This is a genomic window from Sulfitobacter sp. THAF37 (genome assembly GCF_009363555.1).
GTDB lineage: Bacteria > Pseudomonadota > Alphaproteobacteria > Rhodobacterales > Rhodobacteraceae > Sulfitobacter.
On the sequence record NZ_CP045372.1, the window covers coordinates 391575 to 503732 of the forward strand.

Sequence of the window (112158 nt, forward strand, 5' to 3'; positions counted from 1 at the left end):
CTCCCTGCCCGAGGTCTTTGCCCTGTCTGCGAAACTGCCCGAGGTCGAGGACCCCAACGCAGGCCCGCCGGAGTTCCTCGCCACCCTCAGCCCGGAGGGCCAGGTGCAGCTGCGGGGCCGTGTCACCGATGCCGCCCTGCGCGAACTGGCCGACAGCTATGCCAAGGCGCGCTTCGGATCCGAGAAGGTGTACATGGCCGCCCGCATCGACGAAGACCTGCCCGACAGCTGGGCGCCGCGCGTCCTGACCGGGCTGGAGGCGCTGGCGGCCCTGTCCAACGGCGCCATCACCGTGACCCCCGATACCCTGTCCGTCACCGGCAACACCGGCAACCCCGATGCCAGCACCGAAATCGCCTCCCTGCTGTCCGACAAGCTGGGCGAAGGCGCGGAATACGACATCGACGTGAACTACCAGGAAAAGCTGGACCCGGTGCTTGGCCTGCCGACCCCTGACGAATGCGAGGCCGAGATCGCCGAGGTGGTCAGCGTGTCCAAGATCAATTTCGAACCGGGCAGCGCCACCATCGACGCCAGTGCACTGGGCACCATGGACGACATCGCCGAGATCCTGAAACGCTGCGGCGACCTGCCACTGGAAATCCAGGGCTATACAGACAGCCAGGGCCGCGAATCGATGAACCTGGCCCTGTCCCAGTCGCGTGCTGAATCGGTGCTGAACGAATTGCGCGCACGCCGGGTGCTGACCGGCTCTTTCACCGCCAAAGGCTACGGCGAGGAAAACCCCGTCGCCGACAACAAGACCGAAGCGGGACGCGAGGCCAACCGCCGCATCGAATTTCGCCTGATGCGCCCCGATACGGTCGAGCTTCCCGGGCAAACAACGCTGGAATCCCTGGCCCAATCGGGCGATACAGAGGTGGATCAAGTCGAAGAAGGCCCCACCGATGAGCAGAACTGAATTCGTCCTCGCCACCGCGATCATCCTGTTCGTGGCGTTCTGCCTGGGGTGGTTCGCGAACTGGCTGCTGCACCGGTTCACCCGCGTCGCGGCGGGCGATGTGGCGCAGCTCGACAAGATGAGCCAGGAACTGCACGAGGCCGAAGAGACGCGCGATCAGGCGATCACCTACCTGCAGCAGCGTGAGGCCGAACTGACAAACCAGCTGGCCCAGACCGAGGCGGAACTGCGCGCGGCCATGGACGGGCTGCGCGACGCCCGGCACGAAGCCGAGGAAATGCGCGCCTACATCGACCGGCAGCAGGCCGGCTGACCGGCCACCGGTCGCCGCTGCGTCAGGCCACCGTCATCACGGCACATTCCGCGCTTTTGCTGATCTCTTGCGAGGTCGATCCCAGAAACAGCCCCTTCACCGCCCCCAGGCCCCTACGGCCGGTCACGATAAGATCCGCCTTGGCCGCCTGGGCGCGGGCCAGCACGTTCTCTGCCGGAATGCCGTGGCCGATGTGGACCTCCACATCGGGCATACCGGCCTCCGCCGCGATGCTCCGCGCGCGTTCCGCAACCTTCAGCGCCGCTTCGCGCAGCATCTCGTCGTGGGCCGCCGTCGGTCCCACGTAGAAACCCGAAATCGCCTCGGCGGCGAATGTCACGGTCTCTTCCAGCGGCGTATGGCAGATTTCAAGCCGCGCGTCGAATTTCAGCGCCAGCGCGCAGCCCATCTTCAGGGCGCGTTCCGCCGCCTCGGACCCGTCGAAACCGACAACTATGGACGTGATCATCTTGAATCCTCCTGTTTGTTCGCCAGCATCATAGCACGGCCATGCCGCGCAACCTTGATATGGGTCAAACCGCAGGGTGTCAGGGTGTCAGGTCCAACGGTCCAGCGCCGCCTCGTCCTCATCCTTTGCCGCGACCCAGTCGCCGCCCTGCGCCGTCACTTCGCGCTTCCAGAACGGCGCGCGGGACTTGAGGTAGTCCATCAGGAATTCCGCCGCCGCGAAGGCATCCCTGCGGTGCGGGGCGGCAGTCGCGACCATCATGATCATCTCACCGGGTTTCAACGCGCCGAACCGGTGGATCACCAGCGCATCGCCCAGATTGAACCGCGTCACCGCCTGCTGCGCCATATCGCGCAGCGCGGTTTCGGTCATGCCGGGGTAATGCTCGATCTCCATCACCTCCAACGGGTCGCCCGGCAGGTCGCGGACCACCCCGGTAAAGGTGACGATCGCCCCCATATCGGCCCGGCCTGCGGAAAAATCCGCAACCTCACGGCCCAGATCGAAAGGGTCGGACTGTACCGATACACGCATCCTTCAGCCTCCGGTCATCGGCGGAAAGAACGCAACCTCGCGCACCCCCTCCAGCGGCGCATCGAAATCCGCAAGCTCCTGATCGACCGCGACGCGCAGCGCCGACAGGTCCTCAAAGGCGGCGGCATAACGCGCCTCGCGGGCCCGCAATTCGGCCACCAGTTCGTTCACGGTCCGCGCGCCCGTCTCCACCTTCTCTCGCGGCAGGCCGATCCGTTCGCGTACCCAGGCGAAATACAACACGTTCATGACTTGCTCTCCTTGAGATGCGGCATCGCCTTGGCCAGATAGTCCGCCCCCGTAATCGCCGTCAGCGCCGCGGCGACCCACAGCAGCACCAACCCGATACGCCCCGCCCATTCCATGCCGGCCAGCTTCCACCAAAGGCCCAGCTCGTCCTCGACCTCGCCGTTCAGGATGGCCGAAATCAAATTCTCGTCCATGCCAAAGACAGACATGCCGAGATAATGCTCAAAGACACCCTGGCTGAACAGCACCGCGATGGCGATCATCTGCAAGGTGGTCTTCCACTTGGCCAGTTTCGTCACCTTCAGCGTGCCCGCCACGTCGCCCAGGAACTCCCGCAGGCCCGACACAAAGACCTCTCGGAACAGGATGACCGTGGCCGGCAACACCAGCCACGGCGACCAGCTGGAGAAGCCGATGATCACCATCAGCGCGATCACCACCATCGCCTTGTCCGCGATCGGGTCCAGCATGGTGCCCAGCTTGGTCTCCTGCTTCCAGGCGCGGGCAAGATAGCCATCGAACCAGTCCGTGACCGCGGCGGAAACGAACAGCAACAGCGCGAACCAATCGGCATAGGGCCGGGTGAAATACAGGAACATCACCGCGACACCCGGCGCGGCCACCAGACGCAACAACGTCAGAACATTGGGCAGATTCCACTTCATGGTCGCACCCTAACCCGCCCGAGAATGGCGCGAAAGCACCAACCGCGCATCTCTGGTCGCGCCTGAACACTCCCGAGTGGACCGGGCGACAGCGCCCCCGGCATCGCAGAAACTCGCGTGCGGCGCGGCCGCACCTTCGGATCAGCCCCGGTCATGGAAAAAGGCATAGATCGTCTCGGCCAACGCGCCAGACACGCCGTCGACCGCCTTGAGATCGCTCAGGTTCGCGCGCCCCACCGCCTTGGCCGAGCCGAAGTGCGCCAACAGCGCCCGCTTGCGCGCGGCCCCCACGCCCGGCACATCGTCCAGCGGCGTGGCCCCGACCGATTTCGCGCGTTTCGCGCGGTGCGTGCCGATGGCGAAACGGTGCGCCTCGTCGCGCAGCCGCTGCACGAAATAGAGCACCGGATCATTGTGGCGCAGGGCCATCGGGCGCTTGCCGACACGGTGAAACTCCTCCTTGCCGGCGTCGCGGTCCACGCCCTTGGCAACCCCCACCATCGGGATATCCTCGACCCCGTATTCGCGCATGATCGACGCCACCGCCGACACCTGCCCGGCGCCGCCGTCAATCAGCAACAGCTCCGGCCACTGGCCGTCCTGGCGTTCCGGGTCTTCCTTGATCAGCCGTTTGAAGCGCCGCCGCAGCACCTCCTTCATCATGCCGAAATCGTCGCCGGGGGTCAGCTCTTCGCCACGGATGTTGAACTTGCGGTACTGGTTCTTCATCATCCCTTCCGGCCCCGCCACGATCATCGCGCCCACCGCATGCGCGCCCTGAATGTGGGAGTTGTCGTAAACCTCGATCCGCTGCGGCGGCCCCGGCAGCTCGAAAGCCTCGGCCAGGCCTTCCAGCAGTTTTCCCTGCGTCGCCGACTCGGCCATCTTGCGCGCCAGGCTCTCGCGGGCATTGCGCAGCGCGCCCTCCACCAGTTCCGCCTTTTCGCCGCGCCTGGGCACCAGAAGCTCCACCTTGCGGCCCAGCTTGCCCGACAGCGCATCCGCCATCAGATCGGTGTTTTCGATCTCGTTGCTCAGGATCAGCTGGCGCGGCGGCTCCCGGCTGTCGTAGAACTGGCCGATGAACGCCTCCAGCACCTCGGCCGCGTCCACATCCGCCCCCACGCGCGGATAATAGTCGCGGTTGCCCCAGTTCTGGTTCGCCCGGATAAAGAACACCTGCACGCAGGCCTGACCGCCGTCCATGTGCAGCGCGATGATGTCGGCCTCGGATACCCCTTTGGGGTTGATGCCCTGCGCCGTCTGCACCTGCGTCAACGCCTTGATCCGGTCGCGCAGAGCGGCGGCGCGCTCGAATTCCATCGCCTCGGATGCCTCCGCCATCTCCGAGGCGAGCCGCGCCTGGATATCCGTCGTCTTGCCAGACAGGAACCGCTCCGCGTCCCGCACCGACTGGCGATAGTCCTCGCTGCTGATCTTGCCCACGCAGGGCGCGCTGCACCGCTTGATCTGGTGCTGCAGACAGGGGCGCGTGCGACTGTCGAACATCGAATCCGAACAATCGCGCAGCAGGAACACCCGCTGAAGCTGGTTCAGGGTCCGGTTCACCGCCCCCGCGCTGGCAAAGGGTCCGTAGTAGGCGCCTTTTTCCTTCTTCGCCCCCCGATGCTTCTTGATCTGCGGAAAATCGTGCCCCGTCGTAACAAGGATGTTGGGAAAGCTCTTGTCGTCGCGCAGCAGCACGTTGAACTTGGGCTTGAGCTGCTTGATCAGGTTCTGCTCCAGCAGCAGCGCCTCGGTCTCGGTCCTGGTGGTCAGGAACATCATCGAGGCCGTGTTGGCGATCATCCGCGCGATACGCGGCGAATGGCCCGTGGGCCGCGCATAGCTGCCAACCCGTGCCCGCAGATTGCGCGCCTTGCCGACATAAAGCACCCGGCTTTCCGCATCCAGCATCCGGTAGACGCCTGGCGACGTGTCGATGGTCTTGAGGTAGTTCTGGATCACCTCGTGACCCTGCTGCGGTCTGGCTGATTCGTCCGTCATCGCTGCGATCTGATTCTCCCGTTCGGCTGCAACAGCAGGCAGGCTGTGACAAGGTTGAACATGTCCACTAAGTCTGTGGATAACTCTGCAGATAACTCTGGGCCAAATCGGATTTTCCTTTGAATACAGCCACGTTCGCTATTTTGCTCAAAATTTAGGCGACAATGCAAGCCATTGATTTTTATAAATTTATTTTTGAGCATCCAGCAATCCGTTGAAATCTAAAGACTTTTGAAACCGTTTTGTAACAGCTTTTCGGCGCGGTGCAGAACTTTGGCCCGATGGGCTATTCATCACCGATGATATCGCGGGTCTGCCAGACCAGGTGCTGGCCGCCATCGACGCACAGCAGTTGCCCGGTAATGGCCGGCGCATCGAGGAAATAGCCCAGCGCGGCGGTGATGTCTTCGCGATTCGCGCCGCGTTCCAGTGCGGTGCTGGCGCGTTGCCGGGCAAAGTGCTCTTCGCTCTGACGCGCGCCCTTCAGGGTCGGCCCCGGCCCGATCCCGTTGACACGGATCGCCGGTGCCAGCGCCTGCGCCGTGGTGCGGGTCATCGCCCACAGGCCCATCTTGGCGATGGTATAGGTCATGAACTCCGGCGTCAGCTTGCGCACGCGCTGGTCGATCATGTTCACGATCAGGCCGGTTGCGCGCGGCTCGCCGTTGTCGTCCTCCTCCGCCGCCAGACCCTGCGCTGCCATCGCCTGCGTCAGCACGAAGGGCGCGCGCAGGTTGCTGCCGATGTGCCGGTCCCAGCTGTCGCGGGTCGCAGATGCGACGGTATCGTAGTCAAAGATCGACGCGTTGTTCACCAGGCATGTCACCGGCCCGCCCAGCCCCTCGACCGCGCGGGGCAGCAGGGCTTCGGTCGCGTCGAGATCCAGCAGGTCCGCCTGCAGCGCCACCGCCTTGCGGCCCATCTTTTCGATCTGCGCCACGACTTCTTCCGCGGCCTCTGCCGAACTGGCGTAGTGCACGGCCACGTCATAGCCCCGCTCCGCCAGGTAGAGCGCCATCGCGCGTCCCAGCCGCTTGCCCGCGCCAGTCACCAAAGCCCGCTTCATCACCTTCTCCTCAGATCAGTACGACAAACAGATAGAGCGCATATAGAGCGGAGAGCGCAATTCCCCAAAGCCGCGAGATATCGCGTCCGAGATAGACGAAGGGGATCAGGAGCAGCGACGCCCCCAGCATGACCCACAGGTCAAATCGCAGGAACTCCGGGTCCACCGTGATCGGGCCGACAAGGCTGGCAACGCCGATGATCGCCAGCAGGTTGAACATGTTCGATCCGATCACATTGCCCAGCGCCACGTCTGCCTGGCGGCGCAGCGCGGCCATGACGGTCGTCGCCAGCTCGGGAAGCGACGTGCCCACCGCCACAAGCGTCAGGCCGATCACCGTGTCGCTGACGCCGTAGGCGGCCGCGATGATGGTGGCATTGTCGACCAGGAGGCTCGCGCCCAGCGGCAGACCGATCAGGCCCAGCACCAGGAACAGGCCGATCTGCCACGCGGGCATCTCGGGGTCCGCACCCTCCGGCTCCTCTTCCGCATCGTCGCCGCGGCAGGCGTTGCGGTGGTTACGGGCCTCGCTGAACTGGTCGAACAGCACGTAGCCAAGCCCCCCCAGCAGCACCAGCCCCGCCAGCCAGTCGAACACACCGCGAAACGCCAGCCCGATGAACAGCACCGAGGCCGCGATCATGAAGTTGAAGGTCTTGCGGGTGTTACACTCCGACGTGTGCATCGTCGCCAGCAGCGCCGGTATGCCCAGCACCAGCAGGATGTTCGCGGTGTTCGACCCCACCACGTTGCCCAGCGCGATCCCGGGCGCATCGTCGAGCACCGCCTTGATCGAGATCAGCAGCTCCGGCGCCGATGTGCCGAAGGCCACGATGGTCAGGCTGACGATCAGCGCAGGCACACCCAGCCGCAGCGACAGGTTCACGGCGCCCTTGACCAGCGCATCGCCTGCAAGCAGCAGGATCACCAGCCCAAGGATGGACAGCAGCCACGGCATCAGCATCAGCTACGCTCCCCACAGCCGCAGGGGCCCTTGCCGATGCGGTAGCGCCCGCAGGCCGCACATTTCGTCTGGCGCAGGTGCTTGCCGCCGATCCAGTGCATTTTGCCGAACCAGGCCACGACCCCCATGAAAACGAGGAACAGAAGAACGATCTTGAATACCATTAAAGCCCAAACCGCGCGAAAGCCGCGCGTTCTTCTATGCCCTGCGCCACATCGTTGACCACATGCGCGCCGAACCGCGACAGCAGCCCCTTGCGCAGGCCATAGCGGCGGAACTTCACCTTGTCGCCAAAGCGTTCCTTCATCATCGGGCGCAGGTGGCCGATGCCGTCGATCAGGCCCAGCTCGGTCGCGCGTCTGGCCAACCATATCTCGCCGGTGAACAGGTCGCGGTCGCTGGCCAGCTTGCCCGCGCGGCGGCTTGTCACGTGATCCTTGAAGTTGTCATGGATGTCTTCCAGCAACCCTTTCAGGCGCGCGACATCTTCGGGGTCTTCGGGGCGGAAAGGGTCCAGCATGCTCTTGGACTCGCCCGCGGTATAGACCCGCCGTTCAACCCCGTGCTTGCCGATGAATTCATGCGCCCCGAACGTGGCCGAGATCACGCCGATCGACCCCAGGATCGACGAAGGATCGGCATAGATTTCATCCGCCGCAGCGGCAAGCCAGTAGCCCCCCGACGCCGCCACATCCTCGACAAAGGCGATGACCGGGATCTGCTTTTCCTCGGCCAGCCGGCGGATACGCGCCCCGATCAGCGAGGACTGCACAGGGCTGCCACCCGGCGAATTGACTTCCAGCGCGACAGCCTTGGGCTTGCCCCGGCTGAACGCCTTTTCGATGACCGGCCCCAGGGTCGCGTCGTTCAGAACGCCGCGGCCAGAGGTGCTGATCATGCCGGACAGCCGGATCACCGCAACTGTCGGGCCGGACTTCATAAAAGGCAGGTATTTGCTCATGCCCCCCATGTAGAACGCCGGTGTCCGGCAAACAAGACGGCCCCCCGCTTTATTGACGAATGCGCCAGCCGGTCCGGAAAATCCACCAGATCACGCCCAGGCAGATGGCTGTGAATAACCCGATGGCCAGCAGGCTCGTGACGATCGGCACATCCGCCTGGTCGTAGAATGCCCAGCGGAACCCCGAGATCAGGTAGACCACCGGGTTGAACATGGACACCGTCTGCCAGACCGGCGGCAGCATCGAGATCGAGTAGAAGGAGCCACCCAGGAACACCAGCGGCGTGACGATCAGCAAAGGCACGATCTGCAGCTGTTCGAAATTCCCCGCCCAGATGCCCAGGATGAACCCGAACAGCGAGAAACTGATCGTGGTCAGCAGCATGAAGGCCACCATCGCAAACGGGTGCGATATGCTGAAATCGACAAAGAAGAACGCCGTCAGCATGATGATGAACCCGATGATCAGCGCCTTGGTCGCAGCCGCACCGACATAGCCCATGACGATCTCCAGAAAGCTGATCGGCGCGGACAGGAGTTCAAAGAAGGTCCCGATGAACTTGGGAAAATAGATGCCGAAGGACGCATTGGAGATGGATTGCGTGATCACCGTCAGCATGATCAGCCCCGGCACGATGAACGCGCCGTAGCCCACGCCCTCGACCTCTTCGATGCGGCTGCCGATAGCGGCGCCGAAGACCACGAAGTAGAGCGATGTGGAAATCACAGGGGCGAGAAAGCTCTGCGCGATGGTCCGAAAAAAGCGCGCCATCTCAAACAGGTAGATCGACCGAACAGCCATCCAGTTCATGCCGCGTCCTCCTTGACCAGATTGACAAAGATGTCCTCAAGGCTGGACTGCCGCGTGACCACGTCCCGCAGCACCAGCCCGGCGGCGGAAACATCCGCCAGAAGCTTGGTGATGCCGGTCCGCTCCGCATTGGTATCGTAGGTGTAGATCAGCGCATGGCCGTCCTCGGACAGTTTCAGATCGTCCGAGCGCAGGCTCTGCGGCACCTCGGTCAGCGGTTCGGTCAATTGCACCTCAAGTTCCTTCTGGCCCATCCGGGTCATCAGCTTGGCCTTTTCCTCGACCAGCAACAGCTCGCCATGCGCGATCACGCCGACCCGGTCGGCAATCGCCTCCGCTTCCTCGATGTAGTGGGTGGTCAGGATGATGGTCACGCCATCCTCCTTCAGCTTGCCGACGGTCTGCCACATGTCCTTGCGCAGCTCCACGTCCACACCGGCTGTCGGTTCGTCCAGAAACAGCACGCGCGGGTCATGGGCCAACGCCTTGGCAATCAGAACGCGGCGCTTCATGCCGCCGGACAACTCCCTGATCTGGCTGTTCTTCTTGTCCCAGAGCGACAGCTGGCGCAGGACCTTTTCTATGTTGGTGTCATTCGGCGATTTGCCGAACAGCCCGCGGGAAAACCGCACGGTGTTGATGACCTTCTCGAACGGTTCCAGGTTGATCTCCTGCGGGACCAGTCCGATCATCGCGCGCGCCGCGCGGTAATCGGTCAGAATGTCGTGGCCAGCCACCGTGACCGACCCGCTGGTGGGCATGGTAATGCCGCAGACGGTCGAGATCAGCGTGGTCTTGCCCGCCCCGTTGGGGCCCAGCAGCGCGAGGATCTCGCCCTCCCTGATCCCCAGGTTCACGCCCTTCAGCGCCTCGAACCCACCGTCGTAAGATTTACGAAGGTCGGTGATTTCTACGATATTCGACATGCAAGGCCCTCTTCATCCCGCGCGAAGGTAGTCGGCGGGCGGATAAAGTAAACAGCTTCGTTCAGTCCTTCGACCGTCCGAACCATCCCTTCTTCTTCGGAGCTTCCTCGCCCTCCGCCGCACCGGCCTCTTCGGCGGGGCCTTCCAGCGTCTGCTGAAGGTTGTCAAAGAACTGATCCGCCATCTTCTTGGCAAAGCCATCAATGATCCGGCTGCCCAGCTGCGCGAGCTTGCCACCCACCTTGGCCTCCACGTCGTAGCTCAGTTCGGTGCCGCCGTCCTTTTCGGCCAGCCGCACATCCGCGCCGCCCTTGGCAAAGCCCGCCGCACCGCCCTTGCCCGCACCGTCGATCTTCATGGATTCGCTGGGTACCAGATCGGTGATCGTCACCTGCCCCTTGAAGGTCGCCTTCACCGGGCCGACCTTTTGCACCACCGTCGCCTCATAGCCGTCTTCGACCGATCCCGTCACCTCCGTCGCGCCGGGCACGCAGGCCTTGAGCACCTCGGGGTCCAGCAGGGCCGCGTAAACCTCTGACGGGGGCGCCGCGATCTGGCGGGTGTCTGACATCTGCATTGGGGGTCCTCCGGATTATTCATGGACAGGATAGTCAAACTGCCCGGACATTCCAGCACCAAACGCACTGGACAGGGGCAGCCTGGCTGATAGGTCTTTGGCATGACAGCCCTTCCCCAGAACCGCGCCGGACCGGCCATTGCCTTTGTGGTGGCGGGCATCCTTGCGATTTCAGTGAACGACATGCTGATCAAGCGGCTGTCGGGGGGCTATCCGCTGCACGAACTGGTTTTCGTCCGATCGGCCATCGGCATCCTGTTCAGCCTCGTGCTGGTGCAGATCGAGGGCGGCTGGCGTATCCTCAAGACCGACAGACCGGGCCTGCACCTGCTGCGCGGGGCGCTGGTGGTGATCGCCAACATGACCTTCTTCATCGCGCTCGGGGCGATCCCGCTGGCCGACGCCACGGCGCTCTTCTTTGCCGCGCCGCTGTTCATCACGCTGCTGTCGATCCCGATCCTGGGCGAAAAGGTCGGCCCCCTGCGGCTGGGCGCCGTCACCGTGGGCTTTGTCGGGGTGATCATCATGCAGCGCCCCTGGGCGGGAACCGAGACACTGGCGGTCTCGCGGGTGGTCCTGCTGCTGCCGGTCCTGGCCGCCCTGACCTATGCGCTGAACCAGCTGATGACCCGCAGGCTGGGGGTCAAGAGCAAGGCATCGGCGCTGTCGGTCTACATCCAGACGGTCTTTATCGTGGTGTCGCTGGGTTTCTTCGTGGTGGCCGGCGACGGGCGCTTCGTGGATGAGGGCAGCTCGGCTTCCATGCAGTTCCTGTTGCGCGCCTGGGTCTGGCCTGCGCCGGGCGACGGCTGGGTGTTTATCGGCATGGGATTGAACGCGGCGGTGATCGGCTATTGCCTCAGCGCCGCCTACCGGATGGCCGATGCGGCGACGGTGGCGCCCTTCGAATACCTGGGCCTGCCGCTGGCGGTGTTCTGGGGCTTCGTGATCTTCGGCGACCTGCCCGCCTGGGAGGTCTGGATCGGGATCGTGCTGATCCTCGGCTCGGGGCTGTTCGTCTTCCTGCGCGAACGGCAAAAGGCGCGCACCAGCATCAGCCGCCCCACCACCCGCCGGTATTGAGCGCGCCGGAATTTTCAAAAATTCCGGACCGTTTTCTTCCAAGAAAACGGCTACTCCGCCGCTGACACCTGCACCACCACCTTGCCCGTCGCCTTGCGGGTCCGCAGCAGGTCCAGCGCCTCGTTCGCCTGTTCCAAGGGCAGCACGTTGCTGACGTGCGGCTTGATACTGCCTGCGACATACCAGTCGATGAGGGTGCGGAAACTGTCGGTCAGCACACTAGGTTTGATCCGCGCGTAGCCGCCCCAGTACAAGCCCAGAACCGTCAGGTTCTTGACCAGAAGGATATTCGCCGGGATCTGCGGCACCTCGCCACTGGCAAAGCCAAGCGGCAGCAGCCGTGCCTCGGGGTTGCAGGCCCGCATCGCCGCCTTGAACTGATCGCCACCGATCGGGTCGTAGACCACGTCAGCACCGCCCAGCGCCTTGACCGCCGCGCGGATGTCGTCGGTTTCGGAATCGATCAGGTGATCGGCGCCCAGCTTGCGGCAGATCTCAAGCTTTTCCTTGCCGCGGGCACAGGCGATGACCTCGGCGCCCATCAGCTTGCCCAGTTCCACCGCCGTCAGACCGACCCCCCCGGACGCCCCCAGCACCAGCAGCCGCTCGCCAGGCTTCAGCCCCGCCTTGTAGTCCAGCGCCACGTGGCTGGTGCCATAGGCGATCAGAAAGGCCGCCGCGTCCACCGCGCTCATCTCGTCGGGGATCGGCACACAGACCTCGGCCGGCAGCACCGCATATTCCGACAGCCCGCCGAAGCCGGCATAGGCCGCGATGCGCTGACCCTTCGCCAGCGTCTCCACCCCGTCCCCCAGGCCCTCGACCCGGCCCGCCAGTTCCATGCCAAGGGTAAAGGGCAGCGGCGGCTTTTCCTGGTAGGTCCCCTTGATCATCAGCGTGTCGCCAAAGTTCATGCCGCAGGTCTCGACCTTGACCAGCACCTCGCCCGGTCCGGGCACGGGCAGCTCCAGCTCCTGCAGGCTGAGGGGTTCGTCATAGGCGGTCACTTGCATCGCGCGCATCGGGGCATCCTTTCGATTTGCGGTGTTGTCACCCGTCCGGGCGGCCAAAGGCAAGCCCCGGCGCCGCAGCGTCAGAAGCTATCCCGCGTAGATCACCAGCCGGATGCCGTAGGCCACGACGCCCAGCACCGCGATGCTCATCCCCCACAGCAGCACGAACCAGCCCAGCCTGCGCAGCCAGAGCGGCATCAGTGGTATCCTTCGTCCGGGTCGATCTTGCCCCTGAACACCCAATAGGCATAGGCGGTATAGGCCAGGATCATCGGGATCAGCACCAGCGTCCCGACCAGCGTGAACCATAGCGAACTTTCAGGCGCGGCCGCCTCCTCGATCGTCAGGGCACCGGGCACGATGTAGGGGTGGAAACTGATCCCGATACCGATGAACCCCAGCACGAACAGGCTGAGCGCGCAGAGAAACGGCTGAACGTCGCGCTGTGCCTGGAGACCCCTGAACAGGCCAAGAACGCACAGCCCCACCAGCACCGGCACCACAAAGCTGAACCCCATGGACGGCCAGGTGAACCAGCGTTCGAAATAGACATACCGCAGAAACGGCGTCCACAGGCTGACCGCCGCCATGAACACCACCGTCGCAATGGCAAACGGCCAGGCCAGCCTGCGCATGTGGGCCTGAATGCGGCCTTCCAGCTTCATGTTCAGCCAGGTCGCGCCCAGCATGGCGTAGCCGACCGTCACCGCCAACCCGGTCAGCAGCGTGAACGGCGTCAGCCAGTCCCACCAGCCGCCGGAATAGGCCCGGTTTTCGACCTCGATGCCCTGCACCAGCGCGCCCAGCGCGATCCCCTGGCAGAGCGAGGCCATCAGCGAGCCGCCGAAAAACGCGATGTCCCACGTGCCTTTCCAGCGTTTGGTCCGCCAGCGGTACTCAAAGGCGACGCCGCGAAACACCAGCCCCAGCAGCATCAGGATGATCGGCATGTAAAGCGCGGGCATCACCACCGCATAGGCCAGCGGGAACACCGCGAACAGACCGCCGCCGCCCAGCACCAGCCAGGTTTCATTGCCGTCCCAGATGGGTGCTACGGAATTCATCATCACGTTGCGCTCTTTCTCGTCCTTCGTCAGCGGAAACAGCAGCCCCACGCCCAGGTCAAAACCGTCGAGGATGACATAGACCAGCACCGCAAAGGCGATGATTCCGGCCCAGATGAAGGACAATTCGAACCCCAGCATGTCAGGTCATCCCCTTGTCTTCGTGTTTGTCCTGCACCTGCGCCGCCGGGGTCGTGCCAGCGGTTCGGGTCGGTCCGTCGTCCATCATCGGCGCGTCGCTGACCGGCTTGATCGGCTTGTTCATCAGCCGCAGGATATAATAGGTGCCCGCCCCGAAGACGAAGAAATAGACGATGATGAACGCGATCAGAGAGGCCGCCACCGCCGGGGCCGCCACCGGCGACAGACTGTCGGATGTCCGCAGCAGCCCGTAGACGGTAAAGGGCTGGCGTCCCACCTCTGTCGTGATCCAGCCCGCCAACACGGCGACGAACCCCATCGGCCCCATCACCATCGACGCGCGCCAGAGCATGGGCGCGTCGAACAACCGCCCCCGCGCCCGCGCGATCAGCCCCCATATCCCCAGGCCCAGCATGGCGAACCCAAGCCCCACCATCACCCGGAAGGAGAAAAAGACGATGGCCACCGGCGGTTCGTCCTCGTCCGGGATGGTATCCAGCCCGGCAAGCGGCGCATTCAGATCATGCTTGAGGATCAGCGAACTCAGCTTGGGGATCTCCACCGCGTAGTCGACCCGCTTCTCCGCCTGGTTTGGCAGGCCGAACAGGATCAGCGGCGCGCCGTCGGGGTGGCTGTCGAAATGCCCCTCCATCGCCATCACCTTGGCGGGCTGGTGTTCCAGCGTGTTGATCCCGTGGAAATCGCCCGCCGCGATCTGCAACGGGGTGACAAGGACCAGCATCCACATCGCCATGGAGAACATGCGCCGCGCGGGCTTGTCCGCCCGGTCGCGCAGCAGATGCAGCGCGCCCACCGCGCCCACCACCAGCGCGGTGGTCAGGAAGGCCGCCAACACCATATGCGTCAGCCGGTAGGGGAAGGACGGGTTGAAGACGATCTTCCACCAGTCCTCGGGGATGAACTGGCCCAGCTCGTTCATGCTGAACCCCGCGGGCGTCTGCATCCAGGAATTCACCGACAGAATCCAGGTCGCCGAGATCAGCGTGCCAAAGGCCACCATGCCCGTCGCGAACATGTGCAGCGCCTCGCCCACCCGTTCGCGGCCGAACAGCATGATCCCCAGAAACCCCGCCTCAAGGAAAAAGGCGGTCAGCACCTCATAGGCCATCAGCGGCCCGATCACCGGCCCCGCCTTGTCCGAAAAGACGGCCCAGTTGGTGCCGAACTGATAGGACATGACGATGCCCGACACGACCCCCATGCCAAAGGCGATGGCGAAAATCTTGACCCAGTATTTGAACAGGATCAGGAATGTCTCGTCCCGCGTCCACAGCCAACGCGCGTTCAGCACCGCCAGAAAACTGGCCAGACCGATAGAGAACGCCGGAAAGATGATGTGAAACGAAATGGTGAAGGCGAACTGCACCCGGGCGAGGATCTCTGCGGAATATCCGTCCAACATGGCCTGACCTTTCTGCTTTCCCACCCGGACATAAAGCTTTTGCCCGGCCTGTACAGCGTCACATTTCGCCGCAGCGTCGCCAGGGGCCGGAAGCCCTCAGTCCCGAAACTTCAGATCGACCGACAGGCCGGGGTCATTGTCCCCCAGCTCCAGCGCCGCGCCATGCAGCTGCGCGACCGCCGCCACAAGGCTCAGACCCAGACCGTTGCCCGGCGTGTTGCGGCTGCGGTCCAGCCGGTAAAGGCGGTCCAGCACCTTGACCCGCTCCGCCGCCGGAATGCCCGGTCCGGTGTCCGTCACCCTGAGCCGCGCCTGCCCCGACGCCTGACGCGACAGCTGCAATGCGATCCGGCTGCCGGGGGGCGTGTGGCGCAGCGCGTTTTCGATCAGGTTCGATACCATCTGCCCCAAGAGCGCCCGGTCTCCGCGCACCATTGGCACGCCTTGCGCCACTTCCAGACAAAGATCATGGCCGGTCTCGGCGGCGCTGGGTTCGTGGACCTCGACCATCGTCTGGCAGACCTGCGCCAGGTCGACCGGTGCAAATCGCGCGCGGGCCGCGCCCGCCTCGACCTGGGCAAGCTGCAAGAGCGCCTGAAACACATGTCCCATCTCGGCCACTTCGGCGCGGGTGCGCGCCACCAGATCGGCCTGCTCGCTGTCAGGGGGAACCTTGCCTTCCAGGTCTTCCAGCCGCAGGGCAACCCGTTGCAGCGGCGTCCTGAGGTCATGGGCGATGTCCGAGGACACCTGTTTGAGCGTGGTGACAGAGGCCTCCTGTGCCGTGGCCATTTGGTTCAGCTTGCCGCCGATCTGCGCCAGGTCGTCGGACCAGCGCGGTCCGACCGCGACCCGCGCGCCCAGATCGCCCCGCGTCATCCGGTCCAGCGCGCTGCCCACCACCTCCACATGCCGCTTGGACCGGCGCGCCAGAACCAGCCCGCCCGACAAAGCGATCAACGCCGTGGGCAGCAGGCTGATCAGCAGGATGTTGCGGAACACATCGCCCAGCGCCTCGATCTCGGCCCGGCTGCGCGCGATGGTGATGACCCCGCCATAAAGCCGGTCGGTCAGCGACAGGTAGGCACCTTCGTAGGCCGCCCGGCTGCGCCCCAGCGACACGATGTGAAACCCCGCCTCGTCCCGCGCGATGGCGCCGTTGCCATAGATCCGCCCCGAGGGCGCGGCATAGCTCAGCACCATGCGGTTCGGATCCGTCTCGCGGCTTTCGGCCTCCACCAGCGCGGCCACCGCGCGGGCATTGGGCGCAGCACGGAACCCGGCCAGATCCTGCCGCAGGTCGGCGCGCATCGCCTGCTCGAACGACCGCTGCGTATAGCCATAGCTGGCCGCGAGACCCAGCAGGCTGACGGCGGTGAACAGCGCCACCAGCAAGAGCGCCAGCCGCAGCGGCATCGACCGCCAGACCTGCAGAAGCCCTGTCCTCATGCGGCGATCCGGTAGCCCGCGCCGCGCACGGTCTGGATCAGCTCGCCGTCAAAGGGCCGGTCGACCTTGGCGCGCAACCGGCTGATGTGGGTTTCAACCACGTTGGTCCCGGGGTCGAACCCGATGTCCCAGACCGCCTCCAGCAGCATGGTCCGGGTCTGCACCCGGCCCTTGCGGCGCAGCAGATGTTCCAGCAGGGCGAATTCGCGCGGCAGCAGGTCGATCTCCTGGCCTGCCCGCGTGACCGTGCGGCTGATCAGGTTCATCTCCAGATCGCCCGCGCGCAAGGTGCTTTCGGCGTCTATGCCCTGCGGCCTGCGCGACAGCGCCGCCACCCGCGCGGAAAGCTCGCCAAAGACGAAAGGCTTCGCCAGGTAGTCGTCCGCCCCGGCACGCAGCCCCTCGATCCGGTCTTCCACATCGCCCATCGCCGTCAACAGCAGCACCGGCACCGTCGATCCCGCGCCGCGCAGCGTCTTGAGCACGGTCAGCCCGTCCAACTGCGGCAGCATCCGGTCCAGGATCAGCACGTCATGGCCGCCGCCCGTCGCCGCGATCAGCCCCTCGCGGCCGTCCGCGATCAGGTCCACCACATGGCCCTCCTCGCGCAGCCCCTTGGCGATGTAGCGACCGGTCGTCGCGTCGTCTTCAATGATCAGGATTTTCATCTTCTCCTCGCGCGCATCCTGCAGGCCCCATGCATAGAGAATATGGGCCCGCAGGCCCCGTTACAAATTTGTATAGCACCGCCCACGCCGCTGTAAGAACGCTCCGCCATATGGGGGCGGTAACACAAAAATCGAGGTATCCCCGATGCAATCCATCCTGAAACATTCCCGCAACGGCGCCGCGGCGGCAGTGACCGCGGCCCTGCTGGCCACCTCCGCCCTGACCGTCACCCCCGGCCCGGCTTATGCCGTGCCCGCCGGTGGCTACGCGGATCTGGTCGAACAGGTCTCGCCCGCGGTGGTCTTTATCGAAGTCACCTCCGAAGCCAGCAACGACGTCGCACCGGCCCTGCCGCAGAACATCCCCCCGCAACTGCGCCGCTTCTTCGAGGACGGCATGCCGGGGATGCCCGGCCAGCAGGGACCGCGCCAGGGGCTCGGGTCCGGTTTCATCATCTCGTCCGATGGCCAGATCGTCACCAACCACCATGTGGTCGCCGGTGCCGACACCGTCACCGTCAAGATGGCCGACGACCGCAGCTTCGAAGCCAAGGTGGTGGGCAGCGACCCGATGACCGATGTCGCCCTGCTCAAGATCGAGGCGGACGTCGACCTGCCCTTCGTCAGCTTCGGCACGACCGACGGCCTGCGCGTGGGTGACGAGGTCGTTGCCGTCGGCAACCCCTTCGGCCTTGGCGGCACCGTGACCTCGGGCATCATCTCTGCCCTGTCGCGTGACATCCGGTCAGGTCCCTTCGATGACTTCATCCAGACCGATGCCTCGATCAACAAGGGCAACTCCGGCGGTCCGCTGTTCAACAACGACGGCCAGGTCATCGGGGTGAACACCGCGATCCTCTCGCCCGACGGCGGCTCCGTCGGCATCGGCTTTGCCGTGCCTGCCGACCTGGTGCAGACCGTCGTGGCCGATCTTGCCGACGACGGCACCGTCGCGCGCGGCTGGCTCGGCGTGAACATCCGCCCGATGACCGACGAGGTCGCCAACGTGCTGGGCTACGACACCCCCAAGGGGGCCGTGATCGAAGCGGTGAGCGACGACAGCCCCGCCGCCAGGGCCGGCCTGAAGAAGGGCGACATCATCATGTCCTTCGGCGATACCAGCGTGCAGGACCTGCGCGATCTGACCCGCGCCGTCGCCACCACGGAACCCGAGCAGGACGCAAAAGTCACCGTGCTGCGCAAGGGCGAGGAAGTCACCCTCGACGTGACCGTGGGCAAGCTGGAACCCAAGCCGGCCTGACCCATGCGCGACCCCGGCGGCGCACCCCCCGTTGCCGCCGGGGTCTGAGTCTTCTCATCGGCTGCTCCTACAATTTCGCGATGCGCACCAGCGCCTGCCGCAGCAGCCTTGCCTCCTCTGCAGAAAAATCGGCCATCAGGGCCCGGTCGAACTGCTGCGCCTGCGCGGCAAGATCGGCGTAGGCGTGCCTGCCCTGCGATGTCAGCGCCAGCGTTTCATGGCGCCTGTCGTCCTCCCGGGGGCTGCGCGTCAGAAATCGCTTGGCCTGCAGCGCCGCCACCGCGCGGCTGACCTTGGTCTTGTGCATCCGCGCCCGGTCGCAGATCTCCTTGGCCGTCATCGCGCCATAGCGTCCGAGGTGGAACAGCACCCGCCATTCGGTGCGCAACATCCCGTATCTGCCCTTGTAATACTGCTGAAAACGCGCGCTGGATTCCTCCGCCGCCATATTCAGCAAATACGGCAGGAACCCCCGCAGGTCGAACTCATCCGCCCCCTCCCCGGGCATGGCCCCGTCTTTTTCCGGCATTTTGCAATTTATCCCGTTGTTAGTTACAAAACCAACTAATATGTGATCCTCACGTTTTGCGAAAGGACTGTCATGAACAAGGACGTCGCCCCCCACGCGCTGCAAAGCGCCGCCACGCCTGTCGGCACCCACGAAGGGTACATGCCCGGCTTCGGCAACGATTTCGAGACGGAGGCCCTGCCCGGCGCGCTGCCGCAGGGCATGAACAGCCCGCAGAAGGTGAACTACGGCCTCTACGGCGAACAGTTGTCCGGCACCGCCTTTACCGCGCCCAGCCACCAGAACGAACGCACCTGGTGCTACCGCATCCGCCCGTCTGTCAAGCACACGCACCGGTTTGAAAAGATCGACCTGCCCTATTGGAAATCCGCGCCGCATGTGGACCCGGATGTGGTCAGCCTGGGCCAGTATCGCTGGGACCCGGTCCCGCATTCCGAAGGGAAACTGACCTGGCTTACCGGCATGCGCACGATGACGACGGCGGGTGACGTGAACACCCAGGTCGGCATGGCCAGCCACATCTACCTCGTCACCGACAGCATGGTGGACGCCTATTTCTACTCCGCCGACAGCGAACTGCTCGTGGTCCCGCAGGAGGGCCGCCTGCGCTTTGCCACCGAGTTGGGCGTGATCGACATCGAACCGCAGGAAATCGCGATCATCCCGCGCGGGCTGGTCTACCGGGTCGAAGTGCTCGAAGGGCCCTGCCGCGGCTTTGTCTGTGAAAACTACGGCCAGAAGTTCGACCTGCCCGGCCGCGGCCCGATCGGGGCCAACTGTATGGCCAACCGACGCGACTTCAAGACGCCGGTGGCCGCCTTTGAGGACCGCGACGCGCCCTCCACCGTCACGGTGAAATGGGCGGGCCAGTTCCACGAGACGAAAATCGGCCACTCCCCGCTCGACGTCGTCGCCTGGCACGGCAACTACGCGCCCTGCAAATACGACCTGCGCACCTATTGCCCCGTGGGCGCGGTGCTGTTCGACCACCCCGATCCATCGATCTTTACCGTGCTGACCGCCCCCTCGGGCGTCGAAGGCACCGCCAACATCGACTTCGTCCTGTTCCGCGACCGCTGGATGGTGGCCGAAGATACCTTCCGCCCGCCCTGGTACCACAAGAACGTCATGTCTGAACTGATGGGCAACATCTTCGGCATCTATGACGCCAAGCCCAAGGGCTTTGTCCCCGGCGGCATGTCGCTGCACAACATGATGCTGCCCCACGGCCCCGACAAGAACGCCTTCGAAGGCGCGTCGAACGCCGATCTTCAAGCGGAGAAACTGGAGAACACCATGTCCTTCATGTTCGAAACCCGCTTCCCGCAGCACCTGACCGCCTTCGCCGCGAAAGAGGCGCCGCTGCAGGACGATTACATCGACTGCTGGACCGACCTGGAAAAGAAATTCGACGGTACCCCCGGCAAGAAATGATGCCGCCTGCCGGTTTCGCCCTAGGTGACACCGGCAGCTATCAGCACAAGGACCTCCCATGACCCTCCTCCAATCCTGGGTGGAAAGCGCCAACAGCGCCGACACCGACTTTCCGCTCAACAACCTGCCCTATGGCGTGTTCGAAACCGACAGCCTGGAACCGCGCTGCGGCGTGGCCATCGGCGACATGATCCTCGACATGGCCGCCCTGGAAGAAAACGGGCTGATCGACCTGGCCGAAGAGCCGGTGTTCGACGTGCCCTACTGGAACGACCTCATGGAACTGGGCCCCGAGGGCTGGGCCGCGCTGCGCAACCGGCTGACCGATCTGCTGGCGGCGGACGCCCCCGATCAGGCACAGGTCGCGCCCCACCTCGTGCCCATGGCGGAGGCCCGGATGCACATGCCGCTGGTGGTGACCGAATTCACCGATTTCTACGCGGGCAAGCACCACGCCACCAACATCGGCACCATGTTCCGGGGCGCGGAAAACGCGCTGCCGCCGAACTGGCTGCACATCCCCATCGGCTACAACGGCCGCGCCTCCACCGTGGTCGTGTCCGGCACGCCCATCGTGCGGCCCAACGGCCAGACCAAGGCGCCGGACGCCGACATGCCCTCCTTCGGCCCCAGCAAGCGGCTGGACATCGAACTCGAAATGGGCGCGATCGTCGGCACCTCCTCCGAGATGGGCCAGCCCGTCACCGTGGCCCAGGCGGACGAGATGATCTTTGGCTACGTGCTGCTGAACGACTGGTCCGCGCGCGACATCCAGCCCTGGGAATACCAGCCCCTCGGCCCGTTCCAGGCCAAGGCTTTCGCCACCTCCATCTCGCCCTGGATCGTGACCCGCGCGGCGCTGGAGCCGTTCCGCACCTCCACCCCCGAACGTGAAAAGGACCTGCTGCCCTACCTGCGCGAACCCGGCCCGATGCTCTATGACATCGCGCTTGAGGTGACGATGGCCGCAAAAGGCAAGGCCCCGACCACCATCGCGCGCACCAACTACAACCAGATGTACTACTCCGCCGCACAACAGCTGGCCCATCACGCGTCCTCGGGCTGTGCCATGAACGCGGGCGACCTGCTGGGCTCCGGCACCATCTCCGGCCCCGAAAAGGATCAGCGCGGCTCGCTGATCGAACTCACCTGGGGGGGCAAGGAAACCATCACGCTGGACAGCGGCGACACCCGCACCTTCATCGAGGACGGCGATACACTGACCCTCAAAGGCGCCGCAGAGGGCGACGGATACCGCATCGGCTTCGGCGACTGCGTGGGCACGATCACACCGGCAATCAAGTTCCCCTGAGCTTCATTGTTCCGAAAAATACACAAACACGACGCCACCACAGGCGCCACGCCGGAAAGGACAAGACATGGCCAAAGCATTCGCCTCCCAGGGTGACATGACCGAAAAGAAAATCACCTTCGACGAGGTCGGCCGCGGCCTCTGGGCCTTTACCGCCGAAGGCGACCCCAACTCCGGCGTGATCATCGGCGATGACAGCGTGATGATCGTCGAGGCGCAGGCGACACCGCGTCTCGCAAACAAGGTGATCGAAAAGGTCCGCGAAGTCACCGACAAGCCGATCAGCCACGTTGTCATGACCCACTACCACGCCGTGCGCGTGCTGGGCGCCTCGGCCTACGGCGCCGATCAGATCATCATGTCCGACGTGGCCCGGGCCATGGTCGTGGAACGCGGACAGGAAGACTGGGACAGCGAATTCCAGCGTTTCCCCCGCCTTTTCGAAGGCCACGAAAGCATCCCCGGCCTGACCTGGCCCACCACCACCTTCTCCGACAGCATGACCGTCTATCTCGGCAACCGCCGCGTGGACATCAAGCATATCGGCCGCGCCCATACCGCCGGCGACGCCATCATCCATGTGCCCGACGAGAACGTCATGTTCACCGGCGACATCGTCGAGGACCATTCCGCCTGCTATTGCGGCGACGGGCACTTCAACGACTGGGGCGGCACGCTGGACAATATCCTGGCCTATGACGTCGACGCCATCGCACCGGGCCGTGGCGGCGCGCTGATGGGCCGCGACGCGGTCAACGGCGCCATCGCCTCCACCCGCGACTTCGTCAATTCCACCTACGCCCCCGCCGCCCGCGTCGCGGCCCGTGGCGGCAGCCTCAAGGAAGCCTGGGACGCCGTGCGCGAAGCCTGCGACCCCAAGTTCTCGGACTACGCGATCTACGAACACTGCCTGCCCTTCAACGTCGCCCGCGCCTATGACGAGGCGCGCGGCATCGACACGCCGCGCATCTGGACGGCGGAACGCGACATCGAGATGTGGAACGCGCTGCAGGCTTGACTGCGGCGCACCGGGAGGAACATCATGGTTGCCGTCAGATATCAGACCGCCTTCACGCTCTACCCCTACGCAAAGGTGCCCGCGCAATCCCAGGCCCCGCTGCGGCATCCGGTGGTGATCGTGGGGGGCGGTCCCATCGGCCTGGCGCTCGCGCTCGATCTGGGGCTCAAGGGCACCCCGGCGCTGGTGCTGGACGACCACGAAGGCGCGGGCCTGGGGTCCAAGGCGATCTGCTTTGCCAAGCGGACGCTCGACATTTCCCATCGGCTCGGCGCGGCGGCGCCGATGCTGGACAAGGGCGTCGTGTGGAACACGGGCCGGGTGTTTCACGCCGACGGTCAGGTCTTTGAATTCAACCTCCTGCCCGAAGACGGCCACCGCTACCCGGCCTTCATCAACCTGCAACAGCCCTATTTCGAACGCTACCTGGTGGAAGCCATCGAAAAAGCGCAGGCCGACGGCGCCCCGATCGAGATCCGCGGCGCCAACCAGGTCACCGCCATCACCCGCGCGGATGGGTTCACCACGCTGGACGTCGACACGCCCGACGGGCCCTACCGGGTGGAGGCCGACTATCTGATCGCCTGCGATGGCGCGCGCTCGCCCCTGCGGGACATGATGGGCCTGACCTTCGATGGCCGGGTGTTCGAGGACAACTTCCTGATCGCCGACGTGCACATGAAGGCCGATTTCCCCACCGAACGCTGGTTCTGGTTCGATCCCCCGTTCGAAGGCGCGGGCCAGTCCGCGCTGCTGCACAAGCAGCCCGACGACATCTGGCGCATCGACTTTCAGCTGGGCTGGGACATCGACCGCAAGGCGGAACTGGACCCCGACCGCATCCGCGCCCGCGTGGACGCGATGCTGTCCAGCCAGACCGGCACCGTGCCGGACTACGAACTGGAATGGACGTCGATCTACACCTTCCAGTGCCGCCGGATGCAGACCTTCCGGCATGGCAACGTGATCTTTGCCGGCGACAGCGCCCACCAGGTCTCTCCCTTCGGCGCGCGCGGCGCCAATTCAGGCGTGCAGGATGCCGACAATCTCGCATGGAAACTGGATCTCGTGCTGCGCGGGCTGGCCGACGACAGCCTGCTGGACAGCTACGCGACCGAACGCGAATTCGGCGCCGACGAGAACATTCTGAACTCCTCCCGCGCGACCGATTTCATGACACCCAAGACGGAAATCAGCACGATCTTCCGCAACGCGGTGCTGGACCTCGCCGGGCGGCACGCCTTCGCCCGCCCGCTGGTGAACTCGGGCCGCCTGTCAGTGCCCTGCACCTACGACGGCTTTCCGCATTTCGGCCCGGATGCGCTGCAGGGCCCGGCCGCGACCCGCCCCGGTGCGCCCTGCGTCGATGCCCCGGTCGAGGACGGCTTCCTGCTGGACCACCTGGACGGCAGGTTCATCATCCTCGCCCTGGGCTGCACCGCGGAGGCGGTCAGCGCGCAGGGCATCGACGCGGGCGTGGTGGAAATCGCCAGCCCATCCGACGCATTGACCCGCCGTTACCTCGGCGAGGCAAAGCAGGCCGTCTACCTCATCCGACCCGACCAGCATGTCGTGGCCCGCTGGCCCGGCTTCGACGCGGATGCCATCGCCGCCGCCATCGCCCGCGCCATCGGAAAGGACAGCTGACATGGCCGTGACACTGACCCCGAACATCCCCGATCAGGACGGTTTCTACGACGAGTTGCTGCGCGCCCACGAGGGGTTGAGCAAGGCGGAATCGGATGCGCTCAACGCGCGGCTGATCCTGGTGCTGTGCAACCACATCGGCGACCGCGACGTGATCCGCGCCGCACTGGCGGCGGCGACGTAGTCACAGGTCCACCTCGACCACGCCTCCGGCCTGTGCCGCGCGGCTCTGGCACAGGATGATCGCATCCTGCCGCTGCGCTTTCGACAGCACGAAATCGCGATGCTCGACCGCGCCGGAAACCAGCCCGCATTTGCACACGCCGCAGATCCCGTCAGAGCATTTGACGTCCACATGGATGCCATTCTCGGCCAGCACGTCCGTCGCGCTCTTGTCGGCAGGCACGGTCAGCTCGCGCCCCGACCGCGCGAGCCGTAGGGTAAAATCGAAGTTCTCGTACTCCGGCACCTCGGGGACCGAGAAATATTCCAGATGCCGCGCCTCCTCGGGCACGCCCGCCACCTCTGCCGCCGCCATCACCGCCGACATGTAGCGTTCCGCCCCGCAGGTGTAGACATGCGCGCCCGCTGGCAGGCCGCCCATGACGGCACCCAGATCGGCGCGGCTGTCTTCATCGGTGATGTGCAGATGCACCCTGTCGGCCCAGGGGACCGCCGCGAGGTCCGCCAGATATCCCATGCTGGCGCGGGACCGGCCGGAATAATGCAGCGCAAAATCGCGCCCCGCGCGGTGCAGCTCATGCGCCATGGCAATCATCGGCGTCACCCCGATCCCGCCCCCCATCAGCAGCGAAAACGGCGCATCGGCGTCCAGCGGGAAATGGTTGATCGGGTTGGAGATGAAAACCTTGCGCCCCTCGCTGAAGATCCGGTGCAGCAGTTTCGATCCGCCGCGCCCCGCATCCTCCATCAGCACACCGATCTGATAGGTGCTGCGGTCGCCGGGATCGCCCGACATGGAATACTGGCGCAGGAACTCCGGCGCCACCACGATGTCCAGATGCGCCCCCGCCTGCCAAGGCGGCAGATCACCCCCGCCCACGGGCCGGAACTCATACTTGGTAATCCCTGCCGCCATCTTCTCGGCCTTGGTAATCTCTACATGTATCACCGGGCTGTCGGCGGCATCATTCGTGCGGTGCACCATGCTCTCATCGCCCGCCGCCAGACGCCGCTGATATTCCTCTGCCGTGATCATCGCGCGGTAGGCCTCGATCCCTGCCTCCCGGTCCATCGGGTCGGGGTACGGGTAGGGATGCGGGGCCAGCGGCGCGGGATAGACCGCCAGCGTCTGGTCCTCGTACTTCAGGTCCAGATCCCGTTGCAGGGACCGCGCGTTCACCGGCTTGTCCGTCGGGCGGTATCCGCCATCTTCGGCAATCTCCAGATCCCACCACCATTTCTTGACCGGGTTCAGCCCGCCGTTGCCCACCGCATCGTCCAGACGCGCCAGCGCCGGGGCCGCGGCGGGCATGTTCATCGCCGCCCAGCGGAACGGCGCCTCTTTGAAGATGCCTTCCAGGTTCCACGGACAGGTCTTCATGCAGCGCCCGCACATCGCGCCACCCGGTGTGGTGATCCGGTAGGTGGCGCATTTCTGGCTGTCGGATTTCCAGATCTCGTAGCCGTTGAACATCAGCTTCGGTCCGGCGGTGATCGCGCCAGAGGGACATTCCCGCGCGCATTTGTTGCAGGCCTCGCAGAATTTCTGCAGGCCAAAGTCGATGGGCCTGTCATGCGCCATCGGCAGGTCGGTGGTGATCGCCCCGGATTTGAGCCTTGGCCCGAGGTAGGGGTTCAGGATCACCTCGCCGATGCGGCTGACCTCGCCCAGCCCGCTCAGCAGCAACAGCGGCGGTTGTAGCACCTCGCCGTCCATCACCGTATGCGCCTTGGCGCTGTAGCCGAGGTTGCGGATCTGTTTCGCCACCACGCCCCCGATCAGCGAGAACCGCAAATAGGCGCGCATCGACTGCGCCACGCTGATCCAGTCGTCGCCCGACGCGCCCTCCATCGTCTCGTAACCCTGGTCGATGATCAGCGACACCGCCTGATCGTGCGGCGGGTCGATGGGCGCGCCGGTGGCGTCATGCGAATACCACGCCCAGTCCGGGCAGCGCGAAATGCCGACCGCGTCCGCCCCGAGGTAATAACAGGTCGCCTTGACCAGCGCGGCGGCCTCCGCCGGGTCCAGCGTGACCTTGTCCGCCGCAGGGGCGCCGTCCTGCAACAGCACGAACGCCCCCAGTGCCCGGCGCTGCGCGGTCGAGGGCGCGGCCTTGCGCACATAGTAACCACCCTTGGCCCCCTCCTGCAGCGGCTTGCCCATATCGCCGAACTGGGCGCGGGCGAACATGTCCGTCCGCTTGGGCACCCGCGCCACCCGCGCCTCGTCAATGTAGGTGGTGGGGTCCTGCACGCGCTTCAGCCGCTCGAACGGATGCGCCCCGTCCACGAACCGTCGCCTGGCATAGGGCACCGCGTTCATCGCGTTCTTGCGTGATCCCGTTCCCAGCTTCCAGCGCACACCAAAGGCCGAGGCAGGCTGCGCCGACATCGGGGCAAGGGGCCGGTCCGGGGCCATGGCAAAGCTGGTCGTCACCGCCGCCAACCCAAAGCGGCTGCCGATGTAGGGATGATGCAGCGCCCCGTCCTCCACCGTCGCCAGCCCCGCCGCCACCGCCAGATGGCCAAGATCAACATCCGACGTGGACACCGTATGCCCCCGCGCGTCAAAGCCCAGCACCCGCAGGTAATTGGCCAGCACCACCGCCGTCTCTGCCGCCAGCAGCCCCGCCCGGTGCGCCTGTGCCTCCCTGATCCAGCCGGTCCCCGCCTCACCCGCCGCCACGTCGCGCGGGTTCTCGTAGAGGAACACAAGCGCATGGGTATGGCCCTCCATCGTCGCCGGAGGTGCTTCCATCGACTCCTTGAGGTCCGCCATGATCATGTCGATGCCAGAGGCCAGCGTCTTGGTCTGCCGCGTGCGCAGGTCCTGCGACAGCCGGTCGATGTCGGGGTTGCGAAAGGGGCGTTCAAGCACCGCCGCCGCGGGCAGCTCGCAGATCCCGACCACCGCCGCGTCAGAGAAATAGCCGAACGCTTTCAGATGATTGGCCCGCTCCTGCAGGTCATCCGGCACCTCGGAAACGCCCCGGTTGATCAGCCCGTCCCGGATCGCGTCCAGCATCGCCTGATGCTCGCGCATGGCGTTCAGGATCGAATGCGGGTCCTCGGGCCGCGCAAAGTCCAGTTGCCGCATCCCGGGCACGGCGGACAGGTCCGCCGGTCCATGCCTCCGCGCCAGCAGTTCGCAGGGATAGGGACCCATGTGGACCGGGCGGTGCTTGTCCGAAAACAGGCGGAATGTCATCGCGCGGGCCCCTTTGCTGTCTGGTCAGACCGTGACGGTCCCCCGCCGAACGGCCCTTGTCAACCGATCACGCAAAGCTGATACCGACCGATCCGAAGGCCCCGAAGTCGGCGGCGACCACCGCCCCGGGCGGGCATTCCACCGGCCGGATGAAACTGCCTGACAGGATCACCTGCCCCGCCTCGATCTGCTGCCCGTATTGCGCCATGCGGCGCGCCAGCCAGACGACACTTTCCACCGGGTCGTTCAACACGCCCGCGCCCAGCCCGGTTTCCTCGACCGCCCCGTCCCGGCTGACGATGGCCCCGACCCAGCGCAGGTCCACCGCATCCGGCGCGTGACGCGCGGCACCCATGACGATGCCCGCATTGGCCGCATTGTCGCTGATCGTGTCAAATATCACCCGCGCCGCCCCGGTATCGGGGTCCCTGCGCCGGACCCGCGTGTCCAGAATTTCCAGCGCGGGCGCGACATGGTCGGTCGCCGCCAGCACCTCGGCCCGCGTGACCCCGTCTCCGCCCAGCGCGGATTTCATCACAAAGGCGATCTCCGCCTCCACCCGCGGCTGGATGAACCGACCCGCGGGCACCACCGCCCCGTCCTCGAACGCCATATCGTCGAACAGGATGCCGCTATCGGGGATGTCGATGCCCAGCGCCTGCTGCATCGCCTTTGACGTCAGGCCGATCTTCCAGCCGATGACACGCCGCCCCGCCGCCAGCTTTGCCGACAGGACGGCCGACTGGATGGCATAGGCATCGTCCATGGTGATCTGCGGATAAGCCCTGGAAATCAGACCGATCTGCTGGCCTGTCTCCTCGGCCCGCAGCAACTGCGACGCGACCTCAGCATGCTGTTCCGGCGTCATGCCTCGTCCTCCACCCCGTTGCGCAGGATGCCGATGCCCGGCACCTCGACCTCGACCACATCGCCCGGCACCAGATAGCGCGGCGGGTCGAACCGCGCCCCGGCCCCGGTGGGCGTGCCGGTCACGATGATGTCGCCCGGCTGCAAAGTCATGAAGGTGGAGATATAGGCGATCTCCTCGCGCACCGGGAACATCATGTTGCGCAGATGATCGTCCTGGCGGACCTCGCCGTTGACCCGTGTCACCAGATGCGCGTCGTCGATCTGGCCCGCGTCGGTAAAGGGCACGATCCACGGCCCCATTGCCCCCGACCGATCCCAGTTCTTGCCCTGGGTGACGTTGAACTTCGCATGGCGCACCCAGTCGCGGATCGTCCCCTCGTTGCACAAGGTCAATGCGGCGATGTGATCATAGGCGGCGTCGGGCGCGATCCGGCGACCCGGCTTGCCGATGATCACCGCCACCTCGCCCTCGTAGTCCAGCGTATGGCTCTCCGGCGGACGAATGAGCGGCCTGTCGTGCCCGGTGAACCCGCTGGCAAAACGCGGAAACAGCGACATGTATTTCGGTTGCGCGCTGCCGTCCCTGTATTCGGCATTGCGGTCGGGAAAGTTCACCCCGACGCAGATGATGCGCGGCGCATCCGGCAGCGGGATGTCATAGGTAAAGTCGGTATGGGTGACGGACGCCCCCTCTGCCGCCGTCGCCAGTGTGGGCAGGCCGCCATCCGCAATCGCGGCACGCAGGGTCTGCCACTGCGGAAACTGCGGCGACAGGGCTATCATCCCCGCATCTGTCACAGCCCCGAAGTGGCGCGCACCATCGGCGATGAAACTGGCAAAGCGCATATCGGTCATGGCGCCACGATCGGTGTGGCCTTCAACACCGCCTCTGTCGTGTCCTGCCCGACGAAATTCGTACCATGCTCAAACCAGCTCTTTGGCGCGGGCGCCCCCCACAGCGTCTGACGCTGCGGGTCCTTCAGGTCCCACCTGATCGGCTCGTGGTCCGGGTCCAGCGTCTGGTAGTCGGAACAATAAATCTCGATCCGGTGGCCGTCCGGGTCCAGGATATAAAGGAAAAAGGCATTGGAAATGCCATGCCGCCCCGGCCCCCGTTCGATGTTGCCCACGTATCCGGTGGTCGCCATCAGGTCCAGCAGGTCAATGATGTTGAGCGGCGTCGGTACCCAGAACGCGACGTGATGCATCCGGGGCCCCGTGCCGTTGGTAAAGGCCATGTCATGCACGCCCCCCTTGCGGTGCATCCAGGCCGCCCACAACCGCCCGCTTTCCTCGTCCTCGGTGTATTCGCTGACCCGAAAGCCGAAGTCGTTGTAGAACGCCACCGACGCATCCACATCCGGCGAAAAGCAATTGAAATGGTCGATCCGCAGCGGCTTGACCCCACGGTACAGCGCATATTGCTGATGGATCGGCGGCAGGCGGTCCATCTTGTGGTAGAACTCCAGCGGAATGCCGATGTTGTCGCGGGTCAGCAGCGTGCGACCCTGGTAGGGGCGCTCGACCCACTCGGTGGGCTGACCGCGCTCCCTGAAATACGCCTCCGCCTTGTCCAGATCGTCCTCGTCCCACACCTTGAACCCCATGACCTCGACCGTGCCGGGCTGGTCGGACTTTTGCAGGATCACGCAGTGATGCCCCCGCTCTTCCATCGCGCGCAGGTAGACGCGGCTGTCATCCTCATCCGTGACCTGCAGGCCCAGCGTTTCGGTATAGAACGCGCGGCTTGCGCCCAGGTCGGCGACATTCAGACAGGTATGGCTCAGCCGGACAACATTGAACGGCGGGTAAAGATTGGGTGCGGGAACGCTCATGCGGGCCTCCTTTCAGATGCCGAGGCGGGTGATCTTGTGCGCGCCGGTCGCGAAACCGATGTGCTTTTGCTCCATGTAGAACTCAAAGCTCCAGTCGCCGCCGTCGCGCCCGATGCCGCTGGCCTTCACCCCGCCAAAGGGCGTGGGCAGATGGCGGACGTTTTCGGAATTGACCCAGATCATCCCCGCCTCCAGTGCGTCGGTGAACCGCAGCGCGCGGGTCAGGTCGTTGGTCCAGACATAGCCGGTCAGCCCGTATTCGGTGTCATTGGCCAGCGCCAGCGCCTCTTCTTCCGTCGCAAAGGGGATCGAGGTCAACACGGGGCCGAATATCTCCTCCTGCGCGATGCGCATGTCGTTGCGGGCACCGGTAAACAGCGTCGGCTTCACGAAATAGCCGTCGTCGCCCAGCGTCTCGCCCCCCGCCGCGACGGTCGCCCCGTCCTGCTGCGCGATGTCGAAATAGGACGTGACCTTGGCAAAGTGCTCTTCGCTGATCAGCGGGCCGATCTCGGTCGCGGGGTCCAGCGGATGACCGACCTTGATGGCGTTGACCCGGTCGATCAGCTTTGCCTCGAACGCCGCACGGATCGTGTCCTGCACCAGCAGCCGCGAGGACGATGTGCAGCGTTCCCCGTTGATCGAATAGATCATGAAGATCACCGCATCCAGCGCCCGGTCCAGATCGGCGTCGTCAAAGACGATCACCGGGTTCTTGCCGCCCAGCTCCAGGTGGTTGCGCTTGAGCGTGTCCGCGCCCTGCTTCACGATCATGCTGCCCGTCCGGCTTTCCCCGACAAAGGCGATGGCCCGGATCAGGCGATGTTCGCACAGCGCGCGCCCGGCATCCTCGCCGAAACCGTTGACGGTGTTCAGCACCCCCGGCGGCAGGCCCGCCTCCTCGGCGATCTCCACCAGCAGCCGCGCGGTCAGCGGCGAGGCTTCGGCGGGCTTGTGGACCACCGTGCAGCCTGCTGCCAGCGCCGGGGCGATCTTCCAGGTGGACAGCATGAAGGGCGTGTTCCAGGGCGTGATCACCCCCACCGGCCCGATGGGCTTGCGGGTCGTCACGTTCATCAGCGTGGGCGACGGCAGGTGCTGCCCGTTCCGCGCCGATGTCACCTGATCGGCAAAGTAGCGAAAGTTCTCGGCCCCGCGCAGGGCCGCCTTTGACATGAACTTCCACGCCTGCCCGGTGTCCCAGCATTCGCACAGCGCGATTTCCTCGGCCCGCGCCTCGATCCCCTCGGCGATGCGGATCAGGACCGCGCGGCGTTCCTTTGCAGGCATGTCGCGCCATGCGGGAAACGCATCATGGGCCGCTTGCGCCGCCGCGTCGATGTCCGCCGCCTGCCCCCGCGCCACGTCGCAGATCACGCTCTTGTCCACGGGCGACACGGTCTGGAACGTCCCGCCCCCACCGGAACGGTCCTGCCCCCCGATGCGGTTGGCGATGCCCCCCTCGCGGAAGCGTGCCAGGTGACGCTCCAGCGTCGCGATGTTCTCGTCCAGCTTCGACATGATCAGCCCTCCAGGTGGTTGCGGATGGTGCCCGTCTTGGGCGACAGGTCGGGGTCGATGTCCCGCATCTCAAAGGACAGGGCGATGGGCCGGGTCGCCATGACCGGGGCGATGAACGCCTCCGCCGCATCGAACAGCGCCTTGGTCGCGGCCTGTTTCACCGCCAGGTCCCGCCCCGCCCGCAGTCGGACGGACACATCGATATAGCCATGCGCCGGGTTGCCGTCCGCGATGGCGTAGTGCCGCGCCGCATGGGCGCGCACCCGCACCCCCGCCGCCGGAAACGCCTCCAGCCCCGTCGCCACGACACGCAGCCGTTCGCACAGCGCGGCCATGTCGATCGCCTCTTCAAGGTTGGCGGAATAGTCGATGATCAGATGCGGCAAGGACGCAGATCCCCCTCCAGTTAATTAACATGTAAAGCAATAGACGCTTGCACTGTCAATCGCAAGATACCAGATGAACCCACCCGACCGCAGGTAGACCCGTGACCGATACCGAAGATCCCAAAGCACCCGCGCTGCCCGCCACAGACCGGTCCCTGCCGATCGCCCTGATCCGCGCGCGCGAAAAGGTGATGGCCCCGATCCGCGACATGCTCTCCGAGACGGGCATCACCGAACAGCAATGGCGTGTCCTGCGCGTGCTGGCCGAAGGCGGCACGCTCGATGCGACCGAAGTGGCGGAACGTGCCAGCCTGCTGCAGCCCAGCCTCACCCGCATTGCGCGCAGCCTGTCAGACCGTGGCTACGTCACCCGCACCCGTGATCACGCAGACCGCCGCCGCCAGATGCTGGCGATCACCGCCGCCGGTCAGCAGGTGATCGACGACAACCTCGCCCAGGCCCTGCAGATCGCGGAACGGGTCCGCAGATCCCTTGGGCACGAGAACTACGAACAGCTTCTGGACCTTCTGGGCGCGCTGCAGGATTTCAAATAGCGATCAACGGCCTGCCACCGCCCCTTGCCGCGGTCGCGCCCGAACCGAGGAGTGGGCGAGTAGCGCCCGCCCCGTGGGGGCGGTTCGGGCGCTGCCAAAGCTTTGCTTTGGCAATAGGTCTTCGCTTTGAGAATAAAACATGCGCTCAAAACCGCCGTCCGCCGCATTCTCCATGAACGTCCGCTTGGCCGCTCCCCCGACCTTTGGACATGTCACCGCTCTCCAGGCTACTGTCGGCAGACCGGCTCTCGCCCTCCACGTCCGGCCCCGTCTTTCCAGTCCTGATGGCCCGCGACCTGCGGCTGACGATCACCATGCAGGACGTCAGCACACGCCTGACGGAAACTTAGCCTTGTCGCTCAGTTTCCTTCACCTCGATCTCCAAGTCCGCCTCGGGGACGTTCAGGGTGGACCAGGTCGTATCCTGCGGCGGGGCGGGCGGCAGGTCGCAGGCCCGTTTGTGGATGTTCACCTTGGCGATGAAATTCGCCGAGATCGGCGCCGTCACGAACAAAAACGCGATGATCAGCAGCTCGTGCAGGGACCCTTCGCCCTGGACAAAGGAATTGATCATCGACGCCAGCAGCAACGCCCCGATGCCCACCGTGCCCACCTTGGTCGGCGCATGGAGCCGCGTCATGGAATCGTTCAGCTTCAGCAGGCCGACCGCTGCAACCAGGGCAAAGAACGCCCCGACGGCAAGGCAGAATGCCACGGCATATGTTCCGATCACTTCCAGCATCATTCGATGATGTCCCCCCGCAGCACGAACCGCGCATAGGCCACCGTCGACACGAAGCCGAGCATGGCGATGATCAGCGACGCCTCGAAATAGATCGCCGTGCCCTGCGCCAGCCCCAGCAGAACGATCAATCCGATGGCATTGATCACCATGGTATCGAGCGCCAGGATACGGTCGCCCGTGGAGGGTCCGATCAGCAGCCGAACCATCGCGCCCAGCTGGCTCAGCGCGACACAGACAAACGCCCCGATCAGGCACCATTGCATCACGTCACTGGCAAGGGTCATGTGAAAATCTCCTTCAATCGGCGCTCGTAGCGGTGCTTGATCTCGTCCCGGACGGCGTCCGGGTCCGGCACATCCAATGCGTGGACCAGCAGGCTGTGCCCCTCGTCCGACAGGTCCGCCGACACGGTGCCCGGCGTCAGGGTGATGGTGCCCGCCAGAACCGTGATCGCCTCGGGCTGGCGCAGGTCCAGCGGGATCACCACCCAGGCCGGGCGCATGGAGGCATTGGATTTGGTCAGCACGATCCACGCAACCTCGATGTTGGCCACGATGATGTCCCACATCACCAGCAAGCAGTAGCTCAGCATCCTGAAAGGCCTGATCCCGCCTGGCCGGTCGGGCCACCACTGCGCGGTGGCGATGGGAATGAAGATGCCCAGGAGCACGCCGAAAACGACCATCCCGGCAGAGATGTCATTCTGCAGCAGGGTCCAGACCGCGGCCAGCAACAGGGTCAGGAAAGGATGTGGCAACAGCCACCGAAAGGCGCGCATCATCTCAATGTCCCTCCTCTTTGGTGGTGCCATGGCCCGCCGCATCCTCGCCATCAGCGGCCTTGTCGCCATAGCCGTCGTCATAGCCTTCCGGCTTGGGGCGCGTCAGCTTGCCCTGGGTGTCCAGCACGGTCGATACATAGTCGTCGGGGCCGAACAGCTGTGCCGCTGTCGCATCGGTATAGCGATAGATCGGCCCGGCCAGAACCGTATGCAGCACCAGCAGCGTCACCAGACCGCCGACCGCGGCATAGGACAGCACCGGGGGCGTCAGCCCGTCGTCGCGGCGGATCGTCGCCGCGAAGTTCTCCGCGCTCTTGGTGTCTTCCGGCTCCGCCTCGTCGTCGGGCACAGAGAGGCTGCGGGCTTTCCAAAACAGCACGCTGCCCGCCCGGGCAAAGCCGACCACGGAAATCAGGCTGGACCCCAGGACCACCGCCCAGATCCAGACCACCCAGCCGCTGGCGAACCCCGCATCGAGGATCAGCAGCTTGCCCACGAAGCCCGACAGCGGCGGCAGCCCGGCCATGGCAATGGCCGCGACAAAGAACAGCGCCGCCGTCAGCGGCCCGCCCGCGATCGGCGGCTGCGCCGCCAGGTTCAGGTCTGACCGGCCCGCGCGGGCAAGGTCCGTGATCAGGAACAGCGCCCCCGCCGCCAGTGTCGAATGGATGATGTAATACAGCGCCGCCGCAATGCCCGCAGGTGTGAACAGCGCGATGGAGACCATGACCATCCCCATCGACCCGATCACCGAAAAGGCGACCAGCCGGTCGAACTGCCGCGCCGCCAGCACGCCGACCATGCCGATGGCCAGCGACACCAGCGCCAGCGGCATCAGCCACAGCCCGTGCAGCCCCTCGGTCGCCGCCACGTCGGGGCCAAAGATCAGCGTGTAGACCCGGATGATCGCATAGGCCCCCACCTTGGTCATGATCGCGAACAGCGCCGCTACCGGGGCCGGCGCCTCGGCATAGCTCGACGGCAGCCAGAAATGCACCGGCACCAGCGCCGCCTTGACCGCAAAGACCAGCAGCAGCATCACCGACGCGATGCGGATGCCCACCGTTTCCTCCGCGCCGATCAGCGCGACACGTTCGGCCAGATCGGCCATGTTCAGCGTACCGGTCTGGGCATAAAGCGCCCCCAGCGCAAACAGGAACAGCGTCGATCCCAGCAGGTTGTAGAGCACATATTGCACCCCGGCCCGCAGCCGCGCATTGCCGCCCGCGTGGATCATCAGCCCGTAGGAGGCGATCAGCAGCACCTCGAAAAAGACAAAGAGGTTGAACAGGTCGCCGGTCAGGAAGGCCCCCATGATGCCCATCAGCTGGAACTGGAACAGCGCGTGGAAATGTCGCCCCCTGTTGTCCCATTCGGACCCGATGGCATAAAGCAGCACGAACAGCGCCAGCACCGCGGTCAGCAGCACCATCATCGTGCTCAGCCGGTCGGCCACCAGCACGATCCCGAAGGGCGCGGCCCAGTCGCCCAGCTGGTACAGCGTCACGGTGCCGTCGGATGCCTGCCAGGTCAGCCCGGCGGCGATCGTGATCAGCGCCAGCACCCCGGCGACGGAGAAGACCCGCTGAATGCCGATGTGATAGCGCGCGGCCAGCACGATGAACGGGGCCAGCATCGCGGGCAGAACGACGGGGGCGATGATCCAATGGGTCATGCCTTGTCCTCCGCCACGTCATCCGACATGCCATCGGCCGCGACCGGATCGTCCACGTGATCGTCATCGGCACCCAGGTAGGACCCCAGCGCGATCATCACGATCACCGCCGTCATCCCGAAGGAGATCACGATGGCGGTCAGCACCAGCGCCTGCGGCAGCGGATCGGTATAGCGTTCCGCATCCGTCAGGATCGGCGGCGCGCCCAAGGTCAGCCGCCCGGAAGCGAACAGGAACACGTTGACCGCATAGGTCAGCAGCGAAATGCCCATGATCACCGGAAAGGTCCGCAGGCGCAGCACCAGGTAGAGCCCCCCGGCAGTCATCACGCCAATGGCCGAAGCAACGAGAAATTCCATCTCACACGCCCCCTTCGAGTTTGGGATTTGTGGGATCGTCCGGATCGCGCGAGGGGTCGATGTCCATCGCGTGGTCGGTTTCGGGCATATGCGCGCGCCGCGCCAGTCGCGAGAAACTCTCCAAGGACAGCATCACCGCGCCAACCACCGCCAGGAACACGCCCAGGTCGAACAATGCCGCCGTGGCCAGCTCGAACTCATGGAAGGGCGGGATCCGGACATAGGTGTAGTCCGAGGTCAGGAAGGGTTTGCCGACGAACCACGACCCGATGCCGGTCAGCCCCGCCACCAGCACGCCCGCGCCGATGATCCCGTGATAGGGATAGCGTTGCCGCGCGGCGGCCCAGCTGAAGCCGCTGGCCATGTACTGCATCACCACGGCGATGGACACCACCAGCCCCGCGATGAAGCCGCCGCCGGGTTCGTTGTGCCCCCGCAGGAAGATGAAGAAGCCCACCATCAGCACCACCGGCATGATCACGCGCGTCAGCACCACCATCATCATCGGATGCATGTCGCCCGCCCGCGGCTGGTCCGGCTTGCGGTTGAGCAGCCGCGCCCGTACCGGGCCGTCCAGCAGCGTTTCGGTCAGCGCGTAGATCAGCAGCGCCGCGATGCCAAGCACGATGATCTCGCCGAAGGTATCGAAGCCCCGGAAATCCACCAGGATCACGTTCACCACGTTGGTCCCGCCGCCCCCCTTGTAGGAGTTGGCCAGGTGGAACTCGGAAATCGGGGAGGACACCGCGTCACGCAGCAGGAAATGCCACGACATGAACGCCGCCGTCACGCCCCCCGCGACCGCCACGGCCACATCGCGCATCCGGCGCAAGACCGTGCTTTCGATGGGCGTGCGATTCGGCAGGAAATTCAGAGCCAGCAGGAGCAGGATGATCGTCACCACCTCGACGGTAAGCTGCGTCATGGCCAGGTCCGGCGCGCTGAACACGACAAAGCCGACCGACACCATCAGCCCCACGATCGCGATCAGGATCAGCGACAGCAGGCGATTGCGATGCAGGAACACCAGCCCCAGCGTCGCCGCCACCAGCATGGCCCAGCCCGCGATCTCGATCGCGCCGGCGGGCTGCATGGTCCGCGTCGCGGGTCCGATCGTCCCGGTCCGCCAGGCGTGATAGCCCAGCGCCACCACCGTCACCGCCATGATGGCCGCATAGCGGGTGAAGGCCCCGTTGTGCAGCCCGTGGATCACCCGGCGTGCCAGTGACACGGCTCCGGCGATGGTCGCCTCGAAAATGGTCTTGGCCTCGGGGCGCGGGGCGGCATCCCACATCCGCAGCAACGGCTTGAACAGCGCCAGCACGATCAACCCCCCGACCACCGCCGCGACGGACAGGTAGAGCGCGGGCACCAGCCCGTGCCAGATCTTGATGTAATGCACCTCAAGCGGCGCCACCCCCCCGATGACGGCGCGCGCCACCAGGAAAACGAAATCCTGCACCAGGAACGGCGCCACCCCGATCACCACGACCAGCACCACCAGCAGCGCGGGCGGCGCCCACATGCCAAAGGGCGGGTCATGCGGATGCGCCGGGTAATCGTCGCGCTTTGCCCCCAGAAAGGTATGCCCGATCAGGCGGAAACAATAGGCGGCGGAAAACAACGACCCGACCAGCGCCAGCGCCGGCACCAGCCACCAGGTATCGAACAGCACCGTGTGTGTCGCCTCCTCCAGCATCATTTCCTTGCTGAGAAACCCGTTCAGCAGCGGGATACCGGCCATCGACAGCGCCGCCACCGTGGCGATGACAAAGGTGATCGGCATCAGGTGCCGCAACCCGCCCAGCCGCCGGATGTCGCGGGTATGCGCCTCGTGATCGACGATCCCGGCGGACATGAAGAGCGCCGCCTTGAACGTCGCGTGGTTGAGAATGTGAAACACCGCCGCCATCGCGCCAAAGGCCGTGCCGGTGCCCAGAAGCATGGTGATCAGCCCCAGGTGGCTGACGGTCGAGAACGCCAGCAGCGCCTTCAGGTCATGCTTGAACAGCGCAATGACCGCGCCCAGCACCATCGTCACCAGCCCCGCGGTGGTCACGATCACGAACCATTCCGGCGTGCCCGACAGCACCGGCCACATCCGCGCCATCAGGAAAATCCCCGCCTTCACCATCGTCGCGGAATGCAGATAGGCGCTGACCGGCGTGGGGGCCGCCATCGCGTGGGGCAACCAGAAATGGAACGGGAACTGCGCCGATTTGGTGAAACACCCCAGCAGGATCAGGATCAGCGCGGGCATGTACAGCGGGCTGGCCTGGATCATGTCGCGGTTTTGCAGGATCACGCTCAGGTCGTAGCTGCCCACGATCTGGCCCAGGATCAGCATCCCCCCGATCATGGCAAGACCGCCCATCCCCGTCACCGTCAACGCCATCCGCGCGCCCTGCCGCCCTTCGGGCAGGTGCTTCCAATAGCCGATCAGCAGGAAGGAAGACAGCGACGTCAGCTCCCAGAACACCAGCAAAAGCAGGATGTTGTCGCTCAGAACGATGCCGACCATCGCCCCCTGGAACAGCAGCAGGTAGGTAAAGAATTCTCCCATGTTGTCCTTGCGCGACAGGTAGAACCGACCGTAAATGATGATCAGCATCCCGATCCCCAGGATCAGCGCGGCAAAGAAGAAACCCAGCCCGTCCAGCATCAGGTTGACGTTCATGCCCAGCATCGGCAGCCATTCGACCCCCACCGTCACCACCTCGCCCGCCAGCACGGCGGGCAGATTGGTCAGCAGCCCGACAAAGGCGGCAAGGGTCACGGTGAATGTCACGCCCGCACAGGCAGAGCGCCCCGCCGAATTCATCAATCCGGGCAACAGTGCACCCAGAAAGGGCAGAGCAACGATAAGAAAGAGGGACACGCGAACTCCTGATCTGTCAGCCTGTGCAGTCCCGTATTGTTGAGGGAATTTTTAAGGTTTCTCAAGGCGAACAGCAGAGAAATCGTCGCAAAACCGTGACATCTTTTGCCGCAGGTCGCGGGCGCGGACAGCAAATCCAAAGAATGTGACGCAAGGGAAGTGACCATTTGCGAAACGAAGTTCCGACCTGCGGTATTGGCAGCGCCGCTTTTACTGGCTAGCTTCCACCGGGAGAGTCGCGCAACCTGAGGAGGAGGCGGCGCGGCACGCAATCTGGGAGGATATCATGCGACACCAAAAGCCCACACTGCGATTCCGGCGCGCCGCATCATGACCGCCATGACCCCGGAAGAGGCGGTGCGCCACGTCGTTGCCACCGACCCCACCTTTGCGGTGGAAGAGGTCGAAATCCGTGGCATACCCTACAAGGCCTTTCGCAACGTCCCGCCCACCGTTCCCGCCCTGATGGCCGCCAGCCGCGCCAAGCAGGGGGATGGCACGCTGGAATACCTCGCCTACGAGGGCGAAAGCCTGACCTACGATGAATTCCGCATCCACGCCCACCGCATCGCCCATGCGCTGCGCGACGATCTGGGCGTGCGCCAGGGCGACCGGGTGGCCATTGCCATGCGCAACTATCCCGAACTGCTGACCGCGATCATGGCGATCTCCTCGCTTGGGGCGACGGTGGTGTTCCTCAATGCCTGGTGGACCACGCAAGAGCTGGACTATGCCCTGCGCGACAGCGGCGCGCGGATCGTCTTTGCCGACCGGCCGAGGATCGAACGGCTCGCCCCGCTGAAAGAACCGCTGGACCTTGCACTGATCGGCTGCCGCGACGGCGCCGGACGGGGCGACCACGACTATGCCGCGCTGTACGATGGCGCCGCCAGCGACGCGGCCCCCGAGGTCGCGATCGACACCGACGACGACTTTGCGGTGATGTATTCCTCTGGCACCACAGGCCACCCCAAGGGCGTGGTGCAGACCCACCGGGGCGCGGTGAATGCGGTGTTCAGCTGGCTGATGCAATCGGTCGTCGCCCCGCTGGTCACGCCGCCGGAACCCGACGCGCCGGAACCGCCCCGCCCTTCGGTGCTGGTGGTCACGCCGCTGTTCCACGTCACCGCGACCCATCCCGTCTTTCTGCTGTCGATGCCCGCCGGGGCCAAGGTCACGCTGATGTACCGCTGGGACCCGGAAGAGGCGGTGCGCCTGATCCGCGACGGCAGCGTCACCCGCTTTCTCGGGGTGCCGACGCAATCCGCCGAACTGGCCGAGGCCGCCCGGCGCATGGGCGAATCCCTGCCCACCCTCGACTACATCGGCGCGGGCGGCGCGAAACGGCCCGCCGCACAGGTCGCCACCATCGCCGAGACGTTTCCCGAAGCGGGCGTCGCCACCGGCTGGGGCATGACCGAAACCCAGGCGCTTGGCATCGGCATGATCGGCGACGACTACAAGGCCCGCCCCGACTGCGCGGGCAAACTGCATCCGCCGGTGCAGGAACTGCGCTTTCTCGATGATGCGGGCAACGATGTCCCCCCCGGAACGCTGGGCGAGATCACGGTCAAGAGCCCGGCCAACATGCGCTGCTACCTCAACATGCCAGAGGCGACCGCCGAGACGATGCAGGACGGCTGGCTGCGCAGCGGCGATCTGGGCGTGATCGACGACGAAGGCTATGTCACGATCCTGGACCGCAAGAAGAACATCATCATCCGTGGCGGTGAAAACATCGCCTGCCTGGACGTGGAAGGCGCGCTCCACCGGCTGCCGCAGGTCGCCGAAGCCTGCGCCTTTTCCGTGCCGGACGAAAGGCTGGGCGAAATCGTGGGGGCCATCGTCCAACTGCGCCCGGGCGCCACGCTCGACCGCGAGGAAATGGCACGCGCGCTTGAGGGGCATCTGGCCAGCTTCAAGGTCCCTGCCCTGCTGTGGTGTCAGGACACCCCCCTGACCCGTGGCGCCACCGACAAGATCGACCGCCGCGCCCTGCGCGCGGCCTGTTTGCAACAAATGGAAGAAACCGCATGACCCAACCGACAGAAGAAGAGACCGGCCAGTACATCGCAGCGGCGGGCAAGGCCGCCTGGGAGGTCCCGGACCTGCCCGACGGCACCGCCCGGCGCAAGATCGAAACCGTGGGCATCATCGGCGCGGGCACCATGGGCGGCGGCATCGCGATGAACTTTGCCACCGCGGGATACCCGGTGAAAATCGTCGAAACAACGCAAGAGGCGCTGGACCGTGGCCTGAAGGTCGTGCGCGGCAACTACCAGCGCAGCGCCGACAAGGGCCGTTTCCCGCAGGACGAGGTCGAGGCGCGGATGGACCGCTTTGACGGTCGGCTGGCCATCGCGGATCTGGCCGACTGCGACCTGGTGATCGAAGCGGTGTTCGAGGACATGGAGCTGAAGCGCAAGATCTTTACCGAACTCGACAGCGTGATGAAGCCCGGCGCGATCCTGGCCACCAACACCTCGGCGCTGGACATCAACGAAATCGCGGGAATGACCAAGCGGCCCGAGGACGTGATCGGGCTGCATTTCTTTTCGCCCGCGAACGTCATGAAACTGCTGGAAATCGTACGCGCGCACCATACCGCCGACGATGTGGTCGCCACCTCCATGGCGCTGGCCCGCGAGATCAACAAGGTCGCGGTGCTGGTCGGCGTCTGCCCCGGCTTTGTCGGCAACCGCATCCTTTTCGCCCGTCAGAAACAGGCCAACAAGCTGGTTGATTCCGGCGTCATGCCCTGGGACGTGGACGCGGCGCTGAACGCCTTCGGGTTCAAGATGGGCCCCTTCCAGATGAGCGATCTGGCCGGTCTCGACATCGGCTGGTCCAAGGGCGCCAAGACCCAGAACCCGATACGCGACGCCCTGTGCGAGATGGACCGCCGCGGCCAGAAGACCGGCGCGGGGTTCTACGACTACGACGAAAACCGCCGCCCCGTGCCTTCGGACGTGACCGCGGACATCATCCGCGACATCACCGGCGCGGAACCGCGCAAGATGGACGCCGACGACATAATCGAAATCTGCATCTATCCGATGATCAACGAGGCGGTGAAGATCCTCGAAGAGAACAAGGCCCAGCGCCCCAGCGACATCGACGTGGTCTGGCTGAACGGCTACGGCTGGCCTGCCGACAAGGGCGGCCCGATGTTCTATGGCGACATGGTCGGCGCGCAGGCGGTGCTGGACCGGATGGAGAAACTGGGCGCGGACGACCCCGAATTCGCCCCCGCCGACACCCTGCGCAAACTGGCCGAGACAGGCGGCAAATTCACCGAGATCGACACCGGAGGGCTGAAGGTATGAGCTACGACTACATCAAGACCGAGAAAAAGGGGCACATCCTGGTTGTCACCATGAACCGGCCCGACGTCTACAACGCGGTCAACGAGGACATGCACCACGAGATGAGCGACTGCTGGGATGCCTTCGCGGCGGATCAGGACCTTTGGGTCGCCGTGCTGACCGGCGCGGGGGAAAAAGCGTTCTCGGCGGGCAACGACCTCAAGGCGACGCAGCAGGGCGGCATCAAGAAGGGCCTGCCGCAGAGCGGTTTCGCCGGGCTGTCGGCGCGTTTCGATCTGGAAAAACCGCTGATTGCCGCGGTGAACGGGTTTGCCATGGGCGGCGGGTTCGAGACCGCGCTGTCGTGCGACATCATCCTCGCGTCGGAGAACGCCAAATTCGCCCTGCCCGAGGTCAAGGTCGGCTTCTTCGCCTCCGCGTCGGGCGTGCAGCGCCTGTCGCGCTACATCGGGCGGCTGGCGGCGCAGGAACTGATGCTGACGGGCCGTACCATCGACGCCGCCGAGGCGCTGAGCCTGGGCTGCGTGAACGAGGTGCTGCCCGCCGCCGACCTGATGGACCGCGCCATGGCCAAGGCCGAAGAGCTGTGCAGCGTCTCGCCCTCCTCGGTGAAGGCGACCAAGCGCATCCTCAATTCCATGGCCGTGGCCGATGGCCTGCCCGAAAGCCTGGCCTACTCGCGCGAGGTGCAGGCCGATCTGGCCAAGACCGAAGACTTCAAGGAGGGCGTCAACGCCTTTGTGGAAAAACGCAGGCCCAACTGGGTCAACAAGTAGCTGTCCCCGCGGGGACACGAATTTAACGGTTCCTTAGGAACCGGAAAAATGCAGACGGAACAATGCCCAGGGAGGCACAATTGATGAGCGACATGAACCCACCGGAGCTGAACAACCTCGAAATGTCCGAGGGCAACAAGCCCCTGCTGAACGCCGTGATCAAGCACATCCGCGAAAATGTGGACCCGATCAGCGAAGAATATCACCGGCTGGGCGACGCGCAGGAGGACCGCTGGTCCTATCACCCGCGCCAGCTGGAACTGCTGGAAGGGGCCAAGCAGAAAGCCCGCGACGCGGGCCTGTGGAACTTCTTTCTGCCCAACGCGGAAACCGGCGAAGGTCTGTCGAACCTCGACTATGCCTATATCGCGGCGGAACTGGGCAAGAACCCGCTGGCCTCTCAGACGCTGAACTGTTCGGCCCCCGACACGGGCAACATGGAGGTGCTGGAACGGGTCGGCACGAAAGAGCAGAAGGAAAAGTGGCTCAAGCCCCTGCTGGCCGGTGAAATCCGGTCGGCCTTTGCCATGACGGAACCGGACCGCGCGTCGTCGGATGCCAAGAACATCGCCATGTCCGCTGTGCTGGAAAACGGCGAATGGGTGATGAACGGCGAGAAATACTATATCTCCGGCGCCGGCGATCCCCGCTGCAAGATCATGATCGTCATGGTCAAGACCTCGCCCGACGCCGAACCCTTCCGCCAGCAGTCGCAGATCCTTGTCCCGTTGGACACGCCGGGCGTGGAAATCCTGGGGCCGATGCATGTCTTTGGCCATGACGACGCGCCGCACGGCCACATGCACATCAGGTTCACCGATGTCCGCGTCCCCGAAAGCAACATCCTCTGGGGCGAAGGCAAGGGGTTCGAGATCAGCCAGGTCCGCCTTGGGCCGGGCCGCATTCACCACTGCATGCGCTCCATCGGGCAGGCGGAAAAGGCACTGGACCTGATGATCGAACGCGGCCTGTCGCGCGAAGCCTTCGGCAAGCGGATCATCGACCTGGGCAAGAACATGGAAACCATCAGCCGCGCCAAGATCGAGATCGAAGCGATGCGCCTGCTGGTGCTCAAGGCCGCCAAGGCGATGGACGTGCTCGGCAACAAGGAGGCCCGCATCTGGGTGTCGATGATCAAGGCCAAGGTGCCGGAACAGGTCTGCGACATCATCGACCAGGCGATGCAGGTGCATGGCGCCACCGGTATCTCCCAGTGGTCGCCGCTGTCGGGCATGTACGCCCAGCAGCGCACCCTGCGCTACGCCGACGGCCCGGACGAGGTGCATCACCACGTCATCGCGCGCCACGAGGTCAAGACCTACAAGGAAAGCAACGCCCGCCAGGACGCGGCCAAGCAGCACACCGAAAACCGGGGCAGCGCGGGGTTCATGGGATGAGCAATCTTTTCGACCTGACCGGAAAAGTGGCGCTGCTGACCGGCGCCTCCAAGGGCATGGGCCTGGCGATGGCCACGGCACTGGCCGAACATGGCGCAACGGTTGTCATCTCCGCCCGCAAGCAGGACCAGCTTGACGAAGCCGCCGAGGGGATCAATGCCCTTGGCAAGGGCAAGGCTCATGGCATCGCCTGCAACGTCGGCTACAAGGACCAGCTGCAGGCGCTGGTGGATCAGACCCACGAAAAGGCGGGCAAGATCGACGTGGTGATCGGCAACGCGGGTGTGAACCCCTACTATGGCAAGACCTCGGAAATTCCCGACGACGCCTACGACAAGACGATGAACGCCAACGTCAAATCCAACCTCTGGCTGGCGCAGATGGTGGCCCCCGACATGATCGAGAAAGGGTCGGGGTCGATGGCCTTTACCTCTTCCATCGGGGCCTTCAAGCCCTCTGTCATGCTGGGGACCTATGGCATGTCCAAGCTGGCGCTGATCGGGCTGTGCCGCAATCTGGCGGCGGAATTCGGTCCGAAGGGGCTGCGTTTCAACGCGATCTGTCCGGGTCTGGTCAAGACCGAATTCGCCCGCGAGCTGTGGGACAACCCCGAGGTCGAGAAACGCATCAAGGAAGAGATCCCCCTGCGCCGCCTGGGCGAGCCGGAGGATTTCGCGGGCCTTGCGGTCTTCCTTGCTTCCGATGCCAGCCGCTACATGACAGGTCAGGCCCTGACCGTCTGCGGCGGCTCCAACATGTGGACGTGACGCTATGGAACTGAAAGACAAGATCATCGTCGTCACCGGCGCCGCCAGCGGCATCGGACGCGCCATGTGCATCCGCTATGCCGAGGAAGGCGCGAAACACATCGCCTGTGTGGACCGCGACCTGAAGGGCGCGGAGGAAACCGCCGCGATGATGGGCGGCACCGCCCATATGGTGGATGTGTCGGTCAGGGATCAGATCACCGCCATGATCGACAAGGTCGAGGCCGAGGTGGGACCGATTGACCTGTTCTGCTCCAACGCGGGCATTTCCGTCGCGGGCGGCGTCGAGGTCGAGGACGACGCCTGGCAGCGCATCTGGGAAATCAACGTGATGTCCCATGTCTGGGCCGCGCGGCATCTGGTGCCAAAGATGGCCGAACGCGGCGGCGGGTATTTCCTGAACACCGCCTCTGCCGCGGGTCTGCTGAACCAGGTCGGATCGGCGCCCTACGGCGTGACCAAGCATGCGGCCGTGGGGCTGGCGGAATGGCTGGCGATGACCTATGGCGATCAGGGGATCAAGGTCAGCGTGCTTTGCCCCCAGGCCGTGCGCACCGAGATGACGCGCGGACATGAGGACCATGTGGCGGCCATCGACGGCATGATGGAACCCGCCCCGGTGGCCGAAGCCTGCGTGCAGACGATCCGGGACGAAACCTTCCTGGTGCTGCCCCACCCCGAGGTGCTGGGCTACATGCGCAAGAAGACCGAAAACTACGACCGCTGGATCGGCGGCATGCGCAAGCTGAACCGCCGGTTCGGCGGCTTCGAGGAGTAGGCGGATGATCGGATATGCGACGATCGGCGTGGCGGACATGGACCGCGCCAAGACGTTCTATGGCGACCTGTTCGAGGGCAAGGCCAGGGTGGTGATGGATCAGGGGCGCATCGCCTTTCTGTCGTCGGGGCGCGGCCAGCCGATGCTGGCCATGTGCGAACCCTACGACGGCAACGCGCCCAACCCCGGCAACGGCACGATGATCGCCTTTACCTGCGAAGACAAGGCAGAGGTGGACGCGATGCACGCCCGCGCCCTGGACCTGGGTGCACCGGACGAGGGCGCACCGGGCCAGCGCATCCCTGACCGGTTCTATGGCGCCTACGTGCGCGACCCCGACGGCAACAAGCTGTGCTTCTTTGTGTTTGGGTGATCGCATGTCCTACATCGGCCCCCATGTCACGCTGAATGACCCCGCCTTCATCCACGACAGTGCGCAGCTTTTCGGCAAGGTGACGCTGGGGCCGGGCAGTTCCGTCTGGCCCTATGTCGTCACCCGTGCCGAAATGCACGAGATCCGCATCGGCGCGCGCACGAATATTCAGGACCATGTGATGATCCACGTGGGCTATGCCACGCCGACCATCGTCGGGGAGGATTGCTCGATCACCCACCGCGTGGTCCTGCACGGCTGCGAGATCGGCGACCGTGTCCTGATCGGGATCGGCGCGACAATCATGGACGGCGCAAAGATCGGCAGCAATTCCATTGTCGCAGGCCATGCCATCGTGACCGAAGGATCGGAATTTCCTGAAAACTCGATCATCGCCGGAAGCCCGGCGAAGCTGGTCAAGACCCGTGACAACGGGGCGGCCAACCTGGCGAATGCGCGCTTCTACCACCTGAATGCGCTGAACTATGCGCAGGGGATCGAACGCCTGACGGAAGACAATCTGCGCCAGCTTCAGCCCTGAAGCGGGCCGCAGCCCTATCCCCGCTTCTTCCGCGGGCGCATCAACCCTTCCTGCGTGACGGAAGCGACCAGCTGGCCATTGTGATTGTAGACCAGCCCCCGGTTGAAGCCGCGGCCGCCGCCCGTCCAGGGCGCGTCGAGGTCGTAGAGATGCCAGTCCGAAAACTCGATCGGCGCGTGGAACCACATGGCGTGGTCCAGGCTGGCGGTCATCACCTTGCCCTGAAACCAGGTCAGCCCGTGGGGCCGCAGCGATGACCCCAGCAGGTTCATGTCCGAGGCATAGGCCAGCAGGCAGTGCTGCATCTGCGGCCCCTGCCCATTGGCGGCTTCCATCCGGAACCACAGCCGGTTCCGGTCGTCGGCGGGCTCGGGTTTGAACAGGTCGCGCGGTTCGATTTCGCGGATTTCGATGGGGCGTTCGCGCAGGAATTCTTCGCGGTACTTCTCCGGGATCTTCTCGACGTTGGCGGCGCGCAGGGCGGGCCGGTCGGGCCAGTCGTGGGGCGGCGGCGCGTCGGGCATGGGGTGCTGATAGTCCCACCCCTCTTCCGCCACGTGGAACGAGGCGGACAGGTTGAAGATCTGCTTGCCGTGCTGGATCGCCACCACCCGCCGGGTGGTGAAGCTGCCGCCGTCGCGGGCGCGGTCGACCTGGTAGATCACCGGGATCGACGGGTCGCCGGGGCGGATGAAATAGGCGTGCAGCGAATGACACAGCCGGTCTTCCACCGTGCGGTAGGCCGCCATCAGCGCCTGCGCGATCACGTGACCGCCGAAAATGCGCGTGGTGGTTTCCCCGCCGGAACCGATGCCGCGAAACAGATCCACCTCAAGCTGTTCGATGTCCAGCAGGTCCAGCAGTTCTTCGGCAACGGCGGTCATGGGGGGCTTTCTCAGGTCTGGGCCCGTGCCGCGGCATAGGCGATAAAGAAGTCGAAGCTGTCCGGATTGGCCATGGAATCGCGGTTCACGACCTTGGCAGCGTCGCACCCCAACAACAGCTTTTTGACGGGAACCTCAAGCTTCTTGCCGGACAAGGTGCGCGGAACTTCCTGTATCTCTATGATTTCATTCGGAATAAAACGGGCGGATACTCCGCTTCGGATGGCGGCGTTGATCTGGTCTTTCAGCGCATCGTCAAAGGCCACACCGGGGGCGGGCACCACGAAGAGCGGCATGAAACTGTCGCGGCCCAGGAATTCGAGGTCGACCACCAGGCTGTCGAGAACGCTGTCCAGCCCCTCCACCGCCTGGTAGATCTCGGCCGAGCCGAGGCGCAGGCCCTTGCGGTTGATGGTGGCGTCGGACCGGCCCCAGATCACGCTGTGACCTTCCGCGTCGATGCTGATCCAGTCGCCGTGGCGCCAGACGCCGGGGTAGTCGGCAAAGTAGCTGTCGAACAGGCGGCTGCCGTCATCGTCGCCCCAGAAGTAGATCGGCATGGACGGCAACGGTTCGGTGCAGACCAGTTCGCCCACCTCGTCCACCAGTTCGTTGCCCTGCGGGTCATAGGCGCGTGCGGCGTTGCCCAGGGCACGGCACTGCATCTCGCCCGCGCGGACCGCCATGCCGGGATGGCCCAGCACAAAGGCCCCGGCGAGGTCGGTCCCGCCCGAGATCGGCGCGAGCCACTGGTCGGCCTTCACGTCGCGGTAGATCCAGTCGTAGGCGTCCGAGGACAGCGGCGAGCCGGTGGAGCCGAGCGAGCGCAGCGCGGACAGGTCCACCTCCGCACGCGGGGTCACGCCCGCCTTCATGCAGCCGCTGTAGAACGCCGCACCAGCGCCGAAGTAGGTCAGCCGTTCGTCCGCGATGAACCGCCAGACGACGCCCATGTCGGGATGGTTCGGCGCGCCGTCGAACAGGGCGACGGTGGCCCCCTGCCCCAGCGCCATCCACTGCGCGTTCCACATGATCCACCCCGAGGAGGTGAGCCAGCAGAACCTGTCGCGGTCCGTCAGGTCGTGGTGCAGAGACTGCTTGGCCGCCTCAAGAATGATACCGCCGTGCCCGTGCACGATGGGTTTCGGGTTGCCCGTGGTGCCCGAGGAATAGACGATCCAGAGCGGATGTTCGAAACCGACCTGTTCAGCGCGATAGGCCACGTCATCGCCGGTCAGGCTGTCCCATGTGACGTGACCCTCCGGCACATCGCCCACCACCGGCACGGTGACGCATTGGGCGACGCTGGGCAGGCCCGCCGCGATGTCGGCGAGCACCGCGCGGCGGTCGATGGTCTTGCCCGCGTGCACATAGCCGTCCTGCGCGATCAGCACCTTGGGTTCGATCTGCCTGAAGCGGTCGAGGATCGCCACATGCCCCATATCCGGTGCGCAGAGCGACCAGACCGCGCCGATGCTGGCGGACGCCAGAAAGGCGATGAGCGCGGTGTCGGTGTTGGGCAGGATCGCCACGACGCGGTCGCCCGGCCCCACGCCCATCGCACGCAGCCCAGCCGCGGCGCTGGCAACCTGGCGGCGCAGGTCGCCCCAGTTCAATTCCCGGCGGCCAAAGGTCTCGGACTGCACGATCAGCGCGGGCAGATCCTCGCGGCCCTCGGCGTGTTTCATCACCTGATCCGCATAGTTCAGCCGTGCGCCGGTGCCCCATTCGGCGCCGGGCATCTGACGCTTGACCAGCAGCTTTTCGGGCCGGGTGCTGGCCTGCACATCGAAGAAGTCCCAGATCGCGGTCCAGAAGCCTTCAAGGTCCTCGACGCTCCACCGCCACATGGCGTTGTAATCGTCAAAGCGCAGCCCCCGGTGATCGGCCAGCCAGCGTTCGAAAGCGGCCATTGTGCTGGCCGCGCGCCGTTCTTCCGAGGGCGCCCAGAGGACCGGCGCGGTCATGTCAGCGCGCCGTGGACCAGTGCCTTGAGCTGCGGACGCGCCGGGTAGGCGCTGCTGGGCACCAACTGCGTGAAGAAGATCGCGGAGAGGTCGAACACCGGATCGACCCAGAAGAAGGTCGAGGCCATGCCGCCCCAGCTGAAATCCCCCACCGACCCCGGCGAGCGGGCGCGGCCCGGATTCAGCAGGACCGCCCCGCCGATGCCAAAGCCCATGCCCTCCATCGGCTGTTCCGCAAAGCTTTGCGGTCCCATCGACGCGATCTCACCCGGCAGGTGGTTGCGCATCATGAAATCCAGCGTCTTGGGTCCGATGATCCCCGCCCCGCCGGTGCGCAGCATTTCGGTGAACTTGAGGTAGTCGTCGATGGTGCCGACCAGCCCGCCGCCGCCCGACAGCAGCGTGGCGGCGAGAAAGGGCGACTTGTCCGCCGTGTCGATCAGGCGCAGGGGGTCCGCCCCTTTGTCCGCCTTGCCCACGGTAAAGCCGCCTTCGGCCAGCGGGGTGTAGCAGGCGGCGAAACGGTCGCGCGCCGACGCGGGCACGGAAAACCGGGTGTCGTCCATGCCCAGCGGATCGAAGATGCGCTCGACAAGGACGTCTTCCAGCGTCTGGCCGGTGACGACCTCGATCACCCGGCCGATCACGTCGATCCCGACCGAGTATTCCCAGCGGGTGCCGGGGCGGAAGGCCAGCGGCAGCCTGGCCAGATCGTCGCACATGGCGGCGAGGCCCGGCTGGCCGGCGCGGAATTCGATCTTGTGCTGGGCCATCAGCGCGCCCAGCGGGCCGGGGTTGAAGGCATAGCTGAGGCCCGAGGTATGGGTCAGCAGCTGGTGCAGCGTGGGCGACGCGCAGGGTTCGACCTGATCGGCGCTTGTGGCGCCCTCCACCAGGCAGGTCATGTCAGAGAAAGCGGGCAGAAAGTCGGACACCGGCGCGTCGAGGTGAAACAGCCCCTCTTCCGCCAGGGTCATCAGCGCAAGGCTCGTGACCGGCTTTGTCATGGAATAGATGCGGGCGACGGTATCACGCTGCCACGGCGTGCCTGCCGCCAGGTCCCGCAGGCCCGTCTGGTGGTAATAGACCTCCTGCCCGCCCTGGGCGAGAAGGACGGCGCAGCCTGCAAACCGGCGCTGATCCACGTAACTTTGCATCCAGACCGCGATGCGGTCCAGGCGCGCTGCATCAAATCCGCCCATGATTCAGACCTCTAGCCATTCCTTGCGTACATCTTCACGGGCCTTGAGTTCGGCGGGGGTGCCTTCGAACACCACCTGCCCGTGCCCCATCACATAAACACGATGGGCGATGTCCATTGCAATGGACAGTTTCTGTTCCACCAGCAGGGTCGAGATCCCTTTTTCCGCGATGGCCTTGAGCACCTCGGCGACCTTCTGAACCATCTGCGGCGACAGGCCTTCGGTCGGTTCGTCGATCATGATGAAATCCGGGTCGCCCATCAGCGTGCGGCACATCGTCAGCATCTGCTGTTCACCGCCCGACAGCACCGAGGCTTCGACATCCGCGCGGCGGCTGAGGTTTTCGAACATGTCGAACATGGCCTGCATGGACCAGCGCCCCGCGCCGTCCTTCTGCCCCGGCTTCAGGCCCAGCGTCAGGTTCTGGCGGGTGGTGAGACCGGGAAAGATATCGCGGTTCTCGGGCACATAGCCCACGCCCATGTTGGCGATTTCATAGGCCTTCCTGCCGGAGATCTCCTGCCCCTTGAACTTGACCGAACCCTTCGGCTCCACCTCGCCCATGATGGCCTTGCAGGTGGTGGACCGCCCGACGCCGTTGCGGCCCAGAAGGGCGACGATCTCGCCCTCCTGCACGTTCAGGCTGACGCCCTGAAGGATATGCGACTTGCCGTAATAGGCGTGCATGTCGGTGACTTCGATCATCAGTGTTCTGCCTCCAATGCCGCGCCCAGATAGGCTTCCTGCACCTTGGGATCGCCCCGGACCTCTTCGGGTTTGCCGGTCGCGATGATTTCGCCGTAAACCAGCACCGAGATGCGGTCCGCGAGGCCAAAGACCACGCCCATGTCGTGTTCGACCATGATCAGGGTCTTGTTCTCTGTCACCTTCATGATCAGGTCCGTGATGTAATCCGTTTCCGAATGGCTCATCCCGGCGGTGGGTTCGTCGAGCATGATCACATCGGCCCCGCCCGCGATGGTGATCCCGATTTCGAGCGCACGCTGTTCGGCGTAGGACAGGGTGCCTGCGGGCAGGTCCCGCCTTGCGATCAGATTGATCTGTTCCAGGATGGCTTCGGCCCCTTCGGTCAGGTCGCGGCTGCGGCTGACGAGGTTCCAGAAGCTGTACTTGTAGCCCTGCGACCACAAGAGCGCGCAGCGGACGTTTTCAAACACCGACATTCTGGGAAAAATGTTGGTGATCTGGAACGACCGCGACAGCCCCTTGCGGTTGATCTGGAAGGGTTGCAGCCCGGTCAGTTCTTCGCCGTGCAGCTTGACCGCGCCCGCGCTCGGCGCGAACCGCGCCGTGATCAGGTTGAACAGGGTCGATTTGCCCGCCCCGTTGGGGCCGATGATCGCGTGGCGTTCCGACTTGCCGATGGACAGGTCGATGCCGCGGATGATCTCGGCCTTGCCGAAGCTTTTCTTCAGGCCGATCAGTTCGAGTGCCGGTGTGCTCATGCGCGTGCTCCCGCGGTGTTCGCCTCGTTCCATGCGTCGCGCAGGCCGGGGGCCGTGGCGCGGGTGATGCCCAGGGCGATCACGGTCACGCCGATGGCGACAACCCAGGGCAGGATGGCGTGGCTGTCGAAGGTGGTCCAGAACAGGGTCATCTCATTGTCCCCCGGCGCGGAGTGGCGCACGTGGAACAGCATCTCCACCAGCGCGGCCAGCCCCAGGATGCCGATGAGCGCGGGCAGCAGCGTCTTGAGGTAGGGCATGACAAGCAGCCGCGCCTTGCCCAGACGGAACACCGGCACATGCATCATCATCAGACCGGCAAGTCCGCCCGGAAAGAACATCACCGTGGCGACGAAAAGCGTACCCGCATAGAAGGCCCAGAGATCGGTCTGCAGGCTGAGCACCGTCTGCAACAGCGTGAAGGCGATGGCCCCGATGATCGGCCCGAAGAAAAAGCCGACGCCACCCAGGAACGTGACCAGCAGGATCACGCCGGAGGAGGCGGTATTCAGGTTTTCCTCGGTCAGGATCTCGTAGTTGATGGCAAACAGCCCGCCCGCGACCCCGGCAAAGAAGCCGGAGGCGACAAAACTGTAGAACCGCACCCAGCGGGCGGAATAGCCCAGGAACTCGGCCCGTTCGGGGTTGTCGCGCACGGCGTTGGCCATCCGCCCCACGGGGGTCCGCGACCACAGGTACATCAGCCCCGCCGAGATCAGGACCCAGGCCGAGATCAGGTAATAGACCTCGATCTGCTGCAGGAATTCGGTGCCGAAGAACGGCATCGCATAGGTGCGGTCGCCGGACACGCCTTCCTCGCCGCCGAAGAAGGCCACGATGATCACCGAACAGGCGGCGATCAGTTCACCCACGCCGAGCGAGATCATGGCGAACACGGTGCCCGCGCTGCGGGTGGAGAAACTGCCGACGATCATCGCCAGCCCCATGCCGAACAGCCCGCCGAAGATCGGCAGCACCGGCAAGGGCAGCATCGCGAAGAAGTCGGAGGCGTTCATGATGTGCATGCAGGCGAACCCGCCCACACCGGCATAGACCGCATGGCCAAAGGACAGCATGCCCCCCTGCCCCAGCAGCATGTTGTAGGCCAGGGCAAAGATCACGGTGATCCACATCTGGTTCATGATCGTGATCGACGAGTTGTTGGTGAAGATGAACGGCAGCACCGCCAGCAACACCGCGGCGACGATCCACGGACCGAAGGACAGCGTGAGGTTTCCGGCCCGCATCTGCTGTGCAGACGACTTCGGGTCGGTGGTGATCTGTTCGTCCTCGCGGGCGCCCTTGACGTCGGTTTTCGTGTCCATCTGGGTCATGAGTGACGCTTTCCGAAAAGTCCCGAGGGCCGGATGATCAGGATCAGCACCATCAGGATGTAGGGAAGGATATCGGCGATCTGGGGTGACGTGATGCTCCAGAGGTCACGGAAGACATTGCTGTCCAGGTTCTCCGGCGTGGCGATGCCGATGCCGTTCAGGATGTCCTCCATCGCGATGTTGTAGGCCTTGGCGAAGGTGGTGAGCCAGCCGATCAGCAGCGAGGCCACCAGAGCCCCCCAGAGCGATCCGAGCCCGCCGATCACGATGGTGACGAAGACGATGGAGCCGAGGACAAAGGCCATGCCGGGGAATGTGCCCAGCACCGGCCCCGCGATCACGCCGGCGACGCCCGCCAGCGCGGTGCCGACCCCGAAGACACCCATGAAGATCAGCGGCACGTTGTGGCCCAGCGCCTCGACCGTGCGGGGATAGCTGAGCGCGGCCTGGATGATCATGCCCACGCGGGTCCGCGTCAGGATGAAGAGCAGCCCGATGAAGATCGCGAGCGAGGTGAAGATCATGAAGATCTTGTACGCCGGGATGGAGTTGCCCGCGATGGCGAAGGCCGAGAAGTTCAGCGCATCGGGCACGAAATAGGGCATCTGGTTCTTGCCCCAGATGAATTGCACCAGTTCCTCGATCAGCAGCGCAAGGCCGAAGGTGAAGATCAGTTCGGGGACGTGGCCGTATTGGTGCACGCGCCTCAGCCCGTATCGTTCGACCCCGGCCCCCAGGACACCGACGATCAGCGGCGCGATCAGCAGGCCCATCCAGAACCCCAGCGCGAGGCTGATCTGGTAGGCGAAATAGGCCCCCAGCATGTAGAAGCTGGCGTGGGCAAAGTTCAGAACGCCCATCATTGAAAAAATCAGGGTCAGACCGGCAGACAGCATGAACAGCAGCAATCCGGTTACCAGCCCGTCGATGATATTGACGAGAATGAGGTCCATTGGCCCCTCCGGCTAGGGTGTCGCGAAGATGAAGATCGCGTGATGTCGGATGAAAAAGGTCCGTCCCCGGCAGGGCCGGGAACGGACCGGCAGCGCCTTATTCGGGGCGCTTCATCTCGCAGGTGGTCGGGCTGTCCATGCCCGCCATTTCGATGGTCGACTCGTTCACAACGCCGAAGCCGGAGTTGTCAAAGTCGAAATCGACGTTTTCATCGGTGTGGACGCCGACGTGCATGTCCTGGATCAGCTGGTGATCCTGCGGACGCATGAAGAGCTTGCCGCCCCACATGCTTTCGTATTCCATGCCTTCCAGCGCCGATGCCACGGCAACAACGTCATCTGCGGTGCCCGCTTCCTCGATCGCGGCGGCCAGCATGCCGATGGTGTTGAAGATCCGGCTCTGGTCGATGTTGCCCTCGGGATACTTCGCCTCGAACGCCTCGTAGGTGGCGCGCGCTTCTTCCGACCCGATGGGGTTGATGCTGCCCTGTGAAATCAGGCGGATGCGGTCCTTGCCGGTTTCACCGAAGGCCGCCGTCATGCCGGAGCCTGCCGCGTAGTAGGTATAGATCGGACCTTCGAAGCCGTTGTCGATGATCGCCTTGCCCAGGCCCAGCATGTCTGCGCCCCAGTTGCCGGTGATCACCGCATCCGCGCCGGACGACACGACCTTGCGGGCATAGGGAGTAAAGTCCTTCACCTTGCCGATGGGATGCAGTTCGTCGCCCACGACTTCGATGTCGTCGCGCTTTTCACCGAGCATCTTGTTAGCCGCAGCCGACACCGCCTTGCCGAAGGAATAGTCCTGACCGATGATATAGACCTTCTTGATGTTCTCATCCGCGACGATCACATCGGTCAGCGCATCCATCTTGATGTCGGCATTGGCGTCGAAACGGAAATGCCAGAAATTGCATTTGTCGTTGGTCAGCGCCGGATCGACGGCGGCGTAGTTCAGGAACAGAACGCGGCTGTCGGGATTGCGGCGGTTGTGCTTGTCGATCGCTTCGGTCAGCGCGTTCGCCACGCCCGAGCTGTTGCCCTGCACGACATAGCGGATGCCCTGGTCGATCGCGACCTGCAGCTGGATCAGCGATTCCTTGGGGCTGGTCTGGTTGTCAAAGCCCACGACCTCGAACGTGTCGCCGTCCAGAACGCCGCCCTTTTCGTTGACCATGTGCTCGGCCGCGAATTCGAACTGGTGCAGGCCGTTGGTGCCGGTGCTCGCGAACGGACCGCTCAGCGGGTCGATGAAGGCGATCTTGATGGTTTCGGCAAAAGACGCGGATGCGCCGATGACAAGTGATAGAGCCGAGACCGCGCCCAGCTTGGTAATACTCTTCATAACTTCCTCCCTTTGGCGACATTATCGGCGCGCTTCTGGCGCTTCCGGTCGCTGGGTGAGCCTTGCATACCACGGGCCAAAGTCAAGGCTCCTGATGGCAACCGACCTAGCGTCACTTTGAACGAATTCGCAGGGCCAGCGCGACGGCGGCCCGACGCAAATACAACCGCCGGATGCAAGAACCTGCGATAAGGCGCTGAAATTGAATAATAAATGCAAACCACCTCGAGAGAACCACTGCAACACCGGGTTTGAAATGCCTGTTAATCCAGCATTTTTTGCCAATTATGACAGCACGGAAAAGCGCGGAAAATTGATCGGATCAGGGTCGGAAAACCGCTGAAAGCCGGTGTTTTTTCTGCATGCGCGAAAGAAAATGTCCCGCCCGCGTTTCGCACTGCGAAACAACTTGCCGCAAGCTTCCCAGACGATTCTCCGGCCCGTTTCCGCAGGCTCAGCCGCGCAGTCCGATCAGCTTTGCGGCCTCGGTCAGACGCGGCGCATAGACCGTTTCAAGCTGCTTTTTCTTGACCACGAAAGACGGGCCGCCGACGTTCAGCCCATAGACCCGACGGCCGTCCAGGCTGACGATGGGAACGGCGATGCCGTTCACGTCGCTGCGCCAGCTTCCGTAGCCGGAACAGAACCCCGAGGCGCTGTATTCCGCCAGGGCGGCTTCGAAATTGGCGCGCCCTTCCTCCTCCACATCGGGGCCCTGCTGGGCGGCGATGGCAAAGATGCGCTCGCGGTCCGCTTCGGTCATGCCGACCAGGATCGCCTTGCCGATGGCCGAGCGGAAGAGCGGCAGCCGGGACCCGACAGGCAGGGTCAGCGACACCCCTTCGTAGGAGTTCTGGGTGGCGACATAGATCACTTCAAGCCGGTGCTGTTCGCCCAGCGCCACGGTGATATAGCTGTTCGGCCCGTCCCGCAGCGCGCGCATCTCGGTTTCCGCGCGGGCGGAAATATCCATCGAGCTGAGTGCGCTGAACCCCAGGCGCAGCACCCCCGCGCTCAGCCGGTAGGTGCCCACGCGGTCGTCCGCCACCAGGTAATCCAGCGCGCACAGCGTGTGGGTCAGGCGCGACACCGTCGCCTTGGGCAGGCCGGTACGCTCCGCGAGATCGGAATTGGTCAGCGTCGCCTCGTTGGGCCGGAACGCCCGCAGGATATCCAGCCCCCGCGCCAGCGCGGTCACGAAGTTCCGGTCTTTGCTCTCGCCGGGATCGGCGCCAAACTCATCCATATCGCTCTACCGTTCCAGCGCATCCACCCCGTGCTGCGCAAAGACGGGCACATACCGGCCCACCTTCATCGCGCGTTCGGGGTTGGACGCATTGCCATCGAGCGCGCGCTTGAGCACACCCTGAATGATCGCCGCCATGCGGAAGAAGTTGAACGCCAGATAGTACCCGAAATGGTCGATCCCGTTCAGGCCCCGGCGTTTGCAATAGGCCGCGATGAAGTCTTCGTCCGACGGCAGGCCCAGTGCGGCGCGGTCCAGCCCGCCCATGCCGCGTCCTTCGGCGCCGGCGGGCATCTGCCACTGCATGATGACGGCGGCCAGATCGGCAAAGGGATGGCCGATGGTGGACAGTTCCCAGTCCAGAACCGCCCGGCACTCGGGCTTTTCCGCATCGAAGATCAGGTTGTCCAGCCGGTAGTCGCCGTGCACCAGCGTCCGCTGGCCGTCATCTTCGGGGCGTTGATCGACCAGCGCCTGCATCAGTTGGTTCATCGCCGGGATGTCCTCGGTCTCTGACGCCTTGTACTGTTTGGACCAGCGGCCCACCTGCCGTTCAAAGTAGTTGCCCGCCGGCCCGAAATCATCCAGCCCCACGGCGTGGATGTCGACCTCGTGCAGCGCGGCCAGAACCCGGTTCATGTCGTCGATGATGCGGCCCCGGTCCGCCACCGACACGCCCTCCATCGACGGCTGGTTGAAGTTGCGGCCCGGCACGTGGTCCATGATGTAGAAGGCCGATCCGATCACGTCGTCGTCCTCGCACAGCAGGTGCATCCTGGCGACCGGCACATCGGTGTCGGCCAGCGCGCTTTGCACGCGGTATTCGCGGTCCACGGCATGGGCGGATTTCAGCAGCACGCCGGGCGGCTTGCGCCGCAGCACGTAATTGTGCGCGGGCGTCTCCAACAGGAAGGTCGGGTTCGATTGCCCGCCCTGAAACTTGGTCACGCCGGTCAGGCCCTCGAACCCCGGCAGATGCTCGCGCAGATAGGCGTTGACGGCATCGCGGTCCAATGTCTGTGTGTCTGCGCTCATGCTTCTGTCCTTAGCTGTAACTGGTCAGTTTCACACTCTCGGGATCCGAAAAATGTGGTGTGGCGTTGAACTCCGCCAGGGAAAAATTGCTGCCGGAGAACATGAAACGGGTGATCGACGTATTCTTGATCTGCAGGTTGAGGTTCATCATCTGGCGCCGGGGCGCGCCCAGCGCCGTGGCGGTAAGCTGGCCGATGACCCCACCGGAGGAAATGACAAGCACCCGCCGCGCGTCGGTATCGGTGGCAAAGGCACGGGCAGCGGCGACCCGTGCCGCGAACTGGTCCCAGGTTTCCGCCGCGCCGGAGAACGCACCGTCCTGCCATTCAAAGATCGTCTCGCGCAGCGCGCGGAAATGGGTCTTGCGGTCGCCCTGAACCAGATCGGGCACCTGGCCGTCGTAGCGGGCGTGCAGCAGGTCGTGAAAGTCGTATTCGTTGAAGCCGGGATGTTCCTCGGGCGCCTGGGAAAACCCCATGGCCAGCGCCGTGTCCTTCTGCCGGGTCAGTGTGCCTGTGACCAGCCGGTCGGGCACCCAGCCAAGCCCGCGCAGCACCGCGCCGACGGCGGCGGACTGGCGTTTGCCCAGGTCGGACAGCACATCGTAGTTGTCCTGCCCGAAGGACGCCTGCCCGTGGCGGATGACGACCATCTCAGCCATGCGGGCCGTCCCGGTATCTGACCGCCGCGCGGCTCACGAGAATTCCGCCGCCAGTTTGCGGCCCGCGGCAAGGTATTCCGCGGCCATGCGGCTGACGATGTCACCGGCGGGCCCGACGGATTTGACCGCGCCGATGCCCTGGCCGGAGCCCCAGATGGTTTTCCAGGCTTTCGGCTTTTCGCGGTCCTGGCCAAAGTTCATCGAGGACGCGTCCGCCGTCGGCAGGTTGTCGGGGTCCATCCCCGCGTTGCGCACGGAATCCTTGAGGTAGTTCCCCCAAACCCCGGTAAACAATGAGGAATAGACGATGTCCTCGGCCCCGCCCGAGACGATCATCTGCTTGTAGGCGTCGTCGGCGTTGGCTTCGTCCGTGGCGATGAAGGGCGAGCCGGTATAGCCCAGATCGGCCCCCGCCGCGCGGGCGGCAAGCAGCGCCTCGCCCGTGGCGATGGACCCCGACAGCGCCACCGGCCCGTCGAACCATTCGCGGATCTCGCGCACCAGCGCAAAGGGCGACTGTTGGCCTGCGTGCCCGCCCGCACCGGCGGCCACGGCCACCAGCCCATCCGCGCCCTTTTCGATCGCCTTCTTCGCGAATGTGTTGTTGATGATGTCATGCAGCACGATGCCGCCGCAGGAATGGGCCGCCTCGTTCACCTCTACCCGCGCGCCCAGCGAAGTGATCCAGATCGGCACCTCGTGTTTGGCGCAGATCTCAAGGTCCCGCTCAAGCCTGCCGTTCGACCGATGCACGATCTGGTTCACCGCATAGGGTGCCGCCGGGTGGTCGGGGTTGGCCTGATTGTGACGGTCCAGCTCCTCGCGGATTTCCGTGAGCCAGCTGTCGAGCAGCGGCGGCTCGCCCTCCGCCTCGCGGGCGTTGAGCGCGGGAAAAGCGCCGACGATGCCCGCCTTGCACTGCGCGATCACCAGTTTCGGCACCGAAATGATGAACAAGGGCGAGCCGATCAGAGGCAGGCGCAGGCCCTGCAGCGCAGGGGGCAGATGGGAATCGTCGCGGGGCATCGTGGCTCCTGTCAGGGTCATGTTGACGGTCAGGGGGCGGGTGAACCCGCCCCTCTTGTTGGCAAAGCGCAAAGGGTTACAGAACCTCGAACAGGCCCGCAGCCCCCATGCCGCCGCCGACACACATGGTGCAGACGACGTATTTCGCGCCGCGGCGCTTGCCCTCGATCAGCGCGTGGCCGACCATGCGGGCGCCCGACATGCCGTAAGGGTGCCCGATCGAGATCGCGCCGCCGTTCACGTTCAGCAGCTCATCCGGGATGCCCAGCACGTCGCGGGACTGGATCACCTGCACCGCAAACGCCTCGTTCAGTTCCCACAGGCCGATGTCGTCCATCGTCAGCCCATGCGCCTTGAGCAGCGGCGGCACGGCATAGATCGGGCCGATGCCCATCTCGTCCGGTTCGCAGCCCGCGGCCATGACGCCGATGTAGCGGCCCAGCGGCTGCAGGCCCATCTGCTCGGCCTTCTTGGCCTCCATCACCACGGTCGCGGACGCGCCATCGGACAGCTGAGAGGCGTTCCCGGCGGTGATGTATTTGCCTTCCGCGATGTGGATGCCGTTCTTGTGCACCGGCTGAAGGCCCGCAAGGCTTTCCGCCGTGGTGCCCGGGCGGTTGCCCTCGTCCTTTTCCAGCGTCACCTCGTGTTCGGTGATTTCCTTGGTTTCCTTGTTCTGCACCATCATCTTGCTGGTCAGCGGCACGATTTCGTCGTCGAACTTGCCGGCTTCCTGCGCCTGGTGCGTCAGTTCCTGCGACCGGGCGGCATATTCGTCCTGCCGCTCGCGGCTCACGTTGTAGCGTTCGGCGACGGTTTCCGCCGTTTCCAGCATGGACATGTAGATTTCCGGCTTGTGCTCCTTCAGCCATGGGTCGCGGCTGACGCGCATCTCCGGGGTCTGCACCATCGAGATGCTGTCCACCCCGCCGCCGACAACCACATCCATGCCGTCCATCACAACCTGCTTGGCCGCCGTGGCAATCGCCATCATGCCGGAGGCACACTGCCGGTCCACCGACATGCCCGCTACCGTGACGGGCAGGCCCGCGCGGATCGCGGCCTGACGGGCGATGTTGCCTGCCTGATGGCCCTGCTGCAGGGCGGCACCAATGATGCAGTCCTGGATCTCGGCCGGGTCCACACCGGCACGTTTCACCGCGTGTTCAATGGCATGCCCCGCCAGCGTCTGCGGCGTGGTGTTGTTGAACGCCCCGCGATAGGCCTTGCCGATCGGGGTGCGGGCTGTGGATACGATGACTGCGTCGCGCATGGGTAATCTCCTATTTTACCAGTCGAGCTTCAGGCCACGGGCCTGCGCTGCATTGAGGGCGTATTTCTTGGTCTGGCCGAAGGCATCGCCCAGTTGTTCTTGGTCCTTGGGGTCGCGGATCTCGTCGAACCGCGCCGCCACCTGTTCGGGGGTGTTGTCGTCCCCCATCAGGGTGATGCCGCGGGTCTCGTAGACGCGGGTTTCGGCAAAACTGCCCGCACCGGCCCCGAGGATGACCTGGCTCGGTCCATCCTCGCTGACCAGATACAAAAGACCCGGCGTGATGGTCTCGGGGGCCAGCAGCTCCTGCGCCTCTGCGGGCAGCAGATCGGCGGTCATTCGGGTCGCGGCGGTGGGGGCCAGCGTGTTCACGCGGATGTTGTCGCGCGCACCTTCCATGTGCAGCACGTTCATCAGCCCCATCATCGCCGCCTTGGCCGCGCCATAGTTGGACTGGCCGAAGTTGCCGTATAGCCCCGAGGCGGAAGAGGTCAGCACGATGCGCCCGTATTTCTGTTCGCGCATGATCGGCCAGCAGGCATGGGCCACGTTGGCCGACCCGATCAGATGCACGTCCACCACCTTGCGGAAGGCGGACATTTCCATCTTGGCGAATGTCTTGTCCAGCAGGATGCCCGCGTTGTTCACGCAGATGTCGATCCGGCCCCAGGCGTCCATCGCCTGCGCCACCATATCCTTGACCGCGGCTTCATCGGACACATCGGCGCCGTGGCTCATCGCCTCGCCGCCCATCGCCTCGATCTCGGCCACCACGGCCTTTGCCGCCTCGGACGAGGTGCCTGTGCCGTCGCGCGCGACGCCCAGATCGTTCACCACGACCTTGGCCCCGCGCGCGGCAAGTCCCAGCGCATGGGAGCGCCCCAGGCCCACGCCCGCCCCGGTGACAATCGCCACCCTGCCATCAAAACGGATATCGGCCATCAGTGCAGCGCCTGTTCAAAGATGTTGGGGCCGGACATGACGTTGATGCCGCCCGACACCGGGATCACCGCGCCGGTCACATAGGCGCCGCCCCGTCCGCAGAGGAACAGCATGCAGCCCGCGATATCCTCGTCCCGGCCCACGCGCTTCAGCGGCACGTCGTCGCCGACCCTGCTGCGCATGTCCTCGTCATGGGTGGCAAAGGCGGTCATGCGGCTGACGAAGGGTCCGGGGGCCAGCGCATTCACGGTGATCGCCTCACCGGCCAGTTCCTTGGCAAGGATCTTGCTCAGGTGAATCACGGCGGCCTTGGAGGCAGAGTAGCTGTAGGCGCCATCGCCCATCTCGCGCTCGCCCATGACGGAGCCGACGTTGACCACCCGCGCGGGGTCATCCACGCTGCCCGAGGCGCGCAGCATCGGCAGCAGCTTCTGCGTCAGGTCGAACAGCCCCGCCACATTGACGGTCATCACCTTGTTCCAGGCGTGGAACGGGAAGTCGCCCAGCGGCGCGCCCCAGGTGATGCCGGCGTTGTTCATCAGGATGTCCAGCCGGTCGGTGTACTGCTGCACCGCCGAGACCAGCGCATCGACGCCCTCTTCGGTGCCGACGTCACCGGCAAACCCGACGGCCTTGCCCGATGCGCCCATATCGTTCAGCTCTTTCGCGACCGCTTCGCAGGCGTCGCCCTTGCGGCTGGCCAAGAGCACCGTGGCCCCGGCGCGCACCAGCGCCTCTGCGGCCATGCGGCCGATGCCCGTGGCACCGCCCGTGACCAGGGCGACCTTGCCCTCAAGACCGAATAACGTGTTGATATCCATTCAGAACCCCCTTGCCGCGGCGACCTGTTCGGCGTGATAGCTGTAATCGCCCAACCATTCCGCCCCGACGCGTGCGCGTTTCATGTAGAACCCCATATCATAGGCGTCGGTCATCCCAATGCCACCGTGCATCTGCACGCCTTCCTGCACCGCCAGCGTCGCGGTCTGGGTCGCGCGGGCCTTGGCCAGCGACACCGCCAGCGCGGCGCTGTCCGGGTCCGCGTCCATCATGCGGCCCGCGTTCAGGATGGCCGATGCCGTCACCTCGATCTCGCACCACAGATGCGCGGCGCGGTGCTGCAGCGCCTGAAAGCGGGCGATTTCGATGCCGAACTGCTTGCGCTCCTTGATGTAGCCCACTGTCATGTCAAAGGCCCCGGCGGCCAGCCCCGTCATCTCGGCGGCCAGCGCGCCCTGGCCTGCCATCAACGCCGGTTTCAGCACCGTCATCGCCTGATCGACCTGGCCCAGCACGTCTTCGCCCGTGGCCTCGACGTTGTCGAATGTGATCCGCGCCGCATCGCGGGCGTCGATCATGTTGCTGCGGTCGCGGGTCACGCCCGCACGGTCCGCCGGAATGTCGAACAGGGTCAGCCCGTTGTCGGTCCGCGCCAGCACCAGCAGCCGGTCGGCCATGGCACCATCTACGACGAACTGCTTCTTCCCGTCGAGCCGGAAGCCGTTGCCGTCGGCGCGCGCGGTCATCTGTGCGGCTTCGGGGTCGAACTTGATCCCTTCGTCCACTGCCAGCGCATAGGTCGCTTCGCCCGCGGCGATGCGCGCCAGCGCCGCCTCGGCCCGCGCGTCCGCCACCTGCCGCAGCGCCGTCGCGGCGATCACGGCGGTCGAGATATAGGGGCTGACCGCCAGGGTCTTGCCCATCTCGCGCGCCAGGAGGTTCGCGGCGGCATATCCCATGTCGGAGCCGCCCTGCGCCTCGGGCACCAGCACCCCGGCCCAGCCCATGTCGGCCATTTCCTTCCACAGCGCCGCGTCATGCGTTTCACCCGCATCCCGCATCCTGCGCAGCTTGGCGACCGGGGCGGCGCCATCCAGATACCCGCGCGCCATGTCGCTGAGCATGGTCTCTTCTTCGGTCAGTACAAGTTTTTCCATGATCCTACCCCGGCAATCCCAGAACGCGGCGCGACACGATCGACAGCATCACCTCGCTGGTGCCGCCCTCGATCGAGTTCGCCTTGGTGCGCAGCCAGTCGCCCGCGCGGTTGCCCAGCGGGCCGTCCCATTCCAGCGCATCCGACCCGCCGGCGGTCATCATCAGCTCGTGCCGCCGCTTGTTCAGTTCGGTGCCCATGTATTTCAGCATGGCAGAGGCATCGCCCGCACCCTGCCCGGCCTCTGCCTGATCCTTGTAGCGTTCCAGCGTCAGGCCGATGGCCAGCGAATCGACCTCGCAGCGCATGGCGTCGGCGCGCAGGGTCGCATCCGTCAGACCCTCCATCGTGTCCTTGATCACCGCGCCCAGCGCGCGACCGCCGCCCGACAGACCCGCCCCGCCGCCGGAAATCATCTCGCGCTCGTGGGTCAGCAGGTATTTCGCCACGTCCCAGCCGCGATTCTCTTCGCCCACGATCTGGTCCTTGGGCACCTTCACATCGGTAAAGAACGTCTCGCAGAAGGGGGAAATGCCGCTGATCATCTTGATCGGGCGGGTCTCGACGCCGGGGTCTTCCATGTCGATCAGCAGGAATGAGATGCCCTTGTGCTTGGGCGCCTCGCGGTCGGTGCGCACCAGCGCGAAGATCCAGTCGGCCTTGTCCGCGTAGGAGGTCCAGATCTTCTGGCCGTTGACCAGCCAGTGATCGCCCTTGTCCTCACCCTTGGTCTGCACATTGGCCAGATCCGACCCGGCACCGGGTTCGGAATAGCCCTGACACCAGCGCACCTCGCCGCGGGCGATGGGGGGCAGATAATGCAGCTTCTGTTCATGGCTGCCAAAGTGCAGCAGCGCGGGGCCCAGCATCCAGATGCCGAAACTCTGCAGCGGCTTGCGTGCATTGATGCGGCCCATCTCCTGATGGAAGATCTTTTCCTGCGCGCGGTTCAGTCCTGCCCCGCCGTAGTCCTTTGGCCAGGTCGGCACCGTGTAGCCCTTGGCCGCGCAGCGGTCGAGCCACTGCTTCTGGGCCTGGGACGTGAACTGCCAGTTCTTGCCGCCCCAGCAGATTCCCTCTTCGGTCATTTTCCCGTCGCGCATCTCTTGCGGACAGTTTTCCTCAAGCCACGCGCGCAGTTCCTCGCGGAACGCATCGGGCGTCGATTCGGCGGTCATATCGGTCTCCTCCCTATGGAACGCTGCGTCACTCCCTGCCGCACCATTCCGCAGAGCAGAATGCCCTTTCGAAATTGGATTGACAAGAAGAGACGCTGCGTCCCCTACTGTGGCGAGATCGAATTCGGGAGGAAATCAAGATGAAAGCGATGCTGAGCGAGGCTCCGGGCGGGCCGGAAACACTGGTGCTGAAAGAAACCGATATGCCCGAACCCGGCAAGGGTCAGGTGCGTCTGCGGGTGCATGCCGCCGGTCTGAACTTTCCCGATACGCTGATCATCCGCGACATGTACCAGATGAAGCCGCCCCGGCCTTTTGCCCCCGGCGGCGAAGTCGCGGGCGAAATCGACGCGGTGGGTGAAGGCGTCAGCGGATTGGCCAAGGGCGACCGCGTGCTGGCGATGACCGGCTTTGGCGGCTTTGCCACGCATATCGTGGCGGACGCGGCCAAGGTCATCAAGATCCCGGATGCCATGCCCTATGACGAGGCGTCCTGCCTGGTGCTGACCTACGGCACCTCGCATCATGCGCTCAAGGACCGCGCGGCGATCCAGCCGGGGGAGACCCTGCTGATTCTCGGGGCGGCTGGCGGTGTCGGCGCCGCGGCGATCGAGCTGGGCAAGGCGGCGGGTGCGCGGGTGATCGCCGCCGTGTCGTCCGAGGAAAAGGCGCAGTTCTGCCGCGACCTCGGGGCGGACGAGACCCTGATCTATCCGCGCGAGCTGGACCGCGACGCGCAAAAGGAATTCTCCGGTCAGATCAAGAAACTGGCGGGCGGTGACGGGGTCGATGTGGTTTATGACGCGGTGGGCGGCAACTATGCCGAACCTGCCGTGCGGGCGCTGGCCTGGAAGGGGCGGTTCCTGGTCGTGGGGTTCCCGGCGGGCATCCCGAAGCTGCCGCTGAACCTGACCTTGCTCAAGGGCTGCCAGGTGGTCGGCGTGTTCTGGGGCGCGCACACGGCGCGTGAGCCGCAAGCCCATGCCGAGAACATGCAGGACCTGTTCCGCATGTACGCCGAAGGCAGGATCAAGCCGCGCATCTCGGCCCGGTTCCCCCTGGAAAGGGCGTCGGAGGCGCTGGAAATGATGGAAGACCGCAAGGTTCTCGGCAAGGTCGTGGTGACGGTGGCGTGAAAGCGGCCGGGCGGGCGTGATCGCCCCCCGGGCATTTTTTCACTCAGACCCCTTCAGAGATGCGACACATCGTTGAACCCCCGCAGGATCATCTGGTCCCCCCGCACCACGAGGCGGCTGATCGATCCGTTGTCGGCCCCGGTGAACCCGAAGGGCCGGGAGCCGGTGGCGATGGCCAGCGCCGCGCCGATCACGCCGCCGTGCACCACGACCGCCACCAGTTCGTCAGGATGCGCCGCCGCAATCCGCGTCAGACCGCGCCGCACGCGGTCAAAGAAGGCATCGCGCGGCTCGGCGCCCGGAATCTCGCCCCAGTCCTGCGTTTCGCGCATGCGCTGGATGATCGGATCGTTCTCGGCGGCGCGGAACCGGTATTCGCCGCCGTCCCAATCGCCCAGGTGCACCTCGCGCAGGTCGGGCTCGACCCTTGGCGTCAGTCCCAGCGCCCCGGCAAGAGGGGCCGCGGTCTGATGGGTGCGCTGCATGGTGGTCACGTAGATCGCGCCGATGGGCGCGTCCTTCAACCGCGCCGCCACCGCGCGGGCCTGCGCCTCGCCCTCGGGGCGCAGCGCCGGATCGCCCTGCCCGTCCACCATCGGGAAATTCTGTCCGCGCACTGCCGCCTGCGTCTCGCCGTGCCGGATCAGCAGCAGGTCCGCCGCGCCTTGCGGGGGCCGGAACCGGTGCTGTCGCGCCTCGTTGCTCATGAACCTCTCCTTTTCAATTCAACCCAATAGGACATATCCCATGACAAACCGCCAGATCGTGATCGCGGAATTGCCCGAAGACGCCCTGCGCCCCGAGCATTTCAGGCTGACCGAAACCGACGTGCCGGATCCCGGCGCGGGAGAGGTTCAGCTGCGGGTGATCCTGATGTCCATTGATGCCGCGAACCGATCCTGGATGCGGGGCGCGACCTATCGCGCCGCCGTGAAGACGGGCGATGCCATGCCGACCTATGCCATCTGCGAGGTCACGAAGTCGAACAGCGACCGGCTGGCCGTGGGTGACATCGTCGCGGCAGAGGCAACCTGGTCGGACTACATCACCCTGCCCGCCCACAAGGCGCAGAAACTGCCCAAGGTGCCGCAGCTGTCGCACCTGATGTCGGTCTACGGGATCGCGGGAAAGACGGCGTATCACGGGCTGATCTCCATCGGGCGGCCGATGGCCGGCGAAACCGTGATCGTCTCGGCCGCCGCCGGATCGGTGGGCGGCTACGTGGGCCAGATCGCCCGGGCGCTCGGGTGCCGGGTGGTGGGGATTGCCGGTGGCGCCGAGAAATGCCGCTGGGTGCAGGAGGAACTGGGCTTTGACGCTTGCGTGGACTACCGCGCGGGCGGCCTGTCGCGCGCCCTGGCCGAGGCCTGCCCGGACGGGGCGGACGTCTACTTTGACAATGTGGGCGGCAAGGTGCTGGAATCGGCGCTGAACGTGATGAACGAACGCGGGCGCGTGGTCTGCTGCGGCGCGGTCAGCCAATACGACACCGATGCGCCCGCCGGACCGCGCAACCTGCCCGGGGCGATCGTGGTCAAGCGGCTGAGGATGGAGGGTTTCATCGTGATGGATTTCGCCCGCGACGACGACAAGTGCCTGCGCGCGATGCGACACTGGGTGGAGCGCGGACAGATCAAGGTGACAGAGGATATCGTCGAGGGGCTGGAGAACGCCCCGCAGGCATTGATCGGCCTGCTGGCCGGCGAAAACAAGGGCAAGCGCATGGTGCGTGTTGCCGCCGACCCGAACTGAAGGAGCAGGATATGTCCGCCATGCAAAAGGCCCTGGAGGCCAGCGAGAAACTGATCGGTACCGAGGTGGGGGTGTCGAACTGGATCACGGTGGATCAGGCCATGATCGACCAGTTCGCCGAGACCACCCAGGACACCCAGTGGATCCATGTGGACCCCGAGCGGGCAGCGGCGGAATCGCCCTTTGGCGGGACCATCGCGCATGGGTTCCTGACGCTGTCGCTGGCCAGCCGGTTCGCCTACGACTGTTTTTCGATGTTGCCGGGGCAGGTCATGGGCGTGAACTACGGCATGAACAAGCTGCGGTTTCTCAAACCGGTGCGGGCCGGGGCGCGCCTGCGGGGGCGGTTTACACTGCAGGCGGTCCGCCCGCGCGGCACGGAAAAGATGATGCGCGAGAACCTGTTGACCATCGAGATCGAGGGCGAGGAAACGCCCGCGCTGATCGCCGAATGGCTCGGGCTGGCCGTCTTCGAGGATTGATCCGGGCGGGGGCGACGGCGCCAGTGGCCTGACGTCCCCCGCCCGCTTTGGCGTCTGCAGCACCGCATGGCGGTTGACCCGGCCTGCCCACGCGACGGCAAAGCAAACCTGTCATTTTTGATATGTCTTGGATGACATGTCAAAAATGACATGTCTTCGCTGGTGCCGGTTCGAGGGATGGCGAAGTGGGACAGGATCGTGGCCTGAGGCCTTCTCTGGATACCGGTTTTTTCCATAACTTGTCGGCACTGGCCTTGGAGAAAGCTGGAGGGCGCGTCTGAACGAGCCGCCAGGGACCTCCAAGCAGACATGTCAAACATGACATGTCTTCTCAGGTGCTCGCCCGCGCATGGCGAAGGAGTGCAGGAAACATCCCACACGGCATTGGTCAGGTTGCGGATTTCTTTCCACTGCCCGCTTGCGCCCCAGGCCCGCGTCCAAAGGAACCTTTCCATCGGGCGCTGCACAGCGCGGGTCCGCCAATGAAGACATGTCAAATATGACATGTCTTCGGCGCAGTGTCTGACAACCTTTGGCAGACTGGCCGGGACCGCCCGTCCAAACCTGTGCGCCCTGCCCTGAGCGGCCTTGACGCCAGACCGTATCGGCGCGGTCGTGCCGCGCTAGACGATCTTTTCCAGCAATGCCCGCGTGTTCGTCTCGGTCATCTTGACCGGATTGCCCCCGGTGCTGGGATCGGCCAGCGCCCCCTTGACGACGCGGTCGATGTCCACCTCCCCGATCCCCATCGCGCTCAGCGACGCCGGGATCTTCATTGACGCGTTCAGGTCATCCACAAAGGTGGCAAAGCCGTCAAAGCCCCCGTCGATGCCGAGATAACGCGCCGCGCGGTCGATCACGTCTTCGATCTCGGGCCGGTTGAACTGCAGCACCGCAGGCATGCAGACCGCGTTCGTGGTGCCATGGTGCGTGTGATAGATCGCGCCGATCGGATGCGACAGCGCATGGATCGCCCCCAACCCCTTTTGAAACGCGGTGGCCCCCATCGCCGCCGCCGCCATCATCTGCGCCCGCGCCTCGATGTCGCCGCCGTCGGCATAGGCCCGCGGCAGGTAGTCCTTGACCAGCCGCATCCCTTCCAGCGCCATGCCCTGTGACATCGGATGATAATGCGGCGAACAATAGGCCTCGACGCAATGGGCAAAGGCATCCAGCCCGGTGCCGGCGGTGATAAAGGGCGGCATCCCCACCGTCAGTTCCGGGTCGCAGATCACGACGCCGGGCAGCATCCGCGGATGAAAGATGATCTTTTTCTCCGCCGTGTCGGACTTGGTGATGACGCTGGCGCGGCCCACTTCCGACCCGGTCCCGGCGGTGGTGGGCACCGCCACAATGGGCGCAATCGCCTCGGCGTCGGCGCGCGTCCACCAATCGCCGATGTCCTCGAAATCCATCAGCGGGCGCGATTGGCCCGCCATAAAGGCGACGACCTTGCCCAGGTCCAGCCCGGAGCCGCCGCCGAAAGCGACAACGCCGTCGTGCCCGCCCTCGCGGTAGACGCGCACGCCCTCTTCCGCGTTGCGGTCGGTGGGGTTGGGGTCCACCTCGGCAAAGATCGCGCGGCCCAGCCCCGCGCCCTCAAGCAGATCGAGCGTGCGGGTCGTGATCTCCATCGACGCCAGCCCCCGGTCCGTGACCAGCAGCGGCTTCTGGATGCCCGCGGCAACGCAGGCCTCCGCGATTTCGGAAATGCGTCCGGCGCCAAAGCGGACAGCGGTGGGATAGGACCAGTTGGCGGTTAGCGTCATGGGTCAGGCTTTCTTGAGATGGTATGATTTGGGACGTGTGAGATTGTGATAGCCGATCACCGACAGGCCGCCGCCGCGCCCGGTGTCCTTGCAGCCGGTCCAGCACAGGGCGGGGTCCAGATAGTCGGCACGGTTCATGAACACGGTGCCGGTTTCGATCCTGTTGCCCAGCGCCTCGGCCGCCGCCGCGTCACCGGTCCAGACCGACGCCGTCAGGCCGTAGTCGCTGTCGTTCATCAGCGCCACCGCCTCGTCGTCGCCCGACACGCGCATGATCCCCACCACGGGGCCAAAGCTTTCCTCGCGCATGACCCGCATCTCGTGGGTCACATCGGTCAGGATCTGCGGCATCAGGTAGGCCCCGCCATCCTGCGGAAACAGCGCGGGGTCGATCAGCGCCGTCGCGCCCATCTCGACCGCTTCGGCGGTCTGGGCGCGCACCAGGTCGGCAAACCGGGGCTGCGCCATCGGTCCCAGCGTGGTTTCCGGCTCCAGCGGATTGCCCAGCTTGTAGCCTTCAACGATGGACACCGCCCGGGCCACGAAAGCGTCGTAGACATCGGCGTGGACGTAGATCCGCTCGATCCCGCAGCAGCACTGACCGGCGTTGAACATGGCTCCGTCGATCAGGCTTTCCGCCGCGGCCTCGACATCGGCATCCGCCCTGACATAGCCGGGGTCCTTGCCGCCCAGTTCCAGCCCCAGCCCGGTAAAGGTGCCCGCCGCCGCACGTTCGATCGACTGACCGCCGCTGACCGACCCGGTGAAGTTCACGAAACCGAATGACTTTGCCGCGATCAGGTCGGACGTGGTCTGGTGGTCGAGAAACACGTTTCGGAACACCTCCTCGGGCACGCCCGCCGCGTGAAACGCTTCGGCCAGGCGTTCCCCCACCAGCGGGGTCTGGCTGGCGTGTTTCAACATCACCGCATTGCCCGCGATCAGCGCGGGGGCAACGGTGTTGATCGCCGTCATATAGGGATAGTTCCAGGGTGCGATGACCAGCACCAGACCATGCGGCACCCGCTTGATCACACGGCGGAAACTGTCGCTGTCTTCGATCTCGATATCCGCCAGCGCCTTTTCCGCGATCCCCGCCATATAGCTGGCGCGTTCCTTGAAGCCGCCGAATTCGCCGCCGTAGCGCACGGGGCGACCCATCTGATGCGCCAGTTCCGGCACGATGGCGTCGTTCATCGCCCCCACATTGGCGACACCGGCCTCGACCCGTGCGATCCGGTCCTCCAGCGGCAGCGCCGCCCAGGTCGCCTGGGCGGTCCGCGCCTCGGCCACGGCGCCTTTCGCCTCGACCAGCGTCAGGACGGGCCGCTCGGCATAGACCGACCCGTCGATGGGAGAGATGCATCTGATCATGTCAGGCCCTTTCAAATCCACGTTTGATTTCCCAGTCCGTCACCGCACGGTCGAACTCCTCCTGCTCCCATTCGGCGCAGCGGGTGTAGTGGTCAACCACATCGTCGCCCAGCGCCGCGCGCAGGAAGGCCGAATTGCGCAGCGTTTCCGTCGCCGCCCGCAGGGTCTGCGGAATGTCCGCCGCCTTGGCATCGTCATAGACATCGCCTCTGGTGGGCGGGGCGAGCTCCATCCTGTCCTCGATCCCCTTGATCCCGGCGGCCAGCATGACCGCCTGGGCAAGATAGGGGTTCAGGTCGGACCCGCCGATGCGGCACTCCACCCGGACACCTTTGGTGCCTTCGCCGCACAGGCGGAACCCGGCGGTGCGGTTGTCGATGGACCAGACCGTCTTGGTCGGCGCAAAGGTGCCCTTGGCAAAGCGTTTGTAGCTGTTCACATAGGGCGCGAGGAAAAAGGTATATTCCGGCGCATAGGCGATCAGCCCCGCCATGTAGTGCCGCATCAGGTCGGTCATGCCCAGATCGGCCTCCGGGTCAAAGAACGCGGGCTTGCCGTCCTGCCACAGCGACTGATGCACATGGCTGGAGGACCCGACCCTGTCGGCGCGCCACTTCGGCAGGAAACTGGCGGCATGGCCCTGTTGCCAGGCGATTTCCTTGACCGCGTGTTTCGCGATGGTGTGGTGATCGGCGCAGTCGAGAGCGGGGGCATAGCGGATGTTCAGCTCCTCCTGCCCCGCCTCGGCCTCGCCCTTGGAGTTTTCGATCGGCAGACCGGCGGCAAACAGGTGATTGCGCACCGGGCGCATCACATGTTCCTCCTTGGTGGTCTGGAAGATGTGGTAATCCTCGTTATAACCGCTGATCGGGGTGAGGTCGGCAAAGCCACCCTTGCGGATTTCATCCAGGCTCTTCTCGAACAGGAAGAATTCCAGTTCCGTCGCCATCTGCGCCTCAAACCCCAGGTCGGCCAGCCGCGCGATCTGTTTCTTCAGGATGCCGCGCGGGTCATGGGGCACCGGATCGTGGTGGTGATCCAGGATGTCGCACAGCACCATGACGGTGCCTTCCAGCCAGGGCAGCGGGCGGATGGTGGCCAGATCCGGCGCCATCACGTAATCGCCGTAGCCCTTCTGCCACGAGGTAGAGGCATAGCCGTCCGGGGTGGCCATCTCTAGATCCGTGGCCAGCAGGTAGTTGCAGCAATGTGTTTCCTCAAATGAGGTCTCGATGAAGTTCACCGCATGAAACCGTTTGCCCATCAGGCGGCCCTGCATGTCCACCGCGCAGACCAGCACGGTGTCGACGGTGCCGTCCGCGACGCGGGTTTTCAGATCGTCAAAACTCAGGGTGCCGGGCATCTCGTTCTCCATTCGCAAAAGGCAGGCAGGGGCGCCCTAGCGCCCCCGCCGATACTGGCTCAACCGTTGGTGTAGGGCGGTCCGGCCTGGTTGATGACGCTGTTGTACTCCTTGAAGATGTTGACGATCTTCTGGTGCACTTCGCCTTCCTGCGCCACTTCTTCCCAGAACTCCTTGGCCGCATTCTCGACCTCGTTCCATTCCGCTGACGGCACCGTGCGCAGCTGCAGCTTGTCGCCATTGGCGCGCAGCGCCGCTTCGCCGCCCCAGTACCACTGGTTGCGATAGGTGTGGCCCGCTTCGGTCCCGGCCATGACGATGGCCTTGAGGTGTTCCGGCAGATCGGCCCACCGCTGTTCGTTCACGAACCACGACCCGATCCAGGCACCGGAAATGTTGTTGGTCAGGAAGTAATCGGTCACATCGGCCCAGCCGACGGTGTAGTCCTCGGTGATCCCGGACCACGCCATGCCGTCCAGCTCGCCGGTCTGCACGGCAACTTCGGCATCCTCGTAGGGAATGTTCACCGGCACAACGCCGAACTTCGACAGGAAGCGGCCCGCCGTCGGGAAGGTATAAAGCTTCAGCCCGTCAAGATCGGCAACCGATTTGATTTCCTTCTTGGTGTTGAAGTTGCAGGGGTCCTGCCCCGCCGCCGACAACCACTTGACGCCGACCTTGGCGTATTCCTCTTCCCAGATCTCCTTCAGGCCGTATTGGTTGAACAGCACCGGCACGTCGAGGATATGTTTCGTGGCAAAGGGGAAATAGCCGCCGAACTGCTGCAGCGGCGTGGGCGAGGCCATGGAATCGTCGTCCGAATGCACCCCGTCGATGGTCCCGCGCTGCAGCGCCTGGAACAGTTCGCCCGTCGGCACGATCTGATCCGCATAGAACAATTCGATCTCAAGCTCGCCGTTTGCCGCCGTGTTGATATAGTCGATGACCGGCTTGGTCACATGTTCACCCAGCGCAGAACCGGCATAGGTCTGAAAGCGCCACTTGATCGCCTCCTGGGCGCGGGCGATGGAGGGTGCGGCCAGCGTGGCGGCACCGGCCAGACCGGCGTGTTTGATGAAATTACGTCTCGTGGTCATGTCTTTCTCCTTGTTGAATGAGGCTCCGTTGGCGGAGTTCTTGGGGTTAATTTCCATAAACGAGATCGGGCAGCCACAGCGCCAGTTGCGGGAAGACCATCACCAGCGCCAGCGCCCCGGCCATGACCAGCACGAACGGCGTGATGGACGCATAGATGTCGCGCAGCGAAACCTCCGGCGGGGCCATGGCGCGCATCAGGAACAGGTTATAGCCGAAGGGCGGCGTCATATAGGCGATCTGGCAGGTGATCGTATAAAGGATACCGTACCACACCAGATCAAAGCCCAGCGCCCCCACCAGCGGCACATAGAGCGGTGCGACGATCACCAGCATCGCGGTATCGTCCAGAAACGTCCCCATGACGATAAAGCTGAGTTGCATCAGGATCAGGATCACCCAGGGGCTCAGCCCCAGCCGTTCGGTAAAGAGGTTCTCGATCGCCTTGACCGCGCCCAGCCCGTCGAACACCGCGCCAAAGGCCAGCGCCGCAAGGATGATCCACATGAACATGCAGGTGATGCCCAGCGTGTTGCGCACCGAATTCTCGAACACTTCACGCGTCATCCGCCCCTTGAGAACGGCGGCCAGAAAGGCCGCGATCGCCCCGATGGCCGAGCTTTCCACCAGCGAGGTCCAGCCGCGCACGAAGGGCACCATCATCACGGCAAAGATCACCAGCGGCAGGATGCCCGCCCCCAGCAGCCGAAGCTTTTCGCTGCGCGGGATCGCCGCGCGTTCCCCGGCGTCCAGAACCGGGCCAAGCACGGGATTGAACCGGCAGCGGATGGCGATATAGGCGATGAAAAGCCCCGCCATCAGCAGCCCCGGCACCACGCCCGCCAGCCAGAGCTGCCCCACCGGCTGCCGCGCGATCATGGCGTAAAGCACCAGCACCACCGACGGCGGCACGAGGATGCCCAGGCTCGATCCCGCCTGGATCACCCCTGTCACCATACGCTTGTCATAGCCGCGTTTCAGCAGTTCCGGCAGCGCGATGGTGGCCCCGATGGCCATGCCCGCCACGCTGAGGCCGTTCATCGCCGAGATCAGCACCATCAGCCCGATCGTCCCGATGGCCAGCCCCCCGCGCAGCCCGCCCATCCAGACATGGAACATCTTGTACAGATCATCCGCGATCTTGGATTCAGACAGCACATAGCCCATGAAGATGAACATCGGCAGGGTCAGCAGCGGATACCACTTCATCAGCTTCATCGCGGCGGCAAAGCCGATGTCGTACCCGCCCCGGTCCCCCCAGAGCAACAGGGCCGCAACCACGGCAACGAATCCGATGGCACCGAACACCCGCTGCCCGGTCAGCAGCATCAGCATCATGGTGGAAAACATCAGGGTGGCGATCAACTCATACGACATCAGATCGTTTCACCCTTCAGACGCAGCACGTCTTTGCAGAATTCGGACAGGCATTGCAGGATCATCAGAAAGAACCCCACGAACATCACCACCTTGATCGGCCACATGTAGGGCCGCCAGGCAGAGGATGATTGTTCCAGCCGACCGACCTCTTCGCTGCCGGTCAGGACGCCGAAAAGATACGAGATCGGCGCGTCCTGCCAGTAGCCCAGCGAATAGGCGGTCGAGCTGATCGCCCCGTAGAGCAGCACGCAAAGATAGAAGATCAGCAGCAGAACCGTGAACAGGTCGAACCAGGCCTTGCGGCGGATTGACCAGTTTCCATAAAGCAGGTCCATCCGCACGTTGGAGCCGAGCTGCAACGAATAGGGCCCGCCCAGGATGTAGTAGCCCACCATGACGAACTGCGCCATTTCCAGCGTCCACAGCGTCGGCACAAAGAATGTCTTGCTGATCGAGGACCACAAAAGCACCCCCATCAGCACAAAGATGCCGTACATCACGATCCGGCCCAGCCGGTAGTTCACCGCGTCGGCGGCGCGGATGTATCCGCGCATCAGGCCACGCATGACACGCGCCCCCCCGCCCCGAGCCGCGCGCAGGCCTCCGCCAGCCAGCCCGCGATCATGTCCCCCATCCGCGCCTGGTCGGCGGCGGTGGCGATCAGGTCATTGCGGATTTCCAGCATCACGTTCAGGCGGCCCTGCGCCAGCCCGTGCAACTGCAGCGTATGCGTCACCTCGTCCTGGGGCCCGTAGGGCGCATTGCGCTGCACGTCGGCCTGCGTATGCGCCGCCGCACAATCCAGCAGCGCGTCGGCCAGACGGCTGTCCGCATCGTGCAGCACGCCGATCTCCACCGTGCGACGCTGGCCGTGATAGACAGGGGTAAAACTGTGGACCGTCACCAGGATCGGTGCCGCGATGCCCTGCATCACCTTTTCGATGCGGTCGTGGAACGGCGCGTAATAGCGCCCGGTCCGGTCGGCGCGGTCGGCCTGCGACAGGCCGCGATTGCCCGGCACCGCGAACACCTCGCTCTGGTCCGGCATTGCGCCCCGTGCTTCGGGCGGGCGGTTCAGGTCATAGACCAGCCGCGATACGGTGCCCGCCACCAGCACCGCATCCAGCCGCGCCGAAAGCCGTTCGGCCACCGCCAGCGCGCCGGGGTCCCAGGCGGCATGGCTTTGCACTGCGTCCGGGGCAAGGCCCAGACCGGCGAAAACATCGGGGATCACGTGACTGGCATGTTCGCAGACCAGCACGACGGAGGACGTGCCGCGCGGGTTCACCTGCGCCACGCTCTCTGCCGTTGCATGATCTGTCGTCTGGCCCATGACACCCCCGTTTGCGGATAAAGTGCTTGCCAACCGGCGCCGCTGTCAACAGAATTGTGAAAGATTTATCACAACCCGCACCCTGTTGATAATTTTCCGATCAATTGGAGCCCCCATGCCCGAGGCCCCCCTGACCATATCCGACCGCATCCAGCAAAAGCTGGAGGGGCTGACCCGCGCCGAACGCCAACTGGCGCATTCGATTCTCGAAAACTACCCCGCTTCCGGTCTGGGGCCGCTGACCGCCCTGGCCAAGGATGCCGAAGTGTCGGTCCCCACCGTGGCGCGGATGGTGCAGAAGCTGGGCTTCAAGGGCTACCCCGAATTCCAGGCCGAACTGCGCGAGGAACTGCGGGCCAAGGTCAAGGGCCCCATCGCAAAGCACGACACCTGGGCCGGCGGCGCCCCCGAAGAACATATGCTCAACCGCTTTACCGACGCGGTGATCGACAACATCCGCCACACCCTGGGCCAGATCGACCCGCAGTCCTTTGACACCGCCTGCGCGCTTGTGGGCGACACCGGGCGGCACCTCTACATCGTGGGCGGGCGGGTGACGCACACACTGGCCGAATACCTGTTCCTGCACATGCAGGTGATCCGCCCGCGCATCACGCATATCCAGTCGACCTCGAACACCTGGCCGCATTACCTGCTGGACGTGGCGCCGGGCGATGTCTTCGTGATCTATGACGTGCGCCGATACGAGAACAACACGCTCAAACTGGCCGAGATGGCCCATGCGCAGGGGGCCAAGATCATCCTGTTCACCGACCAGTGGCGCTCACCCGTGCATCAGTTGGCCGACATCAGCTTCAGCAGCCGGATTGTCGTGCCCTCGGCCTGGGATTCGGCGGCCACCACCCTGTTGTTGACCGAAACGATGATTTCGGCGGTGCAGAACCTCGACTGGGACAAGACCAAGACCCGGATGGAGGGGTTGGAGGACATGTTCGACCAGACCAAGCTGTTTCGGAAGTTCACTTAGGGCCTGTGTCCCTGCCAGGCAAAACCGACTTTCGGGCACGACTCTGACCCGGAGCGCGGCGCGACGTCCGTCGGGCGGGACAGCCGTTCAGCGGATATTCGTGAGAAAGGCGGCGAAGGTCCGGAAAGTGGCCCTCTTGTACGTGCAAAGTGATGACCAATTGCCAAAGCAGAGCTTTGGCAGCGCCCGAACCGCCCCCACGGGGCGGGCGCGGCCTATGTCGGATGTGGGGCATGGCCGTAATGTCCGCTCACCTGACCCTGCCCTGTTGCGCGACCTGCGACACCCGGGGTTCAAAACCCGTTCATTCTATTCGTCATCCAGCAGGATACGCGCGGCATTGCCCTTGTCGTCGTCGTATTGGTCCGACCGCACGGTCCACAGGAACGCGGCGAGGCCCACCCCGCCAAGGATCAGCGACACCGGGATCAGCACCACCAGAACATTCATTTCAGGCTCCTCATTCGCTGTGAATTCAACAACACGGTGATCGACGACAGCGACATCGCCAGCGCCGCCGCAAGCGGCGTGGCGAAGCCCGCCAGCGCGACGGGGATCGCGATGCAGTTGTAGGCCGCCGCGATGGCAAAGTTCTGCCGCGACAGGCGGCCCGTGGCCCGCGCCACGCGCAGCACCACGGGCAGGTCGGCAAAACTGTCCTTGAGCACCACCACGTCCGCCGCGCTGCGCGAGGCGTCGAGCGCAGTCGCCGGCGCGATGGAGGCATGGGCCGAGGCTAGCGCCGCCGTGTCGTTCAGCCCGTCGCCCACCATGAGCACCTTTTCGCCCCTGTCGGCCAATTCATCCAGACGGCGCAGCTTGTCCTCCGGCCTTGCATTGGCGCGCACGGTCAGGTCCAGCGATGCCGCCAGCCGCTGTGCGGGCGCGTCGGCATCGCCGGTCAGCCCTTCGCAGGGCAGGTCGATCCCGGCCAGCGCCGCACGCGCGCCCGGACGCAGGATTTCGGACGCCTCAAAGCTGACCGCGGGCAGGCGACCGATGCGCAGGCCCAGGCCGGTAAAGCCGGCGCCCAGCCAGGGGCCGCGGCCCAGGCGCACGAGCTGTCCGTCGTGCCGCCCCTCGACCCCCTGGCCCCCGAATTCCCTGATCTGGTCTAGTGTCGCCGCCTGCGTTTCCCCCAGCGCCGAGACCAGCGCGCGGGACAAGGGATGGTGCGAGGCCTCGGCAAGCGCCCGGGCCACGGCGCGGTCGGCAGCGCAAAGATGATCGGGCACCACAACCGCCGGGATGGTCAACGTGCCGGTCTTGTCGAACACCACATGCGTCACCTCGGCCAGCCGCTCAAGCGCGGTGGCGCTGCGCACCAGAAAACCGGCAGAGAACAGGCGGCTGACCGCCGCTGTCGACACGGCAGGCACCGCAAGGCCCAGCGCACAGGGACAGGTGATGATCAGCACCGCGATGGCCACGTTCAGCGCATGACGCAGGTCGCCGGTTGCGGCGGCCCAGCCCAGAAAGGCGGCCAGCGCCAGCAGATGCACCACGGGCGCATAGATCCGCGCCGCCCGGTCGGCCAGCGCGGTATAGCTGTTGCGTGCGTTCTCTGCCGTCTCCACGAAAGCCGCCATGCGGCGCAGCGATGTATCCTCCCCCACCGCTGTCGCCCGCAGGCGCAGCGGCGCGGCGAGGTTGATTTCCCCCGCTTTCAGCAGGTCGCCGGCCCCGACCCGCACCGCCGCAGTTTCGCCCGTCAGAAAGGACCGGTCCATCAGCGCCGCCTCTGTCAGCAACTGGCCATCGACCGGCACCCGCGCACCCGAAGGCACGGCAACCACGTCGCCCACCGCCAGCGCCGACAGAGGAACCGTGCGGATGCCCGTCCCTGTCACGCGTTCGGCGGTATGCACCTCAAGCGCGGTCAGTTCCCGCGCCGCGGACCGGGCGGCACTGCGCGTGCGGTGATCCATGTAGCGCCCGATCAGCAGGAAGAAGGTCAGCGACAGCGCCGCGTCGAAATACGCATGCGCCCCGCCGTTCAACGTCTCGAACAGGGACATGCCCGCCGCCAGCACGATCGCCAGCGAAATCGGGACATCCATGTTCAGCCGCCGCACCCGCAGCGCCGCCCAGGCGTTGTGAAAGAACGGCTGCCCGGAATAGGCCACCACCGGCAGGGCGATCAACGCCGAGATCAGGTGGAACAGGTCGCGCGTCGCGTCCTGGGCACCGGACCAGACCGCGACCGACAGCAGCATGACGTTCATCATGGCAAACCCCGCGACAGCCATCCGGATCAGCAGCGCCCTACCTTCGGTATCGGCGCTGCGGTCCAGCGCGGCCAGGTCCAGCGGATAGGCCTCATAGCCCAGCCCCGTCACCACCGACAGCACGCGGTCAGGCCGCACGGGCCCCGAGACCGACAGCCGCTTGAGCGACAGGTTCACGCGGACGTGCTGCACCCCCACCAGGTCGGCAAGGCCGCGTTCGATCTTGCCGATGCAGGCCGCGCAATGGATCCCCGGCAGTGAAAACTGCAATGCCGGGCCGCTGGCGACCTCCTGCGCGAAAGGGGCGGCATCGCAGGCGGGGCAGGCCGAGGTCATGACGGATGCCTGACCACGATGCGCTGCTGGAACAGCGTGCCATCCCCGGCACGCGCCCGCAACCGCAGGTTCCAGTTGCCGCGCCCGCCCTGCACGGTCGCGCGCAAGGCGCTGCCGTCAAAGGTGAACTCAGGCGTCTGGTCCTGCGCGACGCTGGTGGCCCGCCCGAAGGTGGCGCTTTCGATCTGCGGGGCGATGGCCCTGCCCCCGTCCAGGATCACCAGTTCCAGATCGTTGCCGCGCAGGGTGGCGGAGACGTCCCAGCCGAGACCCAGCTGCGCCGCCCTTTCCCGGTCGAAGGATTGGCTGGCGACATAGGAATTCCTGACCTCCAGCCCCGGAAAGGTCCGCACGGCGTTGAAGGCCAGTGTCAGGTTGACGGCGATGATGATCGCGAAGGCCATCGCGAAGCCGGCAAAGACATGCCATCCCTTGATCTCTCGTATCATTGCGCTCTCCCGTTGAAAGTGGTGGCACGGCTGGCCCGGTCGCCGCTGGCGATGTCTTCGACCCAGAGCCGCAGATCGGTGGTATCCGTGCTGGCCGCCGGGTCCTGGGGCCGCGCGGTGACATAGACGCGCTGCAGCACGGTGCTGTCGGCGGGCACGGTAACGTTCAGCCGGTTCGCGTTGCCCTCCAGTTCGATCCGCAGGATGTCTTCGCTGGTCAGGCTCAGGTGGAACCGGCGATCCTCGCCCAGCTTGTTGCGCAGCCGCACGTCGTAGATGTTGCGGATCGACCCGTCCGATTGCACCACATAGGTCGGGTTGCGCACCGGGCTGACCGTCAGTTCGATGTCCGACCGGATGAACAGCGCATAGACCAGCCCGAAACCGATCAGCAGCCAGATCGCGGTGTAAAGCAGTGTGCGGGGCCGCAGCACATGCCGCCAGATCGGTTTCGGGCTCGCGCCCGCACGCTCCGCCGCCTCGTCCGACAGCGCCATGTAGTCGATCAGCCCGCGCGGTTTGCCGATACGGGCCATCACGTCGTCACAGGCGTCGATGCACAGCGCGCAGGTGATGCATTCCATCTGCTGGCCATTGCGGATGTCGATGCCCATCGGGCAGACGTTCACGCAGGCCATGCAGTCGATGCAATCGCCGTGATCCTGCACCTGCGCGGTGGCTGCGGGCTGGCCGCCCACCTGCAACGCCTTGTTGGGATAGGGTGTCGCGGGGTAACGCGCCTTGCCCGGCCCTGCGGCCCGCGCCTCTCGCGCGGCCTTTTCGGCGGCGGCGCGGTCGCGCTTGCGCACATTTCCCTTGCCGCGCGGCTCGCCCCGCCAGTCGCGGTAGGCGACGGTGATCGTGTCCGGGTCCATCATCGCAGCCTGGATGCGCGGCCAGGGGCACATGTAGATGCAGACCTGTTCGCGCATGAAGCCGCCAAAGACAAAAGTTGTCGCCGTCAGCACCGCGATGGTGCCATAGGCCACGGGATGCGCCTGGAACTGCACCAGGTCGCGCAGAAGCGTCGGCGCATCCGTGAAATAGAACACCCAGGCCCCGCCGGTCGCCACCGCGATCATCAGCCAGACCGCCCATTTGGTCAGCCTCAACCGCCATTTGCGCAGGTCCCACTTCGCCTTGTGCAGCCGCAGCCGCGCATTGCGGTCGCCCTCGATCCAGCGTTCGACCAGCAGGAACAGATCGGTCCAGACCGTCTGCGGGCAGGCATAGCCGCACCAGACCCGCCCCAGTGCCGAGGTGAACAGGAACAGCCCCAGCCCCGCCATGATCAGCAGGCCCGCGACGAAATAGAACTCGTGCGGCCAGATCTCGATCCAGAAGAAATAGAAGCGCCGGTGCGCCATATCCACCAGCACCGCCTGATCCGGCAGGTTCGGTCCCCTGTCCCAGCGGATCCAGGGCGTCAGGTAATAGATGCCGAGGGTGATGAACATGATCCACCACTTGAAACGGCGGAAGGCCCCGCTGACTCGACGTGGAAAGATCGGCTCGCGGGCCGCATAGAGACTGGGTGTGGGAGTGGTCATTTGATGATTCCTGTTCGCAGGACCTGTCTAGGGCCGGGTCCATCAGGCTGCCTTGATCTGGATCAAGACTGCGCCTGTCGAATGCCGGGCAATGCCGGCCATTTCCGGCCCCGCGACATGGCGCGTGCCAGCTTCCGCAAGCGCCCGCCCGGCGCAAGCCGGGCATCGCCCGACCTCCCCCCGGAGGGCGATTTTGCAACCTTTGGAACTACATGACCGGCCCGCGGGCTGTGACGCTACATGCCACACATTGGCTTCGAACGCCCTCCAGGTCGGGCGATGCCCGGCTTTCGCCTCAAATCTTTCCGGTGTCGTTCCCGGCATGCGCCGCAACTTTCACGCATGTCCTCAGGCCCCTGCCCCGTCCTTCGGACGCGGCATCGCGCTCCGGATCAGCGATGTGACGCAAAAGTCGGTTTTGCCTTGCAACTGACAGCACCCGAAGCGGCGACGTTTTGCGAACAGGGCCGCTTCGGGGCGGGCTGCCCTCGGGCAGCCAGGGTCTGTCTACTCGCCCCCTCCAAGGCTGTGAACGTAGACAGAAACGGCGCGGACATCCGCATCGGACAGGCGTTGACCCCAGGCGGGCATCACCCCGAAACGCGCCTCGCGCACCGTGGTGGTCAGCGTGTCCCGGTCGCCGCCATATAGCCAGATCGCATCCGTCAGGTCGGGCGCCCCCATGTCGCGACTGCCCTCCGCGACGTCGCCGTGACAGGACGCGCAATTGTCGGCAAAGACGGTGCTGCCGGTCTCGGCCAGCGCGCGGTCATAGTCATCCGACGACAGGCTGACCACATGCTCCACCACCGCCGCGATCTGCGCGTCCTCCAGGATGTCGCCAAAGGCGGGCATCTGGGAATAGCGCGCGTCCGGGTCGGTTTCGTTGCGGATGCCGTGGTTGACCGTGTAGGCGATGCTTTCGATATCGCCGCCCCAGAGCCAGGCATCGTCCAGCAGGTTGGGGTATCCCTTGGCCCCTGCCGCACCGGCACCGTGGCACTGGCTGCACTGGCCGCGGAACACCGACCCGCCCCGCGCGATGGCATAGCGCCGCAGCCCGTCGGTACCGTCAAGCGCGGTCAGATCGGCCGCTTCCAGCGCGGCCACCAGCGCGCTGTTCTTCGCCTCATGCGCGTCGATGTCGGCGGCGACCTCGGCCCGCGTGGAATAACCCAGCAGCCCAGATGTCGCCCCCGAGATCATCGGCCAGGCGGGATAGGCGATGGTATAGCCCAGGCCCCAGATGATGGTGGCGTAGAACGTCCAGAGCCACCAGCGCGGCAGCGGGTTGTTCAGCTCTTCGATGCCGTCCCAGCTGTGACCCGTGGTCTCGACCCCGGTGGTATCGTCGATCTTGCGCTCAGACATGGTGCTTGTCCTCGAAATTGAAGCTCCTGGTCGCGCAGACGCAGGAGGCGCAGGTCCCTGTGCAGGCCGCTTTGGTCTCTTCGGTGCGGAACGGGATCATGGCCGCATCCTGGCGGGCACCGCTCTGGCTTGGCAGGAAGGCCCAGATGGCCGTCCCGATGAAGAAGCCGAACATGGCCAGCAGAACCCAGCTGTCGGCGATCTGGCGAAGAAGGGAATAGGTATCCATATCGGTGCCTCCTAACGGGTTTCGTCCGGGGTGAAGGTCGAGAAATCGACCATCGTGCCCATGACCTGCAGATAGGCGATGAGCGCGTCCATCTCGGTCAGACCGGGCTGGCCGTCAAAGTTGCCGACGGCGGCACCGGGATAGCGTTCCACCAGCCCGTCCCAATCGCCCTCCGGGTCGGCCTGTACCCGGAAATCCGCCCGGGCCGAGGTGATCTGCGCGTCCGTGTAGGGCACGCCGACCATGCGGTGCGTGGACAGCAGCGACTCGATCTGGTCGGGCTCGATCCGGGTGTCGGCAAGAAAGGCGTATTTCGGCATGATGCTCTCGGGCACCACCGATTGCGGGTCCATCAGGTGATCCACGTGCCAGGCGTCGGAATACCGCCCGCCGACACGGGCCAGATCAGGCCCCGTCCGCTTGGAGCCCCACTGGAACGGGTGATCGTACATCGATTCCGCCGCGAGGCTGTAATGCCCGTACCGCTCCACCTCATCGCGCATCGGGCGGATCATCTGGCTGTGACAGACATAACAGCCTTCGCGCACGTAGATGTCGCGGCCGGTCAGCTCCAGCGGGCTATAGGGGCGCACGCCTTCGACCTTTTCGATCGTGTTCTCCAGCCAGAACAGCGGCGCGATTTCCACGATACCGCCAACGGTGACGACCAGTAGCGAGAAGGTCAGCAGCAGCGTCGGGCTTTTCTCGAGGATCGCATGCCGGTCGATCAGCGCGGTATGATGCGGCAATTCGTTGGGCACCTCTCCCGGCAGGTCGGACAGTTGCGAGACCTTGGGGTCCTTGTCGGACGGTTGGACTTTTTCGTTATCAGCCATGATCCCCTCCTTATTCTGCGGGTGTTGCGGTTGCGGCTGCGCCGGGCAGTGCGGCGGATGCCGGTTCCGCGCCCCTGATGGTCATCCACATGTTCCAGACCATGATCAGCGCACCGGAGAGGAACATGACCCCGCCCAGACCCCGCACCAGATACATCGGGAACTTGGCGCTGACGGTGTCGGCGAAAGAGTTGACGAGGAACCCCTGGTCATCGACCTCGCGCCACATCAGGCCTTCCATGATGCCAGTGACCCACATCGACGCGGCGTAAAGAACGATGCCAAGCGTCGCGAGCCAGAAGTGCCAGTTGATCGCGGACATGGAGTACATCTGCTTGCGACCCCAAAGCTTTGGCGTGAGGAAATAGAGGCAGGCAAAGGTGATCATCCCGTTCCAGCCCAGCGCGCCGGAATGCACGTGTCCGATGGTCCAGTCGGTATAGTGGCTGAGGCTGTTGACCGCGCGGATCGACATCATCGGCCCTTCGAAGGTGGACATGCCGTAGAACCCCAGGCTCAGCACGAACATCCGCAGGATCGGGTCGGTGCGCAGCTTGTCCCAGGCGCCCTGCAGCGTCAACAGACCGTTGATCATGCCGCCCCAGCTGGGCATCCACAGGATGATCGAGAACACCATGCCCAGGGTCGAGGCCCAGTCCGGCAGCGCGGTGTAATGCAGGTGGTGCGGACCCGCCCAGATATAGAGAAAAATAAGCGCCCAAAAGTGAATGATACTCAGCTTATAGCTATAAACCGGGCGCCCCGCCTGTTTCGGGACAAAGTAATACATCATCCCCAGGAAACCGGCGGTCAAAAAGAAACCGACCGCGTTATGGCCGTACCACCACTGGGTCATCGCATCCTGCACGCCCGAGAATACCTGCACCGATTTGCTGCCCCAGATGCTGACCGGGATCGACAGGTTGTTGACCACATGCAGCATCGCCACCGTGATGATGAAGGCCAGAAAGAACCAGTTGGCGACGTAGATGTGCTTTTCCCGGCGCTTGATGATCGTGCCCAGGAAAACGGCAAGATAGGCCAGCCACACCACGGTCAGCCACAGGTCCACGTACCATTCGGGCTCGGCATATTCCTTGGACTGGGTCGCGCCCAGCAGGTAGCCGGTGGCGGCCAGCACGATGAACAGCTGGTAGCCCCAGAACACGAACCACCCGGTCCGCCCGCCCCACAGCCGCACGCCGCTGGTGCGCTGCACCACATAGAACGACGTGGCGATCAGCGCGTTGCCGCCAAAGGCAAAGATCACCGCCGACGTATGCAGCGGCCGGAGCCGCCCGAAGTTGGTAAAGGGCTGCCCCCAGTCGAAGTTGAGCGCCGGAAAGGCGAGCTGGAAGGCGATGAAGGTGCCGACGAGGAAACCGGCGATGCCCCAGAAGGCGGTGGCGATCACCCCTGCCCGGATCACACCGTCCTGATAGATGTCGTGCTGCAGCGCATCGGCGCGGCGCGGCTCGTCGGTGTTGCGCAACACCCAGATGAACATGGCAAAGGCGATCACCATGATCAGGAAGGCGTGCAGCTGATACGCCGGATCATGGCCCCAGCTTGCCGCCATGGCGGCGAGCACTGTCACCAGACCCAGGAGGATGAGTTTCACATAGTCCATATTCATGCCCTCAAATACTGCCAGAGCATCCGGGGACGCTCCTGTTCGCAGGGCATGTCTATGAAGTCGGGCGGAACGCCTCTTTGATCTGAATCAACTACCGCATTTTTTCTGGCGTCGCGGCCTCAGGACAGGATGCCGCCATCCGCATCGTCGCCGGTCGCCTCCTGCAACGCGATGATGTCGCGCACCTCGAACCGGCGACGGTCGGCAAAGTCGATCACGCCTTCCTTTTTCAGCGCGCTGAACTGGCGGCTGACGGTTTCCAGCGTCAGACCCAGGTAGTTGGCGATCTGGTCGCGGGTCATGGGCAGTTCGATCGGGCCGCGCTGCACCGGCTCGGTCCCCTGCGACCGGCGCACCAGCATTTCGATGAAGGTGGCGATCTTTTCCCGTGCCGACTTGCGCCCCAGCAGCAGCATCCAGTCGCGCGCCGCGTCCAGTTCGTCCAGCGCCAGCTCCATCAGCCGCTGCGCCACGTGCGGCGTCTCGTCCACCAGCCGCTCGAACGGTTTGCGGTCAAAGCAGCACAGCGTCACGTCCGTCGTCGCGGTCACGTCGAAGTCGATGCGCGCGCGGCCCGGCCTGCCGATGAAATCCGACGGCAGCAGCAGCCCCACCATCTGGGTGCGCCCGTCTTCCAGCGTCTTGGACAGCGACGCGACACCGCTGACCACCGAGGCGACGAAATGCAACGGCTCGCCCCGCCACAGGATCGCCTCGCCCGCCGCATAGCTGCGGTAGGACTTCATGTTTTCAAGGACTTGCAGCTCGTCCTCGTCGCATCGCGCACAGACGGCGCGGTGCCGGATGGGACAGTCACTGCATTTGATGCGGGCAAGGGAAGGTACGGACATGATCACTTGATCTAAATCAAAGAAGTGTCGGTTGCTACAACCTAAGAGAAAGTATGCAAAGTATCGACTCCCTTCGCCGCCACGGACTTTTTGACGCACGGGTTCCGCGTTACACCAGCTATCCGCCGGCCAACCATTTCGAGGACGGCTTTGGGCCGCGTCACCAGACCGGATGGCTGGCTGCGGTGCCACGGGGCGGCGCTGTGTCCGTCTATGTCCATATTCCCTTCTGCAAGCGCCTGTGCTGGTTCTGCGCCTGCCGCACGCAGGGCACCGCGACCCTGCGCCCGGTCGACGCCTATGTCGCCATCCTGCTGAAGGAAATCGAGACGGTCCGCCAGACCATGCCCGAGGGGGTGCGCATGGGCCGCCTGCATCTGGGCGGCGGCACACCGACGATCCTGTCGCCGGACACGATGTCGCGGCTGCTGGATGCGCTCTTTGCGGCGTTCGAACCCACCGCGGATCTTGAGTTCTCGGTCGAGATCGACCCGACCGAGGCGTCGGATAACCTGCTGAAACTGCTGATCGCGCGCGGCATGAACCGCGCCAGCGTCGGCGTTCAGGACTTTGCCGAAGAGGTGCAAAAGGCCATCGGGCGCAGGCAGCCGCTGGCGCAGACCCGCCATGTGATCGACCTGATGCGCGCGGGCGGCGTGGCCAGCCTGAACCTCGACCTGCTCTATGGCCTGCCGCACCAGACCGCGCAGAGTTTTGGCCAGACCCTGCGCCATGTGGCAGACATGCGCCCAGACCGGCTGGCGATCTACGGCTACGCCCATGTGCCCTGGATGTCGAAACGCCAGATCATGATCAAGGCGGATACCCTGCTCGACAACGAGACCCGCTTTGCTCTCGCGCAGCAGGCGCATGACGCCTTCACCGCCCGGGGCTATGACAGCATCGGCATCGACCATTATGCCCTGCCCACCGACAGCCTGGCGCGCGCCGCGGCCAGCGGCAGGCTGCGCCGGAATTTCCAGGGCTATACCGACGACCCCAACGAGACCCTGATCGGGCTGGGCGCATCGGCGATCTCGCGCTTTGCCGGGGGCTACCTGCAGAACGCCACCGCCACGTCCGCCTATCAGGACCGGGTTAACCAGAGCGGGCTGGCCGCGCACAAGGGCTATGGCATGTCGCCGCAGGACCGGCTGATCGCGCGCATCGTCGAGGACCTGATGTGCCGTTTCGTCTTTGACGAGGCGGGGCTGCGCGACAGTTTTCCCCAAGAGGCGGACCTGATCCATCGCACCGGCATATCCTTGATGTCGCGCTTCAGCGACGTCTTCTACATCGGGCGCGGCGGGCTGGAGATGCGCGAACATACCCGCCCGCTGGTCCGGATCATCGCCAGCCATGTGGACACCTTCGCGTCCGAAACCACGGCCCATTCCGCCGCGATCTGACACCGGTGCTGCGGTAAGGAAACTGCCGACCAGCGGCCTTGCTCCAACCCCCAACGTGGCGCGGCTGAAACTTTAGCGACCTCCTCCGCGTGGCTTGTCGCAACAGGGCGATCCCGCCCTGCCCAACTTTGGAGGAAAAACATGATCCGCTCTATCCTGATGGGTGCCGCACTCGCCACAAGCGCAACGATGGCGTCGGCACAGAACCCGATGGTCGGCGGCGCCGAGATGTTCCCGGAAAAGAACATCGTCGAAAACGCCGTCAACTCGCCGATCCACACCACGCTCGTCGCCGCCGTGAAACAGGCGGACCTGGTGGACACGCTTTCCGGCCCCGGCCCCTTCACGGTCTTCGCGCCCACCGACGATGCGTTCGGGATGATCAAGCAGGACTCGCTTGAGGCGCTGATGCAGCCGGGTGCGAAGGGCCAGCTGGCCCAGATCCTCACCTGCCATGTTGTCGCAGCCGATGCGATGTCGTCGGCCATTGCCGGCATGATCGCGGATGACGATGGCAACCACCCGGTAGAGACCGTCGGCGGCTGCACGCTGCAGGCCCAGATGGACGGCGACAACATCACCCTGACCGATGAGAACGGCCGCGTGGCGACCGTCACCCAAGCGGACGTTAAGCAATCCAACGGCGTGATCCACGTCATCGACAGGGTGCTGCTGCCAAAGCAATAAACCCGTCTGGCTGAACAGCCCGGGATCGAACTGGCCACCTGCCCGCTTCGGGCAGGTGGCCTTTTTCTGATGCGGCGGGTGCCCTCGGCGCGGAAACGTCGCCCCGACAACTTCAATCCCATGCGCGGGGTTTGTCAGACTTCGATCTCGACCGCGCCGATCGGGTTCGAACAACACGCCAGGATATAGCCGCTTTCGATGTCGTCTTCTGAAATGCCGCCATTGTGCACCATATGCACCTCGCCCGAGGTCTTGCGCACCTTGCAGGTGCCGCAGACCCCAAAGGTGCAGCCCGAGGGGATGACGATCCCCGCGCCGCGCGCCACGGCCAGAACCGTATCGGTCTCGTGGCAGTCGGCGGTGACATCCGACTGGGTAAAGGCGACGCTTGCCTTCGCGTCCTCTTCCAGCACCACATCGTCATGTTCGGGAAGCTGCTCTTCCTTCTTGACCGGCGCGTTGAAGCTTTCCTGATGATAGCGGTCCATGTCGTAGCCAAGACCGATCAGCATTTCGCGCACCGCGTCCATGAAGGATTCAGGTCCGCAGCAATAGACCTCGCGTTCAAGGTAATCCCCGGCGATGAGCCCGATCATCAGCTGGTTCAGATGGCCCCGCAGGCCGGTCCAGACCCGGTACGGGTCGTCTTCCCTGACGATGAAGAACAGCTTGAGCGATGGGACGCGCGACGCCATCTGTTCCAGCCGCTGGCGGGCGATGATGTTCTGCGGACGCTGCGCGCAATGGACAAAGGTCACGTCGATATTGGTGCCGCGGTCGTAGAGATAGGTGGTCATCGACAGCGACGGCGTAATCCCCGACCCTGCCGAAATGAACAGGTACTTCTTCTGCTCATTGCGCGGCAGGGTAAAAATACCGGCCGGACCTGTGGCCTTGATCTTCATCCCCGGCTGCAGATGATCCAGCATCCAGCGCGTGCCGACGCTGCCCGCCTGCGCCTTGACCGTCACCGAAAGGGTCAGCGGGCGCGAAGGCGAAGACGAAATCGTGTATGTCTTCCAGATCGTCCCGCCCGGCACCGGCAACTCAAGCGTCACGAACTGGCCCGGCTCATAGCGGAATTGCCGCCCCGAGCGCGAAACGAAGCTGAATGTCGCCGTATCGGGGGCCTCGGGCACCACGGCGCAGCAGACCAGCGGTTCGGAATCCTGCCAGATCCCGCTGTCCCCGCTTGCCGTCATATCAATATCAAGCGCCATGACGCTACTCCGCCGCCATCGGGGTCGCGCCGCCGGTGATCGCGCGGATCATCGTGTTTGCATACCAATCGGTGAACTGGATGTTGCCGCCCTCGTGGGTCGGCGAATAAGGGCCGGGCACATAGGCCGGTGACTGGATGCCGCGCTGGTTGTTCTCGACCACTTCGCGGTCTTCGTCGTTCGTGTCGATCCAGACTTCGGTCAGACGCTTCAGGTCGTAATCCTGCCCCTCGACCGCGTCCTTGTGGACCAGCCATTTGGTGCAGACCTCGGTCTGTGTGGCGCTGATCGGCGTGATGCAGAACAAGAGAATATGGTCGGACAGGAAATGGTTCCAGGTTCCGGGATACTTGTATTTCAGCAAGGATCCGGCGTCCTTGAAGGGAATGGAGGAGTTCGGCTTCGACACCGCCACTTTTCCATCCATCGTGTAGCTTTCCGCCCCGTCCAGCAGAGGCGTCCGCACGAACCGCCAGTCGCCCGACGCCGATTCCAGATGGGCCGAGGGCGCGCCGACCGGCTCGCAGCGGTCGCTGTGCTGCTGTTGCAACCCGTTCAATTCGCCGCTGTCATCGTTGCCGATGGCGCGCGGATCGTCGGGGAAAGTCCGGCACAGCGACGGATGGTTGCCAGAGCAGTGATAGCATTCGCGGTTGTTTTCCCAGACCAGCTTCCAGTTGCCGTTCTCGATGATGGTGCTCTCATAGGCGATCTTTGAGTTTTCCAGATCATGCGGCGCAAGGTAGCGCGCGGTCTGGGCAGCGAATTCCTCGATCGCCGGGGCCTCGTCGGCAAGGCAGATATAGACCATCCCCGAAATATTGCGGCAATGCACCTGTTTCAGTCCGTGCTTGGATGCATCGAAATCGGGCCCCATCTCACGCGCCCAAAGCAGCCTGCCATCCAGCTCATAGGTCCACTGGTGGTAGGGGCACACCAGTTTCGGACCGGTCCCCTTCTTGGTCTTGCACAGCACGGACCCGCGATGCCGGCAGGAGTTGTGAAAGGCGCGAATCTCGCCATCGTTGCCCCGCACGATCACCACGGAATAGGCGCCGATCTCGTGCACGACGTAGTTTCCGGCTTTCGGGATCTCGCAGGAGGCAAGAACGAACAGCCATTCCCTGTACCAGATACGGGCCATATCAGCGGCAAAGACACCTTCATCGCAATACAGGTCTTGAGGCAGGGAATGCGCGGGCTTGCGGCGCATCAAGGTTGAAAGGACATCTGATTCACGCAGCATGTGACACCTGTGGAGTTGCGACCGCGGCGGCGCGGAAGATGAAGGAGGTTTTCAGGTTCTGTCGGTGGGCAGCGCCCTGTCCGCAGAAGCTGCTTCGCATGATTGTCCTCCGCACCCCCCCAATTTTGCGACCGAGCACATCTGATTTGCGACCGAAGGGACGAACTTCCATCTGCTTCTTTGGCGCGGTCAGCTGCCGCTGTGGCACCCGCCCGTAACCGGGTTCCACCGCCGCCTGTTCCGCGACCACGTCGGGCCGAAAACGGCATGATCAGATGTCCTTCACCAACCTCAGCGCGTCGTAGATCGCGGCGTGCGTGTTGCGTGCGCTGACCGCGTCGCCGATGCGGTAAAGCGCAAAGCCCCCTTCAGGATTGCGCGTCACGTCCTGCGGCTGGCCGTCGATCAGCGCATCGTAATCCACCGCCCCGCCGTTCGACGACAGCGGTTTGAGGTCGAAATACAGATCGTCCAGCGGCAGCGTGCCGTAGTTCACCACCACCTGATCATAGGTCTTGTCGGTCTTCAGGTCGCTGTAATCCGTGCCGATCACCGCCCTCAGCCTGTTGCCCTCCCGCTGCACGTCCAGCAGGCGGCGTGTGACGGTAAAGGTCACGTCCTTGTCCTGCAGCGCCCGCATGTAGGGCACAAGGTTCATCGCCATGATGTCGGGCGCAAAGGTCCGGTCGGGGGTCATGACCTCGACCGTGGCGCCCGCGTTCGCGGCGATTTCGGCGGCCATGACACCGGGGTGATCTCCGCTTTCATCGTAGATCAGCACGTTCTGTCCCGGCTTGACGTCACCGGCGATGATATCCCAGGCGGTCACGACCAGATCCTGGTCCTTGCCGCTTTCGAACAGCTCGGTATTGGGCAGGCCGCCGGTGGCGACGATGACCACGTCCGGGTTCAGTGCCGTGATGTCATCGACTTCGGCCCAGGAATTGAACCGGAACTCGACGTCACGCGCCGCGCATTGCGCCATCCGCCAGTCGATGATCGAGATCATCTCGCGGCGGCGCGGGTTCTGTGCGGTCAGCCGGATCTGGCCGCCAGGATCGGGCTGCGCCTCGAACACGGTCACGCGGTGGCCCCGCTCGGCGGCAACGCGCGCGGCCTCAAGCCCCGCCGGACCTGCGCCGATGATGACCACCTTCTTGCGGACCCCGGCAGGCGCAATATCGTGCGGCATGGTCAGCTCACGCCCCGTCGCGGCGTTGTGGATGCACAGCGCATCACCCGCCTGATAGATGCGATCCAGACAGAAGGTCGCACCGACACAGGGGCGAATGTCATCCTCGCGCCCTTCCATGATCTTTCTTACCACATGGGGGTCGGCCATATGCGCCCGCGTCATGCCCACCATGTCCAGCAGGCCCGCGGACACGGCATGGCGCGCGGTGGCCACATCGGGGATCTTGGCCGCATGAAAGGTCGGCATGCCGGTGGCCTGCTTCACCCGACCGGCGAAATCCAGATGCGGCGCGTTCTTCATGCCCTGGATCGGGATCACATCGGTCATGGCCGGATCGGTATGGATACGCCCCCGCACCACATTCAGGAAATCGACCATGCCCGACGCGGCAAGCCGTTTCGAAATCTCGATCCCGTCCTCTTCTGTGATGCCGCCCGCCTCGGCCTCGTCCGCCGTGTAGCGCAGCCCGACGATAAAGTCGTCGCCGACCCGCTTGCGAATACCGCCCAGCACATCCATCAGCAGCTGCATCCGGGTGTCGAGCGTCTGTCCCCCGTAAGGCCCATCCAGATCATTGGTCAAAGGCGACCAGAACTGATCCAGCAGATGGCCATAGACCTGCAATTCGATCCCGTCCATGCCACCCGCCTTCATCCGGTCGGTGGCATCGGCGAAATCGGTGATGATGCGTTCTATGTCCCAGTCTTCGGCCAGCTTGGGAAAGGCGCGATGCGCCGGTTCGCGATGCTTGGACGACGACACCGAAGGCAGCCAGGCCCCCTTGTTCCAGGCCGTGCGACGGCCCAGATGCGTCAGCTGGATCATCACCGCGCAGCCGTGGTCGTGGCAGGCATCGGTCAGCTTCCTGATCCACGGCACCACCTCGTCGCGGTAGGCGAGGATGTTGTTGAACACCGGCGGGCTGTCCTTGGATACGGCGGCCGAACCTGCCGTCATCGCCAACGCCACGCCCGCCTTGGCCCGTTCCGCGTGATACGCGGCATAGCGTTCTTTCGGCATGCCATCCTCGGGATAGGCCGGCTCGTGGCTGGTGGTCATGATGCGGTTGCGCAGGGTCAGATGCTTGAGCTGGTAGGGCTGCAAAAGGGGATCGGTGGACATGGGGCCTGCCTTTTCGACTGATGGCCGCACTATTCTCAGAATGTTCACTAGTGTCAATTAAAAGATCATGCCTGTCCATTTCTCTTGTGGACAACCGATGCCACGGGTATCCTCGGGCCATGACAGCCCAGACCCATCCGACCCCGAACGACGAAAAGACCACCGGTTGGCGCGGGTCGCGCGACGTGTGGATGGCAGCGGCGCGACAGGCCCTGATCCGGTCCGGCGTCGATGCGGTCAAGATCCAGCCCCTGGCCAACCAGTTGCAGATCTCACGCACCAGTTTTTACTGGTTCTTCAAGGACCGAAAGGCACTCCTGGCCGCGCTGTTGGAGGAATGGGACGCCAAGAATACCGGCGCCTTTGTCGAGGCGTGCGGCGCCTATGCCGAAACGATTTCGGAGGCGATCCTGAACCTGATCACCGTCTTCCACGACGAGGCGCTGTTCGAGCCGCAGCTGGATTTCGCGATCCGGGGATGGGCGCATAAATCCGATGCCACCGCGGCTCTCGTCCATGCCGCCGACGAGGCCCGGATCAATGCGATCCGTGGGATGTTCGCACGCTTCGGCTATGCCGAGGACGAAGCCGAGGTGCGCGCCCGCACCGTCTACCTCACCCAGATCGGATATATCTCGATGCAGATCACCGAAAGCCTCGCCACGCGGATGGCCCGCACCCCCGGCTACGTGACCACCTTTTGCGGCAGCGCCCCGACGCAAAGCGAACTCGCCCGCTTTCACGCCCGCCTGAAGTTTGCCCCCCCTGCCGCGTGATATGCAGATGCCGGTCGTGTCGACCGAAAACCAGACAAGTCGCTTCATGATCCGGCCCTGTGATCAGGCCCCATGAATCCCGCGCCCGCCCCCTTCGCCCGACAAGGTGAGAGGACGTCGCCGCTACACGTCACGCCCCACCGACATCCAATGATTTCTGCGGTCTGATCGACACAGAAAGAGCAAGACCCGAAAATAGCCAAAGCTCACCTGACGCGGCTCCAAATCGCCCCCCGCCCCCCTCCGCGCCCCCGAGATCGGAATTGAGAACAACAGACCGACAGCAGCTCGATCCGAGCAGCCTTAAGTCATTAGCAACCATCAGACTTGAAGTGGTGCCCGGGGGCGGAATCGAACCACCGACACGAGGATTTTCAATCCACTGCTCTACCCCTGAGCTACCCGGGCACGGGAGACCACGTTGTGGTCGGGTGAGCGGGTTCTAGGACCTCTGGGGCGGGGTGTCCAGCCTCTTTTTGCCGGGAAACCAAAGCGATTTCAGTGGGGCTTGGGTGGCGTGTCGTCTGCGGCTTCGGCGGCCTCGATGGCGGCTTCGATGTCGTCGGGGTCCCTGGAGGGGGTCGCGTAGCTGCCGTTGAACCATTTCGCCAGATCCAGGTCGGCGCAGCGGCGCGAACAGAAGGGGCGGTATGGCTTCACCGTGGTCTTGCCGCACATAGGACAGGCCATCAGCTATCCTCCGACAGGGCCGCGCGTATGCGCTTGCGTTGCAGTTCGAAATGGCCCAGCGGGGTCCAGCCGACCAGCGCGGTTTCCACGTCGTCACCCCGGAAGGCGGCGCGCAAGGCGGATTCGAAGGCGCGGCGGTCCTTTTTCGGCATCGGCGCGAGGTCCAGTGTGATCTGGCCGCCCAGGCCGCGCACCCGCAGCGCGCGGGGCAGAAGCCGCGCGCAGGCCATGTTGGCCTTGATCCCCGCGGCAAGCGAGGCATCGCTGCCGGTGTTCACGTCCACGGCCACCAGCGCGCGGGTCGGCTCGACGTACATCGACGCACCGCCGCCCAGGGCCACCTGAGGCCCACGGGCCGCCGATACCGCGTCCAGCACGCCGTGAATGTCAAAGCCGCCGGGTTCCGTCACCACCTCGGCCGGGGCGATCCAGTCGCGCCAGGCCAGCACATGCGGCCCGTCGCCTTCGCACAGCACCTCCATCGCGTCGGAGGTGTCGCCCATCACCCGATCGGCGAGGCCGAGCATGGCGGCGATGTCCTCGGCGATATCGTCCTCGTCCGCCCCGGCCGCCGCCGAGCGCAGGATCAGCCCGAATTCGGACTCTCCGGCCACGTCATGCGCGATTTCAAGCAGGCGGTCACGCTCCGCCTCGTCCTTGATCCCGCGCGAGATGTTCAGCCCCGGCGCATCGGGGGTGACGATGGCAAAGCGGCTTTTGAACAGGATCTTCGCGGTCACCGGGATCGCCTTGCCCGGCTCGGCAAAGCCCGTGACCTGCACCAGGATCGGCTGACCCGGCGCCAGCCCCTTGATCTGCCGCAGAAAGGCTGAGCCGTCCGGGGTTTTCAGGAACATGCCGCCCTGCCCCTTGACCGGACGGTCCGCGATGGCACGGTAGACGGTGCCGGGACGGGGGGCGTCGCTGTCGATCAGCAGATCGTCCAGATGCCCGTCCACCATCAGCGCGGCGGCCTCGCGGTCGCCCAGGTGGTCCAGTATGATCGTTCGACCCTTCATGCGCGTCCTTTCAGCATCGGATGGCCCGCTGCGGTCAGCAGACCAGCGGTTTCGGCCAGGGGCAGCCCGACGATCCCGGTGAAAGAGCCGCTGATCCAGGGGATCAGCGCCCCGGCGGGTCCCTGAATGCCATAACCGCCCGCCTTGCCCTGCCAGTCACCGGTGGCGAGATAGGCGGCGATGTCGGCGTCAGAGAGGGACTTCATGCGCACGGTGCTCTGCGCGTCGCGCTGCCACAGACGGTCGCCCCGTTTGACCGCGACGGCGGTGATGACCTTGTGCCGGCGGCCCGACATCATCCGCAGGAACGCCTCGGCCTCTGCCGCATCCTCTGGCTTGCCCAGGATGCGCCGGCCGAGCGCCACGGTGGTATCTGCGCACAGCACGGTGTCATCGGCGTCGCAGGGCACCGCCGCTGCCTTTTCCCGGGCCATGCGGGCGCAATAGGGCCGCGGCAGTTCGCCCTTCTGCGGGGTTTCGTCGATGTCGGGAGGGCGGATGTGGTCGGGCGTGATGCCGATCTGCCCCAGCAGTTCCAGCCGTCGGGGGCTGCCTGATCCGAGAATGAATGTCATGGACAGCCTTTCACGAAAGGCGTCACCCGGAACAGCGGCCAGGCGTCGACCGCGCCCTGCAAGCAGGACGCCCGTCGCACGGGCCGCGACAGGCGCGGCCTACTTGAACCGGTAATTGATCCGACCCTTGGTCAGATCGTAAGGGGTCATTTCCACCTGCACCTTGTCGCCTGCCAGAACACGGATGCGGTTCTTGCGCATCTTGCCTGCCGTATGCGCGATGATCTCATGGCCATTCTCAAGCTCGACCCGAAACGTCGCGTTAGGCAGGAGTTCCTTCACGACACCGGGAAATTCGAGCGTATCTTCCTTGGCCATGGTCTCTCCTTGATTGACGTGCCCCAATTGAAGGGCACGCTGCTAAATGAGCCTATTGCAGCCGTTTTTCAAGGGGTATTCAGCGCAATCTGACAGATGGCGCGGCGTCGTCGCGCCCGATCTGGCCGTTCCAGTGGCGCCGGTTCAGCACCACGCCATCGCGGCGGACATGGGCAACCTGGCCCAGATCGACCTCGGCGTAGGTCCAGCCGGGGGCGTTCAGCTCTCCGACGGCAAGAACGCCGGTGGGCGGGAAACCCACGTCCGGCGGGGCAAAGATGCCCCCCGCGCCAAAGCTGGTGCCCAGCGCGTCCGACCAGTCCCCCTCGCCCACCACGCTGGACATGGCGGTGATGCACTGGTTCTCCAGCGCGCGGGCCATTGCCCCGATGCGCACCCGCCAATAGCCTGCCAGCGCCTCTGTCACCGAAGGCACGCAGATGATGTCGCAATCGGTCAGCGCCCGGCCCAGCAGGGGAAATTCGCTGTCATAACAGATCAGTATCCCGATCTTTCCCAATGCGGTATCGAACACCTGAAGCGCATTGCCCGGCACCACGTCCCAGACCTCGGCCTCGAACCGGGTCATGATCTGCTTGTCCTGAACCCCGGTTTGCCCGGTGGGCGTCATCAGCCGCGCCCGGTTGACGGGCCGCGTGCCGGTCGCCGCGGGGCCCGAGGCCGCGACGATATGCACCCCGTGGTCGCGCGCCAGTTTCAGGTGCAGCGCGTCCGCCTCGGCCAGCCGGTCGGAAACGGCAAAGAGCGACGCTTCGAGATCGGCTGCAACCTCGGCCCCGGCGAGGGTCGCCAGTTCCATCGCGCCATATTCGGGAAACACCAGCAAATCCGCCCCCTGCCCCGCGGCCTCTGCGACCCAGTGCGCGATCTTGTCCTCGTACTGCGCCCAGGACGTCAAGACGTCCAGCGGGTAGGCGGCGGTGGCGATCTTCATGGATGTCTCCGTTTTTGCGCATACTGGGGGCACATCCGACCGGCTTCAAGGGGGCATCGCGCGGGCGGCAAGCACAGGATTCGGGGTGAAGTTGGCGCGAAACCCATCCAAAACCTTGACCCCGTGGGCGGATGCTTTCAAGAAGCAGCAAACGAGGGCCGAGCCATGCTGAAAAAAGGGGTCACGCTGCGCGGGATCGAGGTGTTCGAGGCGCTGGCGCAGGCCGGATCGGTGGCGCAGGCGGCCGTGGCCACGGGGCTCAGCCAGCCCGCGGTCAGCCAGCAGATGCGCAACCTGGAACAGGCGGTGGGGGCCGACCTGATCGACCATTCGCGTCGCCCCATGCGGCTGACCCCGGCGGGCGAGCTGTTCCTGCGTCACGCCGGTCTGGCGCTGTCCGAGCTGCGCCAGGCGCAAAGCGAGGTCACGGTGATGGACCTTGCCCACCTGGAGGACCTGAACCTCGGGATCATCGACGATTTCGACAACGACCTGACGCCGCGGCTGGCCACGATCCTGGCCGACAGCCTCACCGGCTGCCGGTTCCGCATGATCACCGACGGCAGCCTGGCACTGGCCCGGGCGATCGAGGCACGCGAGCTGCACATCGCCATCGGCGCCCGGCCCGACACCCCGCCCGAGGGCGTCACCGAATACCCCCTGGCGCGGGACCCGCTGATCATCGTCGCCCCCGCAGGGCAGGACCGCACGCCAGAGGACCTGCTGGCCGGATCCGGGGCGCTGCCGCTGCTGCACTACGCGGCAGAACAGCTGATCGCCCAGCAGATCGACCAGCACCTGGCGCAGGCGGGGCTGAGCCTGCCCACGCGGTTCGAGATCGGCAGCCACCTGGCGCTGATGGCGATGGTGGCGCGCGGCATCGGCTGGGCCATCACCACGCCGCTGGGCTACATGCGGGCCGCACGGTTCCACGATGCGTTGCAGCCGATGCCCCTGCCCCTGCCCGATGCGGCGCGCCAGATCACCCTTTTCGCCGGCGCGGACTGGTCCGACCCGGTGCCGCGCGATATAGCGGGCACCATGCGCCGCCTGATGCAGACCCACATGATCGCCCCGGCCACGGCACAGCAGCCCTGGCTGGCCGACGGCTTTCACCTGATCGAGGACCAGACCCCATGATCCATTCCCGCAGCAAGATCGTGATCCTGACCGGCGCGGGCATTTCCGCCGAAAGCGGGATTGAGACCTTCCGCGCCGAAGACGGCCTCTGGGCGCGGCACCGGGTGGAGGACGTGGCCACGCCCGAAGGGTTCGCCCGCGATCCGAAACTGGTGGTCGATTTCTACAACGCCCGCCGCGCCCAACTGCCGAAGGTCGAGCCGAACGCCGCGCACCGTGCCCTCGCCCGGCTGGAGGCGGAGCACGAGGGCGAGGTGATCGTGATCACCCAGAACGTCGATGACCTGCACGAACGGGGCGGCTCCGCGACCGTGTTTCACATGCACGGAGAGCTGAAGAGCGCGCTCTGCGCCGCCTGCGGCCACCGATGGCCCGCGCCGATGGTGATGGCACCCGGCGATCCCTGCCCCGCCTGCGGCGCCCCCGCCGCGCGGCCCGATGTGGTCTGGTTCGGCGAAATGCCCTATGACATGGACCTGCTGTTCCAGCACCTGAGCGAGGCGGACATCTTTGTCTCCATCGGCACCTCAGGCAATGTCTACCCCGCCGCCGGTTTCGTGGCCGAAGCCCGCCGCGCGGGCGCCCATACGATCGAGTTCAACCTTGAGCGGTCTTCGGTCGGCAACCAGTTCGAAGAACACCGCACCGGCCCCGCGTCACAGACCGTGACCGACTGGGTAGAGGAATTCCTGCGCGGGTAGAGCGTAAAAAACGGCGGCGCGGCATAGCAGACCGTCACCGAGGGGCTGACCATTGTCCACAATGCGGACAAAGCGCACCTTCACTGCGGTCGCGCGAATGTCCGGATTTAAGAATTGCGACGTAGTGCCTCTAAGTTAGCAGTTCTACTACAGTGTATGCTGGGTTTACTCTATTTACTTCTCTCCCTCAGGTTCACGCGATTTCAAATAGGCGTGGAACAACTGCTGCTGTGTGCTGATGCCAAGTTTGGCATAGGCGTTACGGCGATGTGATTTTACTGTTGGTAGAGCAATGTCCAAACTTAAACTGATTGAAAGGCTGGAATGCCCTTTCAGGATCATCTGGATGATTTCAGCCTCTCTTGGCGAAAGGATATCGTTCCCAAAAGATGCCAAAGACCGTGATTTCGTTTGGTCCAATGGTAGATTATTAATGGAGTTCGATGCGAGCCTGAGAAACGCGGACCGTATCAGTGGCAAAACGCTTCGCAAAGCGTCCAAATCCGCATCGGGGATACCTTTCGATGCAGCGGCGCGGGCAAGGCTTATTTCACCCACCATGCCGTCTTCTAGTTCAACGAGCACGGACACTTCCCGAAGGCCTTGTGGCCACCCGGGCGTTCGGAAGCTTATCTCTTCAGCATCATCCGCAATAACGTCCGCTGTAGTCGCGCTCCAGTTATCAGGGGCGAGGTCGGCCATGCGGTAAACGCCGCCGCCGAGACCACCCCGTATGGCGTTATGAACGGGATTGATTTCAAAAGTGGAGGTGACATAGCGTTGCACTGCCGCTTTGGAAGAAAGATCAGCGTAGCTGTCAGCCAAGTAGACAGGCGATGCATTTGGTCGGTTCAGCACGGCAAATGCCGCCTCGCAAGGGTACAAAGCAGATACGGCCTCGATAAAACGGTCGGCGCCTGATTGGCCATCGATGACGCTTGCCAGCTTTTCGCTGAAGGCTTGGAAACTTGTCTGCGGCACGGCTATCGGCACTTTCCTTTGTAGAGTCATCCTTTGGGATGATGGCGTTGTCTGGCTTGCTTAGCTAGCAAGGCCAAAAAGGATTAACGCAATGGCAAACACCCCAATTACTCTCGACAGAGAAACCGTTTCTAACGCATTGGGCAAGATCGATATTGTTGAAGCAATGCGAGACCTTTTCACAGAGCTTGGACAAGATCGTGCAGTTCAACCGCCGCAGACCATTACCGAATTTCCCCAAGGCGGTGATTTCATCACATATCTCGGGGCGCTTGGCGGCGCGGGCGTTTTTGGCGCAAAACTGTCACCCTACTTGCCGCGTGACGGCGGCCCCATCATCACCGCGTGGTCGGTTCTGATGTCGATGGAGACGGGCCAACCGCTGGCCTTGCTGGACGCGGGCGCTTTAACGACAGAACGTACCGCCGCGACGACCGCGCTCGCGGTTGATTTGCTCGCGCCAAATGATCGTCCCCTCAAGCTTGCGGTCATTGGTTCAGGTGCTGTGGCACAAGCGCATATGCGTCATGTCGCCGGGCTGCGCGATTGGGCAGATGTGCGTGTGTACTCGCCAAGTTTAGCGAGCGTGCCGGAAACACAGGCAAAATGGCAAGGACTACAATCCGGCATCACCTTAGCCGATACGGCTAAAGTCGCTGTCCAAGAGGCAGATGTCGTCATGCTGTGTACGTCATCGGGTACGCCTGTTGTGGACGTGGCCGATTTTGCCTCAAATGCGCTTGTCACCTCGATCAGCACCAATGTGGCGCGTGCCCATGAAGTTGACCCAGCATTTCTGAAGACCGCACAAGTCTATTGCGACTACCGCGCCACGACACCAAATGCGGCCGGTGACATGGTAATTGCGCAAGAAAGCGGATGGTCTGCGAATGATATCTGCGGCGATCTGGCAGAGCTTTGCGTTGCATCCTGCGCCAAACCTGACGCGGATCGCCCTGTCTTCTTTCGATCCATTGGCCTCGGCCTTGAGGACATCGCGATCGGCTACGCCGTCTATCAACACGCCACAGCGTAAAGGACCTACGCCATGCATATCGAACCGTTCAAAGTCGAGATCTGGATGAACGAGTGGGAAAACCACTGCACCTATAATCTTGCCGAAACCTGCGTTGCCAGCATCACGATTGATGAGTTGCTGCAAATGTCCGGTCGCAACAGCGATGATCTATCTGCGCTGCTGCCGATGAAAATGACCTACGGTGCGATCGAGGGTTCGACCCGTCTGCGGACTGCGATTTCGACGCTTTACGCTGATAAAGACATTGCCAATATCACTGTCACCCACGGGACCATCGCGGCGAATACGCTGGTGCATAAATCATTGGTGTCGCGCGGGGATCGGGTGGTTTCGATCGTGCCCACGTATCAACAGCATTACTCCATCCCTGCAAGCATCGAGGCAGATGTTCAAATCTTGCGCCTACGCGCCGAGGATGGATTCCTGCCTGATCTTGACGCATTGCGTGCCTTGGTGACGCCTGACACCAAACTGATCGCGCTGACAAACCCCAACAACCCCACCGGCGCGTTGATCGAACGCCCGATGCTTGAAGAGATCGCGCAGATCGCCCGCGAAGTTGGGGCCTATGTTCTTTGTGATGAGGTCTATCGTGGCACAGGGCAAACCGGCGATGGCATGACCCCGTCGATTGTGGACGTCTACGAGAAAGGCATCGCCACGGCCGGTATGTCCAAGGCCTATTCCTTGGCTGGCCTACGCGTCGGCTGGGTCGTGGCACCTGCTGAAGTGACCGAGAAGGTTCTGATCCACCGTGACTACGACACGATTTCTGTCGGGATGATCAACGACCATTTCGCGGCGATGGCCTTGGAAAACAAAGACAAACTATTGGCGCGTAGCCAAAAGATCACCCGCGACAACCTTGCGATCCTTGCGGAATGGGTCGCCGCACAACCGCGCATCTCTTGGGTCAAACCAAGCGCCGGAACGACGGCAATGCTCAAGATTGATGTGCCAATCACGTCGCGAGGGTTCTGCGTCGATCTTTTGCAGAAAACAGGTGTTATGATGACCCCGGGCGATGCCTTCGACATGGAGGGCTACGTGCGCATCGGATATTCCAACAGCACCGATGTTCTGAGGGCGGGTTTAGAAAAGCTAAGCACCTACCTGACTGAACTTTCTGAATAGTGCCCAATTGGAGGCGATAATGTACACTCTTCCAAAACTCTGCGCGGCTTTGGTGACTCCATTGGATGCGCGCGGGGCCATTGATACAAGCACACTTTCGCAGCATTGCGCATGGGTCCTTGCCAATGGCTGTGATGGTGCGGTCCTGTTCGGAACGACCGGCGAAGGGCCGTCTTTCGGCCTCACAGAACGCATGCGCGCCCTCGAAGGTCTGATCGCTGATGGCATTGCGCCATCAGCTTTGATCGTGGGAACCGGCTGCGCGTCCATCGAAGACACAGCCGCTTTGACCAAACATGCAACGGATCAAGGGTGCGCAGGCACGCTGATCCACCCGCCTTTCTTTTTCAGGCCAGCTGATGATGATGGTGTGATTGAATTCTACTCAGGTTTGGTTGATCAGCTGGGATCTGAAGTCAGGAATATCGTGTTCTACCACTTCCCCGAAGCAACAGGTGCGGGGATCGGTATTCGCACCATCCGGCACCTTTTATCCGCTTATCCCGGCGTGTTCTCAGGTATCAAAGACAGCTCTGGCGACCTATCGGCAACGCTTGAATATGTTACTCAGTTCCCCGAGCTTTCAGTGTTCACCGGGGATGACAACCTGCTCTGGCCGGTTCTTGAAGCTGGTGGGCACGGCGCAATTACGGCCACGGCAAATTTACTTCCGGCTGAACTTTTCGAAATATCTGAGGGTTGGCGAGCTAACTCCCCCAGTGCTCGGGCGGCGCAATCTCGCATGGAATTAGCTTGGGTTGAAACTCTGCTAAAATTGCCGGTTACCCAAGCCGTGAAAGAGGTGCTTGCCCATCGGTCTAGGAATGGAAACTGGCGAACTCTTCGCCCTCCATTGCGCCCATTGTCCGATGCCGACCAGCAGTTTCTGGCCGCGCGAGGAGAAACTAACTTTTGGAATTTCCCCACATAGCACGCAAATGCCAATGGTATCAGACCACCTTACCGCTCCCAATTCCCGACCTCTGTGTTTTGTTCCAACGCTTATCGGTAGATTTATCAGTATCCCAATACCGGACATTCGTTCAGCGCGCAGCATCAGTGAGTCTGGGCTCCTTCCCGTCCTTCGCCGCATCCGGCACCAAGGTCCGGTTTGCCGATCCGGGGTCGGTTCCCGACATCAAGGTCAAGACTGCCTGACATGCGACGGCCTGCGCGGTCCGGGGCGGGCGGGCACCCGCCCCGGCAGGGTCAGTCGCCGTGCGACATGGCGCCGTGGTCGGGCTTGCGCTCGTGGTCCACGGGGATCATCACCTGCATCTCGCCCGCCTTTTCAAAGGTCAGCGTCACGGCGATTTCATCCCCCTGTTCCAGCGGGGCATTCAGCCCCATGAACATCACGTGGTCGCCGCCGCGGGCCAGCTGGTGCATCCCCCCCGCCGGAACCGCGATGCCGTCCTCGATCTCGGTCATGCGCATCACGCCGTTTTCGTCCTCGTTGTGGGTGTGCAGTTCGACTTTGCCTGCCACGTCGGAGGACGCGGCGATCAGGCGGTCGTCCTCGGCCCCGTCGTTCGTCAGCGTCATGAAGGCCGCCCCCGTGACGGAGGACGGCGTGGAGCTGCGCACATAGGCGTCCTTGACCGTGATGTCGGCAAGGGCGGGCGCGGCAAGAAGGGTCGCAGCCACGGCTGCGGTCAGAAAGCGTGTCATGTGTTCTATCCTTGGTTCGTCTGATTGGGAAATGATTGGATCAGACGACCGCGGGCGGCGCGCGGCTGGGCGGCGTGGGCCGCTGGGCGGCACGCGGCGGCTGCACCGCCTCGGTGCGCCCCTGCCCGAGGAACACCAGCCGCCGGGGCAGCAGCACGGGCGGCACATCCCCTGCAAACACGATGTTCAGCGCGGAATCCGGGCAGATGTGGGGCGCGCCCGTCGGATTGCCCTGCGCATCGACGTAGACCGCCAGGGGGCCCGTCCCCGTGCACAGCACCAGCTGCCCGGTTGCCGCAGCAGACCCGCGCGCCACCGCCATGCTCTGGCTGGTGAGCGCCAGCATCAGTGCCAGCAGAAAGGAAGAAAATGTGCGCATCATCGCCCCCGTTCTATCCGCACCGCACGGCGATGACGAGGTGCGAAAACGACGCAACCCCGGGCGGGACCCGGGGTTGCAGTGTCGGCGACAGGAAGGGCTGATCAGCTCAGCACGTCGGCTTCCATGCCGGATTTCTTGATCGCTTTCTTGATCTTCAGCGCATTGGCGGACAGATCGGTGTCTTTCGCCTTGGCCAAGAACTTGTCCAGACCGCCACGGTGGTCGACGGACCGCAGGGCATGCGCGGAGATCCGCAGCTTGAACGACCGGCCCAGCGCCTCCGACTGGAGGGTGGTATCGTTCAGGTTCGGCAGAAAGCGACGCCGCGTCTTGTTGTTGGCGTGGCTTACGTTGTTGCCCGTCATCGGGCCTTTTCCGGTCAGTTCGCAAACACGCGACATGGCTTCATCCTTTGTTTTAGTGGTGTGGCAGCGCGGCCCGCTGCAACACATAAAAGGGGCCGCGCAATGCGACCCGAAAACTTGTTCACTGGCCTTAGTGGGAATCAGCTTTGCCGTCAAGTCGGACCGGCCCGCAAAAAAGACCTCAAAGCCCTGCAAATGTCGCGGCAAGCGACGCAGGCTGCAAAATTCCCTTTCATCCGGCTGAGCGATTTGTCACACCTTGAGGATGAGTATTCACATGCGCGCCCTTCTCGTCCACCTCTTCACCGCCACCGGTGCCGTTTTTGCCATGCTGGCGATGCTGGCGGCGGTGGACGGCAAATGGGACCTGATGTTTCTCTGGCTGGTGGTCGCCTTCTTCGTCGATGGCATCGACGGGCCGCTGGCGCGCAAATACGACGTCAAGACCAACGCGCCCGAGTTCGACGGCGTGCTGCTGGACCTGATCATCGACTACCTGACCTATGTGTTCATCCCCGCCTTCGCGCTGTTCACCTCGGGCCTGATGAGCGGGTGGAGCGGCTGGGTCATGATCATCATCGTCACCTTCGCATCCGCCATGTATTTCTGCGACACACGGATGAAGACGAAGGACAATTCCTTCTGGGGCTTTCCCGGCTGCTTCAACATGCTGGTGCTGGTGCTGTTCGCGCTGACGCCGTCGTGGTGGATCTGCCTGATCATCGTCACGGTCCTGTCGGTGGCGATGTTCCTGCCGATCAAGTTCGTCCACCCCGTCCGCACCGAGCGGTGGCGCGCGGTCACACTGCCGATGGCGCTGGCCTGGACCGTCTTTGCCGGCTGGGCCGCCTGGGGCAACTTCGACGCGTCCAGCTGGTCACACTGGGGGCTGGTGGTCACGTCGGTCTACCTCACGCTGGCGGGTGCCGTGCAGCAGGCGTTCTTCGACCCCAAGGACTGAAGTTTGAGGACGGGAAGGCTGGCACCGCACCGACGGGACCGCTGCCAAGCCTGCCTGCCGGACTTAACCATGCCTTGCGGCGGTTGGCGGCATTGACCCCATGTTCTATTCTCAAAGCGAAGACCTGTCGCCAAAGCAAAGCTTTGGCAGCGCCCGAACCGCCCCCACGGGGCGGGCGCTACTCGCCCACCCCTCGGTTCGGGCGCGATCTGTTTCGGATGTCGGACATGACCGCTTCGTCCGCACACCTGACCTTCGCTTGCCGTGTAGACAAGGTCCGGATCGAGACCTTTGCAGACCTTCGTTCACACACCCCGGCACGGAATCGAGGCCGCCTGCGGCGGCCGCCGTGCCAGCGCCGGACCGACCCCATGGGCCGGCGCTTTGGCTGAGCCTGGTGCATAGCATCGAGCGAAGATGTAGTTGGCTGCGATAAAGTGCGTCAGCTCGAATGTTGGAAGCGCCGTCCCCCGGTCCGGCGCTGGCACGGCGGAGCGACGTCCTCTTCGTCCGCACATCCGCCCTTCGCGCGCCTTGCAGTTAAGGTCCGGATCAAACCCTTATGAGCCGAGGCGCAAGCCGGGCGGGTACGCCGCAGCGCCAGTCCAAGCTTCTGACAACGCAAGCAATCGGCAGGGCCACATTTCCGCTTGACCTCAACCTTGGTTGAGCCGCCATCAAGGGGCAGACCGCAAAGGATTGCCCATGACTGCCCAGCCCACCCCCGACCCACAACCCGAATATGTGCCCTGGCGCGAGTTCCTCGGCGCAGGTTATACCGCGCCACTGATACTGGTGTCGCTTGGCGTCTGGCTGCATGCCGCAGACAGCCTCGTCGTCGCCACGATGCTGCCCGCCATCGTGGCCGAGATCGGCGGGGCGGCCTATGTCAGCTGGACCGTCTCGATCTATGAAATCGGCTCGATCGTCGCGGGGGCGGCCAGCGCGCTGCTGGCCCTGCGCCACGGGCTGCGGGTGCCGATGGCGGGGGCCGCGCTGTGTTTCGCCCTGGGCTGCGCGCTGTCGGCGATCAGCGCGTCGATGGGGCTGGTGCTGGTGGGTCGCGGCCTTCAGGGGCTGGGCGGCGGCGGGCTGGTGGCGCTGTCCTTCATCGCCATCGGCGCCCTTTTTCCCCGCAGGCTGGCGGCACGGACACTGGCGGTCGTCTCGGCTTTCTGGGGTCTTTCCGCCTTTCTCGGTCCCCTTCTGGGCGGATTGTTCGTGGAATATGCCACCTGGCGCTGGGGGTTCGCCTTTTTCGCGGCGCAGGCGCTGGGGCTGGGCCTGTGGATCGCCCTGCGCTCCGAGGCGGAGCAGACGACCGCGCGGGACGACACCCCCGGCCCCTTTCCGCTGTTCCGGCTGGCGGTGCTGTGCGGCGCGGTTGTGCTGATCTCGGCCGGTGGCGTCCGGGTGGAGGTGCTGCGCAGCACGTTTCTGATCCTGGCGGGGGGCGCCTGCCTGTGGTGGTTCCTGTGGCGCGATGCCCGCGCCGGTGCCGCACGGCTGCTGCCCGCCGCCCCGCTGGACCCGCGAAGGGCCACGGGGGCGACCCTGCTGATGCTGCTGTGCATGTCGATGGCCACCATCGGCCTGCTGGCCTACGGGCCGCTGCTGATGACGCTGATCCACGGCATGTCGGCGCTGACCGCCGGCTACATCGTCGCCGCCTCTTCCATCGGGTGGACCCTGACGGCGGTGACGGTCAGCGGCTCGCCAGAGCGGCGCGACCGGTTGTGGATCGGGCTGGGCATGACGATGACGGCGCTCAGCGTGGCGGGGTTCGCCTATGCGATACCCCACGGACCGCTGTGGCTGATCGCCCTGTTCGCGGCGATCGAGGGCGGTGGCTTCGGGCTTGCCTGGACCTTTATCCTGCGCCGCATCACGGCACTGGTCCCGGCAGAGGAAGCGACCCGCGTGTCCGGCGCCATCCCCACCGTGCAGCGCGTGGGCTATGCCCTGGGCGCGGCCTATGTGGGGATCGTGGTCAACGCCAGCGGCTTTCTGGAGATGGAAGGCGCCGCCGATGCCGCCCATGTGGCGCGGGTGCTGTTCCTGGCCAGCCTGCCGCTCGCCGGGGTCGGCCTGATCGCGATGATCGGCTTGCTGCGGCGCCACCCGCATGACGAAAGGCTTCAGATGAGCAGCCCCGCCGCCCCCTCGTGACGCAAGAGCGCCACCTTGGTCTCGACCCCGCCGCGGCCCGAAAACCCGGTCAGCGCCCTGGCCCCCATGACCCGGTGGCAGGGGATGATCACCGGGATCGGATTGCCGCCACAGGCCTGCCCCACCGCCTGCGCGGGCACGCCCAGATCGCGCGCAATCTCACCGTAGGTGCGGGTATGGCCAAAGGGGATCGCGGCGATGGCGGCGCAGACCCGGCGTTGCAAATCGGAGCCCGCGACCCGCAGCGGCAGATCGAAAACCTGCAGCCTGCCCGCGTCATAGGCTGCAAGCTGGCGCACCGCCTCTGCCAGCAGGTCGCTGCTGTCGGGCTGCGCGGTGGTCCCCCAGCCGACAGCGACAATCGCGCCATCCTGTTCCGTCAGGGTCAGATCGCCAAACCGGGTGGAGACATGGGTGCGTTTCATGGGGCCAGAATGGCGCGGAACGCCTGCCCGCTCAATCCGGAACCTGCGGTTAACACGACGGGCAGCACCGCCGGGCGGCTTTATGACAGCAGGAACGACCGATAACGGTGAGCCTGTTCCCGCCCTACATTTTGACGGCACTTAACCGATAGTAAGTGATCGAAAAGAAGAAGCGCCCCTGGCGCGCAAGCGCGACCTGCTCATCGAACCAGGCCGTTGTCTCAGCCTCGGACATATGGCCGTTTTCAACCGCATAGCGCGACATGAGATGCATCAGCATGAAAGCGATACCGTCAGGCCGCAGCGTCACATCACAGAAGTTAAAAGGTTCGACTTCTATGGCTGCAAAACCGGCATCTCGTGTCAGCCTGGGCCAGAGCGCAGCGACGCGCGCCTCGGTGTAGTGGTGATCCCAGGCGGCCAGAACACGCTGCATTCGGTCAGCGTCTTCGGAAAACCAGTCCAATGTCTTGCACCCGGTGTCCACGGCAACAAACCTGCCGCCAGTGCGCAGGACGCGGTGGGCTTCGCGAATGGCTGAAGGAATGTCCGAAAGGTATTCGAGTACTTGCACCGCTACCGCTTTGTCGACTTCGCCGTCTCGCAAGGGAAGCCTGTCAGCCAAACCATCCTTGATTCGTGCAGTTGGAAATGCCGCACAGCGTGCCGAGGCGGGGGCCCGCATGTCCTTGCTGGGGTCAACTCCGATAACTTGCCCTGACTGTCCGATGGCACGCGCGATTTCTTCGGTCAGCAGACCATTCCCGCAACCGATGTCGACGACCTTATCACCTTCGGCAAGGTGGAGAGCATCAAAGGCTTTGCGCCTTCGCCGCGCAACGTCGCCTCCCTGATAGGCCACCTCAAGCAGCTTGATTGTTTCTTCATCAAATTCCAGCATCGCCCACCCCAGCCTCGCCCACCCAAGCCTGGTAATGCATACATGAAAAATGCACCCCCAGCAGCATTTTCGATGAATGACCGCCTGACCCTGGCTCTTCCCGCCTTCGGACCAGCGATCTGACAGGAAGGTCGGGTTCGCCCGGGATCAGACTGTATCCGCAAGCACCGATACCCGCACGAGGCCCAGGGCCCCTGCGGTGTCGCTGCAGTCTGGCTGAATATGGAAAGGAGCCGGTAAAGGTGGCGGCGCCGCCAGATTCGGAAAAACGAGACAGGGCATGGCCCTGCACCCTGAACGGTTCAGCGTGGCGCGCGCGCTTTGCGCGCCTCTGCTCCTGTGGTGCCGAAAGGTGGAAAGTCTTCCGGCGGTCAATCGCGATTGGTCTGGGGTTCTAGGCACCGCGGGTTAAGGCCGGGTGTGCCCTCCGTGCGGGCGGGGGCGGCGCCGCGCAACAGCCGCGCCGCCCCGAGGGCTGTCAGCCCCGTGCCGCCACTTCGCTCACCGCGTCATCGCAGCGGCCGCAGACGCCGGGATGGGCGTGCGTGCCCACATCCGGCAGCACCTTCCAGCAGCGGGCGCATTTGCCGCCCTCTGCCTTTTCGAACACCACCGCGACACCGTCGATTTCGGGCATGCGGAACGCCTCTGCCGGGGCCGGGTCGCCGGTCACAAAGATGTCCGAGGTGATCGCCACATCCTCGAAGGATACGCTTTCCAGCGCCGCGCGTTGATCCGCATCCGCCACATGCACCACCGGCGCGGCCTCAAGCGAGGCGCCGATCACCTTGTCAGTGCGCTGCACCTCCAGCGCCGACGTCACGACCCGCCGCGCCGCGCGGACCGATGCCCATTTCGCAGCCAATGCCGGGTCCAGCCAGTCGGCAGGCGTCTCCGGCATGTCCACCAGATGCACCGAACTGTCCTCTCCGGGGAACCGCTCCAGCCAGACGTCCTCCATGGTGAAGACCAGCACCGGGGCCAGCCAGGTGGTCAGCCGATGGAACAG

Annotated in this window: 113 protein-coding genes and 1 tRNA gene (2 of these 114 running past the window's edge); 33 read left to right on the plus strand and 81 right to left on the minus strand. The window is 64.5% G+C overall.

Going from position 1 to position 112158, the window contains the following annotated elements; translation table 11 throughout:
* Both FIU94_RS01965 and FIU94_RS01970 read left to right on the plus strand, forming a co-directional pair.
* A protein-coding gene (locus tag FIU94_RS01965; RefSeq protein ID WP_152464185.1) for an OmpA family protein crosses the window boundary here: on the plus strand, positions 1-922 show its final stretch. Its footprint begins 986 nt before the window's first position; only the last 922 of its 1908 coding nucleotides appear in the window; the start codon falls outside the window, past its left edge; the stop codon is at positions 920-922.
* Positions 909-1235 carry a hypothetical protein gene (locus tag FIU94_RS01970; RefSeq protein ID WP_071970344.1) on the plus strand — a complete coding sequence of 109 codons (327 nt, stop codon included), beginning with the start codon at positions 909-911 and terminating at the stop codon, positions 1233-1235. Before FIU94_RS01965 ends, FIU94_RS01970 begins: the two co-directional genes overlap by 14 nt.
* A 22-nt stretch (positions 1236-1257) precedes the next feature.
* On the opposite strand, the gene FIU94_RS01975 is transcribed toward FIU94_RS01970, so the two are convergent.
* The 12 genes from FIU94_RS01975 to FIU94_RS02025 form a co-directional block, all read right to left on the minus strand.
* Entirely contained in the window at positions 1258-1704 is a 447-nt protein-coding gene (locus tag FIU94_RS01975) for a universal stress protein (protein WP_152464186.1), read from the minus strand.
* Positions 1705-1791: 87 nt separating this feature from the next.
* Positions 1792-2238, minus strand: a complete 447-nt coding sequence (locus FIU94_RS01980; protein ID WP_152464187.1) for a molybdenum cofactor biosynthesis protein MoaE — start codon at positions 2236-2238, stop codon at positions 1792-1794.
* 3 nt (positions 2239-2241) lie between these two features.
* Positions 2242-2487, minus strand: a complete 246-nt coding sequence (moaD, locus tag FIU94_RS01985) for a molybdopterin converting factor subunit 1 (RefSeq protein ID WP_152464188.1) — start codon at positions 2485-2487, stop codon at positions 2242-2244.
* The gene (pgsA, locus tag FIU94_RS01990) at positions 2484-3152 is read right to left on the minus strand and encodes a CDP-diacylglycerol--glycerol-3-phosphate 3-phosphatidyltransferase (RefSeq protein WP_152464189.1); all 669 of its coding nucleotides are present in this window, start codon (positions 3150-3152) and stop codon (positions 2484-2486) included. The genes moaD and pgsA overlap by 4 nt, the downstream gene beginning before the upstream one ends.
* Positions 3153-3293: 141 nt before the next feature.
* A complete protein-coding gene (uvrC, locus tag FIU94_RS01995) occupies positions 3294-5159 on the minus strand; it encodes an excinuclease ABC subunit UvrC (protein WP_152464190.1) in 1866 nt (621 codons plus the stop codon).
* 286 nt (positions 5160-5445) lie between these two features.
* Positions 5446-6225, minus strand: a complete 780-nt coding sequence (locus FIU94_RS02000; RefSeq protein WP_152464191.1) for an SDR family oxidoreductase — start codon at positions 6223-6225, stop codon at positions 5446-5448.
* A gap of 10 nt (positions 6226-6235) precedes the next feature.
* A complete protein-coding gene (locus FIU94_RS02005; RefSeq protein ID WP_152466918.1) occupies positions 6236-7183 on the minus strand; it encodes a calcium/sodium antiporter in 948 nt (315 codons plus the stop codon).
* Between the two features lie 5 nt (positions 7184-7188).
* The gene (locus FIU94_RS20820) at positions 7189-7353 is read right to left on the minus strand and encodes a hypothetical protein (protein WP_172975829.1); all 165 of its coding nucleotides are present in this window, start codon (positions 7351-7353) and stop codon (positions 7189-7191) included.
* Entirely contained in the window at positions 7353-8150 is a 798-nt protein-coding gene (locus FIU94_RS02010) for a S49 family peptidase (RefSeq protein WP_152464192.1), read from the minus strand. Before FIU94_RS02010 ends, FIU94_RS20820 begins: the two co-directional genes overlap by 1 nt.
* 49 nt (positions 8151-8199) lie before the next feature.
* Positions 8200-8961 (minus strand): ABC transporter permease, encoded by a 762-nt coding sequence (locus tag FIU94_RS02015; protein WP_152464193.1) that lies wholly within the window; start codon positions 8959-8961, stop codon positions 8200-8202.
* The gene (locus FIU94_RS02020; protein ID WP_152464194.1) at positions 8958-9887 is read right to left on the minus strand and encodes an ABC transporter ATP-binding protein; all 930 of its coding nucleotides are present in this window, start codon (positions 9885-9887) and stop codon (positions 8958-8960) included. Before FIU94_RS02020 ends, FIU94_RS02015 begins: the two co-directional genes overlap by 4 nt.
* Before the next feature lie 61 nt (positions 9888-9948).
* Entirely contained in the window at positions 9949-10464 is a 516-nt protein-coding gene (locus FIU94_RS02025; RefSeq protein WP_152464195.1) for a CoxG family protein, read from the minus strand.
* Between the two features lie 102 nt (positions 10465-10566).
* Between FIU94_RS02025 and FIU94_RS02030 the strand changes: the two genes are divergently transcribed.
* Positions 10567-11547 (plus strand): DMT family transporter, encoded by a 981-nt coding sequence (locus FIU94_RS02030; protein WP_152464196.1) that lies wholly within the window; start codon positions 10567-10569, stop codon positions 11545-11547.
* Positions 11548-11597: 50 nt separating this feature from the next.
* Here the strand turns inward: FIU94_RS02030 and FIU94_RS02035 are convergent, their stop codons facing one another.
* From FIU94_RS02035 to FIU94_RS02060, 6 genes are all read right to left on the minus strand, one after another.
* The gene (locus FIU94_RS02035; protein WP_152464197.1) at positions 11598-12569 is read right to left on the minus strand and encodes an NADPH:quinone oxidoreductase family protein; all 972 of its coding nucleotides are present in this window, start codon (positions 12567-12569) and stop codon (positions 11598-11600) included.
* A 78-nt stretch (positions 12570-12647) separates the two neighbouring features.
* Positions 12648-12758 carry a DUF2474 family protein gene (locus tag FIU94_RS02040; protein ID WP_152464198.1) on the minus strand — a complete coding sequence of 37 codons (111 nt, stop codon included), beginning with the start codon at positions 12756-12758 and terminating at the stop codon, positions 12648-12650.
* Positions 12758-13765 carry a cytochrome d ubiquinol oxidase subunit II gene (gene cydB, locus FIU94_RS02045; protein WP_152464199.1) on the minus strand — a complete coding sequence of 336 codons (1008 nt, stop codon included), beginning with the start codon at positions 13763-13765 and terminating at the stop codon, positions 12758-12760. Before cydB ends, FIU94_RS02040 begins: the two co-directional genes overlap by 1 nt.
* A 1-nt stretch (position 13766) precedes the next feature.
* Positions 13767-15188: a cytochrome ubiquinol oxidase subunit I gene (locus tag FIU94_RS02050; protein ID WP_152464200.1), complete on the minus strand. Its 1422-nt coding sequence runs from the start codon at positions 15186-15188 to the stop codon at positions 13767-13769.
* 96 nt (positions 15189-15284) lie between these two features.
* A complete protein-coding gene (locus FIU94_RS02055) occupies positions 15285-16637 on the minus strand; it encodes a HAMP domain-containing sensor histidine kinase (protein WP_152464201.1) in 1353 nt (450 codons plus the stop codon).
* Positions 16634-17305, minus strand: a complete 672-nt coding sequence (locus tag FIU94_RS02060) for a response regulator transcription factor (protein ID WP_152464202.1) — start codon at positions 17303-17305, stop codon at positions 16634-16636. Before FIU94_RS02060 ends, FIU94_RS02055 begins: the two co-directional genes overlap by 4 nt.
* 145 nt (positions 17306-17450) lie before the next feature.
* Between FIU94_RS02060 and FIU94_RS02065 the strand changes: the two genes are divergently transcribed.
* Complete coding sequence (locus FIU94_RS02065) at positions 17451-18566, plus strand: Do family serine endopeptidase (RefSeq protein ID WP_152464203.1); 1116 nt, start codon at positions 17451-17453, stop codon at positions 18564-18566.
* Between the two features lie 67 nt (positions 18567-18633).
* Here the strand turns inward: FIU94_RS02065 and FIU94_RS02070 are convergent, their stop codons facing one another.
* Positions 18634-19074 carry a MarR family winged helix-turn-helix transcriptional regulator gene (locus FIU94_RS02070; protein ID WP_152464204.1) on the minus strand — a complete coding sequence of 147 codons (441 nt, stop codon included), beginning with the start codon at positions 19072-19074 and terminating at the stop codon, positions 18634-18636.
* Positions 19075-19167: 93 nt separating this feature from the next.
* On the opposite strand from FIU94_RS02070, the gene hmgA reads away from it, so the two are divergent.
* The 5 genes from hmgA (at position 19168) to FIU94_RS02095 (ending at position 24690) form a co-directional block, all read left to right on the plus strand.
* On the plus strand, positions 19168-20529 hold the full coding sequence (gene hmgA, locus FIU94_RS02075; RefSeq protein WP_152464205.1) for a homogentisate 1,2-dioxygenase: 1362 nt from the start codon (positions 19168-19170) through the stop codon (positions 20527-20529).
* A 58-nt stretch (positions 20530-20587) separates the two neighbouring features.
* Positions 20588-21841, plus strand: a complete 1254-nt coding sequence (gene fahA / locus FIU94_RS02080) for a fumarylacetoacetase (protein WP_152464206.1) — start codon at positions 20588-20590, stop codon at positions 21839-21841.
* A 67-nt stretch (positions 21842-21908) separates the two neighbouring features.
* Positions 21909-22859 carry an MBL fold metallo-hydrolase gene (locus FIU94_RS02085; RefSeq protein ID WP_152464207.1) on the plus strand — a complete coding sequence of 317 codons (951 nt, stop codon included), beginning with the start codon at positions 21909-21911 and terminating at the stop codon, positions 22857-22859.
* 24 nt (positions 22860-22883) lie between these two features.
* Positions 22884-24506, plus strand: coding sequence for an FAD-dependent oxidoreductase (locus FIU94_RS02090; RefSeq protein ID WP_152464208.1), 1623 nt, complete (start codon positions 22884-22886; stop codon positions 24504-24506).
* A 1-nt stretch (position 24507) separates the two neighbouring features.
* Positions 24508-24690, plus strand: coding sequence for a DUF2783 domain-containing protein (locus FIU94_RS02095; protein ID WP_152464209.1), 183 nt, complete (start codon positions 24508-24510; stop codon positions 24688-24690).
* Here FIU94_RS02095 and FIU94_RS02100 read toward each other — a convergent pair whose 3' ends face one another.
* The 6 genes from FIU94_RS02100 to FIU94_RS02125 form a co-directional block, all read right to left on the minus strand.
* A complete protein-coding gene (locus FIU94_RS02100) occupies positions 24691-27900 on the minus strand; it encodes a 2Fe-2S iron-sulfur cluster-binding protein (protein WP_152464210.1) in 3210 nt (1069 codons plus the stop codon).
* Between the two features lie 67 nt (positions 27901-27967).
* On the minus strand, positions 27968-28768 hold the full coding sequence (gene hpaH, locus FIU94_RS02105; RefSeq protein WP_152464211.1) for a 2-oxo-hept-4-ene-1,7-dioate hydratase: 801 nt from the start codon (positions 28766-28768) through the stop codon (positions 27968-27970).
* Positions 28765-29616, minus strand: coding sequence for a fumarylacetoacetate hydrolase family protein (locus FIU94_RS02110; protein ID WP_152466919.1), 852 nt, complete (start codon positions 29614-29616; stop codon positions 28765-28767). Before FIU94_RS02110 ends, hpaH begins: the two co-directional genes overlap by 4 nt.
* A gap of 5 nt (positions 29617-29621) precedes the next feature.
* Positions 29622-30605: a 3,4-dihydroxyphenylacetate 2,3-dioxygenase gene (hpaD, locus tag FIU94_RS02115; protein WP_152464212.1), complete on the minus strand. Its 984-nt coding sequence runs from the start codon at positions 30603-30605 to the stop codon at positions 29622-29624.
* Between the two features lie 12 nt (positions 30606-30617).
* Positions 30618-32126: a 5-carboxymethyl-2-hydroxymuconate semialdehyde dehydrogenase gene (gene hpaE / locus FIU94_RS02120; protein WP_152464213.1), complete on the minus strand. Its 1509-nt coding sequence runs from the start codon at positions 32124-32126 to the stop codon at positions 30618-30620.
* A 2-nt stretch (positions 32127-32128) separates the two neighbouring features.
* Complete coding sequence (locus FIU94_RS02125; RefSeq protein ID WP_152464214.1) at positions 32129-32512, minus strand: 5-carboxymethyl-2-hydroxymuconate isomerase; 384 nt, start codon at positions 32510-32512, stop codon at positions 32129-32131.
* 101 nt (positions 32513-32613) lie between these two features.
* Here FIU94_RS02125 and hpaR point away from each other — a divergent pair, with 101 nt between their 5' ends.
* Complete coding sequence (gene hpaR / locus FIU94_RS02130; RefSeq protein ID WP_254702592.1) at positions 32614-33066, plus strand: homoprotocatechuate degradation operon regulator HpaR; 453 nt, start codon at positions 32614-32616, stop codon at positions 33064-33066.
* A 209-nt stretch (positions 33067-33275) separates the two neighbouring features.
* Complete coding sequence (locus FIU94_RS20825) at positions 33276-33416, plus strand: hypothetical protein (protein ID WP_172975830.1); 141 nt, start codon at positions 33276-33278, stop codon at positions 33414-33416.
* Here FIU94_RS20825 and mnhG read toward each other — a convergent pair.
* From mnhG to FIU94_RS02160, 6 genes are read right to left on the minus strand one after another with little or no spacing between them, the layout of a single operon-like run.
* Positions 33413-33811 (minus strand): monovalent cation/H(+) antiporter subunit G, encoded by a 399-nt coding sequence (gene mnhG / locus FIU94_RS02135; protein WP_152464215.1) that lies wholly within the window; start codon positions 33809-33811, stop codon positions 33413-33415. The genes FIU94_RS20825 and mnhG overlap by 4 nt on opposite strands.
* Complete coding sequence (locus FIU94_RS02140; RefSeq protein ID WP_152464216.1) at positions 33808-34095, minus strand: K+/H+ antiporter subunit F; 288 nt, start codon at positions 34093-34095, stop codon at positions 33808-33810. Before FIU94_RS02140 ends, mnhG begins: the two co-directional genes overlap by 4 nt.
* Positions 34092-34592: a Na+/H+ antiporter subunit E gene (locus tag FIU94_RS02145; protein WP_152464217.1), complete on the minus strand. Its 501-nt coding sequence runs from the start codon at positions 34590-34592 to the stop codon at positions 34092-34094. The genes FIU94_RS02140 and FIU94_RS02145 overlap by 4 nt, the downstream gene beginning before the upstream one ends.
* Before the next feature lies 1 nt (position 34593).
* On the minus strand, positions 34594-36267 hold the full coding sequence (locus FIU94_RS02150; RefSeq protein WP_152464218.1) for a monovalent cation/H+ antiporter subunit D: 1674 nt from the start codon (positions 36265-36267) through the stop codon (positions 34594-34596).
* Entirely contained in the window at positions 36264-36626 is a 363-nt protein-coding gene (locus FIU94_RS02155; protein ID WP_152464219.1) for a Na+/H+ antiporter subunit C, read from the minus strand. The genes FIU94_RS02150 and FIU94_RS02155 overlap by 4 nt, the downstream gene beginning before the upstream one ends.
* Position 36627: 1 nt before the next feature.
* Positions 36628-39504 (minus strand): monovalent cation/H+ antiporter subunit A, encoded by a 2877-nt coding sequence (locus FIU94_RS02160; protein WP_152464220.1) that lies wholly within the window; start codon positions 39502-39504, stop codon positions 36628-36630.
* Positions 39505-39834: 330 nt separating this feature from the next.
* Here FIU94_RS02160 and FIU94_RS02165 point away from each other — a divergent pair, with 330 nt between their 5' ends.
* The 8 genes from FIU94_RS02165 (at position 39835) to FIU94_RS02200 (ending at position 47462) form a co-directional block, all read left to right on the plus strand.
* A complete protein-coding gene (locus FIU94_RS02165; protein ID WP_152464221.1) occupies positions 39835-41541 on the plus strand; it encodes a class I adenylate-forming enzyme family protein in 1707 nt (568 codons plus the stop codon).
* Positions 41538-42830, plus strand: a complete 1293-nt coding sequence (locus FIU94_RS02170; protein WP_152464222.1) for a 3-hydroxyacyl-CoA dehydrogenase — start codon at positions 41538-41540, stop codon at positions 42828-42830. The genes FIU94_RS02165 and FIU94_RS02170 overlap by 4 nt, the downstream gene beginning before the upstream one ends.
* Entirely contained in the window at positions 42827-43606 is a 780-nt protein-coding gene (locus FIU94_RS02175; RefSeq protein ID WP_152464223.1) for an enoyl-CoA hydratase-related protein, read from the plus strand. Before FIU94_RS02170 ends, FIU94_RS02175 begins: the two co-directional genes overlap by 4 nt.
* Positions 43607-43689: 83 nt before the next feature.
* Positions 43690-45003 carry an acyl-CoA dehydrogenase family protein gene (locus tag FIU94_RS02180; protein WP_254702593.1) on the plus strand — a complete coding sequence of 438 codons (1314 nt, stop codon included), beginning with the start codon at positions 43690-43692 and terminating at the stop codon, positions 45001-45003.
* Entirely contained in the window at positions 45000-45770 is a 771-nt protein-coding gene (locus FIU94_RS02185) for an SDR family NAD(P)-dependent oxidoreductase (protein WP_152464224.1), read from the plus strand. The genes FIU94_RS02180 and FIU94_RS02185 overlap by 4 nt, the downstream gene beginning before the upstream one ends.
* A gap of 4 nt (positions 45771-45774) precedes the next feature.
* Positions 45775-46548, plus strand: a complete 774-nt coding sequence (locus FIU94_RS02190; RefSeq protein WP_152464225.1) for an SDR family oxidoreductase — start codon at positions 45775-45777, stop codon at positions 46546-46548.
* 4 nt (positions 46549-46552) lie between these two features.
* Complete coding sequence (locus FIU94_RS02195) at positions 46553-46921, plus strand: VOC family protein (RefSeq protein ID WP_152464226.1); 369 nt, start codon at positions 46553-46555, stop codon at positions 46919-46921.
* A gap of 4 nt (positions 46922-46925) precedes the next feature.
* Positions 46926-47462 (plus strand): gamma carbonic anhydrase family protein, encoded by a 537-nt coding sequence (locus FIU94_RS02200; protein WP_152464227.1) that lies wholly within the window; start codon positions 46926-46928, stop codon positions 47460-47462.
* 14 nt (positions 47463-47476) lie between these two features.
* On the opposite strand, the gene FIU94_RS02205 is transcribed toward FIU94_RS02200, so the two are convergent.
* The 17 genes from FIU94_RS02205 to FIU94_RS02285 all read right to left on the minus strand — a co-directional run bounded on the left by FIU94_RS02205 (position 47477) and on the right by FIU94_RS02285 (position 65910).
* Positions 47477-48346 carry an acyl-CoA thioesterase II gene (locus FIU94_RS02205; RefSeq protein WP_152464228.1) on the minus strand — a complete coding sequence of 290 codons (870 nt, stop codon included), beginning with the start codon at positions 48344-48346 and terminating at the stop codon, positions 47477-47479.
* An 11-nt stretch (positions 48347-48357) separates the two neighbouring features.
* The gene (locus FIU94_RS02210; protein WP_152464229.1) at positions 48358-50313 is read right to left on the minus strand and encodes an acetoacetate--CoA ligase; all 1956 of its coding nucleotides are present in this window, start codon (positions 50311-50313) and stop codon (positions 48358-48360) included.
* Positions 50310-51515 carry a serine hydrolase gene (locus tag FIU94_RS02215; RefSeq protein ID WP_254702594.1) on the minus strand — a complete coding sequence of 402 codons (1206 nt, stop codon included), beginning with the start codon at positions 51513-51515 and terminating at the stop codon, positions 50310-50312. Before FIU94_RS02215 ends, FIU94_RS02210 begins: the two co-directional genes overlap by 4 nt.
* 3 nt (positions 51516-51518) lie before the next feature.
* A complete protein-coding gene (locus FIU94_RS02220; protein WP_152466923.1) occupies positions 51519-52223 on the minus strand; it encodes an ABC transporter ATP-binding protein in 705 nt (234 codons plus the stop codon).
* Positions 52220-52981 (minus strand): ABC transporter ATP-binding protein, encoded by a 762-nt coding sequence (locus FIU94_RS02225; RefSeq protein ID WP_152464230.1) that lies wholly within the window; start codon positions 52979-52981, stop codon positions 52220-52222. The genes FIU94_RS02220 and FIU94_RS02225 overlap by 4 nt, the downstream gene beginning before the upstream one ends.
* Positions 52978-54315 carry a branched-chain amino acid ABC transporter permease gene (locus tag FIU94_RS02230; RefSeq protein ID WP_152464231.1) on the minus strand — a complete coding sequence of 446 codons (1338 nt, stop codon included), beginning with the start codon at positions 54313-54315 and terminating at the stop codon, positions 52978-52980. The genes FIU94_RS02225 and FIU94_RS02230 overlap by 4 nt, the downstream gene beginning before the upstream one ends.
* The gene (locus FIU94_RS02235) at positions 54312-55268 is read right to left on the minus strand and encodes a branched-chain amino acid ABC transporter permease (RefSeq protein WP_152464232.1); all 957 of its coding nucleotides are present in this window, start codon (positions 55266-55268) and stop codon (positions 54312-54314) included. Before FIU94_RS02235 ends, FIU94_RS02230 begins: the two co-directional genes overlap by 4 nt.
* Positions 55269-55365: 97 nt before the next feature.
* Entirely contained in the window at positions 55366-56613 is a 1248-nt protein-coding gene (locus FIU94_RS02240; RefSeq protein WP_152464233.1) for a branched-chain amino acid ABC transporter substrate-binding protein, read from the minus strand.
* A gap of 454 nt (positions 56614-57067) precedes the next feature.
* Entirely contained in the window at positions 57068-57859 is a 792-nt protein-coding gene (locus tag FIU94_RS02245) for an IclR family transcriptional regulator (protein WP_152464234.1), read from the minus strand.
* Positions 57860-57865: 6 nt separating this feature from the next.
* Positions 57866-58894 (minus strand): phosphotransferase family protein, encoded by a 1029-nt coding sequence (locus FIU94_RS02250; protein WP_152464235.1) that lies wholly within the window; start codon positions 58892-58894, stop codon positions 57866-57868.
* A 10-nt stretch (positions 58895-58904) separates the two neighbouring features.
* Complete coding sequence (locus tag FIU94_RS02255; protein WP_152464236.1) at positions 58905-59555, minus strand: histidine phosphatase family protein; 651 nt, start codon at positions 59553-59555, stop codon at positions 58905-58907.
* Between the two features lie 33 nt (positions 59556-59588).
* The gene (locus tag FIU94_RS02260) at positions 59589-60581 is read right to left on the minus strand and encodes a nitronate monooxygenase family protein (protein ID WP_152464237.1); all 993 of its coding nucleotides are present in this window, start codon (positions 60579-60581) and stop codon (positions 59589-59591) included.
* Between the two features lie 76 nt (positions 60582-60657).
* A complete protein-coding gene (locus tag FIU94_RS02265) occupies positions 60658-61854 on the minus strand; it encodes an acetyl-CoA C-acyltransferase (RefSeq protein WP_152464238.1) in 1197 nt (398 codons plus the stop codon).
* 15 nt (positions 61855-61869) lie between these two features.
* The gene (locus tag FIU94_RS02270; RefSeq protein WP_152464239.1) at positions 61870-62796 is read right to left on the minus strand and encodes an SDR family NAD(P)-dependent oxidoreductase; all 927 of its coding nucleotides are present in this window, start codon (positions 62794-62796) and stop codon (positions 61870-61872) included.
* The gene (locus tag FIU94_RS02275; RefSeq protein ID WP_152464240.1) at positions 62796-63617 is read right to left on the minus strand and encodes an SDR family oxidoreductase; all 822 of its coding nucleotides are present in this window, start codon (positions 63615-63617) and stop codon (positions 62796-62798) included. The genes FIU94_RS02270 and FIU94_RS02275 overlap by 1 nt, the downstream gene beginning before the upstream one ends.
* Positions 63618-64733: an acyl-CoA dehydrogenase family protein gene (locus FIU94_RS02280; protein WP_172975832.1), complete on the minus strand. Its 1116-nt coding sequence runs from the start codon at positions 64731-64733 to the stop codon at positions 63618-63620.
* 4 nt (positions 64734-64737) lie between these two features.
* On the minus strand, positions 64738-65910 hold the full coding sequence (locus tag FIU94_RS02285) for an acyl-CoA dehydrogenase family protein (protein ID WP_152464241.1): 1173 nt from the start codon (positions 65908-65910) through the stop codon (positions 64738-64740).
* Positions 65911-66050: 140 nt separating this feature from the next.
* On the opposite strand from FIU94_RS02285, the gene FIU94_RS02290 reads away from it, so the two are divergent.
* Positions 66051-67046: an NADPH:quinone oxidoreductase family protein gene (locus FIU94_RS02290; RefSeq protein WP_152464242.1), complete on the plus strand. Its 996-nt coding sequence runs from the start codon at positions 66051-66053 to the stop codon at positions 67044-67046.
* A gap of 53 nt (positions 67047-67099) precedes the next feature.
* Here the strand turns inward: FIU94_RS02290 and FIU94_RS02295 are convergent, their stop codons facing one another.
* Positions 67100-67753: a histidine phosphatase family protein gene (locus FIU94_RS02295; RefSeq protein WP_152464243.1), complete on the minus strand. Its 654-nt coding sequence runs from the start codon at positions 67751-67753 to the stop codon at positions 67100-67102.
* A gap of 40 nt (positions 67754-67793) precedes the next feature.
* On the opposite strand from FIU94_RS02295, the gene FIU94_RS02300 reads away from it, so the two are divergent.
* Complete coding sequence (locus FIU94_RS02300; RefSeq protein ID WP_152464244.1) at positions 67794-68798, plus strand: NADP-dependent oxidoreductase; 1005 nt, start codon at positions 67794-67796, stop codon at positions 68796-68798.
* An 11-nt stretch (positions 68799-68809) separates the two neighbouring features.
* Positions 68810-69280 (plus strand): MaoC family dehydratase, encoded by a 471-nt coding sequence (locus FIU94_RS02305; RefSeq protein ID WP_152464245.1) that lies wholly within the window; start codon positions 68810-68812, stop codon positions 69278-69280.
* 623 nt (positions 69281-69903) lie between these two features.
* On the opposite strand, the gene FIU94_RS02310 is transcribed toward FIU94_RS02305, so the two are convergent.
* The 7 genes from FIU94_RS02310 to FIU94_RS02340 are packed head-to-tail and all read right to left on the minus strand — an operon-like array spanning position 69904 to position 77594.
* Positions 69904-71049 carry an iron-containing alcohol dehydrogenase gene (locus tag FIU94_RS02310; RefSeq protein ID WP_152464246.1) on the minus strand — a complete coding sequence of 382 codons (1146 nt, stop codon included), beginning with the start codon at positions 71047-71049 and terminating at the stop codon, positions 69904-69906.
* 3 nt (positions 71050-71052) lie between these two features.
* The gene (locus FIU94_RS02315) at positions 71053-72423 is read right to left on the minus strand and encodes an aldehyde dehydrogenase family protein (RefSeq protein ID WP_152464247.1); all 1371 of its coding nucleotides are present in this window, start codon (positions 72421-72423) and stop codon (positions 71053-71055) included.
* Between the two features lies 1 nt (position 72424).
* Positions 72425-73786 (minus strand): glutamine synthetase family protein, encoded by a 1362-nt coding sequence (locus FIU94_RS02320; protein WP_152464248.1) that lies wholly within the window; start codon positions 73784-73786, stop codon positions 72425-72427.
* Positions 73787-73845: 59 nt separating this feature from the next.
* Positions 73846-74883 (minus strand): TRAP transporter substrate-binding protein, encoded by a 1038-nt coding sequence (locus tag FIU94_RS02325; protein ID WP_152464249.1) that lies wholly within the window; start codon positions 74881-74883, stop codon positions 73846-73848.
* Between the two features lie 46 nt (positions 74884-74929).
* Positions 74930-76258, minus strand: coding sequence for a TRAP transporter large permease subunit (locus FIU94_RS02330; RefSeq protein WP_152464250.1), 1329 nt, complete (start codon positions 76256-76258; stop codon positions 74930-74932).
* The gene (locus FIU94_RS02335) at positions 76258-76827 is read right to left on the minus strand and encodes a TRAP transporter small permease subunit (RefSeq protein WP_152464251.1); all 570 of its coding nucleotides are present in this window, start codon (positions 76825-76827) and stop codon (positions 76258-76260) included. Before FIU94_RS02335 ends, FIU94_RS02330 begins: the two co-directional genes overlap by 1 nt.
* Positions 76815-77594: an N-formylglutamate amidohydrolase gene (locus tag FIU94_RS02340; protein WP_152464252.1), complete on the minus strand. Its 780-nt coding sequence runs from the start codon at positions 77592-77594 to the stop codon at positions 76815-76817. The genes FIU94_RS02335 and FIU94_RS02340 overlap by 13 nt, the downstream gene beginning before the upstream one ends.
* Positions 77595-77709: 115 nt before the next feature.
* Between FIU94_RS02340 and FIU94_RS02345 the strand changes: the two genes are divergently transcribed.
* A complete protein-coding gene (locus FIU94_RS02345) occupies positions 77710-78582 on the plus strand; it encodes a MurR/RpiR family transcriptional regulator (RefSeq protein ID WP_152464253.1) in 873 nt (290 codons plus the stop codon).
* 309 nt (positions 78583-78891) lie between these two features.
* On the opposite strand, the gene ccoS is transcribed toward FIU94_RS02345, so the two are convergent.
* From ccoS to fnrL, 9 genes are all read right to left on the minus strand, one after another.
* A complete protein-coding gene (gene ccoS / locus FIU94_RS02350) occupies positions 78892-79032 on the minus strand; it encodes a cbb3-type cytochrome oxidase assembly protein CcoS (protein WP_114274894.1) in 141 nt (46 codons plus the stop codon).
* Complete coding sequence (locus FIU94_RS02355; protein WP_152464254.1) at positions 79029-81146, minus strand: heavy metal translocating P-type ATPase; 2118 nt, start codon at positions 81144-81146, stop codon at positions 79029-79031. The genes ccoS and FIU94_RS02355 overlap by 4 nt, the downstream gene beginning before the upstream one ends.
* Positions 81143-81595 carry a FixH family protein gene (locus FIU94_RS02360; protein WP_152464255.1) on the minus strand — a complete coding sequence of 151 codons (453 nt, stop codon included), beginning with the start codon at positions 81593-81595 and terminating at the stop codon, positions 81143-81145. The genes FIU94_RS02355 and FIU94_RS02360 overlap by 4 nt, the downstream gene beginning before the upstream one ends.
* Positions 81592-83145 carry a cytochrome c oxidase accessory protein CcoG gene (gene ccoG, locus FIU94_RS02365; RefSeq protein WP_152464256.1) on the minus strand — a complete coding sequence of 518 codons (1554 nt, stop codon included), beginning with the start codon at positions 83143-83145 and terminating at the stop codon, positions 81592-81594. Before ccoG ends, FIU94_RS02360 begins: the two co-directional genes overlap by 4 nt.
* 507 nt (positions 83146-83652) lie before the next feature.
* Positions 83653-84516: a cytochrome-c oxidase, cbb3-type subunit III gene (ccoP, locus tag FIU94_RS02370; protein ID WP_152464257.1), complete on the minus strand. Its 864-nt coding sequence runs from the start codon at positions 84514-84516 to the stop codon at positions 83653-83655.
* Complete coding sequence (locus FIU94_RS02375; RefSeq protein WP_152464258.1) at positions 84509-84745, minus strand: cbb3-type cytochrome c oxidase subunit 3; 237 nt, start codon at positions 84743-84745, stop codon at positions 84509-84511. The genes ccoP and FIU94_RS02375 overlap by 8 nt, the downstream gene beginning before the upstream one ends.
* Before the next feature lie 11 nt (positions 84746-84756).
* Entirely contained in the window at positions 84757-85581 is an 825-nt protein-coding gene (ccoO, locus tag FIU94_RS02380; RefSeq protein WP_152464259.1) for a cytochrome-c oxidase, cbb3-type subunit II, read from the minus strand.
* A 10-nt stretch (positions 85582-85591) separates the two neighbouring features.
* Positions 85592-87211, minus strand: a complete 1620-nt coding sequence (gene ccoN / locus FIU94_RS02385; RefSeq protein WP_152464260.1) for a cytochrome-c oxidase, cbb3-type subunit I — start codon at positions 87209-87211, stop codon at positions 85592-85594.
* A gap of 125 nt (positions 87212-87336) precedes the next feature.
* A complete protein-coding gene (gene fnrL, locus FIU94_RS02390; protein WP_152464261.1) occupies positions 87337-88068 on the minus strand; it encodes a transcriptional regulator FnrL in 732 nt (243 codons plus the stop codon).
* A 53-nt stretch (positions 88069-88121) separates the two neighbouring features.
* Between fnrL and hemN the strand changes: the two genes are divergently transcribed.
* A complete protein-coding gene (gene hemN, locus FIU94_RS02395) occupies positions 88122-89477 on the plus strand; it encodes an oxygen-independent coproporphyrinogen III oxidase (RefSeq protein WP_152464262.1) in 1356 nt (451 codons plus the stop codon).
* 141 nt (positions 89478-89618) lie between these two features.
* Complete coding sequence (locus FIU94_RS02400) at positions 89619-90164, plus strand: fasciclin domain-containing protein (RefSeq protein ID WP_152464263.1); 546 nt, start codon at positions 89619-89621, stop codon at positions 90162-90164.
* Positions 90165-90298: 134 nt separating this feature from the next.
* On the opposite strand, the gene FIU94_RS02405 is transcribed toward FIU94_RS02400, so the two are convergent.
* The 3 genes from FIU94_RS02405 to FIU94_RS02415 form a co-directional block, all read right to left on the minus strand.
* Positions 90299-91384: a hybrid-cluster NAD(P)-dependent oxidoreductase gene (locus FIU94_RS02405; RefSeq protein WP_152464264.1), complete on the minus strand. Its 1086-nt coding sequence runs from the start codon at positions 91382-91384 to the stop codon at positions 90299-90301.
* 4 nt (positions 91385-91388) lie between these two features.
* Positions 91389-92630, minus strand: coding sequence for an aromatic ring-hydroxylating dioxygenase subunit alpha (locus tag FIU94_RS02410; RefSeq protein ID WP_152464265.1), 1242 nt, complete (start codon positions 92628-92630; stop codon positions 91389-91391).
* Between the two features lie 271 nt (positions 92631-92901).
* Positions 92902-94947 carry an NADH:flavin oxidoreductase gene (locus FIU94_RS02415; RefSeq protein ID WP_152464266.1) on the minus strand — a complete coding sequence of 682 codons (2046 nt, stop codon included), beginning with the start codon at positions 94945-94947 and terminating at the stop codon, positions 92902-92904.
* Positions 94948-95066: 119 nt separating this feature from the next.
* On the opposite strand from FIU94_RS02415, the gene FIU94_RS02420 reads away from it, so the two are divergent.
* Positions 95067-95723 (plus strand): TetR/AcrR family transcriptional regulator, encoded by a 657-nt coding sequence (locus FIU94_RS02420; protein WP_152464267.1) that lies wholly within the window; start codon positions 95067-95069, stop codon positions 95721-95723.
* A 333-nt stretch (positions 95724-96056) separates the two neighbouring features.
* Here FIU94_RS02420 and FIU94_RS02425 read toward each other — a convergent pair.
* The 6 genes from FIU94_RS02425 to FIU94_RS02450 form a co-directional block, all read right to left on the minus strand.
* Positions 96057-96131 (minus strand) — tRNA-Phe (locus FIU94_RS02425).
* Positions 96132-96221: 90 nt separating this feature from the next.
* Positions 96222-96413, minus strand: a complete 192-nt coding sequence (locus FIU94_RS02430) for a DNA gyrase inhibitor YacG (protein WP_152464268.1) — start codon at positions 96411-96413, stop codon at positions 96222-96224.
* Positions 96413-97432: a ribonuclease E/G gene (locus tag FIU94_RS02435; RefSeq protein ID WP_152464269.1), complete on the minus strand. Its 1020-nt coding sequence runs from the start codon at positions 97430-97432 to the stop codon at positions 96413-96415. Before FIU94_RS02435 ends, FIU94_RS02430 begins: the two co-directional genes overlap by 1 nt.
* Positions 97429-98007, minus strand: coding sequence for a nucleoside triphosphate pyrophosphatase (locus FIU94_RS02440; RefSeq protein WP_152464270.1), 579 nt, complete (start codon positions 98005-98007; stop codon positions 97429-97431). The genes FIU94_RS02435 and FIU94_RS02440 overlap by 4 nt, the downstream gene beginning before the upstream one ends.
* 99 nt (positions 98008-98106) lie before the next feature.
* On the minus strand, positions 98107-98325 hold the full coding sequence (gene infA, locus FIU94_RS02445) for a translation initiation factor IF-1 (protein ID WP_005978431.1): 219 nt from the start codon (positions 98323-98325) through the stop codon (positions 98107-98109).
* 79 nt (positions 98326-98404) lie between these two features.
* A complete protein-coding gene (locus FIU94_RS02450; protein WP_152464271.1) occupies positions 98405-99280 on the minus strand; it encodes a carbon-nitrogen hydrolase family protein in 876 nt (291 codons plus the stop codon).
* 165 nt (positions 99281-99445) lie between these two features.
* On the opposite strand from FIU94_RS02450, the gene FIU94_RS02455 reads away from it, so the two are divergent.
* Positions 99446-100420 (plus strand): LysR family transcriptional regulator, encoded by a 975-nt coding sequence (locus FIU94_RS02455; RefSeq protein WP_152464272.1) that lies wholly within the window; start codon positions 99446-99448, stop codon positions 100418-100420.
* A complete protein-coding gene (gene cobB / locus FIU94_RS02460) occupies positions 100417-101121 on the plus strand; it encodes a Sir2 family NAD+-dependent deacetylase (protein WP_152464273.1) in 705 nt (234 codons plus the stop codon). The genes FIU94_RS02455 and cobB overlap by 4 nt, the downstream gene beginning before the upstream one ends.
* A 174-nt stretch (positions 101122-101295) precedes the next feature.
* Here the strand turns inward: cobB and FIU94_RS02465 are convergent, their stop codons facing one another.
* Complete coding sequence (locus FIU94_RS02465) at positions 101296-102114, minus strand: helix-turn-helix transcriptional regulator (RefSeq protein ID WP_254702595.1); 819 nt, start codon at positions 102112-102114, stop codon at positions 101296-101298.
* Positions 102115-102193: 79 nt separating this feature from the next.
* Between FIU94_RS02465 and FIU94_RS02470 the strand changes: the two genes are divergently transcribed.
* Genes FIU94_RS02470 through FIU94_RS02480 form a run of 3 tightly spaced genes read left to right on the plus strand, consistent with a single transcriptional unit; the run spans position 102194 to position 105206 of the window.
* Positions 102194-103138, plus strand: coding sequence for an ornithine cyclodeaminase family protein (locus tag FIU94_RS02470; protein ID WP_152464275.1), 945 nt, complete (start codon positions 102194-102196; stop codon positions 103136-103138).
* 12 nt (positions 103139-103150) lie between these two features.
* A complete protein-coding gene (locus tag FIU94_RS02475) occupies positions 103151-104275 on the plus strand; it encodes an aminotransferase (protein ID WP_152464276.1) in 1125 nt (374 codons plus the stop codon).
* Positions 104276-104294: 19 nt separating this feature from the next.
* Entirely contained in the window at positions 104295-105206 is a 912-nt protein-coding gene (locus FIU94_RS02480; protein WP_152464277.1) for a dihydrodipicolinate synthase family protein, read from the plus strand.
* 278 nt (positions 105207-105484) lie between these two features.
* On the opposite strand, the gene FIU94_RS02485 is transcribed toward FIU94_RS02480, so the two are convergent.
* The 3 genes from FIU94_RS02485 to rpmB form a co-directional block, all read right to left on the minus strand.
* Positions 105485-105946 (minus strand): copper chaperone PCu(A)C, encoded by a 462-nt coding sequence (locus FIU94_RS02485; RefSeq protein WP_152464278.1) that lies wholly within the window; start codon positions 105944-105946, stop codon positions 105485-105487.
* 40 nt (positions 105947-105986) lie between these two features.
* Positions 105987-106328, minus strand: coding sequence for a hypothetical protein (locus tag FIU94_RS02490; RefSeq protein WP_152464279.1), 342 nt, complete (start codon positions 106326-106328; stop codon positions 105987-105989).
* A gap of 101 nt (positions 106329-106429) precedes the next feature.
* Positions 106430-106729 (minus strand): 50S ribosomal protein L28, encoded by a 300-nt coding sequence (rpmB, locus tag FIU94_RS02495; protein ID WP_152464280.1) that lies wholly within the window; start codon positions 106727-106729, stop codon positions 106430-106432.
* Between the two features lie 229 nt (positions 106730-106958).
* On the opposite strand from rpmB, the gene FIU94_RS02500 reads away from it, so the two are divergent.
* Together FIU94_RS02500 and FIU94_RS02505 are read left to right on the plus strand one after the other, a co-directional pair.
* Positions 106959-107654, plus strand: coding sequence for a phosphatidylcholine/phosphatidylserine synthase (locus tag FIU94_RS02500; protein WP_152464281.1), 696 nt, complete (start codon positions 106959-106961; stop codon positions 107652-107654).
* Positions 107655-108359: 705 nt separating this feature from the next.
* Positions 108360-109823 carry an MFS transporter gene (locus FIU94_RS02505; protein ID WP_152464282.1) on the plus strand — a complete coding sequence of 488 codons (1464 nt, stop codon included), beginning with the start codon at positions 108360-108362 and terminating at the stop codon, positions 109821-109823.
* On the opposite strand, the gene FIU94_RS02510 is transcribed toward FIU94_RS02505, so the two are convergent.
* The 3 genes from FIU94_RS02510 to ileS form a co-directional block, all read right to left on the minus strand.
* A complete protein-coding gene (locus tag FIU94_RS02510; RefSeq protein ID WP_152464283.1) occupies positions 109793-110248 on the minus strand; it encodes a methylated-DNA--[protein]-cysteine S-methyltransferase in 456 nt (151 codons plus the stop codon). The two genes, FIU94_RS02505 and FIU94_RS02510, sit on opposite strands and share 31 nt — an antisense overlap.
* Before the next feature lie 124 nt (positions 110249-110372).
* Complete coding sequence (locus tag FIU94_RS02515; RefSeq protein WP_152464284.1) at positions 110373-111149, minus strand: methyltransferase domain-containing protein; 777 nt, start codon at positions 111147-111149, stop codon at positions 110373-110375.
* Between the two features lie 478 nt (positions 111150-111627).
* Positions 111628-112158, minus strand: partial view of an isoleucine--tRNA ligase gene (gene ileS, locus FIU94_RS02520; protein ID WP_152464285.1) — the 3' end only. 2481 nt of this gene lie beyond the right edge of the window; 531 of the gene's 3012 nt are visible here — the last part of the coding sequence; its start codon lies beyond the right edge, outside the window; the stop codon is at positions 111628-111630.

Coding starts and splice junctions, on each gene's coding strand:
- FIU94_RS01970 (WP_071970344.1), top strand. CDS start 909: ATGAGCAGAACTGAATTCGTCCTCGCCACCGCGATCATCCTGTTCGTG.
- FIU94_RS01975 (WP_152464186.1), bottom strand. CDS start 1,704: ATGATCACGTCCATAGTTGTCGGTTTCGACGGGTCCGAGGCGGCGGAA.
- FIU94_RS01980 (WP_152464187.1), bottom strand. CDS start 2,238: ATGCGTGTATCGGTACAGTCCGACCCTTTCGATCTGGGCCGTGAGGTT.
- moaD (WP_152464188.1), bottom strand. CDS start 2,487: ATGAACGTGTTGTATTTCGCCTGGGTACGCGAACGGATCGGCCTGCCG.
- pgsA (WP_152464189.1), bottom strand. CDS start 3,152: ATGAAGTGGAATCTGCCCAATGTTCTGACGTTGTTGCGTCTGGTGGCC.
- uvrC (WP_152464190.1), bottom strand. CDS start 5,159: ATGACGGACGAATCAGCCAGACCGCAGCAGGGTCACGAGGTGATCCAG.
- FIU94_RS02000 (WP_152464191.1), bottom strand. CDS start 6,225: ATGAAGCGGGCTTTGGTGACTGGCGCGGGCAAGCGGCTGGGACGCGCG.
- FIU94_RS02005 (WP_152466918.1), bottom strand. CDS start 7,183: ATGCCGTGGCTGCTGTCCATCCTTGGGCTGGTGATCCTGCTGCTTGCA.
- FIU94_RS20820 (WP_172975829.1), bottom strand. CDS start 7,353: ATGGTATTCAAGATCGTTCTTCTGTTCCTCGTTTTCATGGGGGTCGTG.
- FIU94_RS02010 (WP_152464192.1), bottom strand. CDS start 8,150: ATGAGCAAATACCTGCCTTTTATGAAGTCCGGCCCGACAGTTGCGGTG.
- FIU94_RS02015 (WP_152464193.1), bottom strand. CDS start 8,961: ATGAACTGGATGGCTGTTCGGTCGATCTACCTGTTTGAGATGGCGCGC.
- FIU94_RS02020 (WP_152464194.1), bottom strand. CDS start 9,887: ATGTCGAATATCGTAGAAATCACCGACCTTCGTAAATCTTACGACGGT.
- FIU94_RS02025 (WP_152464195.1), bottom strand. CDS start 10,464: ATGCAGATGTCAGACACCCGCCAGATCGCGGCGCCCCCGTCAGAGGTT.
- FIU94_RS02030 (WP_152464196.1), top strand. CDS start 10,567: ATGACAGCCCTTCCCCAGAACCGCGCCGGACCGGCCATTGCCTTTGTG.
- FIU94_RS02035 (WP_152464197.1), bottom strand. CDS start 12,569: ATGCGCGCGATGCAAGTGACCGCCTATGACGAACCCCTCAGCCTGCAG.
- FIU94_RS02040 (WP_152464198.1), bottom strand. CDS start 12,758: ATGCCGCTCTGGCTGCGCAGGCTGGGCTGGTTCGTGCTGCTGTGGGGG.
- cydB (WP_152464199.1), bottom strand. CDS start 13,765: ATGCTGGGGTTCGAATTGTCCTTCATCTGGGCCGGAATCATCGCCTTT.
- FIU94_RS02050 (WP_152464200.1), bottom strand. CDS start 15,188: ATGTTGGACGGATATTCCGCAGAGATCCTCGCCCGGGTGCAGTTCGCC.
- FIU94_RS02055 (WP_152464201.1), bottom strand. CDS start 16,637: ATGAGGACAGGGCTTCTGCAGGTCTGGCGGTCGATGCCGCTGCGGCTG.
- FIU94_RS02060 (WP_152464202.1), bottom strand. CDS start 17,305: ATGAAAATCCTGATCATTGAAGACGACGCGACGACCGGTCGCTACATC.
- FIU94_RS02065 (WP_152464203.1), top strand. CDS start 17,451: ATGCAATCCATCCTGAAACATTCCCGCAACGGCGCCGCGGCGGCAGTG.
- FIU94_RS02070 (WP_152464204.1), bottom strand. CDS start 19,074: ATGCCCGGGGAGGGGGCGGATGAGTTCGACCTGCGGGGGTTCCTGCCG.
- hmgA (WP_152464205.1), top strand. CDS start 19,168: ATGAACAAGGACGTCGCCCCCCACGCGCTGCAAAGCGCCGCCACGCCT.
- fahA (WP_152464206.1), top strand. CDS start 20,588: ATGACCCTCCTCCAATCCTGGGTGGAAAGCGCCAACAGCGCCGACACC.
- FIU94_RS02085 (WP_152464207.1), top strand. CDS start 21,909: ATGGCCAAAGCATTCGCCTCCCAGGGTGACATGACCGAAAAGAAAATC.
- FIU94_RS02090 (WP_152464208.1), top strand. CDS start 22,884: ATGGTTGCCGTCAGATATCAGACCGCCTTCACGCTCTACCCCTACGCA.
- FIU94_RS02095 (WP_152464209.1), top strand. CDS start 24,508: ATGGCCGTGACACTGACCCCGAACATCCCCGATCAGGACGGTTTCTAC.
- FIU94_RS02100 (WP_152464210.1), bottom strand. CDS start 27,900: ATGACATTCCGCCTGTTTTCGGACAAGCACCGCCCGGTCCACATGGGT.
- hpaH (WP_152464211.1), bottom strand. CDS start 28,768: ATGACGCCGGAACAGCATGCTGAGGTCGCGTCGCAGTTGCTGCGGGCC.
- FIU94_RS02110 (WP_152466919.1), bottom strand. CDS start 29,616: ATGCGCTTTGCCAGTTTCATCGCCGATGGTGCGCGCCACTTCGGGGCT.
- hpaD (WP_152464212.1), bottom strand. CDS start 30,605: ATGAGCGTTCCCGCACCCAATCTTTACCCGCCGTTCAATGTTGTCCGG.
- hpaE (WP_152464213.1), bottom strand. CDS start 32,126: ATGTCGAAGCTGGACGAGAACATCGCGACGCTGGAGCGTCACCTGGCA.
- FIU94_RS20825 (WP_172975830.1), top strand. CDS start 33,276: ATGTCACCGCTCTCCAGGCTACTGTCGGCAGACCGGCTCTCGCCCTCC.
- mnhG (WP_152464215.1), bottom strand. CDS start 33,811: ATGATGCTGGAAGTGATCGGAACATATGCCGTGGCATTCTGCCTTGCC.
- FIU94_RS02140 (WP_152464216.1), bottom strand. CDS start 34,095: ATGACCCTTGCCAGTGACGTGATGCAATGGTGCCTGATCGGGGCGTTT.
- FIU94_RS02145 (WP_152464217.1), bottom strand. CDS start 34,592: ATGATGCGCGCCTTTCGGTGGCTGTTGCCACATCCTTTCCTGACCCTG.
- FIU94_RS02150 (WP_152464218.1), bottom strand. CDS start 36,267: ATGACCCATTGGATCATCGCCCCCGTCGTTCTGCCCGCGATGCTGGCC.
- FIU94_RS02155 (WP_152464219.1), bottom strand. CDS start 36,626: ATGGAATTTCTCGTTGCTTCGGCCATTGGCGTGATGACTGCCGGGGGG.
- FIU94_RS02165 (WP_152464221.1), top strand. CDS start 39,835: ATGACCGCCATGACCCCGGAAGAGGCGGTGCGCCACGTCGTTGCCACC.
- FIU94_RS02170 (WP_152464222.1), top strand. CDS start 41,538: ATGACCCAACCGACAGAAGAAGAGACCGGCCAGTACATCGCAGCGGCG.
- FIU94_RS02175 (WP_152464223.1), top strand. CDS start 42,827: ATGAGCTACGACTACATCAAGACCGAGAAAAAGGGGCACATCCTGGTT.
- FIU94_RS02180 (WP_254702593.1), top strand. CDS start 43,690: ATGAGCGACATGAACCCACCGGAGCTGAACAACCTCGAAATGTCCGAG.
- FIU94_RS02185 (WP_152464224.1), top strand. CDS start 45,000: ATGAGCAATCTTTTCGACCTGACCGGAAAAGTGGCGCTGCTGACCGGC.
- FIU94_RS02190 (WP_152464225.1), top strand. CDS start 45,775: ATGGAACTGAAAGACAAGATCATCGTCGTCACCGGCGCCGCCAGCGGC.
- FIU94_RS02195 (WP_152464226.1), top strand. CDS start 46,553: ATGATCGGATATGCGACGATCGGCGTGGCGGACATGGACCGCGCCAAG.
- FIU94_RS02200 (WP_152464227.1), top strand. CDS start 46,926: ATGTCCTACATCGGCCCCCATGTCACGCTGAATGACCCCGCCTTCATC.
- FIU94_RS02205 (WP_152464228.1), bottom strand. CDS start 48,346: ATGACCGCCGTTGCCGAAGAACTGCTGGACCTGCTGGACATCGAACAG.
- FIU94_RS02210 (WP_152464229.1), bottom strand. CDS start 50,313: ATGACCGCGCCGGTCCTCTGGGCGCCCTCGGAAGAACGGCGCGCGGCC.
- FIU94_RS02215 (WP_254702594.1), bottom strand. CDS start 51,515: ATGGGCGGATTTGATGCAGCGCGCCTGGACCGCATCGCGGTCTGGATG.
- FIU94_RS02225 (WP_152464230.1), bottom strand. CDS start 52,981: ATGAGCACACCGGCACTCGAACTGATCGGCCTGAAGAAAAGCTTCGGC.
- FIU94_RS02230 (WP_152464231.1), bottom strand. CDS start 54,315: ATGACCCAGATGGACACGAAAACCGACGTCAAGGGCGCCCGCGAGGAC.
- FIU94_RS02235 (WP_152464232.1), bottom strand. CDS start 55,268: ATGGACCTCATTCTCGTCAATATCATCGACGGGCTGGTAACCGGATTG.
- FIU94_RS02240 (WP_152464233.1), bottom strand. CDS start 56,613: ATGAAGAGTATTACCAAGCTGGGCGCGGTCTCGGCTCTATCACTTGTC.
- FIU94_RS02245 (WP_152464234.1), bottom strand. CDS start 57,859: ATGGATGAGTTTGGCGCCGATCCCGGCGAGAGCAAAGACCGGAACTTC.
- FIU94_RS02250 (WP_152464235.1), bottom strand. CDS start 58,894: ATGAGCGCAGACACACAGACATTGGACCGCGATGCCGTCAACGCCTAT.
- FIU94_RS02255 (WP_152464236.1), bottom strand. CDS start 59,555: ATGGCTGAGATGGTCGTCATCCGCCACGGGCAGGCGTCCTTCGGGCAG.
- FIU94_RS02260 (WP_152464237.1), bottom strand. CDS start 60,581: ATGCCCCGCGACGATTCCCATCTGCCCCCTGCGCTGCAGGGCCTGCGC.
- FIU94_RS02265 (WP_152464238.1), bottom strand. CDS start 61,854: ATGCGCGACGCAGTCATCGTATCCACAGCCCGCACCCCGATCGGCAAG.
- FIU94_RS02270 (WP_152464239.1), bottom strand. CDS start 62,796: ATGGCCGATATCCGTTTTGATGGCAGGGTGGCGATTGTCACCGGGGCG.
- FIU94_RS02275 (WP_152464240.1), bottom strand. CDS start 63,617: ATGGATATCAACACGTTATTCGGTCTTGAGGGCAAGGTCGCCCTGGTC.
- FIU94_RS02280 (WP_172975832.1), bottom strand. CDS start 64,733: ATGGAAAAACTTGTACTGACCGAAGAAGAGACCATGCTCAGCGACATG.
- FIU94_RS02285 (WP_152464241.1), bottom strand. CDS start 65,910: ATGACCGCCGAATCGACGCCCGATGCGTTCCGCGAGGAACTGCGCGCG.
- FIU94_RS02290 (WP_152464242.1), top strand. CDS start 66,051: ATGAAAGCGATGCTGAGCGAGGCTCCGGGCGGGCCGGAAACACTGGTG.
- FIU94_RS02295 (WP_152464243.1), bottom strand. CDS start 67,753: ATGAGCAACGAGGCGCGACAGCACCGGTTCCGGCCCCCGCAAGGCGCG.
- FIU94_RS02300 (WP_152464244.1), top strand. CDS start 67,794: ATGACAAACCGCCAGATCGTGATCGCGGAATTGCCCGAAGACGCCCTG.
- FIU94_RS02305 (WP_152464245.1), top strand. CDS start 68,810: ATGTCCGCCATGCAAAAGGCCCTGGAGGCCAGCGAGAAACTGATCGGT.
- FIU94_RS02310 (WP_152464246.1), bottom strand. CDS start 71,049: ATGACGCTAACCGCCAACTGGTCCTATCCCACCGCTGTCCGCTTTGGC.
- FIU94_RS02315 (WP_152464247.1), bottom strand. CDS start 72,423: ATGATCAGATGCATCTCTCCCATCGACGGGTCGGTCTATGCCGAGCGG.
- FIU94_RS02320 (WP_152464248.1), bottom strand. CDS start 73,786: ATGCCCGGCACCCTGAGTTTTGACGATCTGAAAACCCGCGTCGCGGAC.
- FIU94_RS02325 (WP_152464249.1), bottom strand. CDS start 74,883: ATGACCACGAGACGTAATTTCATCAAACACGCCGGTCTGGCCGGTGCC.
- FIU94_RS02330 (WP_152464250.1), bottom strand. CDS start 76,258: ATGTCGTATGAGTTGATCGCCACCCTGATGTTTTCCACCATGATGCTG.
- FIU94_RS02335 (WP_152464251.1), bottom strand. CDS start 76,827: ATGCGTGGCCTGATGCGCGGATACATCCGCGCCGCCGACGCGGTGAAC.
- FIU94_RS02340 (WP_152464252.1), bottom strand. CDS start 77,594: ATGGGCCAGACGACAGATCATGCAACGGCAGAGAGCGTGGCGCAGGTG.
- FIU94_RS02345 (WP_152464253.1), top strand. CDS start 77,710: ATGCCCGAGGCCCCCCTGACCATATCCGACCGCATCCAGCAAAAGCTG.
- ccoS (WP_114274894.1), bottom strand. CDS start 79,032: ATGAATGTTCTGGTGGTGCTGATCCCGGTGTCGCTGATCCTTGGCGGG.
- FIU94_RS02355 (WP_152464254.1), bottom strand. CDS start 81,146: ATGACCTCGGCCTGCCCCGCCTGCGATGCCGCCCCTTTCGCGCAGGAG.
- FIU94_RS02360 (WP_152464255.1), bottom strand. CDS start 81,595: ATGATACGAGAGATCAAGGGATGGCATGTCTTTGCCGGCTTCGCGATG.
- ccoG (WP_152464256.1), bottom strand. CDS start 83,145: ATGACCACTCCCACACCCAGTCTCTATGCGGCCCGCGAGCCGATCTTT.
- ccoP (WP_152464257.1), bottom strand. CDS start 84,516: ATGTCTGAGCGCAAGATCGACGATACCACCGGGGTCGAGACCACGGGT.
- FIU94_RS02375 (WP_152464258.1), bottom strand. CDS start 84,745: ATGGATACCTATTCCCTTCTTCGCCAGATCGCCGACAGCTGGGTTCTG.
- ccoO (WP_152464259.1), bottom strand. CDS start 85,581: ATGGCTGATAACGAAAAAGTCCAACCGTCCGACAAGGACCCCAAGGTC.
- ccoN (WP_152464260.1), bottom strand. CDS start 87,211: ATGGACTATGTGAAACTCATCCTCCTGGGTCTGGTGACAGTGCTCGCC.
- fnrL (WP_152464261.1), bottom strand. CDS start 88,068: ATGTCCGTACCTTCCCTTGCCCGCATCAAATGCAGTGACTGTCCCATC.
- hemN (WP_152464262.1), top strand. CDS start 88,122: ATGCAAAGTATCGACTCCCTTCGCCGCCACGGACTTTTTGACGCACGG.
- FIU94_RS02400 (WP_152464263.1), top strand. CDS start 89,619: ATGATCCGCTCTATCCTGATGGGTGCCGCACTCGCCACAAGCGCAACG.
- FIU94_RS02405 (WP_152464264.1), bottom strand. CDS start 91,384: ATGGCGCTTGATATTGATATGACGGCAAGCGGGGACAGCGGGATCTGG.
- FIU94_RS02410 (WP_152464265.1), bottom strand. CDS start 92,630: ATGCTGCGTGAATCAGATGTCCTTTCAACCTTGATGCGCCGCAAGCCC.
- FIU94_RS02415 (WP_152464266.1), bottom strand. CDS start 94,947: ATGTCCACCGATCCCCTTTTGCAGCCCTACCAGCTCAAGCATCTGACC.
- FIU94_RS02420 (WP_152464267.1), top strand. CDS start 95,067: ATGACAGCCCAGACCCATCCGACCCCGAACGACGAAAAGACCACCGGT.
- FIU94_RS02430 (WP_152464268.1), bottom strand. CDS start 96,413: ATGGCCTGTCCTATGTGCGGCAAGACCACGGTGAAGCCATACCGCCCC.
- FIU94_RS02435 (WP_152464269.1), bottom strand. CDS start 97,432: ATGAAGGGTCGAACGATCATACTGGACCACCTGGGCGACCGCGAGGCC.
- FIU94_RS02440 (WP_152464270.1), bottom strand. CDS start 98,007: ATGACATTCATTCTCGGATCAGGCAGCCCCCGACGGCTGGAACTGCTG.
- infA (WP_005978431.1), bottom strand. CDS start 98,325: ATGGCCAAGGAAGATACGCTCGAATTTCCCGGTGTCGTGAAGGAACTC.
- FIU94_RS02450 (WP_152464271.1), bottom strand. CDS start 99,280: ATGAAGATCGCCACCGCCGCCTACCCGCTGGACGTCTTGACGTCCTGG.
- FIU94_RS02455 (WP_152464272.1), top strand. CDS start 99,446: ATGCTGAAAAAAGGGGTCACGCTGCGCGGGATCGAGGTGTTCGAGGCG.
- cobB (WP_152464273.1), top strand. CDS start 100,417: ATGATCCATTCCCGCAGCAAGATCGTGATCCTGACCGGCGCGGGCATT.
- FIU94_RS02470 (WP_152464275.1), top strand. CDS start 102,194: ATGGCAAACACCCCAATTACTCTCGACAGAGAAACCGTTTCTAACGCA.
- FIU94_RS02475 (WP_152464276.1), top strand. CDS start 103,151: ATGCATATCGAACCGTTCAAAGTCGAGATCTGGATGAACGAGTGGGAA.
- FIU94_RS02480 (WP_152464277.1), top strand. CDS start 104,295: ATGTACACTCTTCCAAAACTCTGCGCGGCTTTGGTGACTCCATTGGAT.
- FIU94_RS02485 (WP_152464278.1), bottom strand. CDS start 105,946: ATGACACGCTTTCTGACCGCAGCCGTGGCTGCGACCCTTCTTGCCGCG.
- FIU94_RS02490 (WP_152464279.1), bottom strand. CDS start 106,328: ATGATGCGCACATTTTCTTCCTTTCTGCTGGCACTGATGCTGGCGCTC.
- rpmB (WP_152464280.1), bottom strand. CDS start 106,729: ATGTCGCGTGTTTGCGAACTGACCGGAAAAGGCCCGATGACGGGCAAC.
- FIU94_RS02500 (WP_152464281.1), top strand. CDS start 106,959: ATGAGTATTCACATGCGCGCCCTTCTCGTCCACCTCTTCACCGCCACC.
- FIU94_RS02505 (WP_152464282.1), top strand. CDS start 108,360: ATGACTGCCCAGCCCACCCCCGACCCACAACCCGAATATGTGCCCTGG.
- FIU94_RS02510 (WP_152464283.1), bottom strand. CDS start 110,248: ATGAAACGCACCCATGTCTCCACCCGGTTTGGCGATCTGACCCTGACG.
- FIU94_RS02515 (WP_152464284.1), bottom strand. CDS start 111,149: ATGCTGGAATTTGATGAAGAAACAATCAAGCTGCTTGAGGTGGCCTAT.